Raw genomic sequence first — 113,620 nt, 5'->3', positions numbered from 1 at the left:
ACGGATCGTCGAGGGCGTACGCGGCGAGGTGACCGTCCGCAGCACGCTGCGGCTGCGGTTCGACTACGGCTCGGTCGTGCCGTGGATGCGCCGGGTGAACGGGCACCGGGTGGCCGTCGCGGGGCCGGACTCGGTGTGGCTGCGCACCGACGAGGGGGTGCGCACCTGGGGACGGGACTTCACCACGTACTCGGAGTTCACCGTCGCCGAGGGCGAGCGGGTCGCGTTCGTGCTGACCTGGCATCCCTCGCACGAGCCACACCCGCCGTTCGTCGACCCGTACGAGGCGCTGGACGCCGCCGTCTCGGACTGGAAGGACTGGTCGGCGCGCTGCACGTACGACGGGCCGCACCGGGACGCCGTCGTGCGCTCGCTGATCACCCTGAAGGCACTGACCTACGCGCCGACCGGCGGCATCGTGGCCGCCCCGACCACCTCGCTCCCCGAGGAACTGGGCGGCGTACGCAACTGGGACTACCGCTACTGCTGGCTGCGCGACTCCACGCTCACCCTGAACGCGCTGCTGTCGGCGGGCTACCACGAGGAGGCCGAGAGCTGGCGCGACTGGCTGCTGCGGGCGGTCGCGGGCGATCCGGCGGACCTCCAGATCATGTACGGGCTCGCCGGTGAGCGCCGGCTGCCCGAGTTCGAGCTGGACTGGCTGCCCGGCTTCGGCGGTTCGGCCCCGGTGCGGATCGGCAACGCGGCCGTACGGCAGCTCCAGCTCGACGTGTACGGCGAGGTGATCGACTCGCTGGCGCTGGCCCGGCGTTCGGGGCTGCCGTCCAAGCCGCACATGTGGCGGCTGCAGGTAGCGCTGATGGAGTTCCTCCGGACGGCGTGGCGGCAGCCGGACGAGGGGCTGTGGGAGGTGCGTGGGCCGCGCCGGCACTTCGTGCACTCCAAGGTGATGGCCTGGGTGGCCGCGGACCGCGCGGTGCGTCAGCTCGAACTCAACCCGAAGCTCAACGGCGGCGACCTCGAAGGCTGGCGGGCGATGCGCGACGAGGTGCACCGGGAGGTGTGCGAACGCGGCTACGACCCGGAACGGAACACGTTCACGCAGTTCTACGGCTCCCGCGAACTCGACGCCGCCGTGCTGCTCCTGCCCCGCGTCGGCTTCCTGCCCCCGGACGACCCGAGGATCGTCGGCACCATCGACGCCGTCAGGGAAGAACTCGGGAACAACGGCTTCGTACGCCGCTACAGCACGGACGGTCCCGTCGTCGACGGGCTGCCCGGTGACGAGGGCGTGTTCCTCGCCTGCTCGTTCTGGCTGGCGGACGCCCTGCACATGATCGGCCGTACGGAGGAGGCACACGCGCTCTTCGAACGCCTGGTCGGCGTCACCAACGACGTGGGGCTGCTGGCGGAGGAGTACGACCCGGTCGCCGACCGCCAGCTCGGCAACTTCCCCCAGGCGTTCAGCCACATCGGCCTCGTCAACACAGCCCTCGCCCTGTACGGCGAGGAGCGGGCAGGATAGGGACCATGGATCTTGGACTGAAGGACCGGGTGTACGTCGTCACCGGAGCCACCCGCGGACTGGGCAACGCCGCCGCGCGCGAGCTCGTCGCCGACGGCGCGAAGGTGGTCATCACGGGGCGGGACGAGAAGACGGTCGCGGAGGCCGCGGCCGAACTGGGCCCCGGGGCGGTGGGCGTGGCCGCGGACAACTCCGACCCGGAGATCGCGCAGCGGCTCGTCGCGGCGGCCCGCGAGCACTTCGGGCGCTTCAACGGCATCCTCATCAGCGTGGGCGGTCCGGCGCCCGGGTTCGTCGCCGACAACACGGACGAGCAGTGGCAGGCCGCGTTCGACTCGGTGTTCCTGGGGGCGGTACGGCTGGCCCGTACGGCGGTGGCGGAGCTGGAGGCGGGCGGGGTCGTCGGGTTCGTGCTGTCCGGCTCGGTGCACGAGCCGATTCCGGGGCTGACCATCTCCAACGGCCTGCGGCCGGGGCTCGCCGGGTTCGCCAAGTCCCTCGCGGTCGAGGTGGGGCCGCGAGGGATCCGGGTGGTGGGGTTGTTGCCCGCGCGCATCGACACGGACCGCGTGCGCGAGCTGGACGGGTTGTCCGCGGATCCGGGGGCGACACGGGTCGCCAACGAGTCGCGGATTCCGTTGCGGCGGTACGGGAAGCCGGAGGAGTTCGGGCGGACGGCGGCGTTTCTGCTGTCGCCGGCGGCGAGCTACTTGACGGGGATCATGGTGCCTGTTGACGGGGGGATGCGCCACGGGTTCTGAAGGGGCCTGTAGTGGTGTGTCCGCGGGTGCGTGGGGGCTTGTCGCGCCCACGCGGCGGAGCCGCACTCGTCACCGCCCCGCGCCCCTAAAAGCAGGTGCACCCGCCCTTGGGGTCAATTCACCCTTTCCGCGCGGTGTTTTACCGCCCTCAGGTCTACCTCCGTCGGCAGCGACTTGAGGCCCGCCGAGTCGCGGGCGTTCGTCAGGGCCTCCGTCGTGAGGCGGGTTACCGCCTCCGCCGGGGATGCATGGGGTTGCAGGAGGAGTTGGACCCGGGCCTCGGGGGCCGTGCGGCTGCCTGTCAGGGTGACGTGGGCCCGTTCCACGCCCTCCAGGCGGGTTGCCTCTCCCGCCACCGCGTTCTCCATGGCCCGGCCGCGCAGGAGGGCGCCCTCGTTGTCGCCCGTGTCGACCAGGACCTCGCCGAGGCGGCGTCGGCGGAGTACCGCGGCGAGCCACCACAGGGACAGGAGGACCACGGCGGCCAGGACGGCGAGTACCGTCGGCCACCACCAACCGGCGTCCCGGTAGTGGGTTCGTTCGGCGCTGCTCAGCAGCACGTCGTGGCGGTCGTCGTGGATCCACCACGTCGGCCATCGGCTGCCGAGGCCCATGGCCAGCACCGAGCCGCCGATGACCATCAGGACCAGGCCCACGAGGCCCAGCAGTACGCGGTTGACGATGCGCGGCATCCGTCCTCACCCTTTCCGGCCGGGGCGGGCGACATGCACCGACAGGGCCGGCGGCCGGGACAGGCCGAGGCTCCTGATTCCGTCGGCGAGCACGTCGTCCAGATCGGCCCGTACGTCGTCGAGTTCGCGGAAGTGGGAGACCGCGCGGACGTCGGCCCTGGTCCGGGTCATCCGGATCCGGACCGACTGGACGCCGGACACCTCCACGGCCCGGTCGCGCAGCACCATCGCGGCGGCGGCCCGGTGCAGGCCCGCCCGGACGTCGGCGTGGGTCCGCCGCATCGGCAGGACGCCGCGCAGGCCGGGGGTCACGGCAAGGACGAGCAGCCAGCCGCCGAGGAGCACGGCGACACCGGCTCCGACCAGGACCCAGGTGTCGTCGAGGGGACGTTCCGCGAACTGCCTGGCCAGTGATCTGCGCCAGCTCATGGCCGGGCGGTGGGCGCGTACCGCGGTGATGTCGTAGAGGAAGGCGCCCGCGCCGCAGAGGAGCAGCAGCGCGAGGACGGCCGCGGGGACCCGGCGCGCCGACCAGAAGCGGCGGCCATGGACGTCGTCCGTGTCGCCGAGGGTGGGCAGAGGGTCGTAGGCGGAGGTGGACGAGGACTGTCCCGGTCCGGTGGTGTCGGTCGCCGTGTCGTCCGTTTTCTCCAGTACTGGCAGTCGTCGGGTGTTCCCGGAGCCGTCGAAGCCCTGGGGCTCGCTCATCGCGTCCTCCCGTGTGCCTTCCCCGGTGCCGCACCGTGCGGCGGTGCCAGGTGCAGCCGCTCGATCTCCACGGCGACCTCCGGCACGTCCATTCCCGCCAGGGCGTGTACCCGCGAAGCGACCCGATCACGCACTGTCGCGCACTGGCCACCGATATCGGAGGGATACGGGAGTTCGAGGCTCACACGGACGCGGGCCCTGTCGTGGTGGACGACGACCGTGGCGTGCGGAGGTACCGCGTCCGGGGGCAGCTCGGCAAGCGCCTCGCGGGCCGCCTGCGCGGCGATCTTCGCGACGACCCGGTCGGCGATCCGGGTGGCACCGCGTTCCCCCGGTGGCACCGCCGTCGGTGCTCTGTCGGGCGTACGGGTTTCCCCGGACCGCTCCTCACCGGGCTGCTCCTCGGCCATGGGGCGTCACCGCCGTCGGTCGTCGCGGGTGCGGAAGAAGTCGCCCAGGTCCAGGTCGCCCTCCAGGAATCTGCCGACGACGAAGCCGAGGGCGCCCAGGGCTGCCACCAGCAGAAACGCGCCGAAGCCGCCGAAGTACCCGGCGAATCCCAGCGCCATTCCGGCGATCATGCCGATCACGGCGAAGCTCATGCTGCCCTGCCTTCCCGGTTTCTTTCCGGTCCCTTTCCGATGCCCCGAATCCGTCACTGCAGCCGGGGCTCGGGTTCTTCTTCCTCTTCGTCGGGCAGCTTGACGTCCGTCACCGCGATGTTGACCTCGACGACCTCCAGGCCGGTCATGCGCTCGACGGCCGCGATGACGTTCTCCCGCACGGCCCGGGCGACATCGCCGATCGAGACGCCGTACTCGACGACGATCTCCAGGTCGAGGGCGGTCTGCACCTCGCCGACCTCGGCCTTCACTCCACGGGAGACGGATTTCGAGGCGCCGCCCGGCACCCGGTCGCGGACCACGCCGAAGGTCCGGGACAGGCCGCTGCCCATGGCGTGCACACCGAGGACGTCACGGGCGGCGAGCCCGGCGATCTTCTCGACGACTCCGTCGGCGATCGTGGTGCGCCCCCGTTCGGCGGGGTCGCCGCCGCCGCGCTTGGTGACGTTCGTCTTCCGGGGCTGGGTGGCCTGTGGAGCGTCGCCCTCGTTCTCGGGCTGCTCGGGCCGGTTCCGCTGGGTCATGTCGGTCATCGCCGTACATCCCTTTCGGTCGTCGTCCACGACCCACAGTAGGCGGGGTCGGGCGGACGCGCGCCGGGGATGCGCCAGGGAGGCGACACGGGTGCGGGCCGACGGTCCGGTGTCGGGCACATCCCCCACGCAGGGGGGCCACTGTCGGCAGCGGCCCCTCGGTGCGTGGACGGATCCGGGCGGGTCAGTCGCCGACGCCCGCCAGGTCCCGCAACCGGCGCGCCTGCGCGGCACGCTCGGCGGTGCGCTGTTCGTCGTACGTCCGGCCCTGGACGCCGCGCAGCAGCGCCTTCGTCTCGACGAGGGCGTCACGGGGCGCGGCGAGCAGCGCGGCCGACAGGTCGCGTACGGCGTCGTCGAGCCGCTCGGCCGGTACGGCGATGTTGGCGAGGCCCGTGTTCACGGCCTCCTCCGCCTGGACGAAGCGGCCGGTCGCGCAGATCTCCAGCGCGCGGGCGTAGCCCACCAGGCCGACGAGCGGATGGGTGCCCGTCAGGTCGGGGACGAGGCCCAGGCTGGTCTCACGCATGGCGAACTGCACGTCGTCGGCGACGACGCGCAGGTCACAGGCGAGCGCGAGTTGGAAGCCCGCGCCGACGGCATGCCCCTGGACGGCGGCGATGGACACCAGGTCACTGCGCCGCCACCAGGTGAAGCCCTCCTGGTAACCGGCGATGGTGCCGTCCAGGGTGGCGTCGTCGCTGCGCGCGAGATCGATGAACGACGGCTCGCCGTCGAACCCCTCGGGCGTGAACGCCTGCCGGTCGAGTCCGGCGGAGAACGACTTGCCCTCGGCACGCAGCACGACGACACGCACGGTGCCCGGCAGCATCCGGCCGGCCTCGGCCAGTGCCCGCCACAGAGCGGGGCTCTGCACGTTGCGCTTGGCCGGGTTGGTCAGCGACACCGTGGCGACCGCGTCGTCGACGGTGAGCCGTACGCCGTCCTTGTCGAGTACGGAAACTTCGGGACCTTGACCAACAACGTCCTGGTCGAACGAAGCCATGGGGCGCCTCCGATGAGTGCGGTCGGATCAGGTGTCTGCCCGCTGCGGGACACACCTAAGTGACTGCACAGTAACCACCCGGCCGGTCAGCGGACCGACCGGGTGGCCACCATCGAAACCGACGAGTCGTCGGGGATCAGGCCGAAGCGGCCTTCTTGCCCCGTGTCGCCCCGCCCCGGCCACGGAGCGTGACGCCCGACTCGCTGAGCATCCGGTGTACGAAGCCATACGAGCGACCGGTTTCTTCGGCCAGCGCTCGAATGCTCGCACCGGAGTCGTACTTCTTCTTCAGGTCTGCCGCGAGCTTGTCGCGCGCGGCGCCGGTTACCCGGCTGCCCTTCTTCAGAGTCTCGGCCACCCGTGCCTCCTCGTGGGAAGTGCGCTCTGGTCCTCTCATGATCACCCCTCAAGCGCCTCATGGCCACCCATTCGGCAAGGTCTGTGAGACACGGTTTTGACGACAGGAGTGCATCCCCACAAGTGGAATCTTCAATTCCGCACAGGCGTGTCCGTGCGGCCGAACGAGTTGTTCCGCGAAGTGCCTGGTCAGGAACGCGCGACAGCCGGGCCCCTGTCGATGAAGGGCCCGGCCGTGAAATGGATGTAGGACACACCTCGGTATGAGGAGATCTCACTCAGATGATGGATCACGGATCGGCCGAATGATCCAGTGGAAGTGGATCAGCGATTCGATCAAGTGACCGTGACCACCGACAAGCGGTCAGGCGAGGGCCACCAGGTCCGCGTAGTCGGCTCCCCAGAGGTCCTCGACGCCGTCCGGCAGCAGGATGATCCGCTCCGGCTGGAGCGCGTGCACGGCGCCCTCGTCGTGGGTGACGAGGACGACGGCGCCCTTGTACGTGCGCAGCGCGCCGAGGATCTCCTCGCGGCTGGCCGGGTCGAGGTTGTTCGTCGGCTCGTCGAGAAGGAGCACGTTCGCGGAGGAGACCACGAGGGTCGCGAGAGCGAGCCGGGTCTTCTCACCTCCGGAGAGGACACCGGCGGGCTTGTCGACGTCGTCGCCGGAGAACAGGAACGAGCCGAGGGTCTTGCGGACCTCGACCAGGTCCAGGTCGGGGTTGGCGGAGCGCATGTTCTCCAGGACCGAGCGCTCGGGGTCGAGGGTCTCGTGCTCCTGCGCGTAGTAGCCGAGCTTGAGGCCGTGGCCCTCGATGACCTCTCCCGTGTCGGGCTTCTCGGCGCCGCCGAGCAGGCGCAGGAGGGTCGTCTTGCCGGCGCCGTTCAGGCCGAGGATGACAACACGGGAGCCCTTGTCGATGGCCAGGTCGACATCGGTGAAGATCTCCAGGGAGCCGTACGACTTCGACAGGCCCTCCGCCATGAGCGGGGTCTTGCCGCAGGGCGCGGGCTCCGGGAAGCGCAGCTTGGCGACCTTGTCGGAGACCCGTACCGCGTCGAGTCCGGCGAGCAGCCGGTCGGCGCGCTTGGCCATGTTCTGCGCGGCGACCGTCTTGGTGGCCTTGGCGCGCATCTTGTCGGCCTGCGCGTTCAGCGCGGCGGCCTTCTTCTCGGCGTTCTGGCGCTCGCGCTTGCGGCGCTTCTCGTCGGCCTCGCGCTGCTGCTGGTAGAGCTTCCAGCCCATGTTGTAGACGTCGATCTGAGCCCGGTTGGCGTCCAGGTAGAACACCTTGTTGACGACCGTCTCGACCAGTTCGACATCGTGGGAGATCACGATGAAGCCACCGCGGTAGCTCTTCAGGTAGTCGCGCAGCCAGACGATGGAGTCCGCGTCGAGGTGGTTGGTCGGCTCGTCGAGCAGCAGGGTGTCCGCGTCCGAGAACAGGATGCGGGCCAGCTCGATACGGCGGCGCTGACCGCCGGAGAGCGTGTGCAGGGGCTGGCCGAGCACCCGGTCGGGCAGGTTGAGCGCGGCGGCGATGGTGGCGGCCTCGGCCTCGGCGGAGTAGCCGCCCTTGGTGAGGAACTCCGTCTCCTGGCGCTCGTACTGCCGCATGGCCTTCTCACGCGTGGCGCCCGAACCGTTGGCGATGCGCTGCTCGTTCTCGCGCATCTTGCGGATCAGGGTGTCCAGGCCGCGCGCGGAGAGGATGCGGTCGCTCGCCAGCACGTCGAGGTCGCCGGTGCGGGGGTCCTGGGGGAGGTAGCCGACCTCGCCGGAGCGGGCGATCTGGCCCGCCGCGGGGATGCCCTCGCCCGCGAGGACCTTGGTGAGGGTCGTCTTGCCGGCGCCGTTGCGGCCGACCAGGCCGATGCGGTCGCCCTTGGTGATACGGAAGGTGGCGGACTCGATGAGGACACGGGCGCCGGCGCGCAGCTCGATACCGGAGGCGGAGATCACGGACAGACTCCAGGGCGGGGTTGTTGGCGGGGTGGGCGGCTGAGGACGTTCCCGCCGTCTAATGCGCGAGGAGAATGGCCATAGGACAAGTCTAACGGGGCCGTGCAAGCACTTTCCCTGCGCGCCCTCGTGCGGGACGGGTCCCCCGTTCGGCCCTCCGTCCGGCGCCGCAGCTCAGGCGGCGTATCAGGATGACGCCATGCAGTTCGACGACGACGCCGATCTCGACACCTCCGAGGTGCAGGACGTACGCGGCAGCCGGGTCCCCGGTGGCAGAGCGACCGTCGGGGGTGGCATCGGCGTCCTGCTCGCGCTGCTCCTGGGACTGTTCTTCGGGGTCGGTCCGGACCAGCTGGGCCTGTCCTCCGGCGGCGGCGGGCCCACGGCGACCGCCTCCTCCCTGGCACAGACGCAGCAGACCTGCCGGACCGGCCGGGACGCGAACACCAGGGACGACTGCCGCATCGTGGCGGTGGTCAACAGCGTCCAGGACTTCTGGGACGCGGAGTTCACCCGCGGCCGGGGCACGTACACGCGGTCGCCGACCGTGGTCTTCAGCGAGCGGGTGGACACCGCGTGCGGCACGGCGACCTCGGCGGTGGGCCCCTTCTACTGTCCCGGTGACCGCGAGGTCTATCTGGACCTGGGCTTCTTCGACGAGCTGCGGACGACCTTCGGCTCCAGTGGCGGCCCGTTCGCACAGGCGTACGTGGTGGCGCACGAGTACGGGCACCATGTCCAGGATCTCCTGGGCACCCTGGGCAGGTCCCAGGACGGCCGTACGGGCGCGAACAGCAACGCGGTACGGGTGGAGCTCCAGGCGGACTGCTATGCGGGCGTGTGGGCCCACCACGCGACCACGACGAACGACGAGTCGACGGGCCGCCCGCTGATCACCAGCCTCACGGACGCCGACATCCGGGACGGCCTGGACGCGGCGGCGGCCGTCGGCGACGACCGCATCCAGGAGCGCTTCCAGGGCCGGGTGACACCGGAGACATGGACGCACGGATCGGCGAAGCAGCGGCAGCAGTGGTTCCACGAGGGGTACCGCACCGGGGACACGGCACGCTGCGACACGTTCCGCTGAGCGGGGCGGGACGGGCGCGAGGCCGCTTGCCGGGGCGTTGTCAGTGGCCGGTGCGAGACTGGGCGCAGGCCATTCTTCCAGTTTCCGGTTACCGGTCTCCGGCTTTCCGGCAGCGGGACCCGAGGGAGTAGTGATGGGCATGGCAGCAGGCACGGGCGGCGGGCGTCCCAGTGTTTACCCGACACTGGTGTACGCAGACGCGAAAGCGGCGATCCGGCAGCTCACGGAGGCTTTCGGCTTCACCGAGGCGTCGGTGTACGAGGGGGAGAACGGCTCGGTGCTGCACGCCGAGCTGGTGCAGGGCAACGGCGCGGTGATGCTCGGCTCGAAGGGCACAGGCAGTGTCTTCGACACGGCGATGAAGGAGGCGGGCCCGTGCGGGGTGTACGTCGTCGTGGACGACGTCGACGCACACCACCAGCAGGCCGTGGAGCACGGGGCGGAGATCCTGATGCCCCCGACGGACCAGGACTACGGCTCGCGCGACTACATGGCACGCGACATCGAGGGCAACATCTGGAGCTTCGGCACGTACACGCCCGAGATACAGGCCTGACCTTCTCCGTCCGCCCCGGACGGCCGGCTTCCAGGGCCTGTCGTCAGGATCACGTCGGCTTCAGGCTGCGGTGGCGTTGCCCGCCGGTGAGCGGGGTGTGGTGCGTGCCACACCCCCGCGGCCCAGGCGTGATACAAGCGACAGGCCCTAGCTGCCCCCGGTGTGCACCTGGAAGGCGGCGCGGCGTACGGCCTTGGCGAGGGCCGGGTCGGGGTGGGCGGCGGCGAGGGCGACCAGGACCTGGACGGTGCGGGGGTGGCCGACCGCGCTCACCTCGTCGAGGAGCGCGGGGATGGTCGGCTGCACCGCGGACTCCAGATGGCGCACGAGCAGCGGCGCCTCGCCGTGGTCGGCGACGGCCGCGGCGGTGTCGACCCACATCCAGGTGGCCTCCTCGCGGGTGAGCACCTCGTGGGCGTCCTCCGGGTCGATCCCGTCGTGCTCGGCCAGCCACAGCAGGGCGTACGGCCGCAGCGGGGTCTTCTCCGCGACGGCGCGCACGTCGGGCTCGGCGGGGCCGCCGACCACGCGCAGGGCCTCGAAGGCGAGACCGCGCAGCAGGGCGTCCTCGCCGCGGGCGGCGTCGAGGAGTTCGGCGACGGCGCTGCCGACGGGACGGGCGGCGAGCCAGGCGCGGTACTCGGCGCGGGCCGCGTTGGGGCGCAGCTGGGAGCAGCCGCGCAGCATGTCCTCGGCGTTCTGCTCGATGTTGCCGGCCGGGCTCTGCGCGGCGACGCAGATCTGCTCCAGCTTGACCCACACCGCCCAGCTGCCGAGCGGGGTGAGCGTGGCGTGGCCGTCGCCGTAGGTGAGGGCGCCGACGGAGGCCAGGGCGTGCAGGGCCCAGTCGAGGAGGGGGGCGAGCGGGGTGTCGACGGCGGTGGCGTCGGGCTGCTGGGGCAGCGGCTCGGGCTGGGGACCGTAGGGGACCTCGCAGCGTTCGGTGCGCAGTTCCGTGACCCGCTGCTCCAGGAGGTCCAGGAGCTGCTCCATGGGGACGGGCCCCGCGGACAGCTGGAGGAAGGAGAGCACCTGGGGCATCGCGGAGACGACCTCGGCGACGGCGGCGGGTTCGTGGTCCGCGGCCTCCGGGTGGGCGATCGACCAGGCGTCGAAGAGGGCGACCCAGCCGCGCAGTACGGCGCTGTCGTCACGGTTCCAGGCGCGCAGACGCCAGCCGGGGCGCGCGATGTCGCCGTGCACCTCGACCAGGCCGGCGAGCCGGGCGGTGTCCCAGTCGTGGCGGACCTGATCCGGGGTCAGCCCCAGTTCGGCAGCGGCCCGTTCGGCGGTCGCGTCGGACAGGGTGCCCCTGCCGTCGGAGGTGCCGCCGTCATGGCCGGGCCGCAGGGAGGGGTCGGCCCAGCGGGCGACGCGGGCCGCGCCGGCCAGACCGGAGCGGGCCATTCGGGCCAGTTCCGCCGGGGCCGGTGTGCCCTCGGGCGGACGCGGGGCGGGGCGGCGCGAGCGCCGCTGGTTCATCGCTCGTGGGGCGGCGGCCAGGGGTCGCGGGCGGACAAGTCGAAGCCTGGAGTCGCGCGGGATACGGGACGTCACGGGTGCAGTCTTCCGGTTGACGGTCCGAAAACCCAAACGGAATGTCACGGCGGGCCACAGGGCCGGCCGAGGGAGGGGGGTCGGGTAGGGGTCCAGAGGGGTGTTCAAGCCAGTGGTCCAGGCTTAAACGGAAGCGGGTGTGCGGTGCGTCGGCACGGGGGCGGGGGGCGGCGGACCAGGCGTTTCGCGGTGCGGACGCCGGTCGGGGTCGCCGAGGGCCGGGGCGCCGGGTCGCCTACATCAGGGGGGTGAGGAAGCGGCGCAGGGCTTCCTCGTACGTCGCCGGGTCCGCGTTCCACATCGCGCCGTGCGGGGCGTCCGCGACCTGGTGCAGGGTGACCAGGTCGGGGCGACGGGCCGCGAGGCGGCGGGAGGGGCCCCAGGGGGCGATCGTGTCGGCGGGGCCGTGGAGGATCAGGGCCGGGACGGTGAGCCGGGCGGGGTCGGCGGCGGGTCCCTCGGGGCCACCGTGCAGACCGGTGCGGCCCTGGGCGGCGCGCACCGCCAGCGGGAGCAGCACGCCCGGGGTGCGACGGGCCGTGGCGAGGGCGCGCAGGGTGGTCTCCCAGCTGAGCACCGGCGAGTCCAGGACCAGCCCGGACACCCGGTCGCGCAGCGCCGAGTGGGCGGCGGCCCGCAGGGCCATGGTGGCGCCGGTGGACCAGCCGTACAGGACGACGTGCTCGGCGCCGTGGCGCAGGGCGTACCGGATCGCCGCGTCGAGGTCGCGCCACTCGGTCTCGCCCAGGTGCCCCAGGCCGTCCTGGGGCCGGGGAGCGCCCGGATCACCCCGGTAGGCGAGGTCGAGGACCGGGAAACGCCGGCGGTGGAGGAACGGCAGCACGTTCAGAGGGTGCTCGCGGGTGGCGCCGAGTCCGTGCACGGTGATCACCCAGGTGCTGCGGGCCCCGGGCACGAACCAGGCGGGCAGAGCGCCGAGTTCACCGGGGATCTCGACGTCGAGGTGGTCGAGTCCGAGAGCGGCGCCGGGGTCGCCGACGTACACGTTCGGGGTGAGCCAGACCTTGTCGCGGGGCTCCAGGGTGCCGTGGGTGACCCGTTCGAGGCGACGTACGACCGTGTCGGCGGAGTGGGTCGCGTGGTTCAGGACGGGACCGACGACGGCGTGGGCGCCGTCACGGGCGAGGCCGTAGATGCCGGGGCGCTGGGAGGCCAGGGCGCGGGTGAGCACGACCCGGCCGGCGGCGGTGGAGTGCACGGTGAGCCGGGGTTCGGTGGGCAGGGGCCTGCCAGGGGGCGCCTTGAGGGCGGCGTCGCTGGCGTAGCGGCCGGCGGCGACACTGGCGGCGCCTGCTGCCAGGGCTGCGGTGACGGCAGCGGCCGTCGCGGTGACTGGACGCACGGACCCAGTTTCCTTGCGGAGTGCTCCGACGGCCAGCGGGAGGACGAGGTGGGAGTGGGGCCCTCTCCCCCGCTAACCCCGCTGCCCGTATCCCTTGAGCCGCTCCCCCGCCTCGCTCACCTGCTGCTCCGACAGCAGCGTCGGGGCCAGTCCGGGCAGGGAGGAGGCCGTCAGCCAGACACGGCACATCCACTCCAGCTGGGCGGTGCGGTCGTACGCCTGGTCGAGGGTGGCACCGTGGGCGAGCGTGCCGTGGTTCTGGAGGAGACAGGCGGCACGGTCGGTCAGGGCCCGGAGCATGTTCTCGGCCAACTCCTGCGTGCCGTATGTCGCATACGGGGCGACTCGGACGGGGCCGCCGAGGTCGCCCGCCATGTAGTGGATCAGCGGCAGCTCTCGCACGAGCGTCGAGACGGCGGTCGCGTGGACGGCGTGGGTGTGGACGATCGCGCGGGCGTCGGTGGCGCGGTAGACGGCGAGATGCATGGGCAGTTCGCTCGTCGGGATCAGGGTGCCGAGGACCTGGCGGCCGGTCAGGTCGACGCCGACGACACCGTCGGGGGTGAGCCGGTCGTACGGAACGCCGGACGGTGTGACCAGGACGGTGTCCCCGACGCGCACGGAGACGTTGCCGGAGGTGCCGACCACCAGACCGTCGGCCACCGTGCGGCGGGCCGTCGCGACGAGCCCGGCCCAGGCACGCGCCGTCTCGTCGGACACGGCACGCCCCTCCGCCGTACCCGCTCCCTGCACGTCGTCCCCCACGTCACGTCCGTCCCACCGCTGCTCAGCCATGCCCCGATCCTGCCAGCCACGGTCCCGTACCGGCGGCGGGCGAGGGCACTGCAGGGGGGAACTGCGGCGACCGTAAGGGCGCGTATGCGTGCGCATCGGCGTGTGCGTGCGCTTTGGCCGGGGAGCGCCGGAAATCTGTCGATCTTCCAGTAGCCTCCTGGGGATTTGTCACACGCGCAGCCATTCCGGGGGACACATGGCCCGTGATCACCGACCCTTCCGCCGCCGCTCCCGTGCCCTCGCGGCCACCGCGGCGGCGATCACCATCGGAGGGACCGTCCTGACGGAGGTTCCGGTCTCGGCGGCGGGGAAGCCGAGGGGGCACGACGTCTCGTCGCACCAGAAGGACGTCGACTGGCGGTCCGCGAAGGCGAAGGGCGCCACTTTCGTCTACGTCAAGGCGACCGAGTCCCACACCTACCGCAGCCCGTACTTCAGCCGGCAGTACGACGGTTCACGCGCCGCCGGCCTGATCCGCGGCGCCTACCACTTCGCCCTGCCGGACAGGTCGTCCGGCATCACCCAGGCCCGGTACTTCGTGCGCAACGGCGGGGCCTGGCGTGCGGACGGCTGGACGCTGCCGCCCGCGCTCGACATCGAGTACAACCCGTACGGAAAGGACAAGTGCTACGGCCTCGGCAAGGCGGAGATGGCCGGCTGGATCACGGCCTTCAGCAACGAGGTCGACCGGCTCACCGACCGCCGTCCGGTCATCTACACGACCGCGCACTGGTGGAACACCTGCACGAACAGCAGCAGTGTCTTCACCTCGAAGCACGCCCTGTGGCTGGCCCGCTACGACGCGGCCGACGCGGGGGCGCTGCCGTCCGGCGGCTGGAAGCGATGGACCTTCTGGCAGTACGACAACAGCGGCTCACTGCCGGGTGACCAGAATCTCTTCAACGGGACGCCGGCCCAGCTCAGGCGGTTCGCACAAGGGGCGTGACAAGGGGGCGTCGCCCGTCCGGCATCTCCGGAGGAGCGGCGCCCCGATTCAAGTCACCCACCATCCCCCACCAGTTCACCTTCCGTTCATCCAGGTTGCCTACGGTCCACCAGGCACTGACGTTCTGAAGAAATCTGGGTAAATGGAAAGCTTCTCGCTGATCCTCGCGATCGTGGTCGTCACCGCGCTTGCGTTCGATTTCACGAACGGTTTCCACGACACCGCGAACGCGATGGCCACCACCATCTCGACCGGTGCGCTCAAGCCCAAGGTCGCGGTGGCCATGTCGGCCGTCCTCAACCTCGTGGGCGCTTTCCTTTCCGTCGAGGTCGCCAACACGATCTCCAAGGGCCTCGTCGACGAGAGCGGTATCCGTCCCGAGGTGATCTTCGCCGCACTGGTCGGCGCGATCCTCTGGAACCTGCTGACCTGGCTGGTCGGACTCCCCTCCAGCTCCTCGCACGCCCTGATGGGCGGCCTGATCGGCGCGACCATCGCCTCGGCGGGCGCGGGCGCCGTCCACGGCGACGTGCTGGTGACGAAGGTGCTGATCCCGGCGATCGCCGCCCCGCTGGTGGCGGGCATGGCGGCCATGCTGGCAACCCGGCTGTCGTACCGGCTCGGCGCCAAGCGGGCCGAGGGCAAGGCGGCGGAGAAGGGCTTCCGGGTCGGCCAGATCGCCTCCGCGGGCCTGGTGTCGCTGGCCCACGGCACGAACGACGCGCAGAAGACGATGGGCATCATCACCCTCGCCCTGGTCGCGGGCGGCGCGGTCTCCCCCGACTCCGATCCCCCGGTGTGGGTCATCCTGTCCGCGGGCCTGGCCATCGCGCTCGGCACGTACCTGGGCGGCTGGCGCATCATCCGGACGATGGGCAAGGGCCTGACCGACCTCCAGCCCCAGCAGGGCTTCGCCGCCCAGACCAGCGCGGCGACGGTCATCCTGGCCTCCTCCCACCTCGGCTTCTCCCTCTCCACCACGCACTCCGTGTCGGGCTCGGTGATGGGCGCGGGCCTCGGCCGCAAGGGCGGCGTGGTCCGCTGGTCGACGGCGACCCGGATGTTCGTGGCGTGGGGACTGACGCTGCCGGCGGCGGCACTGGTGGGTGCGATCGCGGAGTGGGTGACCGGGTTCGGGGACTGGGGCACGGCTCTGGTTGCCGTCTTCCTGGTCACTTCGAGCGCGGCGATCTGGGTCGTGTCGCGCCGCGAGGTGATCGACCACACGAACGTCAACCATGTCGAGGGCGAGACCTCCCAGAACGCGGAGCCCGCGGGCATCGTCACGACGGCCATCGCCGCTGTGACCCCGCCGCCGGTGGGCACCGTCGCCGACGACCTGACGGCGACCATCCCGTCCCCGGCCGAGGTGACGGCCAAGCCGTCGGCCACAGCCCTCTGAGTCCGACTCCCGGCCCTCGGGGCTGTCGTCAGATTCCCGCCTGCCTGGCGACGCCATGCACCCTCCCCCACTGCCTCAAGGGCGGGGGAGGTGCCCCCACTCGACGCACCGGACACGGACCACGTACAACCAGCACGAGGGCCCGCACCCGGCACGCCGAGAGCACGCATCTCCTCAGACACGAGCCGCTGCCGCGGCGGGCGCCAGGCCCGCCCTCCGGGCGGACGGCGGGAATCTGACGACAGACCCGAGCGAGAAGAAGGAAGCAACATGAAGATCGACTGGGCAGCCCTCGGCTCCGTCTTCGGCGTCAGCCTCGTCATCACCGTGGTCATGGTGGGCGTGTTCACCCTGGGCATCGTCGGGCTCTCGCGCCGCGAACGGGCGGTGGCGCAGGGGGAGTCGGCGGGGCTGGCCGTCACCGGGGCGTACGCGTGCTTCGCCGCCTGTGCGGCAGTCGTGGCGTACGGGATCTATCTGATCGTGGCCTGAGGGCCGACACGCCTCGCCCGCTCCGACCGTGGCCGCCTCGCTGGTGGTCATGGTCGGGGCGGGCTTTGTTTCGTCGCCCCGATCCGGTCGCGGTGTGGGGCTCAGCACAGTCCTCCTTTCCAGGTCAGCGGCAAGTTGACGGGTGTTCCGGGCCCGTGGTGGACTGCCGGGGCCATGTACGGCGGCAGAAGAGGAAGCCGGTGCGAATCCGGCGCGGTCCCGCCACTGTCACCGGGGTAGGTAACCCGGGAGCCAGGAACTCTTGCCGCCGGTCTCGTCGAACCAGGGCGTGGACACCCTGAGTGAGGACATATCGCCATGTTCGGCTGCCGTTCGAGGCACAGCACCAGGTCGTTGCCCGCCCCCACGGTCGGCTGAGCCGATGCGTGCCGATCGCGTCTTCGCGTACGGCGCCACCGCCGGACTCCTCGGTGATCTGATCCTGGGCGACCCTCGCCGCGGGCATCCGGTCGCCGCGTTCGGGCGGGCCGCCGGTGCCGTCGAGCGGGTGCTGTGGCGGGACCACCGGGGGTGGGGCGCGCTGCACACCGCCGTGTGTGTGGGAGGCGCCGTCTCCCTTGCCGCGGCGGCCGGTCGCGTCGTACGTCCGTCCCGTACCGCTTCCGTCGCGCTGACCGCCGCCGCGACCTGGGCCGTTGTCGGCGGTACCTCTCTCGGCCGGGAGGCGCGGGCAGTCGGGCGGTCCCTGGAGGCCGGGGACGTCGAGGGTGCGCGGGAGCGGCTGCCGCATCTGTGCGGGCGGGATCCGCAGGCCCTCGACTCCGACGGGATCGCCCGGGCCGTAGTCGAGTCCGTCGCCGAGAACACCTCCGACGCCGTGGTGGGCGCGCTCGTCTGGGGCGCAGTGGGCGGGGTGCCCGGGCTGGTCGGGTTCCGGGCCGTCAACACCCTTGACGCGATGGTCGGGCACAGGTCGGAGAGGTACCGGCGGTTCGGGTGGGCCTCCGCCCGGCTCGACGACCTCGCCGGGTGGCCGGGGGCGCGGCTGACCGCCGTACTCGCCGCCGTCGCCGGCAGTGATCCGCGCGGTGCCGTCCGGGCCTGGCGTGCCGATGCCGGACGCCATCCCAGTCCCAACGCGGGGCCCGTGGAGGCTTCGTTCGCGGGGGCGTTGGGGGTTCGGCTCGGCGGAACGCTGTCCTACGGGGGGCGGGTCGAGCACCGGCCCGTGCTCAACGGGGAGTCCGGGCGGGCTGTCGGCGTGCCCGATGTCGAGCGTGCCGTACGGCTGTCGCGGCGCGTGGCCTGGCTGGCCCTCGGTGTCAGTGTCGCCGGGCGGCTTCTCGCGAGCACGGGCGTCAACAGGCGCATGAACGCGAAGGGGTGTACCTCATGAGTGGCGGGAGACTCGGTGGTGGGCTGCTCGTCGCCGGGACCACCTCCGACGCCGGAAAGAGTGTCGTCACCGCCGGGATCTGCCGGTGGCTGGTGCGGCAGGGGGTCAAGGTCGCGCCGTTCAAGGCGCAGAACATGTCCCTCAACTCCTTCGTCACGCGTGAGGGTGCCGAGATCGGGCGGGCGCAGGCCATGCAGGCCCAGGCGTGCCGGATCGAGCCGACGGCGCTGATGAACCCCGTACTACTGAAGCCGGGGGGCGAACAGAGCAGTCAGGTCGTACTCATGGGGAAGCCCGTGGGCGAGATGAGTGCGCGCGGCTATCACGGAGGGCGGCAGCGGCAACTTCTCGGGACCGTGCTGGAGTGTCTCGCCGAACTGCGGGGCACGTATGACGCGGTGATCTGTGAGGGGGCCGGTTCTCCCGCCGAGATCAATCTCCGGCGGACCGACATCGTCAACATGGGAATCGCGCGCAACGCCCGGCTCCCGGTGCTCGTCGTCGGCGACATCGACCGTGGCGGGGTCTTCGCCTCCTTCTTCGGGACGGTCGCCCTGCTGTCTCCCGAGGACCAGGCGCTCGTCGCCGGGTTCCTCGTCAACAAGTTCCGCGGTGACGTCACCCTGCTCGAACCCGGCCTCGACATGCTGCTCGGGCTGACCGGGCGGCCGACGTACGGCGTGCTGCCCTTCCGGCACGGGCTCGGCATCGACGAGGAGGACGGGCTGCGGCCCGCTTTCAAATCAAACACAGTGCTGCGGGGGACGGTCCGGGAGTCGAACGTCGCCCCGCCCGTCGGGGAGGACGTGCTGCGGGTCGCCGTGTGCGCGGTCCCGCTGATGTCCAACTTCACCGACGTGGACGCCCTCGCCGCCGAACCGGGCGTCGTGGTGCGGTTCGTGGACCGGCCGGAGGAACTGGCCGACGCCGACCTCGTCGTCGTCCCCGGCACCCGGGGAACCGTGAAGGCGCTGGCGTGGCTGCGGGAGCGCGGGCTCGCGGACGCCATCACGCGCCGGGCGGCCGAGGGGCGGCCCGTGCTCGGCATCTGCGGTGGCTTCCAGGTTCTCGGCGAGCACATCGAGGACGACGTCGAGAGCAGGCAGGGCCATGTCGAAGGGCTCGGGGTTCTTCCCGTAAGGGTGCGGTTCGCCCGCGAGAAGACCCTCACCCGGCCCGTCGGCACCGCCCTCGGCGAACAGGTCGAGGGGTACGAGATCCATCACGGGGTCGCCGAGGTCCTGGGTGGGGAAACCTTCCTGGACGGATGCCGGGTCGGGAGCGTCTGGGGTACGCACTGGCACGGCTCGCTCGAATCCGACGGGTTCCGGCGGGCGTTCCTGCGCGAGGTGGCCGCCGCCGCGGGCCGCCGCTTCGTGCCGGCCGCCGACACCTCCTTCGCCGGGTTGCGCGAGGAACAGCTCGACCTGCTCGGCGATCTCGTCGAACAGCACGCGGACACGGACGCGCTCTGGCGGCTCATCGAGTCGGGCGCGCCGCAAGGACTGCCTTTCATTCCACCGGGAGCGCCCGCATGAGCACAGTGTTGTTGTTGTCGACCGCCGACACGGACCTGCTGGCGGCCCGGGCCGCTTCCGGTGCCTCGTACCGGATCGGTAATCCGACCCGGGTGGATGTCGCGGAGGAACTGCCCGCGCTCGTCGAGGGCGCGGACATCGCCGTCGTACGGCTCCTGGGCGGCAAGCGGGCCTGGGAGGACGGGCTCGCCTATCTCAGGACGTCCGGCGTGCCGACCGTGCTGCTCGGCGGGGAGACGGTTCCCGACGCCGAGCTGATGGCCGAGTCGTCGGTGCCCGCCGGTGTGGTCGCGGAGGCGCTGCGCTACCTCGTCGAGGGCGGGCCCGCCAACCTCGTGGAGATGGCGCGGTTCCTGTCCGACACCGTGCTGCTGACCGGCGAGGGGTTCGACGAGCCGCAGAAGATGCCCGAGTACGGGGTGCACGGCTCGTACGCGCGGGAGAGCGGCCGTCCGACCATCGGGGTGCTCTTCTACCGGGCCCACGAGCTCAGCGGCAACACCGGGTTCGTCGACACGCTGTGCGACGCGATCGAGGCGCGGGGCGCCAACGCCCTTCCCGTGTACTGCGGTTCACTGCGCGGGGCCGACGCCGGTCTGTACGAGCTGCTCGCCGGCGCCGACGCCCTGATCGCCACCGTCCTCGCCGCCGGCGGCACGCACGCCTCGGAGGCCTCGGCCGGCGGCGACGAGGAGGCCTGGGACATCGGGGCGCTCGCCGACCTCGACGTCCCTGTGCTGCAAGGACTGTGCCTGACGTCGTCGAGGGCCACCTGGGACGGGTCCGACGCGGCCCTCTCCCCCATGGACGCGGCGATGCAGGTCGCGATCCCCGAGTTCGACGGCCGGCTGATCACCGTGCCGTTCTCCTTCAAGGAGGACGGCCCCGACGGCGTGCCGGTGTACCTGGCCGACCCCGAGCGGGCCGCCCGCGTCGCCGGAATCGCCGTACGGCACGCCCGGTTGAGGCACAAGCCGAACGCCGACAAGAAGCTCGCCCTCGTCTTCACCGCCTACCCGACGAAGCACTCGCGCGTCGGCAACGCGGTGGGCCTGGACACTCCCGCGTCGGCGGTACGGGTGCTGGACGCGCTGCGCGCCGCCGGGTACTCCCTCACCGAATACCCCGACAACGGCGACGAGTTGATCCACCGGCTCATCGCGGCCGGCGGCCACGACGTGGAGTGGCTGACGGAGGATCAGCTGGCGGCGGCGCCCGCGCGGGTGCCGCTGGCCGACTATCAGGCATGGTTCGACAAGCTGGACAGCGGGTTGCGGGACGGGATGCTGGAGGCGTGGGGCGAGCCTCCGGGCAACCTGTACGTCGACGGGGACGACATCGTGCTGGCCTCCCTCCAGTTCGGAAACGTCGTCGTGATGATCCAGCCGCCGCGCGGCTTCGGCGAGAATCCGATCGCGATCTACCACGACCCGGACATGCCGCCGTCCCACCACTACATGGCGGCCTACCGCTGGCTGGAGAACAGCTTCGGCGCCGACGCGGTCGTCCACATGGGCAAGCACGGCACCATGGAATGGCTGCCCGGCAAGGGACTCGGGCTGAGCAAGGGGTGCGGGCCGGACGCCGTGCTCGGTGAACTCCCCCTCGTCTACCCCTTCATCGTCAACGACCCCGGCGAGGGCACCCAGGCCAAGCGGCGCGGGCACGCCACGGTCGTCGACCACCTCGTACCGCCGATGGCGCGCGCGGACACCTACGGCGACCTGGCGAAGCTGGAGCAGCTTCTCGACGAGTACGCGCTCGTCTCCGACCTGGATCCGACGAAGGCACCGGCGGTGCGCGCCCAGATCTGGACCCTGGTCAAGGCGGCCGAGCTGCATCACGACCTGCATGTGGACGACCAGCCGGACGACGACGCGTTCGACGAGTTCGTCATGCACATCGACGGCTATCTGTGCGAGATCAAGGACGTACAGATCCGCGACGGGCTGCACATTCTCGGCGGCGGCCCGGAGGCCGAGCCACGCGTGAACCTCGTCCTGGCGGTGCTGCGGGCCTCGCAGGTGTGGGGCGGTACGGCGAACGCGCTGCCGGGTCTGCGGGCCTGTCTCGCCGAGCACTTCGGCCTGGTCGAGAAGGAGTTGCTGGCCGAGCCGGGGGCTCCGGTGAAGCTGCCGGTCGAGCTGACGGATCTCGTCGAGGGACCGGCGCGTTCGGCCGCCGACGCGATCGATCTGCTGGAGCAGCTGTGCCGGCGGCTCGCCGAGGGCATGGAGGAGCGGGCGTGGGAGGCCACGACGGTTCCCGCTCTCGTGCGTGACGTCGTCGGTCTCGAACTTCCGGACGCCATCGCGGTGTTGGAGTTCGCCTGCAATGAGGTGGTGCCCCGGCTGGCTCGTACGACGGACGAGATCACCCACATCCTCAAGGCACTTGACGGCGGTTACGTTCCGGCGGGGCCCTCGGGTTCGCCCACGCGCGGGCTCGTGAACGTCCTGCCGACCGGCCGCAACTTCTACTCCGTCGACCCCAAGGCCATTCCGTCCAGGCTGAGTTGGGAGGTCGGACAGGCGCTCGCCGACTCGCTCGTGCAGCGGTACGTATCCGACAACGGCGAGTATCCGACCTCCGTCGGTCTGACGGTCTGGGGTACGTCGGCCATGCGGACGCAGGGCGACGACATCGCCGAGATCCTGGCGCTGCTGGGCTGCCGTCCGGTGTGGGACGACGCGTCGCGCCGGGTGACCGGGTTCGAGGTGGTGCCGGTGGCGGAGCTGGGGCGGCCCCGCATCGACGTCACGGTCCGTATCTCCGGGTTCTTCCGGGACGCGTTCCCGCATGTGGTCGGGCTGATCGACGACGCGGTGCGGGCGGTCGCGGACCTGGACGAGCCGGCCGAGTCCAACTTCGTACGGGCCCACGTGGACGCCGATACCGCCGAGCACGGCGACCGGCGGCGGGCGACGGCCCGTATCTTCGGGTCGAAGCCGGGGGCTTACGGCGCCGGACTGCTGCCGCTGATCGACGCCCGCAACTGGCGGTCGGACGCGGACCTCGCCGAGGTGTACGCGGTGTGGGGCGGTTACGCGTACGGGCGCGGGCTCGACGGGCGGGCCGCCCGGGGGGACATGGAGACGGCGTTCCGGCGGATCGCGGTGGCGGCGAAGAACGTCGACACACGGGAGCACGACCTTGTCGACGCCGACGACTACTTCCAGTACCACGGCGGCATGGTCGCCATGGTGCGGCACCTGACGGGGGCGAGTCCCGAGGCGTACGTCGGTGACTCCGCGACTCCCGACCAGGTGAAGACGCGAACGCTGGGCGAGGAGACCCACCGGGTGTTCCGGGCGCGGGTGGTCAACCCGCGCTGGATGGCGGCGATGCGGCGGCACGGGTACAAGGGCGCGTTCGAGATGGCCGCGACCGTGGACTACCTCTTCGGGTACGACGCCACGGCCGGGGTCGTGGACGACTGGATGTACGAGAAGCTCAGCGCCGAGTACGTCTTCGACCCGGAGAACCGGGACTTCATGAAGACGTCCAACCCGTGGGCGTTGCGCGGGATCACGGAACGGTTGCTGGAAGCCGCCGACCGTGGGTTGTGGGCCGAGCCGGACGCCGCCACGATCGAGCGGCTGCGCGCGACCTACCTGGAGCTCGAAGGCGATCTGGAGGGCGACGACAAGTGAGTACCCCGTTTCCGTTCACGGCCGTCGTCGGCCAGGACGATCTGCGGCTCGCGCTGCTGCTGAACGCCGTCTCGCCGACGGTGGGCGGCGTGCTCGTCCGTGGCGAGAAGGGCACTGCCAAGTCGACTGCCGTACGCGCCCTTTCGGTGCTGCTGCCCGCGGTCGATGTCGTCGCCGGGTGCCGGTTCTCGTGCGATCCCGGGGCGCCCGATCCGGCCTGTCCCGACGGGCCCCACGAGGCCGGGGCCCATGTGTCCCGGGCCGCCCGTACGGTCGAGCTGCCCGTCGGTGCGTCCGAGGACCGGCTTGTCGGGGCCCTCGACATCGAGCGGGCGCTCGCGGAGGGCGTGAAGGCGTTCGAGCCGGGCCTGTTGGCCGATGCGCATCGCGGGATTCTCTACGTCGACGAGGTCAATCTCCTTCACGACCACCTCGTCGACCTGCTGCTGGACGCCGCCGCGATGGGTGCCTCGTACGTCGAACGTGAAGGTGTCTCCGTACGGCACGCGGCGAAGTTCCTGCTCGTCGGGACCATGAATCCCGAGGAGGGTGAGCTTCGGCCGCAGCTTCTCGACCGGTTCGGGCTGACCGTCGAGGTCGCGGCCTCGCGGGAGCCCGATCAGCGGGTGGAGGTCGTGCGGCGGCGGCTGGCGTACGACGACGATCCCGCCGGGTTCGCCGCTCGGTGGGCCGACGAGGAATCCGCCGTACGGGCCCGGATCGTCGCCGCGCGGGAGCTGTTGCCGTCGGTGCGGCTGGGCGACGGGGCGTTGCGGCAGATCGCCGCCACCTGTGCCGCCTTCGAGGTGGACGGGATGCGCGCCGACATCGTGATGGCGCGGACGGCGGTCGCGCTGGCCGCCTGGGACGGGCGTACCGACGTGCTCGCCGAGGACGTACGGCAGGCCGCGTTGCTCGCTCTGCCTCATCGGCGGCGGCGGAATCCCTTTGACGCGCCCGGACTTGACGAGAACAAGCTCGACGAGACGTTGGAGGAGTTCGGCGGGCAGGGGTCGGGGGCGGACGGTGAGGACGAGGATCCTGACCCCGATCCCGGGCCGGACGGGCCCGGTGGTGGCGGTGGTCGGAGCCCCGAGTCCGACGGTCCGCAGGGGGACGACGCCGGCGCGCGGCCCGAGGCCGGGGAGAGCGGGGAGCCGCAGCCCTCGGGGGCCGGGTCCGGCGAGCAGCAGCCCGTGCGGGCCGGTGAGCCCTTTCGTACCAAGGTGCTGAGCGTTCCCGGTGTGGGTGAGGGTGCCGCCGGGCGGCGGTCGCGGGCGCGTACCGAGCGGGGGCGGACGACAGGGTCCCGACGGCCTCAAGGGGCGCTCACCAAGCTGCACCTGGCGGCCACCGTGCAGGCCGCCGCGCCGCATCAGCGGGCGCGGGGGCGGGCCGGGCGTGGGCTGGTGGTGCGGCGGGACGATCTGCGGCAGGCCACGCGGGAGGGGCGCGAGGGGAATCTCGTGCTGTTCGTCGTCGATGCCTCGGGGTCGATGGCTGCCCGGCAGCGGATGAGCGCCGTGAAGGGCGCTGTGCTGTCGCTGTTGCTCGACGCTTATCAGCGGCGGGACAAGGTGGGGCTCGTGACGTTCCGGGGGTCGGGTGCCGAGGTGGCGCTGCCGCCTACGTCCTCGGTCGACGCGGCTGCTGCTCGGCTGGAGTCGTTGCCCACCGGTGGGCGGACGCCGCTCGGGGCCGGGCTGTTGAAGGCGCACGACGTGCTGCGGGTCGAGCGGCTCCGGGATCCGGCGCAGCGGGCGCTCGTCGTGGTCGTCACGGACGGGCGGGCCACCGGGGGGCCCGAGCCGGTCGCGCTGGGGGCGCGGGCCGCTCGGTTGTTCGCGGCCGAGGGCGTCGCCTCGGTCGTCGTCGACTGTGAGTCGGGGGTCGTGCGGCTCGGGTTGGCCGCTCAGCTCGCCGGTGACCTGGGGGGTACCGCCGTGACACTGGACGAGCTGCGGGCCGATTCGATCGCCGGGCTGGTCAGGGACGTTCAGGGCAACGGGCAGGGCAACAGGAGGGCCGCGTAATGCCTCAGGGGCAGCCGAGTGTCGTGCCGGACGACGGTCTGACGACCAGGCAGCGGCGCAACCGGCCGCTTGTCGTCGTGCACACGGGGATCGGGAAGGGCAAGTCGACCGCCGCTTTCGGGCTCGCTCTGCGCGCCTGGAATCAGGGGTGGCCCATCGGAGTGTTCCAGTTCGTCAAGTCGGCGAAGTGGAAGGTGGGCGAGGAGAACGCGCTCCGGGTGCTGGGGGCCAGCGGGGAGGGCGGAACCGTCGACTGGCACAAGATGGGCGAGGGCTGGTCCTGGGTTCAGCGCGACGAGCAGCTCGACAACGAGGACAAGGCCCGGGAGGGCTGGGAGCAGGTCAAGCGGGATCTCGCCGCCGAGACGTACAAGCTGTACGTGCTGGACGAGTTCGCCTATCCCATGCACTGGGGGTGGGTCGATGTCGACGAGGTCGTCTCGGTGCTGCGGGACCGGCCGGGGACCCAGCATGTGGTGATCACCGGGCGGAACGCTCCGGAGAAGCTGGTGGAGTTCGCGGATCTGGTGACGGACATGTCCAAGGTCAAGCATCCGATGGACACCGGGCAGAAGGGGCAGCGGGGTATCGAGTGGTGATGTCCACCTCTGTGTCATCCGGGTCCGTGCCCCGGCTGGTCATTGCCGCGCCCTCCTCGGGCAGCGGCAAGACCACCGTTGCCACGGGGTTGATGGCCGCGTTCGCCGCGCGGGGGCTTGCCGTGTCTCCGCACAAGGTGGGGCCGGACTACATCGATCCCGGGTATCACGCGCTCGCCACCGGGCGGGTGGGGCGGAATCTCGACGCGTACATGTGCGGGCCCGAGTTGGTCGGGCCGTTGTTCGTGCACGGGGCGCGCGGGTGTGACATCGCCGTGGTCGAGGGCGTGATGGGGCTCTACGACGGGGCCGCGGGCGAGGGGGAGCTCGCGTCCACGGCTCAGGTGGCCACGTTGCTGCGGGCGCCGGTGGTGCTGGTGGTGGACGCTTCGTCGCAGTCCCGGTCCGTGGCGGCGCTCGTGCACGGGTTCGTGTCGTGGGATCCGGAGGTGCGGGTCGGGGGCGTGATTCTCAACAAGGTCGCGTCGGATCGGCACGAGGAGATGCTGCGGGAGGCGTTGGAGTCGGTGGGGGTGCCTGTGATGGGCGTGCTTCGGCGGGTTCCGCAGGTGGATGTGCCTTCTCGGCATCTGGGGTTGGTGCCGGTCGCCGAGCGGCGGGAGGCCGCGCTGGCGGCTGTTGCGGCCATGGCCGCGCAGGTTTCGGCAGGGTGCGATCTTGAGGCGTTGTTCGGGTTGGCGCGGGGGGCGGGGGCGTTGGCGTGTGCGGGGTGGGATGCGGGTGAGGTTCTGCCCGCGGCGGAGCCGCTGAAGGATGCAGCCTCGCCCCCGCCGCCCCTGCCCGTCCCATCCCTGGGGGCCGCGCCCCCAGACCCCCCTACGGCCCTGAACGGGCCTCGTCCTCAAGCGCCGGACGGGCTGAAGGCGCCGGCCGGCGCCTCAGAAGTGACCGTTGCTGTCGCCGGCGGAGCCGCCTTCACCTTTTCCTATGCCGAGCATGTCGAGTTGTTGCGGGCCGCCGGGGCCGAGGTCGTCGTGTTCGATCCGCTTCGGGATGAGCAACTGCCGGACGGGACACGGGGGTTGGTCATCGGGGGTGGGTTTCCCGAGGTGTTCGGCGCCGAGTTGTCCGCCAATGAGCCTCTGCGCAAGTCCGTCGCCGCTCTCGCCGGGAGTGGTGCGCCCGTTGCCGCCGAGTGTGCCGGGTTGCTGTATCTGGGCCGGGAGTTGGACGGGCTGCCCATGTGCGGGGTGCTCGATGCCACCGCCCGGATGAGTGATCGGCTCACCCTCGGTTACCGGGATGCCGTGGCCGTGAGTGACAGTTCGCTCGCGGTGGCCGGTACCCGGATGCGTGGGCACGAGTTTCATCGGACCGTCGTCGAGCCCGGGGCGGGGGCCGCTCCCGCCTGGGGAGTGCGGGGTGCGGAGCGGCGGGTCGAGGGGTTTGTACAGCGCGGTGTGCACGCGAGTTATCTGCACACGCACTGGGCGTCGGCGCCCGGTGTCGCCCGTCGGTTCGTGGAGAGGTGCCGGACGTCATGAGCAGCAGGCTGATTGGTGTGGGGGTCGGGCCCGGTGATCCCGAGCTCGTGACCGTCAAGGGTGTCAACGCGTTGCGGGCCGCCGATGTGGTCGTCGTACCCGTGATGGACACCCTTGAGCGGGGCCGGGCCGAGGCCACCGTGCTGCACTATGTGGGCGCCGAGAAGATCGTCCGGGTCGTCTTCGCGCTCAACGAGCGGTCCGACCGTGCCCGGCGCGAGGCTGCCTGGGACGCCGCCGGTGCCCGGGTCGCCGAGCTGCTCGGCGCGCACTCCGTCGTCGCCTTCGCGACCATCGGTGATCCCAACGTGTACTCGACGTTCACGTATCTCGCCCACACGGTCGGGGAGCTGTTGCCGTCCGTCGTCGTCGAGACCGTGCCCGGTATCACCGCGATGCAGGATCTGGCGGCGCGGTCGGGGGCCGTGCTCACCGAGGGGACCGAGCCGCTGACGCTGGTGCCGGTGACCGCGGGAGCCGCTGTGCTCAAGGAGGCGCTCAACGGGCCGGGCACCGTCGTGGCGTACAAGTTCGGGCGGCAGGCCCGGGAGGTCGCCGAGGCGCTCCGCGAGAGCGGGCGGATCGGCGACGCTGTGTGGGGGTCGGCTCTGGGACTGGACGACGAGTCCATCCGGCCCGCCGACGAACTCGACGGCGCGGCGCTGCCGTACCTCTCCACTCTCATCGCGCCCGCGCCACGCGACGGCGGGCGGGGCGGCAAGTTGTGAACCATCGCTCAGCCCGACAGGCCCACCACCAGCCAGATGAACGCCACGCCCGCGATCGTGCACAGCACCGTCGAGTGGGCGGGGTGTTCGTGGTGGGCCTCGGGGAGGATCTCGGCGGCGGCGAGATAGAGCAGTGCTCCGCCGAAGAGGCCGAGATAGCCGCCGAGCGCCTGTTCGGGGATGGTGAAGAAGAGGGTCGAGGCCGCGCCCACGACAGGTGCCGCCGCGTCGGCGAACAGCATGGCCAACGCCTTGCGGCGGGCGTTTCCGTACAGGCTCGTGATCGTGTACGTGTTGAAGCCGTCGGCGAAGTCGTGGGCGATCACGGCGAGCGCGACCGCGAGGCCCATGCCGCCGCCCACCTGGAAGGCGGCGCCGATCGCGACGCCGTCCATCGCGCTGTGGCCGACCATCGCCGCGGCGGCCGTCAGACCCACTTCGGGCGTCCGTCCGCCGTGCTCCCCGGTCCCCTCGGTGGCGCCGTGCGCGGCCTGTCGTACGGCGAGCAGGCGTTCCACCAGATGGGCCAGCAGAAAGCCGGTGACGAACAGGAGCAGCGCGGCCGGTACGCCGAACACCTCCTGGCCCGCCGCGTGCAGCGCCTCGGGCAGCAGGTCGAGGCCGACCACGCCCAGCATCAGGCCGCCGGCCAGGCCAAGGACGAGATGGCGGCGGTCGGTCACACGCAGTGCCGTCCAGCCGCCGGCCAGCGTCATCAGGAACGCGCCGAGCGCGACGAAGACCGCCATGTGCCCTTGCTATCCGATCAACCCGCCTTCGCGCACCTCCACACCCACCCGCACACTCACTGACGTGTTCGACATTCCGTACGAGAGGATCTCGCCCCATGGCTCCCACGGCCGACGTTTCGACTGACGCTCCCACCGGCAAGGTGACGTTCGTCGGTGCCGGCCCCGGCGCCGCCGATCTGCTGACGTTCCGCGCGGCCCGCGCCATCGCCGAGGCGGATGTCGTCATCTGGGCGGCCAGCCTCGTACAGGAGGCCGTCCTCGACCATGCGCGCGAGGGGGCGGAGATCCTCGACTCGGCGACGATGTCGCTGGAGGACGTCGTCGCCGTGTACGAGCGTGCCGTGCGCGAGGGCCTGCGCGTGGCGCGTATCCACTCCGGCGATCCCGCGCTCTGGGGCGGCACCCAGGAGCAGGTCGACCGGTGCGCCGGGCTCGGGATCGAGACCGAGATCGTGCCCGGCGTCTCCTCCTTCTCCGCGGTCGCCGCCCTCGCCCAGCGTGAGCTGACGATCCCCGAGGTCGCGCAGTCCGTGATCCTCACCCGGCTGGGCGGCGGCAAGACGCCGATGCCGCCGGGCGAGGAGGTCCGGGAGTTCGCCCGGCACGGGACCACCATGGCGATCTTCCTGTCCGCCGCCCGCAGTGGGCAGCTCGTACGGGAGCTGCTGGAGGGCGGCTATCCGACGTCCACGGCGGTCGTCGTCGCCTATCAGGCGACCTGGCCCGAGGAGCTGGTCGTGCGGTGCACGATCGGGACGCTGGAGGAGACGGTCAAGGAGCACAAGCTGTGGAAGCACACCTTGTTCCTGGTCGGCCCGGCCCTCGACGCCAGCGGCACCCGTTCGCACCTCTACCACCCCGGCCACTTCCACGGCTTCCGCAAGGCCGACCCGGAGGCCCGCCGGGCGCTGCGCGAGCGAGGGGCGAGTACGTGATCACCGTCATCGGTACCGGGACGGGGGCGGCGCTTCCGCCGGACGCCACGGCCGCCGTCGCCGGGGCCGCGCTGGTCGTGGGAGCCCGGCGGCATCTGGCGGCGGTGTCGGCGGCCGTGGCGGAGGGTGCTGAGCGGGTGGTTCTCGGGCCGCTGCCTCCGGCGCTCGACACCATCGAGGAGTACGTCGGCAAGGAGCGGCCCGTCGTCGTGCTGGCTTCCGGTGATCCGGGGTTCTTCGGGATCGTGCGGGCGCTGGCCGAGCGGTTCGGGGCCGGGCGGCTCGATGTCCGGCCGGGGGTGTCCTCCGTCGCCGCCGCCTTCGCCCGGACCGGGCTGACCTGGGACGACGCGGTGGTCGTCAGCGCGCACGGGCGTGCGCTGCGTACGGCGGTCAACGTGTGCCGGGCGCGGCCCAAGGTGGCGGTGCTGACCGGGCCGGGTGCCGGGCCCGCCGAGCTGGGCGCGGCGTTGGCGGGCGGCCCGGGGGCGCGTGTCCTGGTGGTCGCCTCGGCGCTGGGCGATCCGGAACGCGAGCGCGTCGAGCGGGTCACGCCTGCCGAGGCGGCTGTGCGGGACTGGGGCGACGCGGTGAGTGTGGTGCTGTGTCTGGACGAGGCGCGGGCACTCGCGCCGGGCCGTGTCACGGTCGCCGGGTCGGCTGTCGGGCCCGCCCGATGGGCCCTGGACGAGCAGGAGTTCGCCCATCGCGACTCGATGATCACCAAGTTCGAGGTACGGGCCCTGGCACTGGCCCGGCTCGGGCCGCGCCTCGGTGACCTGGTCTGGGACATCGGCGCGGGCTCCGGTTCCGTCGCCGTGGAGTGCGCCCGGTTCGGGGCGGCCGTGGTCGCCGTCGAGAAGACGCCGGACGGGGCGGAGCGGGTGCGGGCGAACGCCTCCGCGCACGGTGTCGACGTGCGGGTGGTGCGCGGGAGCGCACCCGCCGACCTGCCCGCGCCGTCCGAACTCGACGATCCCGACGCCGTGTTCATCGGCGGGGGCGGGCGAGAGCTGCCCGAGATCGTCACCGCGTGTGCGGGGCGGGTCCGGCGGACGGTGGTGGTCGCGATGGCAGCCCTGGACCGGGTGCCGGCCGTGCGTGCGGCGCTCATCGGCGCCGGACTCGACTGCGACGGCGTGCTGCTGCAGTCGTCCCGGCTCGCGCCGCTGCCGGGTGAGGTGACCCGCCTCGCGGCGACCAACCCCGTTTTCCTGCTGTGGGGCACGCGCCCCACAGCGGCTGCGGACAGACCCGTGGAAAGACATACCGGTAGAGAAGGAGTCGCACTGTGATCGGCCTGATTTCCGCGACGGCGGCGGGCGCGGCGGCGCGCGATCGGCTTGCCGCCGCCTGGCCCGACCGTACGCGTGTGTACGAGGGGCCGGTCGCCGACGCCGTCCGGCGCGCTTTCGGGGAGTGTTCGCAGCTCGTGTGCTTCCTGGCCACGGGGGCGGTCGTCCGGCTGGTCGCCCCGCTGCTGTCAGACAAGGCGTCCGATCCCGGTGTGGTGTGCGTCGACGAGGGCGGGCGGTTCGCCGTGTCGCTGGTCGGTGGGCACGGTGGCGGGGCCAATGAACTCGCCCGTGCCGTCGGGCGGTTGCTGGGTGCGGAGCCGGTGGTGACCACCGCGACGGACGCCGTGGGAGTGCCGGGGCTCGACACGCTCGGGCTGCCCGTGGAGGGCGATGTCGCGGGGGTCTCGCGGGCGCTGCTCGACGGTGAACCCGTCGCGCTGGAGCTGGAGTCGACCTGGCCGCTGCCCGCGCTGCCGTCCCATGTGCTGCCGTCCCGCGCCGGGAGTGCGGTGCCGGGCGACGGGCCGACGATCCGGGTGACCGACCGACTGATCGACACCGGCGGGACGGGCGAGGTCGTGTTGCGTCCCCCGTCCCTCGTCGTCGGTGTGGGCGCCTCCAAGGGGGCTCCGGTCGACGAGGTACTCGGGCTGGTCGAGGGCGCGTTGGCGGAGGCGGGCCTCTCGGTGGCCTCGGTCGCCGCGCTGGCCACCGTCGACGCGAAGGCCGACGAGCCCGGAATCGTCGGGGCCGCCGAGCGGCTCGGGGTGCCTGTGGTGACGTACTCCGCCGACGAGTTGGCCGGGGTCGAGGTGCCGAATCCCTCCGCCGCGCCGCTCGCCGCCGTCGGTACGCCGTCCGTGGCGGAGGCCGCCGCGCTGGTCGGCGGGGGTGAACTCCTCGTACCCAAGAGGAAGTCGGCGCGTGCGGACGGGGCACCGGCCATGGCGACCTGTGCCGTCGTACGGCGGCCGGGGCGTGGGCGGCTCGCGGTCGTGGGGCTGGGGCCGGGGGCACGGGATCTGCTGACGCCGCGTGCCGAGGCGGAGTTGCGGCGCGCGTCCGTGCTGGTCGGGCTCGATCAGTACGTCGACCAGATCCGTGATCTGCTGCGGCCCGGTACCCGGATCCTGGAGTCGGGGCTCGGGGCCGAGGAGGAGCGGGCGCGCACAGCGGTGGCCGAGGCCCGGAAGGGCCAGGCGGTCGCGCTGATCGGCAGCGGGGACGCGGGCGTGTACGCGATGGCGTCGCCCGCGCTGGCCGAGGCGTCCGACGACATCGACGTGGTCGGAGTGCCGGGTGTCACGGCCGCCCTCGCAGCCGGCGCGATTCTCGGGGCCCCGCTCGGCCACGACCATGTCTCCATCAGCCTCTCCGACCTGCACACGCCCTGGCACGTCATCGAGCGGCGGGTGCGGGCGGCGGCCGAGGCGGACATCGTCGTGACGTTCTACAACCCGCGCAGCCGGGGCCGTGACTGGCAGCTGCCCAAGGCGCTCGCCATCCTGGGCGCGCACCGGGAGCCGACGACTCCCGTGGGTGTCGTACGGAACGCGTCACGGCCCGACGAGTCCAGCCGCGTCACAACGCTGGCCGGCCTCGACCCGACGACGGTCGACATGATGACGGTCGTGACCGTCGGCAACACCGCGACGCGGAACATCGCGGGCCGGATGGTCACACCTCGCGGATACCGCTGGCAGGAGACGGCCCAGTGAACCTTCGTCGGGAACTTCGTCCGGCACTTTCCGGCAACCCTCTCAACATCCGTCCGTTGCACCCCACTTCACAGTCCGAGGAGACATCGTGACCACCCCGCCGCCCGCCCTGCTCATCGCCGGCCACGGCACTCGGGACGAGGCCGGGGCCGAGGCGTTCCGTGACTTCGTACGGGAGTTGGGACGCCGAAACCCCGAACTGCCCGTCGCGGGCGGCTTCATCGAGCTGTCGCCGCCACCGCTGGGCGACGCCGTCACCGAGCTGGTGGAGCGGGGGGTACGACGGTTCGCCGCCGTTCCGCTGATGCTGGTCTCCGCCGGACACGCCAAGGGGGACATCCCGGCGGCGCTGTCCCGGGAGAAGGAACGGCACCCGGGGATCTCGTACACGTACGGGCGTCCGCTGGGCCCGCACCCGGCGCTGCTGGCGGTGCTGGAGCGGCGGCTGGAGGAGGCGCTGGGCGGTGGGGCGCGGACACCCGCCGACCGGACCGACGTGACCGTGCTGCTGGTCGGGCGCGGCTCCACCGACCCGGACGCCAACGCGGAGGTGCTCAAGGCGGCGCGGCTGCTGTGGGAGGGGCGCGGGTACGCCGGTGTGGAGACGGCGTTCGTGTCGCTGGCGGCGCCGGACGTGCCGTCGGGGCTCGACCGGTGCGTGAAGCTGGGTGCGCGGCGGATCGTCGTCCTGCCCTACTTCCTGTTCACCGGGATTCTGCCGGACCGGGTGCGTCAGCAGACGGAGGGCTGGGCATCCGCGCACCCGGAGGTCGAGGTGCGGTCCGCCGACGTCATCGGTCCGGAGCCGGAGTTGCTCGATCTGGTGATGGAGCGGTACCGCGAGGCCGTGCAGGGGGACCTGCGGATGAACTGCGACTCGTGCGTGTACCGGATCGCGCTGCCCGGCTTCGAGGACAAGGTCGGAATGCCTCAGCAGCCGCACTTCCATCCGGACGACGACGGCGACCACGATGGTCACCATCATGGACACCACTCCCACGGGCACTCGCACTCCCATGCGCACTGACTCGGACACCGACGGGCATGACCTTCGGCACCACGGGGACGCCGAAGTGCGCGACGACGGCGCCAAGTTGGTCGACCTCGCGGTGAACGTCCGGGCCGGCACTCCCCCGGCCTGGCTGCGCGAGCACATCGCCGGGTCGCTCGGCGCCCTCGCCGCGTATCCCGACGGGCGGGCCGCGCGGGCGGCGGTGGCGGCCCGGCACGGGCTGCCGGTGGAACGGGTGCTGCTCACCGCCGGGGCCGCGGAGGCCTTCGTGCTGCTGGCGCGCGCCCTGAAGGTACGCCGACCGGTGGTCGTGCACCCGCAGTTCACGGAGCCGGAGGCGGCCCTGCGGGATGCCGGGCACCCTGTGGAGCGGGTGCTGCTGCGGGCGGAGGACGGGTTCCGGCTGGACCCGTCGCACGTGCCCGACGACGCCGACCTGGTGGTGGTCGGCAACCCGACGAACCCGACGTCGATCCTGCATCCGGCGGCTGTCATCGCCAGACTCTCCCGTCCTGGGCGGACGTTGGTGGTCGACGAGGCGTTCATGGACGCGGTGCCGGGTGAGCGGGAGGCGCTGGCAGGACGTACGGACGTGCCCGGCCTTGTGGTGCTGCGGAGCCTGACGAAGACGTGGGGTCTTGCGGGGCTGCGGATCGGGTACGTGCTGGCGGCGCCGGAGACGATCGTGGAGCTGGAGCGGGCGCAGCCGTTGTGGCCGGTGTCCACGCCTGCGCTGGCCGCGGCGGAGGCGTGCGTGTCCGGGCCGGCGCTGGCGGAGGCGGCGGAAGCGGCACGTCGTATCGCCGCGGACCGGGCTCATCTTGTCGCCGGGCTCGACGAGTTCGGGTCCGACGGGGTGCGGGTGGTGACGCCGGCGGAGGGGCCGTTCGTGCTGGTGCGGGTGGATCGGGCCGGGGCTGTGCGGGGGCACTTGCGGGGGTTGGGGTATGCGGTGCGGCGGGGGGACACGTTTCCCGGGCTGGGGGAGGAGTGGTTGCGGGTGGCTGTGCGGGACCGGGTGACGGTGAACGGGTTTCTGCAGGCGTTCGATCGGGCGGTGATGCTGGCGGAGCGGTGAGTTTCCTCGCCCCCGCCGCCCTTACCCGTCCCGTCCCGTCCTGTCCCCGGGGGCTGCGCCCCCAGACCCCCTTCGCGTTGAACGCGCTCGTCCTCAATCGCCGGACGGGCTGGACAGTCAGCCCCTCCGGCGATTGAGGAGCGGGGGTTCGGGGGCGGCTGGGGCGAGGAACGGCGGGTCAGTTCTTGGCGCGGCGACGGGCCAGGGCGACCGCTGCGCCGCCCGCCAGGAGGAGCACGGCCGCCCCACCCGCGAGGTACGGCGTCATCGAGCTGCCACCCGTCTCCGCGAGCCCCGCCTCGGCCGTACCCCCCTGCGGCTTCACCTCAGGTGCCGGTTCCGACGGCGGCGGCGCCTGTACCGCCGGTGCCTCACAGGTCGCCTTCGCCAGAGTCACCGTGCCCTCGACCTCCGCGACGTTGAGGTCCAACGGGTTGACGGACACGGTGAGTTCGAGCGCGGTCGCAGCCGCCGTACGGGTCGTCGTCTCCGACTGGGACAGGTCGAGGCGCACCTCACCGACGCCTGGCACCTTCACCTCGACCGGGCCGCTCGGCGTCAGCGTCACCCTCTTCCCGAGAGCCGTCACCGAACCCAGGAGGTTCGAGGAGGCGACCGGCTTCTCCCCCGCCACACAGGTCGCCCTCGACGTGACCTGCTCGACCTCGATGAGCGACAGAAGCGGGAGACCGGGCACGTGGAGCTTGGCGTGGGCGAGCCTCGTCGACGCCTCCGCCTTTCCCTCCGACACCGTCGCCTTCGCCTCCGCGACCTCCGCACCGAGCACGGTGAACGGCTTTCCGCCGTCCACGCCGTCCAACGTGGCGGTCAGCGCCGTCTGTTGGGCGCTCTGCGGCGCCCGCACCTCGTTCAGCGCCACCGCGAGCGGGACGTTCACGCTCTTGTTGAGGAGGGACACGTTCAGCCCGGTGCGCAGGACGACCGCGCTCGCGCGGCCCTGGTCCTCCGTCGCGTGGGCCAGGGCCGCGGGACCGGCGGCCACCAGGGCCGTGGCCACCGCGACGGTGGCCAGACGGCGTGCGGGCATGCGGAAGTTGGTGGCGTTCACGGTTGGGGACCCCTCGGAAGAGACACGCCTGGGACCCGGTAAGAATTACGTACAGGGGGCCAACGGTCAGCAATCTGACGGGACTTCACCCCTACGTGGGGCTTCCGCGCAGATCTTCGAATCCCACGGCACGGATGTTCACCGCATTCACCCGGGTCACCCGCGTCACGCCACGATCCGCCCGTTCAGCACCACCCGCAACGGCTTCCCCAACACCCGTACGTCCGCCCGCGGATCGCTCTCGTACACCACCAGGTCCGCCGCCGCCCCCTCCGCGAGACCGGGCCGCCCCAGCCACTCCCGTGCGCCCCACGTCGTCGCCGACAGCGCCTCGACCGCCGGGATGCCTGCCTTGGTCAGCTCGGCGACCTCCGCCGCGACCAGTCCGTGAGGCAACGTGCCCCCCGCGTCCGTGCCGACGTACACCGGAATCCCCGCGTCGTACGCGGAACGCACCGTGTCGTAGCGGCGTTCGTGCAGACCGCGCATGTGGGCGGACCAGGCCGGGAACTTGGCTTCGCCGGATGCCGCCAGGTTCGGGAACGTCGCGATGTTGACCAGGGTCGGGACGATCGCGACGCCGCGTGCCGCGAACAGGGGGATCGTGTCCTCGGTCAGACCCGTCGCGTGCTCGACACAGTCGATGCCCGCCTCGACCAGGTCCCGCAGGGAGTCCTCCGCGAAGCAGTGGGCCGTGACCCGCGCGCCCAGGCGGTGGGCCTCCGCGATCGCCGCCTCCACGGCCTCGCGCGGCCAGCAGGCGGAGAGGTCGCCGGTGCCGCGGTCCAGCCAGTCGCCCACCAGCTTGACCCAGCCGTCGCCGCGCCGGGCCTCCTGGCCGACGTACGCCACCAGGTCGTCCGGCTCGATCTCGTGCGCGAAGCCCCGGATGTAGCGGCGGGTGCGGGCGATGTGCCGGCCCGCCCTGATGATCTTCGGTAGGTCCTCGCGGGCGTCGGTCCAGCGGGTGTCCGACGGTGAACCGGCATCCCGGACGAGGAGGGTCCCGGCGTCCCGGTCCGTCAGCGCCTGCTTCTCCGCCGTGTCCTCGGGCACGGGGCCGTGCGGCCCCAGGCCCACATGGCAGTGCGCGTCGACCAGGCCGGGCAGCGCCCAGCCCTCCACGGTGCGGATGTCACGGGCGCCGGGCGGGCGGTCGTAGGTGATCCGGCCACCGACCACCCACAGCTCGTCACGGATCTCCTCCGGGCCGACCAGCACCCGCCCCTTCACCCGCAGCACCGCCTGATCGCTCATGCACGGCACCTTAGTTCGGCCGGTGCGGCTTCTCGCCCTCGCCCTCCGCCTCGTGTGCCGATTCCTCCTCCACGTCCGCCATCGCCGGGTCCAGCAGGCGGGAGAGGAAGTGGCGGGTGCGTTCATGGGCCGGGTTGGTGATCACCCGGGCCGGGGTGCCCTCCTCGACGATCACTCCGCCGTCCATGAAGACGACCCGGTCGGCGACCTCGCGGGCGAACGTCATCTCGTGCGTGACGACCATCATCGTCATGCCCTCGTTCGCCAGCCTGCGCATCACCGCCAGCACGTCCCCCACCAGCTCGGGGTCGAGTGCCGACGTCGGCTCGTCGAACAGCATGACCTCCGGGCCCATCGCCAACGCCCTTGCGATGGCGACCCGTTGCTGCTGGCCACCGGAGAGGGACGACGGGTACGCGTTCGCCTTCTCCGACAGGCCCACCCGCTCCAGGTTCTCCGCGGCCACCCGTGCGGCCTGCGCCTTGTCCCGCTTCAGCACCCGGCGTTGCGGCAGCGTCAGGTTCTCCGTCACCGTCAGATGCGGGAAGAGGTTGAACTGCTGGAAGACCATGCCGATACGGCGGCGGACCTCGTCGATGTCGACGTCCGGGTGCGTGACCTCCGTACCGCCGACGAAGACCTGGCCCTTCGTCGGCTCCTCCAGCAGGTTCACGCAGCGCAGCAGGGTCGACTTGCCGGACCCGGACGGGCCGATCACGCACACGACCTCGCCCTGCCCGATCTCCAGGTCGATGCCGCGCAGCACCTCGTTGTCGCCGAACGACTTGTACAGGTCCCGGACTTCGATCTCCGGCACCCTCATGTCCTCGGTACCGTCACTCACTCGGCCGCTCACCTCGTCGCCTCCCCCGCCTTCGTCTCAAGCCGTCGTACGACGAAGCCCAGCGGCACCGTCACCAGCAGATAGCACAGGCCCGCCACCAGGATCGGCGTGGAGTTGGCGGTCTGACTGGCCAGGTCACGGCCGTACTTGGCCAGTTCGCGTTCCTCCAGGGTGACGCCGAGGAACAGCACCAGCGAGGAGTCCTTGAACAGGAGCACCAACTCGTTGGTGAGCGGCGGGATCACGATCCGGAACGCCTGCGGGATGATGATCGAGACCATGGCCCGCGCATGCGAGAAGCCCAGTGAACGGGCCGCCTCCATCTGCCCCTTGGGCACCGCCTGGATGCCCGCGCGGATCGTCTCCGCCATGTACGCCGCCGACACCAGGCCGAGAGCCAGCGCCACCTTGCCGTACGTCCCGCCCGGGATCTCCGTGCCGGGGAAGGCGAGAGGTACCGCCACGCCGACGAAGATGAAGATCAGCAGGGCCGGCAGACCACGGAAGATCTCGATGTAGATGCCCGCGACCCAGCGGTAGGGGCCCACCGGTGACAGCCGCATCAGGGCGATCACCATCCCCAGCACCAGGCCGAAGACGAAGCCCGACAGTGTGTAGAGGACGGTGTTCTTGAGGGCCAGCGTGATGATCTCCGGGAACATCTGCTCGGCCAGGTCCGCCTGCGCGAACTGGTTCTTCAGACGGGCCCAGTCGGCCGACACCGCGAGGGCGACCACGGCCGCGACGAACAGCGCGTACTGCGCGCCCCGGGACAGCGCGCGTTTCTGCGTGCGGCTCAACCCCTGCTTACGGGGCTGCACCTGCTTCGTGGAGGCGTCGGTCATGACGCGGACGGAGCTGCCGCGGACTCGTCGTACGGGCCGATCCACTGCTCGTACAGCTTCTTGTAGGTGCCGTCGGCCTTCGCGTCGGTGATCGCCCTGTTGAGGGCGGCGAGCAGTTTGGTGTTGCCCTTCTTCACCGTGAAGCCGTACTGCTCACCGGTGTTGAGGTTGTCCACCACCTTGAAGGCGTCGGCGTTGGCCGTGTCCTTGAGCCAGCCCTGGACCACCGGGTAGTCGATGATCACGGCCTCGACCTGGCCGGTGCGCAGGCCGTTGAGGACGGCGTCGGAGGACTCGAAGGAGACCGGGTCGAGATCCTTGCCCTTGGCGTAGTCCTCGCCGGTGGTCTGCGCCTGGGCACCGACCTTCTTGCCCTGGAGACCGGCGAAGGAGGTGATGCCGCTCTTCTTGTCGACGAGGACGGCCTGCGTCGCGGCGAAGTACGGGTCGGAGAAGTCGACGTTCTTCTTGCGCTCCTCCGTGATGGTCATGCCGGCCGCGCCGAGGTCGCACTGGTCCGCGTTGAGAAAGGCACCCGTCTTGAAGTTCTCGAAGGGCGTGTCGAGGATCTCCTGCTTCACGCCGAGGTTCTTGGCGGCGAGATCGACGAGCGACACGTCGAAGCCCTGCACCTTGCCGTCGACCTCCGACTGGAAGGGCGGGTAGGGCAGGTGGGTGCAGACGGTGAGCTGGCCGCCCTTGACGAGCTCGACCCCGCCGGCGGCGGTCTTCGAGGCGCTGCCGCCGTCGTCGTCCGAGGAACAGCCGGCCACGAGCAGAAGCCCGGCCGTCGCGGTGGTGGCGGCCAGGATGCGGGACCGTCGTGCGAGGACCGTGTTCAAGGGGACCTCCTGTGGGGGGACTGTGACTTCTGATTATAAGGAGACGTTTGAGGATCTCAAACTATTCCCATGGTCATGGCGTCATGCGACCTGCGGTTTTCAGGCCGCGCGGGCCTCGGATCCCGCCGACCCGAGGGTCAGGAAGCTCTCCCGTTAGTCTCGACTCGACTTACCTACCCCGCGATGCGAAGAGAGCACCACCGTGACCACGCACCCCTTCCTTGACCTGGCGCCACTGACCGCCGCTCGCTTCGCGTCGATCGAGGACCGCGTGGCGCGGCTGCTCTCCACCGAGCAGGACGTCGTGATCATGCAGGGCGAGGCGCTGCTGCCCCTGGAGGGCGCCATCAGGGGGACCGCGGGCCCGGGCACGACCGCTCTCAACGTCATCACCGGCCCCTACGGGCAGACGTTCGGCGACTGGCTGCGGGACTGCGGCGCCACCGTCGTCGATCTCGCGGTGCCCTTCCACGCCGCGGTCACGGCCGCGCGGATCCGGGAGGCGTTCGCCGAGCATCCGGAGATCGACTTCGTCTCGCTGGTGCACGCGGAGGCGGCGACCGGCAACACCAACCCGGTGGCGGAGATCGGCGAGGCGGTACGGGAACACGGCGCCCTCTTCTCCCTCGACGCCGTCGCGTCGGTCGGCGCCGAACCGGTGCTGCCGGACGCGTGGGGTGTCGACCTGTGCGTGATCGGGGCGCAGAAGGCGATGGGCGGGCCGGCCGGGGTGTCGGCAGTGTCGGTGAGCGAGCGGGCGTGGGCGCGGATGGCGGCGAACCCGGGGGCGCCGCGACGGTCGTACCTCTCGCTGCTGGACTGGAAGGAACGGTGGATCGACGGCGGCCGACGCACCCTCCTGCACGCTCCCGCCCAGTTGGAGATGCTCGCGCTGGAGGCGTGCGTCGAGCGGATCGAGGCGGCGGGGCTGGACACGGTGATCGCCCGGCACACCGCCGCGGCGGCGGCCACCCGGGCGGGAGTGCTCGCGCTGGGCGGCGGGCTTGAGCCGTATGTGCGCGAGGCCGAGGACGCGGCGCCCGTGGCCACGACGCTGCGGGCCCCCTCCGGGGTCGTCGCGTCGGAGCTGGTGGCGAGCGCGCTGGCCGCCGATCCGGCGCTGCCGCTGGCCGCGGGCGGGGGCGCGCTGGCCAAGGAGATGATCCGGGTCAACCACTACGGGGCGGACGCGACGCGGGAGGCGGTGCTCGGGAGTCTGGTCGCGCTGGGCGCGGCGCTGGCGGACCGGGGGCGTGCCGTGGATGTCGAAGGGGCCCTGCGGCAAGCGGTGGCGAATTTCGCGTGAATGCGCGATGAAATTGGGCAGTAAGAACAAGGATAGTTTCCCGTATTCTTCTGCCCGCTTTTCATTGACCTAAACGCAAAGGTTTTGCGAACGAATCAAGTAAATTGCATGATTGTGACACACTCAACAATGCGCCCGCTTTGTCTGGTTATTCACTGGACAAAGCGGGCATTCTCATACTCACGGAATAACACATTCCACGTCCGCACGGAACCCCGATCGGCCATGCATTTTGGACTTTCTCTCGGTAAGTTCCATTTGCATGAGCGCAGCACGGAGAGACCTGCAAATAGACCGCCCGGTGATTGCCGACGGGGCGGCGCTGTGGCGGATCGCCCGGGACTCTGAGGTTCTCGATCTCAACTCGTCGTACAGCTATCTGCTGTGGTGCCGGGACTTCGCCGCCACCTCGGCCGTCGCCCGGGACTCCGACGGGAGACCGGTCGGCTTCGTCACCGGGTACGTCCGGCCGGACCGGCCGGGCACCCTGCTCGTCTGGCAGGTGGCCGTCGACGCCGACCACCAGGGGCGCGGGCTCGCCGCCGCGCTGCTCGACGGGCTGACCCGGCGGGTCGGCGCCGAGCAGGGTCTCACCACCGTCGAGACCACCATCACCCCGGGCAACACCGCCTCGGAACGGCTGTTCACCTCGTTCGCGGAGCGCCACGGCGCCACCGTCGAGCGGGAGGTGCTGTTCGACGCGGGCCTGTTCCCCGGCGCGCCGAACGGCCAACACGACCCGCACGACCCCGAGGTCCTGTACCGCATCGGCCCCCTCTCCTAGTTTTCCGAACTTTCCGGCCTCTCCCGGCTCTGCCGACTGATCTCGCCCCCACCTCAAGGAGTTCACCGACGTGACCATCACCCAGCCCGACCTGAGCGTCTTCGAGACCGTCGAGTCGGAGGTGCGCAGCTACTGCCGCAGCTGGCCCGCCGTGTTCGACCGTGCGCAGGGCAGCCGTATGTACGACGAGGACGGCCACGCCTACCTCGACTTCTTCGCGGGCGCCGGATCGCTCAACTACGGCCACAACAACCCCGTACTCAAACGGGCGTTGATCGACTATCTGGAGCGGGACGGCGTCACCCACGGGCTCGACATGTCGACCTCCGCGAAACGCGCGTTCCTGGAGTCCTTCCAGGAGTTGGTGCTGCGTCCCCGCGACCTGCCGTACAAGGTCATGTTCCCCGGCCCGACGGGCACCAACGCCGTCGAGGCGGCGCTGAAGCTGGCGCGGAAGGTGAAGGGGCGGGAGGCCATCGTGTCCTTCACCAACGCCTTCCACGGTATGTCACTCGGGTCGCTCGCCGTGACCGGCAACGCCTTCAAGCGGGCCGGCGCGGGCGTTCCGCTGGTGCACGGCACGCCGATGCCGTTCGACAACTACTTCGAGGGGACCGTCCCCGACTTCCTGTGGTTCGAGCGGCTGTTGGAGGACCAGGGCTCCGGCCTCAACAAGCCGGCCGCCGTGATCGTGGAGACCGTGCAGGGCGAGGGCGGCATCAACGTGGCGCGCCCGGAGTGGCTTCGGGCGCTGGCCGACCTGTGCGTACGCCAGGACATGTTGCTGATCGTCGACGACATCCAGATGGGCTGCGGGCGCACCGGCGCCTTCTTCTCCTTCGAGGAAGCGGGCGTCGTACCCGACATCGTCACCCTGTCGAAGTCCATCAGCGGGTACGGACTCCCCATGTCCCTCTGCCTGTTCAGGCCCGAGCTGGACATCTGGGAGCCGGGCGAGCACAACGGCACGTTCCGCGGCAACAACCCGGCGTTCGTGACGGCCGCCGCCACGCTGGAGACGTACTGGTCCGACGGCTCCGCCATGGAGAAGCAGACGCGCGCCCGTGGTGAGCAGGTCGAGGAGGCGCTGATCTCGATCACCGAGGAGAACCCGGACGACGTCAGGGAGTACCGGGGCCGGGGGCTGGTGTGGGGCATGGAGTTCCACGAGAAGGCGCGCGCGGGCCGGGTCGCGCAGCGGGCCTTCGAACTCGGGCTGCTCATCGAGACGTCCGGCCCGGAGAGCGAGGTCGTGAAGCTGCTGCCGGCGCTCACCATCACTCCCGAGGAGCTGGACGAGGGCCTGCGGATCGTCGCCCGCGCCGTGCGCGAGACCGCCGAGACCGTCTGAACAACTGTCTGAACTGCTGTCTGAACTGCTGGACTTCTGAGCTTGTGAACGTCCGCACCATCCGAGAAAGGGGTTGTTGAGCGCTGTGATCGTCCGTTCGTTCAAGGACATCGAAAACACCGACCGGCATGTGAGGGCGGCGTCCGGAACCTGGGAGAGCAAGCGCATCGTCCTCGCCAAGGAGCGGGTCGGCTTCTCGCTCCACGAGACGGTTCTGTACGCGGGCACCAAGACGTCGATGTGGTACGCGAACCATGTCGAGGCCGTCGTGTGCGTCGAGGGCGAGGCCCTGCTGACCGACGACGAGACCGGGCGGACCTACACGATCACCCCCGGCACCATGTACCTCCTCGACGGGCACGAGCGGCACACCATGCGGATCAAGGAGGACTTCCGCTGTCTGTGCGTCTTCAACCCGCCCGTGACCGGCCGCGAGGACCATGACGAGAACGGCGTCTACCCCCTGCTGACGGAACCCGACCCCGGCTTCGACCCCGAGGAGGTCTGACACCCATGTCACCCACGTCCACGCTCACCGACCTGTACCCCACCCGTGGCGCCGCCGAGGTGTCCGTCCCGCGGCAGGACCCGGTCCTCTGGGGCGCGCCGGACACGCCCGGGCCGTTCACCGCGGACGACCTCATGGCGTACGAGCGCGATGGTTTCCGGGCTCTCGACCGGCTCCTAGATGACGACGAAGTCGCGCTCTACCGGGCCGAGTTGGAGCGACTGGTCACGGATCCGTCCGTCCGTGCCGACGAACGGTCGATCATCGAGCCGAAGTCGAAGGAGATCCGGTCGGTCTTCGAGGTGCACCGGATCAGCGAGGTGTTCGGCCGGCTCGTGCGGGACGAGCGGATCGTCGGGCGGGCCCGGCAGCTCCTCGGCTCCGACGTGTACGTCCACCAGTCGCGGATCAACGTCAAGCCGGGGTTCGGGGCCGGCGGCTTCTACTGGCACTCCGACTTCGAGACCTGGCACGCGGAGGACGGCCTGCCGAACATGCGGACGGTGTCCGTCTCGATCGCGCTGACCGAGAACCTCGACACCAACGGCGGCCTCATGATCATGCCGGACTCGCACCGTACGTTCCTCGGCTGTGCGGGGGCCACTCCCGACGACAACTACAAGAAGTCGCTCCAGATGCAGGACGCGGGCACCCCGTCCGACGAGGCACTGACCTCCCTCGCCGACGAGCACGGCATCAGGTTGTTCACGGGCAGGGCGGGTTCGGCGACCTGGTTCGACTGCAACTGCATGCACGGCTCCGGGGACAACATCACGCCGTACCCGCGCAGCAACGTCTTCATCGTGTTCAACAGCGTGGAGAACCAGGCGGTGGAGCCGTTCGCGGCACCGGTACGCAGGCCGGAGTTCATCGGAGCCAGGGACTTCACACCGGTGAGGTGACTCCCGTCGGGCCCGGGTGAGGCGTCGGCGACGGCGGGCGTCCTTGCGGTGCCGGGCATCCCGGCACACCCCGTCGGCGGTCCGCCGGTGGGCGGGCATCGACGGCCAGGTGCGCGGCGAAGGCGTACGGCGCGCACCGGCCCGCCGCGTGCCGCGGTCGGCGCGGACTCGTCCCCGTGCGACCGGCCGCCGACGCGGTTCCGCGTCGGCGGCCGGTCGCACGGGTCTGACGGCCCTGTCCGGCGTCGGCTCCGCCCGGCACCATCCCCCTGGCGTCCCCGGGGATCTCGCCCCGCCGGTTCAGCCGGACAGGACGTCCAGGAGCCGGTCGACGTCCGACGTCGTGTTGTAGAGGTGGAAGGCCGCGCGCAGATTTCCGGCGCGGTCGGAGACCTCGACCCCGGCCCGGCTCAACTCGGCCTGCCGGTGCCCGAGTTGCGGGACGGAGACGATGGCCGAGCCGGGCGCGGGCACGGGCTGGTGCCCCAGTCGGTCGAGCCCGGCGCGGAACCGGTCGGCGAGGGCGAGGTCATGGGCGCGTACGGTGTCCACGCCCAACTCCTCGATCAGGGCGAGGGAGTGGCGGGCGCCGGCGTAGGAGAACAGGCTCGGGCTTTCGTCGAACCGCCGTGCGGAGTGGGCGAGTTCACGCACCGGGCCGTAACAGTTGTCCCAGGGCTCCTCCCCCGCGACCCAGCCCGCGAAGACGGGTGTCAGCCCGCCCAGGTCCTCGGGTACGACGAGGAAGGCCACGCCTCGCGGGCAGACGAGCCACTTGAAGGCGACGGAGGAGACGAAGTCGTAGGCGTCCGCGTCGATGGGCAGCCAGCCGGTGGCCTGGGAGGCGTCGATGTATGTACGGGTCCCGTGTTCGCGGGCGGCCTCGCGCAGCGCGGCCAGGTCGACGATGCGTCCGTCGGCGGACTGGGCCGCGCTGACGGCGACGAGGGCGGTGCCGGGCCGGACGGACTCGGGGATCCGCTCCAGCGGCACGGTCCGTACCTTCAGGTCCCCGCGTACGTGGAACGGGTTGAGGACGGAGGTGAAGTCGTCCTCGGCGGTGAGGACTTCGGCGCCGGCGGGCAGCGAGGCGGCGATCAGCCCGCTGTAGACGGCGACGGAGGCCCCGGCCGCGACCCTGCGGTCGGAGACCCCGACGAGCCGCGCGAAGGCGGAGCGCGAGGCCTCCACGTCGGCGAACATGTCCTGCGACTGACCGTCGGCCACGGACTGCACGGCATCGCGCATCGCGGCCACGGCGCGGGCCGGGAGGAGCCCGGTGCTCGCGGTGTTCAGGTAAGTGTTCTTCGGAGCGAACTCGGCACGAACGAGGTTCCGGAGGTTCTCGAAGGTCTCCATGGGACCACTTTGCGGCCCGAAGATTCCCTCGTCCATCGCCGAATTCTGCACGGCATCGCGAAGGACTGCTTATACGTAGGCCCTGACCTGCGAGTTTTTCTCCCAGCCGCTACTGCTGGGGTACGGCACACCCGTCGGGCCCGCAGACCTCGGCGCCCTCGCCCTCCGGCTGGACGATCTTGAGGGGGGCGGGCCGCTCGCCCCACGCCTGGGTGAGCGCCTGGGCGAAGACCTCGGCGGGCTGGGCACCGGAGACGCCGTACTTCCGGTCGAGGACGAAGAACGGCACGCCGTTCGCGCCCAGTTCGGCCGCCTCGCGCTCGTCGGCGCGCACGGCGTCGGCGTACGCGTCCGGGTCGGCGAGTACGCCCCGGACGTCGTCGGCGTCGAGGCCGGCGGCGACGGCCAGCTCCACGAGCCGCTCGTCGTCGCCGAAGACGGACCGCTCCTCGGCGAAGTTCGCCCGGTAGAAGAGCTGGATCAGCTCGTCCTGCCGCCCCTTGTCCTTCGCGAGGTGGAGCAGCCGGTGCATGTCGAAGGTGTTGCCGTGATCACGGTCCCGGGTGCGGTACGCGAGCCCCTCGGCGGCGGCCTGCGCCCCCAGGTTCTCCTCCCCGGCCTGGGCCTGCGCCTCGCTCATGCCGTACTTCTTGGTGAGCATCCTGAGGACGGGCTGGATGTCGCCCTTGGCGCGCCCCGGGTCCAGCTCGAACGACCGGTGCACCACCTCGACACCGTCCCGGTGCGGGAAGGCGTCGAGCGCCTTCTCGAAGCGGGCCTTGCCGACGTAGCACCAGGGGCAGGCGATGTCGCTCCAGATCTCGACGCGCATGTCTTCGGCTCTCCAGGTCGTACGGGTACGGGTGCGGAGACTCCCTCCGCTGGGTGAATGAACGTTCAAACAGTGCGGTTCATTCCCGGGTCCCGGGGTGCCTGCGGCGCATGTGCGGTTCCGGTGGGTCTCGTGCAGCGCCTACGGGTGGTGGGTGAGGGCGGTGCCGGGGTGGGGGGTGTCCGTCCTCGGTCCGGCGGTTCCGTCTGTTGCAAAGCCGGCCGGTGCTGGACGCCGGCCGCTGCGGGCGGACACCCCCCACCCCGTCCCCTCCCCGCCGTACGGGGCCAGCAGGCCAGTCCGGGGTTTCCTGTCCCCACCCAGGGGCGCGGGAATCCGGGGGTTCCCGTGCCCGCCCAGGGGCGCGGGGAACCGCGCGACCAGCCCCGGCGGACCCGCACCCGCCCGACAACCTGACCCCGCACCCCCGGATGGCGCCCGGCCCAAGCCCAGCGCAGCGCTCAGCTGCCGTCCCGCAGGTCCTTGGGCCACTCCGGGCGGAACTCGATGTGGTCGTACGTCACCACGCACCCCTCCCCCATCGGGGACTGGGTCATGAAGCCGACCAGGGCCGCGTCGGCCTCCTTCTCGTCGCCCAGGGTGAACAGGCGGACGAAGGTCCACCTCTCGCCGTCGCGCGAGGCGTGGAAGGCGAAGGCCCGGCCGGTGCGGCTGATCCGGAGCCAGACCGAACTGCCGTCCACGGTGAACGAGTTGGCGTCGTCGGAGTGTCCCCGGGTGACCACCGTGCAGACGGTGGGCACATCCGGGGAGTACTCCAGGCAGAGCTTGGCCCAGGCCCGCTCGCCGACATGGACGTAGAGCACCCCGGCGTCGAAGGCCGCTCCGAACCCGACGGTGACCCGGGCGATCAGCTGGAACTCCCCCTCCGGGGCGCCCAGCAGCCGTGGCGCGTCGGCGGCGGGGTCCAGCGCCTCCCCGGTGGGCGACACGAACCGATCCTGCCGGGGCCCGGCCCACCCGGTGAGCACCCCGTCCTCGAAGGACCAGTGCCCGTCGGGCCCATAGGTACGGAGGGGAAAGGGCAGCGGGGAGAGCTCCAAGTCCATTACCTGATTATCGCAGGTGCAGACGGGCCGGATTGAGGGGCGCGAGGAACTGCGCGACAAGCCACAACGGACCCGCAGCCGCGAACCCACCGCACCCCACCAGCGGTAGCGCTAGCGCTCCAGCCGGCCGTTGAAACGCCGAGGCAACCCCAGCTCGTTCTCATCCCGCAGCTCCACCGGCAGCAGCGCGGCAGGCGTGTTCTGGTAGGCCACCGGCCGCAGCCACCGCTCAACAGCCGTGCCGCCGACGGAAGTCGACGTGGACGTCGTGGCAGGGTACGGCCCCCCGTGATGCTGGGCCGCGGCCACAGCGACCCCGGTCGGCCACGCGTTGACCAGCACACGTCCGGCCAGCGGGGTCAGCTCGGCCAGGATCTCGGCCCCGCGCCCCTCCCCCGCGGCTTCCTCCGCCGAGAGGTGGACCGTCGCCGTCAGGTTGCCCGGCAGCCGCGAGAGAACGGCGTTCGCCTCGGCGTCGTCCGCGTAGCGGGCCACCACGGTGACGGGCCCGAAGCACTCCTCCAGGAGCAGGTCGTACGCCCCCTCCGCGGCCAGCTTGTCCGCCGCCACCGTGAGGAACCCCGCGCTGACCGTGTGCTCGCCGCCCGCGCCCGGCGTCACCGGGGACTCGACCTCGGGCAGCTCGGCGCGCTCGGCGACCCCGGCGACGAAGTTGTCGCGCATCCGGTGGTCCAGGAGGACACCGGACGCGGTGTCACTGACCGCGTCCGTCAGGGACTTCAGCAGACGGTCGCCCGCCGCGCCGGCCGGCGCCAGCACCAGACCGGGCTTCACACAGAACTGGCCGACGCCCATCGTCATGGAGCCCGCGAGCCCCGTACCGATCGCCTCGGCGCGCTCGTTGGCCGCCGCCTCCGTGATCACCACGGGGTTCAGGGAGCCCAGCTCGCCGTGGAACGGGATCGGGACCGGCCGGGCCGCCGCCGCGTCGAAGAGGGCACGGCCGCCTCGTACGGAACCGGTGAAACCGGCCGCGGCGACCAGGGGGTGCTTGACCAGTTCGACGCCCGCCTCGAAGCCGTGGACCAGGCCGACGACTCCCTCGGGGATGCCGTGCAGGGCAGCGGCGCGGCGCAGGACGGCCGCGACCAGCTCGGACAGGCCCGGGTGGTCCGGGTGGGCCTTGACGACCACCGGGCAGCCGGCCGCGAGCGCGCTCGCGGTGTCGCCGCCGGGGACGGAGAAGGCGAAGGGGAAGTTGGAGGCCGAGTAGACGGCCACGACACCCAGCGCGACCTTGTAGCGCCGCAGGTCCGGGATCGGCGGGGTCGCGGTGTCGTCGGGGTGGTTGATGACGACGTCGAGGTAGGCGCCCTCGTCGACGATGTCCGCGAAGGCCCGCAGCTGGTAGCAGGTGCGGGCGAGTTCACCGGTCAGCCGGACCGGGCCGAGCGCGGTCTCCGCGTCGGCGGCCTCGACGAGCTGCTCCTTGGCCGCTTCGAGCTCCTCGGCGGCGCTGCGCAGGAAGGCAGCGCGGACCGTGCGGTCCACGAGGGCCGGGCGGGCGGCGTGCGCGGCGCGGACGGTGGAGTCCACCTCCTGGGCTGTGGCCTCGACCGCAACCTGCTCCCGCTGCTTCCCGGTACGGGGGTCGACACTCCAGACTGGTGCTGCTGCCACCGGGGGTCCCTCCAGATTGTGTTGCCAGGTGTGAGGCGAATTTTCTGCGTCATCCACCAGGGGCGTTCGATATGCTGAACACCGTCTCTGATGATGAATATGCTGTTGGAGACTATTTCCCGTCGAACGAAGGGGTCAAGGGCGATGTCGGCAGCCGAGACAGGCGGCGGGGCGCAGGTCAAGTCCGCGGTACGGACCGTTGAACTGCTGGAATACTTCGCGGGACGTCCCGGCATGCACTCGCTGGCAGTGGTCCAGGAGGCCGTCGGTTACCCCAAGTCCAGTCTCTACATGCTCCTGCGCACCCTTGTCGACCTCGGCTGGGTCGAGACGGACGCCACGGGCACGCGGTACGGCATCGGCGTACGCGCCCTGCTGGTCGGCACCTCGTACATCGACGGCGACGAGGTGGTCGCGGTGGCCCGGCCGACCCTCGACCGGCTCTCCGACGACACGACGGAGACCATCCACCTGGCCCGGCTCGACGGCACGAACGTCGTCTACCTCGCCACCCGCCAGTCGCAGCACTATCTGCGCCCCTTCACCCGGGTCGGCCGCCGGCTGCCCGCCCACTCGACCTCCCTCGGCAAGGCGCTGCTGGCCACCCACACCGACGAGCAGGTCCGCAAGCTGCTCCCGGAGACGCTGCCCGCGCTGACCGAGCACACGATCACCGACCGGGAGAAGCTCATCGAGGAGTTGCGCCTGGTGCGCGAACAGGGTTTCGCGGTGGACCGCGAGGAGAACACGCTGGGGCTGCGCTGTTTCGGCGTGGCGGTCCCCTACCGCACCCCCGCGCGGGACGCGATCAGCTGCTCGGTGCCGGTCGCGCGGCTCACCCCGGCCCACGAACAGATGGTCAAGGACGCCCTGTTCGACGCGCGCGACCGACTGACACTGGCCACCAGGAGGCTCTGAATGCGGTACTCGGCTTCGACGAACGTCGTGCTGCGCGAGATCCACGACAGTGACCTGCCGGTGTTCTTCCGCCAGACGAACGACCCGGAATCGCTGTGGATGGCCGCGTTCACGGCGAAGGACCCGACCGACCGGGACGCCTTCGACGCCCACTGGGAGCGGATCCGCGCCGCGTCCAACGTGCTGCCGCGCACGATCCTCGTCGACGGTGACGTGGTGGGCAACGCGGCGGTGTACGGCGATCCGGGCGACCGCGAGGTGACGTACTGGATCGACCGCGCCTACTGGGGCCGCGGTATCGCGACGGCCGCGCTGCGCGCACTCGTCGCCGAGGAACCGGAACGACCGCTCCACGCACGTGCCGCCGCCGACAACGCGGGCTCGCTGCGGGTCCTGGAGAAGTGCGGTTTCCGCGTCTCCGGGCACGACCGGGGGTACGCGCAGGCACGCGGCACGGAGATCGACGAGGTCGTGCTGACTCTGGAGGCCTGACCGTCGTACGACGGCACATGTGCCCCTTACAGCTTCCCGCGTTTCCTGAATGTGCCATGAGAAATCCGGCGAAGGGGAACGTTCGGCTCGGCGCCGGTCGTCTTCGGACGGGATGAACAAGACGATCAGGCGCGCCTCCGTCTTCACACTGCTCCTCGTGCTCTCCCTGCTGGTCAGGGCGACATGGGTGCAGTTCTACGACGCCCAGGCGCTCGCGGACGACAGCAAGAACCGGCGGAACGCGATCGCGCTGTACGCGAACCCGCTCGGGAACATCATCGTGGCCGGTGAGTCGGTCACCGGCTCGAAGGAGACGAGCAGTGGAGATCTGAAGTACCAGCGGACATACACGGACGGGAAGCTCTACGCCGCCGTGACCGGATACAGCACGCCCTTGTTCGCGCCGACGCAGCTGGAGGGCATCTACAAGGACGTGCTCGACGGCTCGGACAGCAGACTCACGACCCTCATGGACACGGTCACCAAGGAGCACGCCGCCCCGGGGAACGTGATCACGACGATCGACCCGGACGTGCAGAAGGCGGCGTACGCGGCGCTCGGCGACAAGAAGGGCGCGGCCGTCGCCATCGACCCGAAGACCGGCAAGATCCTCGCCATGGTGTCCACTCCGTCGTACGACCCGTCGACGATCACCGGCGCGAGCGACGGCGGCACCTGGACCAGGCTCACCAAGGACCCCGACAAACCGCTGGTCAACCGGGCGATACGGCAGCCGCTGCCGCCGGGTTCGACATTCAAGCTGGTGGTCGCGGCGGCGGCCCTGGAGGACGGGCTGTACGGCTCGGTGGACGACCGTACGGCCAGCCCCGACCCGTACCCACTGCCGGGTACGACCCGTGAGCTGACGAACGAGAACCCGAACGCGCCCTGCGAGAACGCCACGATCCGGGTCGCCCTCCAGTACTCCTGCAACAACGTGTTCGGGAAGATGGCCGTCGACCTCGGGCAGGACAAGGTCAGAGCGATGGCGGAGAGGTTCGGCTTCAACGACGACGAGCAGGACGTGCCGGTACGGGCGTACCCGAGCGTGTACCCCTCGGACATGGAGAAGTCGGAGACCGCGCTGACGGGCATCGGGCAGTTCGATGTCACGGCGACGCCGTTGCAGATGGCCATGGTGTCCGCCGCGATAGCCAACGGCGGCAAGCTGGTCTCGCCGCACATGGTCTCCCAGGTCACGAACGCCGACGGGGATGTGCTGGAGGACTACGACAACGAGGCCTCGACGAAGGAGATCGTCAGCCCGGGGACGGCTGAGCAGTTGCAGTCCGCCATGCAGACGGTTGTCTCCGACGGGACGGGGACGAACGCGCGGATCGCCGGGGCGACGGTGGGTGGTAAGACGGGGACGGCTCAGCACGGTGAGAACAACAGCCAGACGCCTTATGCCTGGTTCACGTCCTATGCGAAGTCCGGCTCAAATGGGAAGGAGGTTGCCGTGACCGTGCTGGTCGAGCAGTCGGGGGCGGCTCGTTCCGAGGTGAGTGGGAATGGGCTGGCGGCGCCTGTCGCCAAGGCGATGATGCAGGCTGCGCTGGCTGGGTGAGTTCTCTGGCTGCGGCGGCGTCGTGGTTGATCGCGCGGTTCCCCGCGCCCCCGACAAGGGCGCGGGGGTACCTGTTCGGCGACTACTTCGTACCGAAGAGCTGCTGAATGGGGTCGATCGCGAAGTAGATCAGGAACAGTGCGCTCGTGCCCCACAGGAGCCAGTGGACCTCCTTGGCCTTGCCGAGGACCGTCTTGATGAGGACGTAGGCCAGGAAGCCGGCGCCGATGCCGTTGGTGATGGAGTACGTGAACGGCATCACGGCGATCGTCAGGAACGCGGGGATGGCGATCTCGTACTTGTCCCAGTCGATGTGCTTGACCTGGGTCATCATCAGGAAGCCCACCGCGACCAGGGCGGGGGCGGCGGCCTGCATCGGGACGATCGTCAGGATCGGCGTCAGGAAGAGCGCGCCGGCGAACAGGCCGCCGGTGATCAGGTTGGCGAAGCCGGTGCGCGCACCCTCGCCGACGCCCGCCGCCGACTCGATGTACGAGGTCGCCGAGGACGAGGAGCTCGCGCCGCCCGCCACCGCCGCCGCACCGTCGATGAGCAGCACACGGCCGAGGTTGGGGACCTTGCCCTCCTCGTCCAGGAGGCCGGCCTCGGCGGTGATGCCGACGACCGTGCCCATGGTGTCGAAGAAGTCCGACAGGATCAGGGTGAAGATCAGCAGGACGACGGTGATCACCGTGGTCTCGCCGAACGCGCCGAACAGGCTGAAGTCGCCGATCAGTCCGAAGTCGGGGGTCGCCGCGATCTTGTCGGGCCAGGCCGGCGTCGTCAGGCCCCAGCTCTTGATGTCGGCGACCGAGTTGATGATGAGCGCGACGAACGTCATCGTGACGATGCTGATCAGGATCGCGCCCTTCACCTTGCGCGCGATCAGCCCGATGGTCAGCAGGACGCCGAGACAGAAGACCAGGATGGGCCAGCCGCTGAGCGTGCCCGTGCCGCCGAGCTGCACGGGGACCGTGGTGCTCGCGACGTCCGGGATACGGGTGACGAAGCCTGCGTCGACGAAGCCGATGAAAGCGATGAACAGACCGATACCCACGCCGATCGCCGCCTTGAGCGGCCCCGGGATGGCATGCATGATCGCTTCTCTGAGGCCGGTCACCACAAGGACGCAGATCAGCAGGCCCTCCAGGACGACCAGGCCCATCGCGTCGTCCCAGCTCATCAGCGGGGCGATCTGGAAGGCGACCACCGCGTTGAGGCCAAGGCCCGCGGCGAGGGCGAGCGGGAGATTGCCGCCCACGCCCATGATGATCGTCATCACCGCGGCCACCAGGGCGGTGGCGGTGACGAGCTGGACGCTGTCGAGCTGGTGGCCGAACTTGTCCTTGGCGCTGCCCAGGATGATGGGATTCAGGACAAGGATGTAGGCCATCGTGAAGAACGTGGCGAAGCCACCGCGCACTTCACGGGCGAAGGTGGATCCCCGTTCGGAGATCTTGAAGAAGCCGTCGACGCTGTTCGCCGCGGGGGGCGCGGCGCCGGGTCGGTCGGCCACCTTCTGTGGTTCGGACATGGCGGTTGCTCCTCGTTGCCTGATTGATCTGTGTGCGGATGCTGGCTGGATTGTTCCTGTGTTGAACCGTTCTCAGGTTTTCTCCGTGTTACGGAATCAGGATCGACCTGCCATACGCCCCTCGAAGGGTTGTACGCACGCCTGATACTCTCTCGGCTCTCGCGCCAAACGATCACCGTCCCTTCACCGGCGCACCACAGCGGCCGTACGCACAGACGCCCGGCTTCGGTCGGCAGCCGCCGCCGACCTGGGAAAACTCAGTGAAACTAAGGGGGAGAGGTCGGCCGTGGGCACTGTCGTCGACGACGCAGCCTCCGTGGAGTTCCATGCCTTCTTCGAGCGGCACTACGCCGAACTCGCGCGCCTGGCCCACCTGCTGACGGGTGAGGCGGACGCCGCCGACGACCTCGCGGCTGATGCACTGCTCGCGCTGTGGCACCGCTGGGACCGGGTGCGGGCCGCCGATCATCCGGTGGCGTACGCGCGTGGCGTGGTCGCGAATCTGGCCAAAACCCGTATCCGCAGCGCGGTCCGGGAGCGCCGGAGGATCACCCTGTTCTGGTCGCAGCGGGAAGAGAATACGGAGAATCCCGACATACCTGGCGTCATCGATGTCCAGGAGGCCCTGCGCAGACTGCCGTTCCGCAAGCGCGCGTGTGTGGTGCTCCGGCACGCCTTCGACCTCTCGGAGAAGGACACGGCGCTCGCCCTGGGAGTTACTGTCGGTACGGTTAAGAGCCAGACGTCCAAGGGAATGGCCGAACTGCAGCGGCTCCTTGGCACCGACGAGGCCCCGCTTCGAGTGCGTACCCCTGTGCGTACCACCGGCGGAGCGGGAGGGAAGAACCGATGAGGACGCCGCACGACGAGCTGCGCGCCGGGCTGCGCGAAGCGGCCGAGACGTACGAGCCCGACCGCGCGCGCATCCTCGCGCGGGTCGAGCGCGGCATGGCCGCCGGTCCCGAGGAGAAGCGCGCCCGGCGCCGGGCGACGCGTCCGCCGCTGCTGGCCTGGGCCCGGGTCGCGGGTGCCACCGCCGCCGTCTCCGGAATCCTCGCGATGGGCGGGTACGCGCTGGCCTCCGTGGTGAAGAGCGACGAGACCCCGTCCGATCCGACCGTCTCGGTCTCGCCGCTGCCGACCCCGTCGCCCGACGCGACCAGCAGGGCACCGATTCAGCCGGCGCCGGAACCGTCGGCCGGCAACACCCAGGAGGAGAAGCCGAGTTCGACGCCGACGCCCTCCCCGACGCCGAAGGCCTCGGACACGGCGGCGCCGCCGGCCGCGAAGGGCGCCGAGGACGGGCCACTGCGATCGGACGGCTCGATCGACGCACAGAGCAACGACTTCTGGGCGCAGAGCAACGTCACCGTCAAGACGTCCGAGCAACTCACCGCGCTCACCGTCGAGTTGAAGGTCGTCGACACCGGCGGGGTCAACTCCTCGGGCGCCTGGCGGTCGGCTCCGGAGGACGACTTCGAGCTGACGGTCGCCAAGCGCGACGGCTTCCTGGTCTACACCTGGGTGCTCAAGGACGGCGTCAAGGTCTGGCCGGGCGACTGGGTCTTCGCGGGCCAGTACAACCACGCGCGCGGCGGCCGGGACGCGAAGAACGACACGTACACGGTGACGGCCGAAGCGGCGGGCGAACAACTGGCCGTGCAGGGTGACTTCGCAGGCCAGGACGGTAACGCCACGCCCGACGAGGGCGATTCGTGAAGGCGTAGCGGCGACTCGCAAGAAAAATCCGCCGACTCGGCAACCCTTTCCGCGCGGGTGGCGACCAGGAGACGCACACATCTCCTCGCCACCAGGGAACACGGTCCATGACTGAACGAGTCGAACAGCGCGTCCGCCACCGCCGCCGGGTCACCGGACGGCGGGCCGTGATCGCCGGCACCGCCGCTCTCGGACTCACCGGAGCGGCGGTCCTGACGACGACGCTGCTGTCCTCCGCCGGTGCCGCCGCCAGCTGGCCGACGGCCAAGGGCAGCAAGGCCGTCCCGTCGAAGATCACGGTGTCGGGCACGTACGACGGCAGGCTGAAGAAGTTCTTCGGCAGCGGCGCGCTCGCCAACGGCAGCCAGAAGGAGGGCCAGGACCCGATCTTCGAGCTGAAGGACGGCGCGGTCCTGAAGAACGTGATCATCGGCACCCCGGGCGCGGACGGCGTCCACTGCATCGGCTCCTGCACGCTGGAGAACGTGTGGTGGCTGGACGTCGGCGAGGACGCCGCCAGCTTCAAGGGCAAGAAGTCGACGGCCGTGTACAAGGTGATCGGCGGCGGCGCGAGGTCGGCCTCCGACAAGGTGTTCCAGTTCAACGGGGCCGGCAGGCTCAGCATCACGGGCTTCCGCGTCGAGAACTTCGGCAAGCTGGTGCGCTCCTGCGGCAACTGCAGGACGCAGTACAAACGCACGATCGTGATCAGCGACATCGACGCGACCGTGCCGGGCAAGGTGCTGGTCGGCGTGAACGCGAACTACGGCGACACGGCGACGCTGAGCAGGATCCGTATCCACGGCGACCCCAAGAAGAAGCTCAAGCCCTGCGTGCGCTTCAAGGGCAACAACATGGGCAAGGAACCGACCGAAATCGGCAGGGGTGCGGACGGAACCACATGCAAGTTCTCGCCATCTGACATCACGTACAAGTAAGTGAGCCTTCAAGCACGACGGAGTCGGCAGTCTTGAGCACGCACCGGAGAAACCTGAGTCGCCGCAGGCTGCTGGCCGCTTCCGCCGTGGGCGTGGCCGGTGCGGGCGCCGCCGCGGTGACCGGCGGCGGCCTGCTCTCATCTGCGTCAGCGGCTACTTTCGGCCACACCGACGACGGTTCGCACTTCGTGATCAACACGGGTGCCTCGCTCGTCTTCAAGGTCTCCAAGTCGACCGGCGACCTCACCTCCCTGGTCTACCGGGGCAAGGAGTACGAGGGGTACGGCGGCAGGCACTCGCACGTCGAGTCGGGGCTCGGCGCGTCCACGGTGACCGTCAGGCGGTCCGGCTCGACGATCCTGGTGAAGGTCGCGCACGGGGCGATCACCCTGTGGTACGCGGCGCGCAGCGGCCAGAACAACGTCTACCTGTGGACGAACAAGGCGGACGCGTCCTTCACGGCGACCCGCTTCCTGGTGCGCCTCAAGCCGGGGATGTTCCCGAACGAGGGGCCTGACTCCTGGATCGAGGCCTCCGACAAGATCATCGAGGCCGGCGACGTCTGGAAGCGGGCGGACGGCACCACGCACTCCAAGCACTACTCGGGCAAGCGGGTCATCGACCACGACCACATCGGCTTCACCACCGGCTCGGTCGGCCTGTGGATCGTGCGCTCCCGCCACGAGAAGGCGTCCGGCGGCCCCTTCTACCGTTCGCTGCTGCGCCACTCGAACGACAAGGGCGCGGGGCTGTACGAGATCCTGCACTACAACCAGGCCCAGACCGAGCCGGAACGTTTCGGCCTGCAGGGCCCGTACGTCCTCGCCTTCACCGACGGCGGTGCCCCCTCGCCCTCCCTCGCCGCCGCCCGCCTCGACACCTCCTGGGTTGACGGGCTCGGCATCACCGGCTGGGTGGGGGCCGCCGGGCGCGGCAAGGTGGCCGGCGTCGGCATCAAGGGCATGGACGCGAAGTACCCGTACACCGTGGGCTTCGCGAACTCCGAGGCCCAGTACTGGGCGAAGGCCGCCTCCGGTACCGGTGCCTTCTCCTGCAAGGGGATGCTGCCGGGGGCGTACACGCTGACCGTGTACAAGGGTGAGCTGGCCGTGCACACCACCTCGGTGACGGTCAAGGCGGGCGGCGCGACCGCGCTGAACAGCATCACCGTGACCGGGGACCCGTCCGCCGCCAGGACGATCTGGCGGCTCGGGGACTGGGACGGCACGCCCGGTGAGTTCAAGAACGCCGAACTGATGACGTACGCACACCCGTCGGACGCCCGCGCGGCGAGGTGGACGGGCAACGTCACCATCGGCAGCGGCCCGCAGACGGCGTCGACGGCCTTCCCCGCCTACATGTGGAGCGGCGTCAACGACGGCATCCTCGTGTACTTCAAGCTGACCGCGGCCCAGGCCGCCGCCGCGCACACCCTGCGCATCGGCGTGACGGACGCCTTCGCGGGCGGGCGCCCGCGCGTCACGGTCAACGACTGGGTGTCGGCCGTCCCCTCCGCATCCGCCCAGCCCTCGACGCGCTCGCTCACCACGGGTTCATACCGGGGGAACAACCGTACGGTCACTTTCAGCGTCCCTTCCAGTGTGTGGAAGAAGGACCCGGGACAGTACAACGTCCTGAAGATCAACATCGTCAGTGGTTCGAGCGGCACGGCGTTCCTCAGCCCGGGCACCTCGTTCGACTGCCTCGATCTGCTGGCCTGAGCCCCCCTCGGCCAGTCAGAGAGCCCCCTGCCGGTGACGACCGGCAGGGGGCTCGTTCTTCTCGCCGGGTACGTCAGTTCATGGTCGACCCGATGGCTGTCGACGTCACCGCCAGGAACGTGGTCGTCGGCAGCCCTCCGTCCGCCCGCCGGGAGGCATACGCCGTCGTCGCGTCCCTCGCCTTCAGCGCCGGTGTCGAGATGCCGCTGTCCCAGTTGTTGGCCGCCGAGACCGCGGACGGGCCCAGCTTGGACAGGGCTCCCTTGTTGCCCACCGCGAGGTTCCCGGCGAGGCGGGCCTTGCCGGTGGCGAAGGAGAAGCCGGTCCGGGCGTTGGCGTAGGCGGTGTTGCGGTTGAGCAGGATCGCGCCGGTGTTGGAGTTCTCCGTGAACCCGTGCAGATCGTTGTCCCAGGCCGCGTTGTTGGTGACGACATGCGCGACCGAGGCTCCCCCGCCGCCCAGCTTGAAGCCGTTGCCGTTGCCCTCGAACGCGGAGTCCTTCCAGCGGTTCCTGCCGTTGCCGAAGGCCCAGGTGTGCTCGATGGTGACGGGGGTGGAGAACTGCCAGAGGTCGAGCCCGTCGTCCGCGTTGTCGTAGAGGCGCGCTCCGGTGATCCTGTTGCCCGTGCCGGAGCCGAACTTGATGGCGAGGCCGTCGACGTTCCGGCCGTGGGCCGCCGGGTCGTAGTTGAGGTAACTGTCCAGGTTCTGCACGAGGTTGTGGCTGGTGCCGTCGCCGCGGAGCGTGAAGCCGGAGTCGCCGTTGCGCGCGGTGACGAGGTTCCTGAAGATCCCGCCGACGGACGAGGTGACGACGAAGCCCTGGGCCGGGGAGTTCTGGAAGGTGAGGTTCTGGACCGTCCAGTAGTCGCCATGGATCCCGGTCAGCCAGGACCCGGCGGGCAGCTTGGAACCGTCGATCCTCACCTTCTCGCCGCCGTACGCCTGGAGCGTGATCCGCGCCGAACTCGTGCCGTTCGCCGTCGACTTGAGGGTGGCCGTCGGGTAGTACGTGCCGGCGCGCACCTGGATGACGCCGCCCGCCGCCGCGTTCTTCACCGCGGATTCGAGCTCAGCGGTGCTGGAGACGGTGACCGTGGCGCCGGCAGCGCTCGCTCCGTCCGTCGAGAGACCGAGGTAGACGCCGCCCGCACCCGAGGAGAGGGCCACCGCTGCGGCGATGGAGAGGGTGCGGTTTCTGCGGTGACGGCCGGTACCGATGCGCACGGAGCGGTCCTTTCCTCGTGCTGGGACTGTGTTCGCTTCCAGAGACGAGCCGGGCTGCGGCCTCGATGAGGTGAGGCCGCAGCCCGGCTCCGCTGTCTTGTTGCCGCACGGCCGAAAAGGGTTGCCGCGTGGTCCGTGCGAGAGCGATCGAAGCTTTTCGGCCCCATCGGTCTCGTCCGCACCGATTGACGTGCTGTCCCCCTGCTGGTGAGATTCCGAGGGCGATCAACCAACAGAAACCATCAGACTCCCACAGGATGTGTCATGCGCCCCCACCTCGCCCGCACCTTCCTGCTCCCCCTCGTCCCCCTGGCGGCCCTCCTCCTCGCCCTGCTCGCCGCCCCGCCCAGCCCCGCCGCCTCTGGAGCCCCACCCGTGACCCAGCAGAAGCACGAGCAGAAGACCGAGCCCACGTCGGCCCAGAAGTACGCCGGTTACCTCTTCGCCTACTTCACCGGTGAGGGCACGGCCGACGGCGAGCAGATCCGGTACGCCCTCAGCCGTGGCAACGACCCGCTGCACTGGCGGGAGTTGAACGCGGGCAAGCCGGTCCTCACCTCCACCACCGGCGAGAAGGGCCTGCGCGACCCGTTCGTGATCCGCTCCCCAGAGGGCGACAGGTTCTACATGATCGCGACCGACCTGCGCATGTACCAGAACAGCAGCGGCAGTTGGGACGACGTCCAGCGTCACGGCAGTAAGTCGATCATGGTGTGGGAGTCGACCGACCTGGTCCACTGGACCGACCAGCGGCTGGTGAAGGTCTCCCCCGACGCGGCGGGCAACACCTGGGCGCCGGAGGCCTACTACGACAGGAAGCTCGGCTCGTACGTCGTCTTCTGGGCCTCGAAGCTGTACGCCGACGACGACCCCGGGCACTCCGGCTCGACGTACAACAAGATGCTGTACGCGACGACGGAGGACTTCCGCACCTTCAGTGAACCGAAGGTCTGGGACGACCCGGGCTACTCGGTGATCGACTCGACCGTCGTGGAGCACAAGGGGACCTACTACCGCTACACGAAGGACGAGCGGGACCCCACCTCCTCCAGCCCCTGCTCGAAGTTCATCACCGCGGAGAAGTCGACCTCGCTGACGGACACCTCGTACGACTTCGTCTCCGACTGCGTCGGCAGCGGGTCGATCGACCGGGGTGAGGGGCCGACGGTCTTCAAGTCCAACACCGAGAACAAGTGGTACCTGTTCATCGACGAGTACGGCGGTCGCGGCTACGTCCCCTTCGAGACCACCGACCTCGACTCGGGCAAGTGGACGATGTCCGCGAACTACCAGTTGCCCGCCAGCCCCCGCCACGGCACGGTGATGCCGGTGACGCGGGCGGAGTACGACCGGCTGCTGGCCGCCTACCCGGAGACCTCCACGTCCGTCGTGGACGCCACGGCCAGTGGCCAGAAGGGGTACGCCGTCGTCACCGAGGCCGCCTCCAAGGTCGTGCTGCCGATGCGGCCGGACGCCGAACCGGCCCGGCTGGCACCGACGTTGTCGGTCGGCAAGGGCGCGAAGGTGAGCCCCGCGTCCGGTACGCGGCGTGACTTCCGCAAGCCGCAGAAGTACACGGTGACGGCGGCCGACGGGACGCGCCGCACCTGGACGGTCGAGGCCGTGCCCACCCGCAGCCCGGTGCTGCCGGGGCTGTACGCCGACCCCGACGTCCAGTACCTGGACGGCCGTTACTGGATCTACCCGACCACCGACGGCTTCCAGGGCTGGAGCGGCACGCGCTTCAAGGCGTTCTCGTCGAAGGACCTGGTCCACTGGACCGACCACGGTGTGATCCTCGACCTGGGGCCGGACGTGTCCTGGGCGGACAGGAACGCCTGGGCGCCGGCGATCGCCGAGCGGAACGGCACGTACTACTTCTACTTCTGCGCCGAGCAGGCGATCGGGGTCGCGGTGGCCGACTCCCCGGCGGGTCCGTTCACGGACGCGCTCGGCAGACCCCTGGTGGCGAAAGGGCAGTTGAGCGGCCAGATGATCGACCCGGCCGTCTTCACGGACGACGACGGTCAGGCGTACCTCTACTGGGGCAACGGTCGCGGATACGTCGTACCGCTGAACGACGACATGGTGTCGTTCGACGCGGCGAAGGTACGGGACATCACCCCGGACAACTTCCGCGAGGGTTCCTTCGTGGTGAAGCGGCGGGGGACGTACTACTTCATGTGGTCCGAGGACGACACCCGCAGCGAGGACTACCACGTCGCCTACGCGACAGGGCCGTCCCCGCTCGGCCCGTGGACCAAACGGGGGACGATCCTGTCCAAGCGCCCCGAGTACGGCATCAAGGCCACCGGCCACCACTCGGTGGTGAACGCGCCCGGCACCGACGACTGGTACATGGTGTACCACCGGTTCGCCCTGAACGGCCCCGGAAAGGCGGGCGGTGACGGCATGCACCGGGAGACCACCATCGACCGGATGCGGTTCGCGGCCGACGGGACGATCCTGCCGGTCGTACCGACCCTGGAGTCGATCAGGCCGCTGAAGAAGTGAGGAACTGACGCTCAGTCCACGCAGTACATCGGGGTGGGCGGCTTGTGCGTCCTGCCGTTGGTCTGCTGCTCGCACTCGCGGGAGAGAAGCGTGTGAGAGGTGAGGGGTGCGGGGTGCGGCAGTGCCGCCGCACCCCGCACCTCGTCTCGCGACCCGTCCCGGTGGGCGGTCAGTTCATCGTCGACCCGATTGTGCTGCTGCCCGTCGTCAGGAACGTCGTCCCGGGCAACGTCCCGTCCGAGGCACGGGAGTTGTACGCGGTCGACGCGTTCGTGGACACGAACGACGGGGTCGATGTCCCCGAGTCCCAGTTGTTGCCGGACGAGATGACCGACGAGCCCTTGCTCACCGAACCGGAGCTGTTGCTGACGGCCAGGTTCCTGCCGAGCTTCGCCGCGCCGGTGGCGAAGTAGTAGCCCCACTTGGCGTTGGCGTAGGCGGTGGTGCGGTTGATGACGATGGCGCCCCTGTTGCTGTTCTCGGTGAAGCCGTTGCCCGCGTTGTCCCAGGCTGCCGAGTTGTTGATGACATGGGCCACGGTCTCGCCGTCGCCACCCAGCTTGTAGCCGTTGCCGTCGCCCGCGAACGCCGAGTCGGACCAGCGGTTCCTGCCGTTGCCCATCGCCCAGGTGTGCTCGACGGTGACCGGCGACGAGAAGGACCAGAAGTCCAGCCCGTCGTCCGAGTTGTTGTAGAGACGGGCGCCGGTGATGAGGTTGCCGGAGCCGGAGCCGAACTTCACGGCGATCCCGTCGGCGTTCTCGCCATGGTTGGCGGGGTCGTAGTGGCCGTACGAGTCGATGTTCCTGACCGTGTTGCTGGTGGTGTTGTCGCCGGTGAGCGTGAAGCCGGAGTCGCCGCCGTTGATGGTCTTGATGTTGCTCCAGACCGTGGAGGCGCAGGACTGGCAGACGACCGCGCTGTCCGGCGAGTTCTGGAACGTGATGTTGGAGACGGTCCAGTAGTCGGCGGTCAGCTTGAAGATCCAGTCGCCGTCGGGCAGGTTCGACCCGTCGATCCTGACGGTCTCCGAGCCGTACGGCTGAAGGTGGATGCGGCTGGCGGCCGTGCCGTTGGCCGTCGACTGGAGGGTGGCCGTCGGGTAGTACGTCCCGGCGCGCACCTGGATGACGGTGCCGGCGGTGGCACTGGACAGCGCGCTGCTCAGCTGGGCGGAGGTGGAGACGACCACGGTCGCGGCCTGGGCGGGGGTGGGGAGCACCGCGAGACCGACACCGGCCGTGGTGACGGCGAAAGCGGCGAGCGAGCTCCTGAGACGAGTGGCACGAGTGATATGAGCGATACGAGTGATACGACGCATGACGTGCGGGTCCTTTCGCCGTAACGGGGAGGGGAGTCGATGAAGCGGTGGGGGGCAGTTGAGCGGTGAGGGGCTGGGGAAGCGGTCGTTCCCACGACGGACGCCCGCCACCCCATCGCCGGATCACGGCCGTTCGTCAGGGCACCAGTCCCCGAGATACGTCCGCCGAGTGTGCTCGTGTGCCTCCGCCGCCGTGAGCTGCGGCCGGTTCTCCGGCACCGATGTCACCGCACCCGGACCGGAGTTGCCGTACTCGCGAAAGCGCATGGTCTGCCACGGGTAGGCGTCACGCATGTTGATGTACGGGGTCACGGCGTCGATGCCCGGGCCGAGCCAGGTGTCCCGGACGACCAACGAGGGCCAGGCGGTCGTCTCGTACGACGGTACCCAGGGCCGGGCGATCCTGTACGCGCCGTCCTCCGCACCCGAGGTGACCAGCCCGCGCACGGCCAGGAAGCCGTAGGGGTTGGCGCGGGCCGTGGCGGGCGCGAAGACCATGCCCTCGGGTTTGAAGGCGACGTCCCTGTCGAGCGTGTGGAAGTGGCACCGCTCGAAGACGGCGCGCGCCCGCCCGAAGACGAAGTCGACGTCACCCTCGATGTAGCAGTCGCGGTAGTAGTGCCGGTCGAACGCGGTCAGTGCCGTCGTGTCCGCGAACAGGGTGTCCTGGTGGGCGAGGAACCGGACCCGGGTGAACTGCGACCGGTCCCCCGTGACATACGCGGCAACGGCCTGCGTCCCCGTGATCTCGGGGTGGTCGGCGCGCAGCCAGTCGTTGGCGAGGGTCAGGTCGCGTACGGTCAGGCCGGGCGCCGCCGAGGTGAAGGTGGCGGAGCCCGCGGTGCCGTAGGTGCCCGAACCGTCGGGTTTCCGGGTGCCGTTGGCGTTGTCGTACACGATGACGGTGTCGCGCGGGTCGCGGGTGGCGCCGCGGATCGTCAACTCGGCCGCCTGGGCCGGGATGTTGACGACCTCGCGGTACGTCCCCGGATGCACGACTACCGTCCACCCGGCCCCGCCCGCCGCCACCACGGCGTCCACGGCGGCCTGGACGGAGCCACCGGGACGGACGTGCCGGACCCGGCGGGCGGCGGACGCGAACGCGGGTCCCGTGCCGGCGGCGATCAGCCCGCCGGCGAACCCGGTGAGCAGTGTGCGTCGGCGCATCTCAGCACCACCGTCCGCGCCATGGCGTCCAGTCGCCGAGGTATGCCTCGCGGGTCGCCGACTCGGCTTCGGCGGGGGTGAGTTGGGGACGGTTCTCGGGGACGACGATCCTGGCTCCCGGGCCCGTGTTCCGGTACTCGGCGAAGCGCTGGCTCTGCCACGGGTAGGTGTCCGACATGTTGGTGTAGGGCGCGACCGCGTCGATGCCGGGGCCGAGGTGGGTGTCCCGGACGGTGAGCATCGGACGGGCGGTGGTGTGGGAGCTGGGCACCCAGGGGCGGGCCAACTTGTAGGCCGCGTCCGGGGCTTCGCTGGTGACACGGCTGTCGGTCACCAGGTATCCGCGGGGGTTGGTGCCCACGGTGGAGGGCGCGAGGACGAAGCCGTAGGGAGTGCCCGCGAGGTCGGTGCGGTCGAGGGTGCGGAAGTGGCAGCGCTCGTACACGGCGGTGGCCCGGCCGAAGACGAAGTCGACGTCCCCTTCGGCGTAGCAGTGCGCGAAGTACTGCCGGGCGTACGCCTCGCGGCTCATCGAGTCGGCGTACAGGGTGTCCTGGTGGCCGAGGAACCGGCAGTGGTGGAACGCCGCTCGGTCGCCCTGCACCTTGATGGCGACGGCCTGGGTCCCGGCGATCTCCGGATGGTCGGCGCGCAGCCAGTCGTTGGCGAAGGTGATCCAGCGGGCCGTGAAGCCGGCGCCCTGCACAAGGGTGGTGGCGGAGCCGGTGGTGCCGTAGGTGCCGCCGCCGGGCTTCGGGGTGCCGGCGGCGTTGTCGTACACGATGACGACGTCGCGGGGGTTCTCGGAGGCGCCGATCAGGGTCAGTTCCGTGCGGGTGGCCGTGACGACGACGGTCTCGCGGTAGACGCCCGGTGCGACGACCAGCGTGAAGCCGCTGCCACTCACGGCCGTTACGGCGGCCTGGACGTCTGTGAAGTCGCCGGAGCCGGCCGCGTCGACGTACAGGGTCCGCTCGGTCAGGCGGCGGGTCGGGGAGCCGTAACGGCCGAAGCGGGTCCGGCCGGCCGCGTGGGCGGGGGCCGCGAGCCCCAGGGCCAGTGCGGCCCCGGTGCTCGCGACGACGAACGAGCGTCTGGTGAAGGGAAGTTGAGGACTCGCCATGATCAGCAGACCTTGCCCGCGCCCGCACCGCGGTTGACGATGTACGGCACCGCACGCGGCGGGTCGACCTTCGTGCGGAGCGTGGGCGTCCAGCCGGCCCCCGACTGGAGCGTCTCGGCGGGGATCTCCGCGTTGTGGACCGCGATCAGGTCGGTCAGGCGGCCGTTGACGTAGTTGTTCTCGGCGGTGAGCGGGGACTCCATCCACTTCTTCAGCACCTTGCCGACACTGGCGCCGGCCGGCAGCGAGATGGCGTTGTCGCTCGCGTACAGCTGCGAGGAGATGCCGATGCCGAAGATGTAGTAGTCGGACTTCTGCTCCTCGGTCACCACATAGCTGTTGTTGTAGACGTCGACCTGCCCGAAGCGCACGCGCGGAGAGCGCTGGAGGATCCCGTCGAACTTGTTGTGGTGCATGGTGACCTTGAGCTTGCCCGCGTCGGTCGAGGCGGTGCTGTCGCTGTTCCCGATCAGCATGTTCTTGTCGTGGTCCTTGAAGGAGTTCCAGGACATGGTGACGTAGTTGGCGCCGCGCACGATGTCCGTCAGCCCGTCGTGCTGCTGGAAGATCTTGCCGAAGTAGCTCGGCCGCTCGCTATCGGGGTAGCGGCCGTCGGTGAGGGTGTTGTGGTCGATCCACACGTGGTCGGTGCCGTAGACGACCACGGCGTCGTACTCGGAGTTCCAGGCCCCGGTGTTGTTGTCGTCGGTCGGGTCCCACTTCGGGAAACAGTCCAGGGGGGCCTCGATGGTGAGGTTGCGCAGGATGACGTTCGAGACGCCCTTGATCTGGAGGCTGCCGCCGAGGATGCCGGAGTTCCTGCCGACGCCGACGATGGTCGTGTTGCTGGGGACGGCGGCCTTGATGACGCCGTCCTGGTTGGCGGCGGAGGCGACCCGCGCGTCCTCCTGCGGACCGCTGGCGACCTTGTCGTTGCCCCAGACCGCCGGGTCGTAGTCCTTGAGGTACTGCTGGAGGTCGTACCCCCCGGCGACGAAGGCCTCACAGCCCTCGGACACGGCCTCGATCATGCCCTTGACCTTGATGATCTTGGGTGCGCTGCCGCCGTCCTTCAGCGCGGCCTTGAACTGCGCCCAGGTGGTGACGGTGTAGACGTGGTCGGCGTCGGCGGCCGAACCGCCGGTCGTGCCGCCCGCGTCGGACGCCCAGCCGTCACCGGCGGCGAGGGTCTGGCGGCCGAGGTCACGGGCCGGAGCGGCGGCCTGGGCGGCGGGGCCGGTGAGGGTCAGGACGAGGGCGGTGCAGCCGAGCAGGACCGCGGCCTTCATGGTGACATGATCATGACATGAGCGAACGTTCATGGTGCGGCTCTCCTTCAGGAGGAACAGGCTGGGAGGACTTGAGAGGAAGCGGTTACGCGGCGGCCGACGGCCAGGTGATCCAGGACTCCGGGATCGCGTCGTCGAGGCGGCGCACCTCCCGGCGCGCCAGCACCCGACGCCGTACCAGTCCGGCGGCGACGAGCCGGGCCACGGCGATGGCACCCGGCGGATTGAAGTGCGTGTTGTCCTGCTCGGTCGCCGTCCAGTTGAAGTACTTCTTCGACTCCTCGACCCCCGCCTCCTGCCAGAGCGCGATCGACAGGGCCTGGATGTCGAGCAGGGCCACGCCCTCCTGCTCGGCGAGCACACGCATCGCCGCCGGGTAGTCGCCGTGGGTCGGCAGCGCGTTGCCGCTCGCGTCGAACTTCCTCCGCTCGACGGAGGTGGCGAGCACCGGCCGGGCACCCCGGGCCCGCGCCCCGTCGATGTACAGCCGCAGGTGGTCCTGGTACGTCGTCCAGGGCTCGGTGTAGCGGACGGGGTCGGCGCTCTTCTCGTCGTTGTGCCCGAACTGGATGATCAGGAAGTCACCGGGGGCGATGACATCGAGGATGGCGTCCAGTCGCCCTTCGTCGAAGAAACTCTTGGAACTACGCCCGTTCACCGCGTGATTGGCGACAACCGATTCCTTCTGGAGAAAGAAGGGAAGCGCCATTCCCCACCCGGTCTCCGGTGCGGCGTCAGCGTATTTCTGGGCGGCGGTGGAATCACCGGCGATGTAGATCGTGCGAGAACGGCGCCCGGAATGCGCGGAAGCACTTTCCGAAGCAGCGGCAGCGAGAGGAACGGCGGCCAGAGCAGCCACGGTCACCTGTCTACGGCTAAGAGACACGACGTTGTGCCTTTCTCAAAGGGGGCAGGGGACCCCGCGCCCCGTTTTAGGGGCGCGGGGCTGTATCTGTTTGCGGCTCCGCCGCGGGGCGCGACCAGCCACGGCGAACCCGCGGCCGACGACGAACAAGAACGACCCCTAGCCCATCTGCTCGTTCCACTCAGCCTGCGCAGCATTGAGCTGCTCGGCCAACGTGTCCAGAAACTCCTTCGCGCTCATCTTCTTCAGCAGCACCTTCTGGAAGTTCGGCTCGTTGTCCGCCTTCGAGATCGTGTTCCAGTCGGGCAGGTAGTACGGCAGCTGGACGATCTTGATCGTGCCGCTGTTCAGCGACTCGGCCGCCAGCTTGGTCGCCTCGGCGGACTGGATCCACGCGTCCTTCGCCGCCTCCGTGTTGGACGGAATGGCACCCGCGGACTCGTTCCACTTGCTGTTGGACGCGTGCGAGACGGCGAACTCGATGAACTTCCACGAGGCCGTCTTGTTCTTGCTGGACTTGAACAGCCCCAGCCCGTCAACGGGGTTGGAGACCTGAACCCGGGTTCCGTCGTCCTGCGTCGGGTTCGGAATTCCCCGGAACTTGCCGTCCAGTGCCTTCAGGTGGTCCTGGTAGGAGCCGAGGTTGTGGCTCAGCATGCCGATGTCGCCGCTGTCCCACTGGGCGACCATCTTCTTGAAGTCGTTGTTGACGTCGGCGGACGGAGTGTTCTTCTTGAACAGCGCGGTGTACTTCTCCAGCGCCTCGACGTTCTTCGGGTCGTTGACGGTGGTCTTCGCGTCCTTCCAGAACGACGTGATGCCGGACTGCCCGTACACCGCGTCCAGAGCCTGTGCGATCGACCCCTCGCCGCCGCGAATGGTGTAGCCGAACCTGTTCTTGCCCGCGTCGGTGAGCTTGTCGGCGGCGGTGTAGAACTTCGACCAGGTCGTCGGCGGGTCCAGCTTCGCCGCCTCGAACAGGTCGGTGCGGTACCAGAGCGTGCCGTTGTTCGCGGAGGTCGGGACGGTGAACAGTTCGTCGCCGCCACCCGCGCTGCGCACACTGTCGATCATGCCCGGCGTCAGCTTGCCGTTCAGTGAGCTGCCGGCGAGCCGGTCGTCCAGCGGCTCCAGGGCGTTCTGGGCGGCGATGCCGGCCAGCATGGCCGCGCCGACCCCGCCGACGTCGGGCAGGCCGCCGCCCTGGATCGCGGTGTCGTACTTGGACTGGATACTGTCGGACGGTATCCCGACGTACTTGACCTCGATGTCGGGGTTGGCCTTCTCGAAGTCGGCGATGATCTCCTTCCAGACGTCGGTACGGACACCGCCGTTGTTGTCCCAGAAGGTGATCTGGCCCTTGCCCGAGCCCTCGTTGCCCTTGTCCCCGCCCGCGCCGCTGCCGTCGTCGCCGCAGGCGGTGGCGGTCAGGGCGAGTACGGAACCCAGGGCGACGGCGACGGCCGCGCGCCTGCTTCTGCGGATGCTGATCTTCATTGGTCGGCACTCTCTCTTCTGGATCAATCGGAACTGTGAAGTTGTGGGGGGTCAGCGGCGGGCGTACGGGGCCCAGCCATCCGTACCGTTCAGGTAGTCGGCCACGGTGTGTGTGACCGCGTCCGCCTCGGTCATCTGAGGCCGGTCGGCGGTGACTTGGGCGCCGGGCCCGTAGGTCCGGTACTCGGTGAAGCGCGCGTCCTTCCACGGGAAGCCGCTCATGTCGGTCCATGGCGAGGCCTTGATCGCGGCGGGCAACCCGGTTTCCCGGAAGAGGACTTGGGCCACGGCGTTCGGCTCGCCGCCCGGGTGCCAGGGCCGGCCGAGGTGGAAGGAGCCGGCGGGCGCGTCGCTCACGACCTCGGAGCGGGTGATCAGGAAGCCGTACGGATTGCCCGTCCAGGTCGAAGCGGCCGTGATGTAGCCGTTGTTGGTGGTGGAGCCGCGGCTCAGCGCGCGGATCACCGACCGCTCGATGACGGTGGTCGCACGCCCGTAGATGAAGTCGACGTCGCCCTCGATGTACGAGTCGCGGACATAGACGCGGCTGATCACGTCCAGCTTGGGGCTGTCGGTCATCAGGGTGTCCTGGTTGCCCAGGAAGGCGGTGTTCTCGAAGACGATCCGGTCACCGGTCGTCTTCATCGCGAGCGCCTGCTCGCCCTTCAGCTCGACCGCGGCCTCGTCGAAGTCGTTGCTGAAGGTGAGGTTGCGGGCGGTGACGTCGCTCGCGGCGATCCGGACCGTGGCGCTTCCCGTCGAACCGCCGTACTCGGCCGGTGTGTTGTGGACGATGACGGTGTCGGAGCGGTGCCGGCCGGTCCCCTGGAGCAGGATGTTCGGCTTGCCGGCCGGGATGAGGACCTTCTCTCGGTACGTTCCCGGCGCGACGGCGATGGTCACCGGACTGGCGTTCCCGGCGGGCACGGCGTCGACGGCGGCCTGGACGGTCGGGTGGTCGGCGGGAACGTGCAGCGTCACCGCGGCGCCGATCCGCTGCTGCGGCCCGGAGAAGCGCTTGACCAGCGCGGGCACGGCGACGGCCGGGTCCAGTCGATAGGCGTAGAAGTCACGCGGTTCGAAGGCGGTGCCCCATGCGTCCTGCCGCCCGCTGACGTTCCTCAGGATCGACCCGCGTTGCACCAACTCGGCGGTGGTATCGGCCTGGTAGGGGTGCTGGACGCCGTCGTAGTAACTGTTCTCGATGACCATCTTCGTCCTGCCGCGCGACCAGTTCCCGTACGTCCAGACGGGATCGCCGTCGGAGACCTGCGCCGACACGTAGTTGTTGTAGAGGTGCGCGTAGGCACAGTTGTCGGCGGACGGGTTGCGCTGCTTCGTGCCGGTGAACCAGTTGTGGTCGATGGTGATCTGGGTGAGGACGTTGGTGGTCCAGCCGATCCCGAACGCCTTGTTGTGGTGGGCGAACTGGTTGTTGGAGACGGTGATGTACTGGCTGTCCCTGCGGATGTCGAGCAGCCCGTCGCCCATGTGCGTGAAGCGGTTGTGGTCGATCCAGACGTGGTCGACCGTGTCCATCTGGATGGCGTCGAAGTCGGTCGTCTTGCCGTCCCAGTCGCCCTCGACGTACGAGTCACGGATCGTCAGATTGCGGATGATCACGTTGCTGGTACCCGGGTTGAGGTGCAGCTCGCCGTGGACGATCTCGCCGCTGTCGTCGACACCGATGATCGTCTTGTTCGAGGCGACGACGACATCCGTCCCGAAGGGTGCCACGGCGATCGAGCCCGCGACCCGGATGACGTACGGCTCCTCGGCCGCCGCGTACTTCACCAGCGAGGCCTGGTCGGTGACCGTGACGACCTTGCCGCCCGCGCCTCCGTCCGTGCCGCCGGCGAGGGAGGCGAAGCCATGGGCCTGGTCGGTCCAGCGGGGGGCCGCCGTCACCGGGCCCTTGGCCGTGGAGGCGGCGGCCGTTCCTTCACCGGCCGCTCCGAGGGCCAAGGAGGCCACCAGAGCCACCACGGTTGCCAGGGTTCTGCCGACTGGTCCACCGGCGCCCAGTAAGCGCTTGCTAGGGAAGTGCGTCATTGCGGCTCCCAACAGGCATACGAATGAGGTGAGTTACGGAGAGGTGACTCTGAACTGCGTGAACGTGGCCGCGCCGGCCTGTCCCCCGCCGACGGGCACGAGCGCGAAGAGGCCGAGCAGGGCGCCGACCCAGCGCCAGGGGGTGGCCGCGAACACCGGCCCGGACGACTCCCAGCCGTCCCCGGCACCGAGGTCGTACGCGAACCGGCAGCGCGCCCCCGCCCCGATCCCGATCCGCAGCCGGACCCGCCCTTCGGGGGCCACCCGCGGATGATCGGCGTCCCGCTCCCCCTCGGCGACGGATTCGGCGAACCGGTGGACGAGCCGAACCGTCCCGTCGTCGGCACGCTCCAGCCCGATCCAGCCGAAGGCGTCCCCCAGCACGGCGAGCCCGGCCCGGGCGCCCGGTTCCTCGCTGTCGAGCCGCAGCTCCACCTCCGCCACGCATGCGACGCCGGGCAGCCGCTGGGTGAGGACGTTCGGGAGTTTCCGCAGGTCATGGGCGTCGGCACTGCGTACGCAGCTCAGCCGTAGCCCATCGCCCGAGTGCTGGGTGGCCCAGCCGGCATGGAGGTCCCCCCGGTCGAGCGAAGCCGAGAGTGGGGGAGGGTTGGCCGTCCACTGCCACTGCCGGCCGTACCGCCCGCCGGGGAAGTCGTCGTCCGTGGCGGGTACGGCGGGTGGCTGCTCCGGCAGATCGGGCTTGCGGTGTACGGCGACAGGGGTACCGGCGTCCCCCATGACGGGCCAGCCGTCAGCGCCTTCCCCGCCCCAGCTCATCGGCTGGAGATGCACGACACGGCCGTACGGACCGCGCTGCTGGAAGTGGAGGAACCAGTCCTCGCCCACCGACGTGCGCACCCAGCCGCCCTGGTGGGGCCCGTTGACCTCGGTCTCCCCCTGCTCCAGGACGATCCGTTCCTCGTACGGCCCGAAGAAGTCACGGGAGCGGAAGGCGCCCTGCCAGCCGGTCTCCACTCCCCCGGCGGGCGCCAGGATCCAGAACCAGCCGTCGTGCTTGTAGAGCTTCGGGCCCTCAAGGGTGAACCAGCCGGGAATGCGGTCGCCGTCGACGATCACCTTGCCCTCGTCGAGAAGTCCCGTGCCCTCGGGGTGCATCCGGTGACCGGTGAGCCTGTTCTTGATGCCCGACCGGGACTTGGCCCAGGCGTGCACGAGATACGCCTCGCCGGTCTCCTCGTCCCACAGCGGGCACGCGTCGATGAGCCCCCTGCCCTCCTTGACCAGGTGCGGTTCGGTCCAAGGGCCGCGTATCGCCGGGGAGTTGACCTGGAAGATGCCGTGGTCGGGGTCGCCCCAGAAGATCCAGTACCGGTCGTCGTGATGCCGGAGCGAAGGTGCCCAGACACCGCAGTCGTGGCGGGGGACCCTGAACTCGGCTGCCGGGCGCAGGCGTTCGAGGGCATGGCCGACGAGGGTCCAGTTGACGAGGTCCCGGGAGTGCAGAAGGGGCAGGCCGGGCGCCCGGCCGAAGCTGGAGGCCGTGAGGTAGAAGTCGTCGCCGACGCGGACGACGTCCGGGTCGGACCAGTCGGCGTTCAGGACGGGGTTGCGGTAGGTCCCGTCACCGAGATCGGCACCGGTGATCACTGGCTCACCGCCTTCCGTACGAGAGCGGCGGCCTCGCCCCGGTCGAGGTGCCCGTCGGCGACGACGGTGACGATCCGGCGTACGACGGTCTCGCCGGGGCCGATCGGCAGCCGCTCGTCGAAGGCGAGCGACGAGCCGATCCCCGGGTACTCCTCGGCCCGGACGAACCACGGGTCACGGCGCGTCTGTTCGGTCGCGCCGGCGAAGACGAGCGTCCAGGTGGCGCCGGCGAGGGCGACCCAGTCGGCGCGGGTGCCGTGGACCGCCGACTCGCCCTCGGTGGCGGCCGTGAAGACGTGAGGAGTGCCGGCTTCCTTGCGCGCCCGCCAGAAGAAGCCGCCGTAGGCCGCGCCGGGGCGGCCGTTGGTGGCGGGGCTGCCGAAGGAGAGGGGTGCGGCGGTGATGTTGGTGAGGGAGAAGGTGAAGTCCAACGCCCATGCGGTGCTGGTGAGTTCGGCGGCGGAGACCGTGCGGCGCTCGCGCAGCAGCTCGCCGCCGCCGACCATCCAGCGCAGTTCCTCGACGAAGCCGTCGGGGTCGCGGAGCTGGTAGGCGGTGTGCCGCTGGGAGCCGTGGTTGTCCAGCTCGGTCGGCCCCTGGTCGCGTAGGTAGGTGCGCCCGCCCCAGAAGTTGTTCCCCTCGACGTCGGGTATGGCGACACCGACGCCGAGGTGGTGGGTGTGGTCGGCGGGGCTGAGCTCGGTGACAGCGGTGCCGGCCAGGGTGGTGACGGGGTGCAGATACGGGCGGGGCGCGTGGCGCGGCGGCAGCTCCGGCCGACCGGTGTAGCGGCCGACCGGGCGGCCCGCGACCCGCAGGACCAGCGACTCGTTGGGCATCTGGTTCATCAGGTGCTCACCTCTTTCGGGAGCGCCCAGGAGGCGCCCAGCTCGGAGTAGAGGGAGAGGGTGTCGGCGGCGGCAGAGACGAGGCCGTCAATGCCGGGTACCACCCGTCGACGGGTCTCCCCCGGCGCGAACTCCCAAGCCCGGGAAGGGAGTTCGGCCGGGTCGGGGGCCTGTCGGATCGCCTCGACGACCCGCATGAAGGCGCCCGTTTCGTCGGGCACGACCAGCAGTTCGGCGCCCTCGGTGAGGTGGTCGACGAGGTTCTCCAGCAGGTCGGTGCGGTCGTACTCGTACTCCGCCGGGCCGTGTCCGGAGCGCTGGAGGAGCACACGGTCCTGCTTGTACCAGAAGGTGATCCGGCCGCTGGTGCCGTGCACGAGGACGTACGGGTCGTCCGGGTGTTCGGCGCACAGAGTGGCGGCGACGGTGACCGGGACGCCGTTCGCGGTGCTGACGCGCACGCACGAGGTGTCGTCGGACTCGATGTCGTTGGCGCGCAGCAGCTCGGTCTCGATGCCGGTGACGTCCTCGGCGCGGGTGCTGCCGCCGAGGGCCAGTCCGGTGGCGACAGCGTGCGCGAGCGGGTTGGTGAGGGCGCCGTCGATGACGTCCACACCGTTCAGCCTGCGCTTGCCCGCCCAGGGCGCGCGCCGGTAGTACGCCTCGTCGCGCGCCCACGCGCCCGCCCCGCCGACACCGGTCACCGTGCCGATGGCGCCTTCGGAGATCAGTTCCCGGATCGCGGGCAGGGCGTGCGAGCCCAGCGACTGGAACCCGATCTGGCAGGCGACCCCGGCAGCCGCGATCCCGTCGGCCATCCGGCGGAACTCCGCGTACGACGGCGCCGGCGGCTTCTCCAGCAGCAGGTGCACGCCCTTGGCGGCGGCGATGAGCGCGAGGTCGGTGTGGGTGGGGATCGGCGTGCAGATCACGGCGATGGCGGCGCAGGTGGAGTCGAGGAGGGCGCCGAAGTCGGCGGACTGCTCGGGCGCGCCGAGACCGTCCAGCTCCTCGTCGGTCAGCGGGGTCAGCTCGCAGACGCCCGCCAGCCGTACGAGCCCCTTGTCCTGGAGCCGGCGGATGTTCGCCAGATGCCAGTGGCCGTGGCCGCGCGCTCCCGCGAGAACCACCGGAACCGGTGTGACCAGCGAGGTCACCGTCGATGCTGCCGTCGGTGTCGTGTTCATGTGAGCCTCCCTGCGCCCGCGCCGCGTGCCACCTCTCGGTCGGCCGTGTCGGCGCTGTCGATCTTTGTGTGCAGGGTAGGCGTCCAGCCGACGTCGGCCGTGAGGTCGCGCTCGCTGCCCGAGTTGTAGGCGTTGTAGATGGTCAGAAGATCGACGGGGAAGCCGTTGAAGAGGGTGCCGGTCTGGTGCAGGGCCGTGCCGTTCCAGCTCTTGACCAGGTCGGCGGCCTCGACGTGCCCGGGGGTGGTGAAGGCGTTGTTCTCGGCGTACACGGCGGACTCGGTGGAGACTCCGATGGAGTAGCGGTAGTCGTCGCCGTGGTCGACCAGGTAGCGGTTGTTGTAGAGGTGCACCTGTCCGAAGCGGACGCGCGGGGCGCGCTGGGTCACCGAGCGGAACTCGTTGTGGTGCAGGGTGACGCGGAGTTTCCCGCGGTCACCGGTGGCCGTGTCGCCGCTGCCGATGAGCATCGCCTTGTCGTGGCCGGCGAACCGGCTCCAGGAGACGGTGACCAGGTCGGAGCCGTTGGTGATGTCCAACAGGCCGTCGTGGCGCAGGTAGTTGCGGGCGAAGTAGGTGGGCTCGTCGGCGTCCGCGTGGCCCTTGTCGGAGGCGGTGACGTGGTCGACCCACACATGGGTGGCGCCGTTCAGCCAGATCGTGTCGTACGCCGTCTTCCAGTCGCCCAGGCCGCCGGAGTTGGGCTGCCAGACGGGGAAGCAGTCGTAGGCGTCGCGGAGTTCGAGGTTGCGGACGATCACGTTGTCCGCGTTTCCGACCTGGAGGCTGGCGCCCTTGAGGACGGCTCCCGAACCGAGCCCGACGATGGTCGTGTTGGACCCGACGGGCAGCACGACCCGCTCGGCCTGCCGCGCCGCGGCGACCTGCCGGGCCTCCTCCTGGACCCCGCTCGGCCTGGCGGAACCCCAGGTGCGGGGGTCGTAGGCGGCGAGGTACTTCTTCACGGTGTAGCCGGTGCCGCCCGCGTAGTCGCGGCAGCCCAAGTGACCGCCCTCGTCATCCGTGTTGACGTCGATCGTCCCCGCGACGCGGATGATCTTCGGGGTGGCGCTGCCGCCGTCGAGGGCGCTGACGAGTTCGGCGCGGCTGCGTACGGTGAACACGTGCGCGTCGTCCGCCGCCGCGCCCCCGGTGGTGCCACCCTCGGCGGCGGCCCAGCCGTCGTTCGCGGGCAGGGTGTCGCGGCTGACGTCACGGGCGTCGGCTCCGGCCGGGGTGCTCAGTACGGCACCCAACAGGCCGATGGCGGCGGATACTTGCAGAAGGCGCCTCATCCCTTCACCGCCCCCGCGCTGAAGCCGGTGATCAGCCACTTCTGGATGAAGGCGAAGACGATCACCACGGGTACGGCGGCGATGATGCCGCCCGCCGCGAGGGCGCCCAGGTCGACGCTGTCCGCGCTCATCAGGGTGTTGAGGCCGACCGGGATGGTCTGCTTGCTCTGGTCGCTGAGGAACATCAGGGCGAACAGGAAGTGGTTCCAGGAGTGCACGAAGGCGAAGGAGCCGACGGCGATCAACCCGGGCCGCAGCAAGGGCAGTACGACGATGCGGAACGCGGTTAAGCGGTTGCAGCCGTCGACCCAGGCAGCCTCCTCCAGGGAGTACGGCACGTTCCTGATGAATCCGCTGATGAGGATCATCGACAGCGGGAGCTGGAAGACCGTCTCGGCGATGATGACCGCGCCCAGCGAGTTGATCATCTGGAGCTCGGCGAAGATCTGGAACAGCGGCACCAACAGCAGGGCGCCCGGGACGAACTGGGAGCAGAGCAGGGCCAGCATGAAGGCGCGCTTGACCTTGAAGTCGAAGCGGGCGAGGGCGTATCCGCCGGCCAGGGCGACGAGTGTCGTCATCACCAGGGTGGCGAGGCCTACGAGGATGCTGTTCTCGAAGTACGTGCCGAAGCTTCGCTCGGTCCACACCTTGTCGAAGTGGTCGAAGGTCATCGGCCAGGGGACCAGGGAGGTCGAACCCGCCGGACGCAGCGCGAAGAGGAGGATCCAGTAGAAGGGGATGAGGGTGAAGACGAGGTAGATCCCGAGGGGCAGGTAGATCTGCCAGCGCGGGGCCTCGTCCCAGGCGCGTCGCTGCTTCCTGGTCGGGCGCGGCGGCTCGGGAACGTCGTCCACGGGTGTGGGCACGATCACGGTGGCTTCCTTGGTGATCACTTGTTCTCCCCTCCGAACTTGCTCAGCCGCAGGTAGACGATCGAGAAGAAGAGCAGGATCACGAACGCGACAGTGGTGAGGGCCGACGCGTAGCCGAAGTTGTGGGCGTCGACGCTGGTGTTGGCGATGTAGAGCGGGAGTGTCGTGGTCTCGCCGGCCGGTCCGCCGCCCGTGAGGGTGTAGAGGAGGTCGACGTTGTTGAACTCCCAGACCGCGCGCAGCAACGTGGACAGGACGATGGCGTCCTTGAGGTGCGGCAGCGTGATGTGCCAGAACTGCTTGAACCGGCTGGCGCCGTCGACCTCGGCGGCCTCGTACAGGTCCTTCGATACGGACTGGAGGTCGGCCAGGATGAGGATCGCGAAGAAGGGCACGCCTCGCCACAGGTCGGCGACGATCGCCGCCGGGAACACGGTGGAGGTGTCCGACAGCCAGCTCGTGCCGTACGTCCCGATGCCCATGTCGGCGAGGTAACGGGTGATGCCCGTCTGGGAGTTGTAGAGCAGCACCCAGATCGCGGAGGTGAGGACGCCCGAGACGGCCCAGGGCGAGAAGACCAGCGCGCGGCCGATCGACCGCCCCACGAAGGTCTGGTTGACGATCAGCGCGAGCGCCAGACCGAACATCAGCTGCAGGCCGACCTCGACGACGACCCACTTGCCGCTGAAGACCAGCGTGTCCCAGAACATGGGGTCATCGGTGAAGGCGTGCGTGAAGTTGTCGAAACCCGCGAAGCCGTTGCGCCACGGCTTGGTGGGGTTGAAGTGCTGCAGGCTGTAGTAGAAGACGCTGATGACCGGGTAGGCGATGAAGCCCACCATGAGCAGGGCGGCCGGTGCGATCAGCAGATAGGGGAGCCTTCGCGGCGTCGCGGAGGCACGCCGCCGCCGGGGTGGCGCGGGCGGTTTCGCCACGACTGCGGCTTGGGCCATGACTGTTCTCCGTTCTCGGTTACGTCGTGCGTGCGTCGTGCCTGCGTCGACCGGGAAGCGCTTTCTCCCTGTGCAGGGGTGTGCGCTGCCGGGCATGTGCGGTCAGCCCGCGTACGGGTCGCGCACCTTGCCCGGCCTGGCCAGGAACTCGAAGTCGCAGCCGGTGTCGGCCTGCGTGATCTGCTCGTTGTAGAGCGCGCCGTATCCGCGCTCGTACCGTTCGGCCGGCGGCGTCCACTCCGCCCGCCTGCGCGCCAACTCGTCGTCCTCCACGTTGAGTTGAAGCGACCGTCCCTCGACGTCGAGGGTGATGGAGTCCCCGGTGCGGACGAGTGCGAGCGGCCCGCCGACATGCGATTCGGGGGCCACGTGCAGCACGCACGTGCCGTAACTCGTTCCGCTCATCCGGGCGTCGGAGATCCGCACCATGTCCCGTACACCCTGCTTGAGCAGGTGGTCGGGGATGGGCAGCATCCCGTACTCGGGCATGCCCGGACCGCCCTTGGGTCCGGAGCCGCGCAGCACCAGCACGGTGTCGGCGGTGATGCCCAACTCCGGGTCGTTGATGGTGCGTTGCATGGACCTGTAGTCGTCGAACACGACCGCGCGCCCGGTGTGCCTGAGCAGGTGCGGCTCGGCGGCGATGTGCTTGATGACCGCGCCGTCCGGGCAGAGGTTGCCGCGCAGGACGGCGACCCCGCCCTCGTGCGCGACCGGCTTGTCTCGCGGGCGGATGACGTCGTCGTTGTGCACCCGCACCCCGTCCAGCTGCTCGCGCATGCTGTCGTACGACACCGTCGGCCGGTCCAGATGCAGCAGGTCCGTGATCCGGGAGAGGAAGCCGGGCAGGCCGCCGGCGAAGTGGAAGTCCTCCATGAGGTACGTCTGTCCACCGGGCCGCACGTTGGCGAGCACCGGTACGGTCCGCGCGATGCGGTCGAAGTCGTCGAGGGTGAGCCGGACGCCGGCCCGGCCCGCCATGGCGATCAGATGGATCACGGCGTTGGTGGATCCGCCGAGACCGAGGACGGTCGTGACCGCGTCGGTGAAGGCGTCGGCGGTGAGGATGTCGCTCAACTTCCGGTCCTGGTGGACCAGTTCGACGATCCTGAGGCCCGAAGCGGCGGCCATCCGGTCGTGCCCGGAGTCGACGGCGGGGATGCTGGACGCCCCGGGCACGGTCACGCCGAGCGCCTCGGCGGCGGCGGTGAGCGTGGACGCCGTACCCATGGTCATGCAGTGGCCGGGGGAACGGGCGAGCCCGCTCTCCAACTCCGTCATCTCGCAGTCGCCGATGAGCCCGGCGCGCTTGTCGTCCCAGTACTTCCACATGTCGGTGCCGGAGCCGAGGATCTCGCCTCGCCAGTGCCCGGGCAGCATGGGCCCGGCGGGCACGAAGACGGTCGGCAGGTCGACGCTGGCCGCTCCCATGAGCAGGGCGGGCGTGGACTTGTCGCAGCCGCCCATCAGGACGGCCCCGTCGACCGGGTACGAGCGCAGCAGCTCCTCCGTCTCCATGGCGAGGAGGTTGCGGTAGAGCATGGGGGTCGGCTTCTGGAAGGTCTCGCTGAGGGTGGAGACCGGGAACTCCAGGGGGAACCCGCCCGCCTGCCAGACGCCCCGCTTCACGGCCTGCGCCCGGTCACGGAGGTGCACATGACAGGGGTTGATGTCCGACCAGGTGTTGAGGATCGCGATGACGGGCTTGCCGAGGTGCTCCTCGGGGAGGTAGCCGAGCTGGCGGGTGCGGGCCCGGTGGCTGAAGGAGCGCAGCCCCTCGGTGCCGTACCACTGGTGGCTTCGGAGCTCCTCCGGCGCTTTGCGTACCTGCCCGGGCTTCATATGGACCACCCGGCGGCTATCGCGGCGACCTCGGCGCGTTCGTCCTCGGGCAGTGCGCGGCTCGGCGGGCGGACGTCGCGGCGGCACAGGCCGAGGGACGCGAGTGCCTCCTTGACGACGGTCACATTGTTCGCGGAGGCGTCTGCGGCACGCAGTTCCTCGAAGCGGCGGATCTGCTCCCAGACCTTCATGGCGCCCGGGAAGTCCCCCGATCGAAGCGCTTCGATCATGTTCAGCGAGACGGCCGGGGCGACGTTCACCAGCCCGGAGGTGAAGCCGGTGGCGCCGGCCGAGAAGTAGGAGGGCGCGTAGGGCTCGGCGAGCCCGGCCACCCACACGAAGCGTTCGAGCCCGGCGTCCCGTGCGAAGGCGGCGAAACGGGCGGCGTCCGGGACGGCGTACTTCACGCCGATGACGTTCGGGCAGGCGTCGGTGAGTTCGGCCAGGCGCAGGCCGCTCAGCGAGGCGTTGCGGATGTAGGGGACGACGCCGAGGTCGGGCACGGCCTCGGCGATGGCCCGGTGGTAGTCGACCCACCCGCCCTCCGAGACATAGGGGTGAATGGGCTGATGGACCATCACCATCGCGGCCCCGCTGTCCCGGGCGTGCCGGGCGGCGGCCACGGCGGTCGGCACGTCGTGCCCGACGCCGACGAGGATCACGGCCCGGTCGCCGACCTCGTCCACGGTCGACTCGGTGACGAGACGCCGCTCTTCGGGGGTCAGGGTGTAGAACTCGCCCGTGTTGCCGTTCGGGGTCAGGGTGGTGATGCCGCTGTCGACCAGTCGGCGAAGCAGGGCCCGGTGGGCGGGCTGATCGACCGTGCCGTCCTCGGCGAACGGGGTCACCGGGATCGCCACCACGTCGGCCAGGGCCGCCCGTTGGGCCTCGAAGGCCACGCCGCTCATCCCTGACCGTCCTCTCCCTCGACGTCGGACTCCCCCGCGGGGAAGGCCCGTTGCACGAACGACTCGATATGGGCGTGCAGGGCGCGCGCCGCGCCGTCCGAGTCCCCGGCGAGGGCGAGCCGCAGGATCTCCCGGTGCTCGTCCGCCTCCCGCTCCCAGGAGGGGTTGGCGGCCCAGGCGACGGCGGAGACCAGAGCGGCCTGGTCGCGCACCTCGTCGAGCATCCGGCCGAGCAGCGGATTGCCGCACCGGACGTAGAGGGAGCGGTGGAACTCCCGGTTGGCCAGAGAGCGTTCGGCGGTGTCGGTGGCCTCGTCGGCACGGGTGAGCGCGTCCCGGGCGGCATCGAGCGAGGCACCTCTGCGCACGGAACGCTTGAGTGCCTCCGGCTCCAGCAGCAGCCGTACGTCGTAGACCTCGCGCGCCATGTCCGCGTCCACCATGCGCACCGTGACGCCCTTGTACTGGTTCATCACGACGAGCCCGGTGCCGGCCAGCGTCTTGAGCGCCTCGCGCACCGGGGTCTTCGACACCCCGAACTGTGCGGCGAGCTCGGTCTCGACCAGGGCCTGACCCGGCGTCAGCTGCCCGGTGAGGATGCGGTGTTTGATCCCTTCCTGCACGAACTGCGTGCGGGACGGGATCGGCGTGGGCACAGAGGTCATGCGTGCCTCTCGGATCTTGACGGACCGGATCCACCGGATCAGATCTCGCGTATCGGATCTCACATATCGCGTCTCATATATGACGTACGAAGTACGACGGCTTGAAGGTAGGAGGGGCTCCGTGTTTCGTCAACGCTTCTGACAAAGGAAGTTGAGACCTCCCGCACGGGGCAGGGGTCGCCGCGCGGGTCAGATGAGCTTGGTCGTGCCCTCGTACGCGGTGTCGGTGGGCCCGCCGAAGACGGCGGCGGCACGGTCGGTGGCCGCGTCGCGAGTGAGCGTGGGCCCGACGTGGGTGACGAGCAGCGAGCGGGCCCCCTTCGCGTACGCGCCGGCGTCCTCCGGCGTCAGATGCACCTGTTCGCCATCGCCATCACCATGCCGGTCGATGTCGGCCTCGCACAGGAACAGGTCGGCGCCCTTGGCGAGTTCGGCAAGCGCGTCGCAGGGTCCGGTGTCACCGGAGTACGCGAGAGCCTTCCCCTGCGACTCGGCACGCAGCCCGTACGCCTCCATGCCGTGGGAGACCGCGCGGGTCGTGAGGCGCAGGTTCCAGTGCTGGACGATGTGGCCGTCGTACAGCGGCCTGAAGTCGAGGATTCCGCTCAGGAAGCCGAGGTTGGGCTGCCCGAAGAACCCCGCGAGCCGGCGCGCGCACTCACGCGGCGCGTAGACGGGAATCGGCGCGGGCGGGGTCAGCCCGCCGAAGGCGAACCCGTACACGGCGGCCAGCAGATCGGCGTTGTGATCGGCGTGCAGATGGGAGATCCAGATCGCGGTGAGCCGTGCGGGATCGGTGTGCCTCTGCAACTCCGCGAAGGTGCCGGGCCCGGCGTCCACCCACACCTCGGCACCGCCGCCGCGCACCAGATAGCCGGAGCAGGGGCGCCCCGGCTCCGGATGCGGGGAGGCGGTGCCGAGGACGGTGAGGCTCAGGGGCATGCGGGGAGCGTACGGGGCGGTGCGGGCAGGCGTACGGAGATTGGAAGGCCACGCAGGCAGGGGCTGTCGCCCGCTCCCGATCGCGCGGTCGTCCAGCCCGGGCCCCGCCCCCGTTCCCGGTCACACCGTCGCCCGGCCCCCGCCCGCTCCCCATCACACCGTCGCCCCGCCCGGCCCCCATCCGCTCCCGATCACGCCGGCGTCCACCCCGGATCCCGCCCGGTGAGCCCGATCACCCGGTCCAGCAGCGGCGCCTCGTCCGGCACCGGGACGACCGGGCCGAAGATTCCGTCCCCGCCGTTCTGCTCGGCAGCGGCGGCCAGGAAGCCGTACGATGCCTCCACAGCGACCGGGTCGGGCTTGTACTCCTGCCCGGTGGCGCGGGCCAGGTCCCAGCCGTGGACGACGAGTTCGTCGGCCACAACGGCTGCGGCGACCGCGCCCGGCAGGGTCACGCCACCGGCGCGGGTCTCGCCGGTCCAGGCTGCCGGGTCGCGCCAGGCGTCGGCGAGTTCGTCGAGCACCTTCGGCAGGGTCTCGCGCCAGTCGGCGGCGATGTCCGGCACAAAGGAGTCCGGGCTGGTGTCCGTCGTCACGCCGAGGTCCTTGCGCGCGGCGTCACGGAAGGCGACGGACAGCCCGGCGACATGCCCCAGCAGATTGCGCACGGCGTACGCCGGACACGGTGTCCCGGCCGCGAGCTGCTCGCCGGTCACCTGCTCCGCGAGCCGGGCCACGCTCCTTGCCTGCGGTCCGAGATCGAAGGTCGTCTGGCCGGTCATCGGCTTCTCCTCAAGGCTGGTCGGCACTGCAGGGGGTAGACCGACGCCGTACCCGAAACTCATCGCCCGCCCCTCAGCCCCACGATGACCAGGCATGACGGCTCGAACCCGGTCCGTGCCGCGCGTCCTCCGGGACCGCGACGCCGGGATCCGGGTCAGGGACCGGCGTACCCGCACCGCCGAGGGCGCCGCCTTCCTGTGCCGGCACGACCGGCTGCCGCTGTACGTTCTCCACGGCGTCGGCTCGGTCGCGGTGGGCCCGGTGCCGGGCCCGCTGCTGCGCGCCGCCTCGGGGAGCGCGGGGTCGCGGCGTACGGGATGGGCCCGGCGTGTGTCCCGCTCGGGGGTCTCATCGCCCTACAGCGGAAGCCCCGGGAAATGAAACTGCCCGGCCGTACCGCGGCGACCGCCAACTGCCTGCTGTTCGCGCCCACGGCGGTCGGTCCGGCGCCGTGGGCGCGGCGCCGGTCGAGCTCGTCGGCCACCAGGTGACTCTCGTCGGCCGTGCCCTCGCTCTGCCGCTGGCCGCCGGAGCGCTGTTTCAGCGCCGGGCCAGCGCGTCCCGTACCGCGTCGAGGTCGCCGTCCGATGCCAACCCGGCGTGATATAGCCGCAGTTCGGTGGCCCCGAGCCCGGCAGCGCGCTCCGCGTCCGCCGCGAGGGTGCCAGGCCTGCCGCCCATCCCGGAGACCACGACGAAGTTGGCGGCCAGGACACCCTTCTCCCGCTCCACCTCCGCGAACGGCGTCAGCAGGCCCGCCCCGCCCGTGCACGGCACCACCACACCGTCCGCGACGGACAGGATGTGCGCGGGGTCCACGCCCGGGTTGGCGCCGACGTGGTACCAGACGGGGTCGGCGTGCAGCAGTACCTGGAAGCCGGCCGGAGCCGCCGCCCGGACCGCCGCGACGGCCGCCTCCTGGAGCGTGCGGGCCGTTTCCTCGCGCCACGCGCGCGTGAGGGCCGCCTTCTCCTCGCCGAGGGCCTTCTCGACCCCCGCCCATCCCCCGCCGTGATCCGGCGCGCCCCGCCAGAGCGGCTCCAGCGCGGCGCGTACGGCCACCCCCAGCCGGTCGGGGTCGAGGCCCCGGGCGCCGTACCCCGCCCGGCAGGACGGGCAGAAGCACAGGGCCATCAGATACTGGCCGGTGTCGCCGAGCCCGATGGCGCCGGTCTTGTCGTGGGCGTGCAGATGGGTGAGTCCGTACCAGCCGAGGGACTCCAGTTCCGTACCTCGCGCTCCGGGCCGTACGGCGGCCTCGGCGGCGAGATCGACGAGGTACGCGCGCGTGGCGGGCTGCGCGATACAGGGCGCCCAGGGGTAGCGGTCCCCGTAGGCGTTGACCACGGAGGTGTCCGGACGGTCGGCGCCCAGGCGGGAGTTGTGGGCGAGGACCACCCAGGTGTGCACGTCGAGGCCCGCGTCGGCGAGGGCGTCGGCGGCCTCGCCGTACGCGTCCCCGGGGGCCCACGCCCCGGCGGCGTACGGGCGCAGTTCGCGGCCCGCCCAGCGCTCGTCCGTGGGGTCGGTGGGGTACAGCACGGCCGCGTGCTCGGCGGTGACGATGCGGTGGCGCGGGTGACGGGGGGTCAACGCGCGCGTGGAGTGGTACGCGGAGGCGAGGGTCACCTGTTCCACGCCGAGCGCGGCGATCCGCCGGGCGGCGTCGGGGTCGCCGTTGACGTCCCAGGGATAGACGAACGCGGACGCCTTCACACGCGCTCCTCGGGCTCGGACTCGGACTCGGAACCGGAACCGGAACCGACAACGACCGCGGTCTCGGTCTCGGCCTTGGGCACGGACACGGACTCGGCCTCCAGCAGCGCGCGACCGCGCTCGACGAGTCGCACGAGCTGCTTCACATGATCCTCGGTCGGCTCGTGCAGCGGCGGCCGGACCTCCCCGACGTCGAGCCCGGCCTGCCGCACGCCGGCCTTGACGAGCGAGACGGCGTACCCGCGCCCCTGCGCCCGCAGCTCGACGAACGGCCGGTAGAAGCCGTCCAGGAGCCGGTTCGCGGTCACGTCGTCACCGGTGCCCAGCGCCTTGTGGAAGGCGAGCGCGATCTCGGGCGCGAAGCAGAAGACGGCCGACGAGTAGAGGGTGACGCCGATGCCCCGGTAGGCCGGCCCGGTCAGTTCCGCGGTCGGCAGCCCGTTGAAGTACAGGAAGTCGACGATCTCCTCAGCGCGTACGGCGCTCACGATCCGCTGCATCAGGTCCAGGTCGCCGAGCCCGTCCTTGAGCCCGATGATCCCCTCGGTGCGCGCCAGCCCGACGACGGTCTCGGGTGTGAACACCGCGTTGTCGCGCTGGTAGACGATGACCGGCAGGGCGGTGGCCCCGGCCAGCTCCCGGTAGTGGCGCAGCAGCCCCTCCTGCCCGGCCACCACCAGATACGGCGGCATGGCGAGCAGCCCGTCGGCCCCGGCCTCCTCGGCGAGACGCGCGTAGCGCACGGCGAGCGCGGTGCCGTATCCGGTGCCCGCGACCACGGGCACCCGCCCTGCCGTCTCCTCCACCGCGGCCCGTACACAGTCCTGGAACTCCTCGGGCGTCAGCGCGTGGAACTCCCCGGTGCCGCAGCACGCGAAGACGGCAGCGGCCCCCGCCTCCACGCCCCGGCGCACATGCGCGCGGAAGACGCCGAGGTCGAGCGAGCCGTCGGGGCCGTACGCGGTGACGGGGAAGAACAGCGGACCGCTCGGGACGGTGAGCCGGGTGGCTAGGGCGGCGGCGAGGGGGGCTGGCGTCACGGGCTCTCCCTGGGCATGCATTCGTGCACGCTTCTGATTAACGTCTACATTTCTGAACACTTTCACGCTAAGGGCCCGCCGTGGGGCGGGTCAAGCCGATCGAAGGCAAGCGCAGGGCAGAATCCGCAGCTCTACGTCACACTTGACGACACCGGCCACCCCTCCCTAGCGTGTCCATGGATGTGAATGCCGTACATGCATGCGGCCTTTGCCTCAAGGAGAACCCTCCAGGAGCCCCAAGGAGACCCGAGGATGCCCGCTCCCCGCACCGTTCTGCTCACCGGCGCCGCCGGCGGACTCGGCACCCTGATGCGGGACCTTCTCCCGTCCTACGGCTACGAACTGCGTCTGTTCGACCTGCTCCCCATCGAGGGCGAACCCGACGCGATCACCGCGGACCTCACCGACCGGGCGGCGCTGCGCGAGGCCGTGCGGGGTGTCGACGCGATCATCCACCTCGCCGGGATCTCGCTGGAGTCCTCTTTCGAGAAGATCCTCAGGGCGAACATCGAGGGCACGTACAACCTGTACGAGGCGGCGCGCGAGGAGGGCGTGGGACGCGTCGTCTTCGCCTCCTCGAACCACGCGGTGGGCTTCACCCCCCGCCCCCAGGGCGCCGATCCCCTGATCCCGGTCGACACCCCGCGCCGCCCGGACACCTTCTACGGCCTCTCCAAGTCCTTCGGCGAGGACCTGGCCCAGCTCTACTGGGACAAGCACGGCCTGGAGACCGTCTCCGTCCGCATCGGCTCCTGCTTCCCGGAGCCGACCAGCGTGCGCATGCTGTCACTGTGGATGAGCCCCGCCGACGGCGCCCGCCTCCTCCACGCGGCCCTGACCGCCGAGGAGGTCGGCCACACCGTCGTCCACGGCTCCTCCGCCAACACGCGCCTGTGGTGGGACCTGGGCACCGCGCGGGCACTCGGCTACGCACCGCAGGACGACTCCGAGCCGTACGCCGAGAAACTGATCGCCGAGCAGGGCGACCTCCAGCCCGGCAACGAGGCACACGCCTACCTCGGCGGCGCTTTCGTGACCGACCCGCCGATCTGGCCGTACTGACAGCCGCGCGAAGGCTCCGGAACGGCGGGCGGGCACCGAACGGGCCCGCCCGCCATGATATTCGGGCAGGAACGGCCGCCTCTGATGGTGCCGCGACAGCGCACCATCAGGGGCGCGGGGAACCGCGCGACCAGCCACAACGAACCGGCAGCCGCGACCCGACCGCACCGACCGAGCCAGTGGGCCCACCCCGCCCGAACGGGCAGACGCGGTCACTATCACCCCCTCAACAGACCTCGTCATCGCACCCCACCCGCTGTACAACTTCCCCCGAGGGCCCGAACGGGCAGACGGCGCAGGAAAGCGGGGAACCTCATGGCCGGAACCGCGGAGGACCGCCAGCGGCACATCGTGCGCGCCGCCCGTGCCACCGGCTCGGTCGACGTGACCACGCTCGCCGCCGATCTGGGCGTGGCCAAGGAGACCGTACGGCGCGATCTGCGCGCCCTGGAGGACCACGGCCTGGTCCGCCGCACCCATGGCGGCGCCTACCCCGTGGAGAGCGCCGGTTTCGAGACGACGCTCGCCTTCCGCGCCACCAGTCACGTGCCCGAGAAGCGCCGGATCGCCGCCGCCGCGGCCGAACTGCTCGGGGACGCCGAAACGGTCTTCGTCGACGAGGGGTTCACCCCGCAGCTCATCGCCGAAGCACTGCCCGGGGACCGGCCGCTGACCGTGGTCACCGCGTCCCTGCCCGTCGCGGGCGCGCTCGCGGAGGCCGAGAACACCTCGGTCCTGCTGCTCGGCGGCCGGGTCCGCCCCGGCACCCTCGCGACGGTCGACCACTGGACGACGAAGATGCTGGCCGGCTTCGTCCTGGACCTGGCCTACATCGGCGCCAACGGCATCTCCCGCGAACACGGCCTGACCACGCCCGACCCCGCCGTCAGCGAGGTCAAGGCACAGGCGATCCGGGCCTCGCGGCGCACGGTGTTCGCGGGCGTGCACACCAAGTTCGGGGCGGTCAGCTTCTGCCGGTTCGCCGAGATCGGCGACCTGGACGCGATCGTCACGAGCACTCTGCTGCCCACGGCGGAAGCACACCGCTATTCCCTGCGCGGCCCGCAGGTCATCCGAGTCTGAGCCCCCAACTCACCCCACTCACCATCCCCTGACCTCTTTCCCCCTCACTCCCCTCACCGGCACCCCCACGCCCACAAGCGCCCGTTATGCCCCCATACCTCCAGGAGCGATCCATGCGAACCCCGAGCCGACGGAGGCCGCGAGCCACACTCGCCCTGGCCGCCGCAGGGACGCTGCTCACCCCGCTGCTCTCCGGCTGCTGGGCCGGAGCGGGCGGGTCCGGTTCCGGCGGCGACGCCGTCAACGTCCTGATGGTGAACAACCCGCAGATGGTCGAGTTGCAGAAGCTCACCGCGGCCCACTTCACCAAGGAGACCGGCATCAAGGTCAACTTCACCGTCCTGCCCGAGAACGACGTCCGCGACAAGATCAGCCAGGACTTCGCCAACCAGGCGGGCCAGTACGACGTGGCGACCCTCTCCAACTACGAGATACCGATCTACGCCCGCAACGGCTGGCTGCACGAGATGAACACGTACGTCGCGAAGGACGGCGCGTACGACGAACAGGACATCCTCACGCCGATGCGCCAGTCCCTCACCGGCGACGACGGGAAGCTGTACGGCCAGCCCTTCTACGGCGAGTCGTCCTTCCTGATGTACCGCAAGGACGTGTTCGAGGCGAAGGGCCTCACCATGCCCCCGCACCCCACCTGGACCCAGGTCGCCGACCTGGCGGCCAGGGCCGACGGCGCCGAGCCTGGCATGAAGGGCATCTGCCTGCGGGGACTGCCGGGTTGGGGCGAGGTCATGGCACCCCTCACCACGATCGTGAACACCTTCGGCGGCACCTGGTTCGACAGGAACTGGAAGGCGAGGCTCGACTCCCCCGAGTGGCAGCGGGCGGTGAACTTCTACGTCGACCTGGTCCGTGACCACGGCGAGTCCGGCGCCCCCCAGGCCGGCTTCGCCGAGTGCCTCAACAACATGACCCAGGGCAAGGTCGCCATGTGGTACGACGCCACGTCCGCGGCCGGCTCCCTGGAGTCGGCGAACTCCCCGGTCAAGGGCAGGATCGGCTACGTACCGGCCCCCGTCGAGAAGACGGAGTCCTCCGGCTGGCTCTACACCTGGGCCTGGGGCATCCAGCAGGCCTCCCGCAACCCCGACGACGCCTGGAAGTTCGTGTCCTGGGCGTCCGGCAAGGAGTACGAGCAGCTGGTCGGCGACGAGATCGGCTGGTCCAACGTCCCGGCGGGCAAGCGCGCGTCGACGTACGAGAACCCCGCCTACCGCCGAGAGGCCGCCGCCTTCCAGGAGACGACGAAGGAGGCCATCGAGGGCGCCCGCCCCGACGACCCCGGAGTCCAGCCGCGCCCCGCACCCGGCATCCAGTTCGTCGGCATTCCCGAGTTCACCGATCTCGGCACCAGGGTCTCGCAGGAGATCAGCGCGGCCATCGCCGGACGCCAGTCCGTCGAGTCGGCCCTGAAGAAGTCCCAGAAGCTGGCAGAGGAGATCTCCGAGGAGTACGAGGGACGATGACCGCGACCACGACAGCCCCGACAGCCGCCGCACCATCCGTACGCGCCGTGAAGCGCCCCTCGAACCGCATGCGCGCCTGGGCCACCCGGGCCCCGCTGCTCCCCGCCCTGATCTTCATGATCGCCGTGACCCAACTCCCGTTCGTGGCCACGCTGGTGATCTCGTTCTTCGACTGGAACGCGCTCTACCCGAACGCCCGCCGCTTCACGGGTTTCGCCAACTACACGGAGGTCCTGACCGACGCGGACCTGCGCCAGTCGGTGTGGACGACGATCCTGCTCACCGCGGCGGTGGTCCTGGCCAGCCTGGTCCTCGGCCTGGCCCTGGCGCTCCTCCTGGACCGCAGGTTCCGTGGCAGGGGCATCGTCCGCACCCTCCTCATCGCCCCCTTCCTGGTGGTCCCGGTGGCGGCGGCCCTCCTCTGGAAGCACGTGCTCTACAACCCCGAATACGGCCTGCTGAACGGCCTGTTGCACTACGTGGGAGGCCCGCAGCCGGACTGGATCTCCAACACCCCGCTGCTCGCGGTGGAGGCATCACTGGTCTGGCAGTGGACGCCGTTCATGATGCTGATCCTGCTGGCCGGACTGCAGAGCCGCGACCAGCAGCAGATCGAGGCGGCGAAGGTGGACGGCGCGAACGACTGGCAGGTCTTCCGCCACCTGACCCTCCCCCACCTGCGCCGCTACCTCGAACTCGGCGCCCTGCTGGGCTCGATCTACATCGTCCAGAACTTCGACGCGGTCTTCACGATCACCTCGGGCGGCCTGGGCACGGCGAACCTCCCCTACACCGTCTACCAGAGCTTCTACCAGGCCCACGAGAACGGCCTGGCCTCAGCGGCCGGCGTCCTGGTGGTCATCGGTTCGATCATCATCGCGACCTTCGCCCTGCGCGTGGTCTCGTCCCTGTTCCGCGAGGAGGCGTCCCGAGCATGAGCGCCACGGCAGCAGTACGTGAACGTCCCCGCCGCACCCGAGGAGCGGGCCTGGGGCTGCTGGCCTGGCTGGCGGGCATCCTCTTCTTCCTCCCGATCGCGTGGATGGCCCTGACGTCCTTCCACTCGGAGGAGGACGCGGCGACCAACCCCCCGTCCTTCGGCGCCGCACTGACCCTCGACGGCTACCGCGAGTTCTTCGGCACCGGAGGCGGCGCGAGCCCCTGGCCGTCCCTGATCAACTCGACGGTGGCATCGCTGGTGTCGACCCTGTGCGTCCTGCTGCTGGCGCTCCCGGCGGCATACGCCCTCTCCATCCGCCCGGTGAAGAAGTGGACGGACGTCCTGTTCTTCTTCCTGTCGACGAAGATGCTGCCGGTGGTGGCGGGCCTGCTCCCGATCTACCTCTTCGCCAAGAACACCGACATGCTGGACAACATCTGGCTGCTGGTCATCCTCTACACGTCCATGAACCTGCCGATCGCGGTGTGGATGATGCAGTCCTTCCTCTCCGAGGTCCCGGTGGCGATCATCGAGGCGGCAAGGGTGGACGGGGCGAGGCTGCCCACGGTCCTCACCCGGGTGGTCGCCCCGATAGCCCTCCCGGGCATCGCCGCGACGGCCCTGATCTGCTTCATCTTCAGCTGGAACGAACTGCTGTTCGCACGCGTGCTGACGGGTGTGGTCGCCGAGACGGCCCCCGTCTTCCTGACCGGCTTCATCACCAGCCAGGGCCTGTTCCTGGCGAAGGTGTGCGCCGCGTCGCTCGTCATCTCCCTGCCGGTGCTCGCCGCGGGGTTCGCGGCCCAGGACAAACTGGTCCAGGGCCTGTCACTGGGAGCCGTGAAGTGAAGGCAGCCGTCATCGAGTCCGTGGGCAAGGCCGTCGTCCTGGAGGTCCCGGACCCGTCACCCGGCCCCCGCGAGGTCGTCGTCGAGGTCGCGGCCTGCGGCCTGTGCGGCACCGACCTGCACATCCTCCAGGGCGAGTTCGCCCCCACGTTGCCGATCGTGCCGGGGCACGAGTTCGCGGGCGAGGTGGTCGGCGTGGGTACGGCGGTCACGGAACTGACGGTGGGCGACCGCGTGGCCGTGGACCCCTCCCTCTACTGCCACGAGTGCCGCTACTGCCGCACCGGCCACAACAACCTCTGCGAACGCTGGGCCGCGATCGGCGTCACGACGGCAGGCGGCGCGGCGCAGTACGCGGTGGCCCCGGTCGCGAACTGCGTACGGCTGCCGGAGCACATCCGCACCCAGGACGCGGCGCTGGTGGAGCCACTGTCGTGCGCGGTACGGGGCTACGACGTACTCCGGACCCGTCTGGGCGCCCACGTACTGATCTACGGCTCGGGAACGATGGGCCTGATGATGCTGGAGCTGGCCAAGCGGACGGGCGCGGCGCGTGTCGACGTGGTGGACATCAACGCCCAGCGCCTGTCGACGGCCCAGCTGCTGGGCGTGTCAGGTTCGGCGACGAACGCGGACGAGCTGGAACGTCCGCAGGGCTGGGACGTGGTGGTGGACGCGACGGGCAACGCGGCGGCGATCCAGGACGGCCTGGACCGGGTCGCGAAGGCGGGCACGTTCCTCCAGTTCGGCGTCGCGGACTACGCGACCCGGGTCACGATCGACCCGTACCGCGTCTACAACCAGGAGATCACCATCACAGGGTCGATGGCGGTGCTGCACAGCTTCGAACGGGCGGCGGAGCTGTTCGCGGCAGGTGTCCTGGACCCGGAGGTCCTCATCAGCGACCGCCTGCCGCTGGACCAGTACCCCCAGGCCCTGGACCAGTTCGCCTCGGGCGTGGGCCGAAAGATCGTGGTGGTGCCGTAGGTCGACTTCTCGGTGCCGGTCGGCGTTTTCAGCCCGTCTGGGGTCCCCCCTCCAGGGGAGGGATGGGACGGGTAGGGGCGGCGGGGGCGAAAACCCTAGGGCAGGGCCCGCCCCACCCGCCTACCATCCCCCCATGCCCCGCCCCAACGGCTTCGCCTACACCCACCACCCCGACGGCACAGTCAAGATCACCCACGGCGCCCACCCCGCCACCACCCTCCGTGGCCCGAGGGCCACCGAGTTCCTGGCGGAAGTGGAATCCGGCGACCCCCAGCTGGTCATGGCCCGCTGGACCGGAAACTACAAGCGTGGCAACGAGCGAACGGCCCGCAACCACCCCCGCAACCGGCACTGAACCAATTGACCGCAAGGTAAGGGAACGGCAAAGCGGGTCCGCTCGTTCACCGGTCATGACAGCTATGACCCCCGGCTCGAACATCCCTCTCCCCGTCGCCCGAGTGACGGTGGACGTCGCTGCCCCGGTGCGGCTCGACGTATCGAGCCTGCTGCTCACCGCCGACGGCAAGGTGCGCTCCGACGACGACTTCATCTTCTACAACCAGCCGACCGGCCCCGGCGTGACGTACCGCTCGGGCGGTGGCACCACCCCCGACTCCATCACGGTCGACACCGCCGCCGTCCCCCCGGGCATCGAGAAGATCGTGGTCACGGCGAGCCCGGACGCCGCGGGCCAGAGCTTCCAGGGCATCGAACCGACGGCAACGATCCGCAACGCGGACGACAACTCCGTACTGGCCACGTTCACGCCCCCGCAGCTCGGCTCGGAAACGGCCCTGGTGATCGTCGAGGTCTACCTCCGCAACGGCGCCTGGAAGGCCCGCGCCGTGGGCCAGGGTTACGCGAACGGCCTGTCCGGCATCGCCACGGACTTCGGCGTGAGCGTGGAGGAACCGGCACCCGCCCCGGCGGCACAGCAGGCCACGGTCCAGCCCCCCGCGCCCCCGACGGCGCCGCCCGCCCCCGTCGCCTCGGTCTCCTCTCCGCCCGCGCCCGCCGCACCGCCGGCTCCGCCCGCCCAGGCCCCCGGCACCGGGAAGATCAACCTCGACAAGGGCCGCGTAAGCCTCCAGAAGAACCAGACCGTCTCCCTGGTCAAGGGCGGCCGGCCGCTCCTCTCCCAGGTCAAGATGGGCCTCGGCTGGGAGCCCGCGTACCGGGGCAAGGACATCGACCTGGACGCGTCGGTCATCGCGTACGGCCCGCAGCGCAACCACATCGACAGCTGCTACTTCGGCAAGCTCTCCATCGTGAACGGCGCGATCAAACACTCCGGCGACAATCTCACGGGCGAGGGCGGGGGTGACGACGAGGTCATCGTGGTCGACCTGGGCCGTCTCCCCCAGGAGGTCACCGGTCTGGTCTTCACGGTCAACTCCTTCACCGGCCAGAAGTTCACCGAGGTGGCCAAGGCGTACTGCCGTCTCCTGGACGCGGCGACGGGCGAGGAACTGGTCCGCTTCGACCTGACCAGCGCCGAACCGCAGACGGGCGTGCTGATGGCGAAGATGATCAAGCAGTTCTCGGGCGAGTGGGAGATGACGGCGATCGGCGACTTCGTCAAGTCCCGCACGGTCAGGGGCATGGTGAAACCGGCCGCCCAGGCGCTGTAACCACGCGCGGCCGACCAGTCGTCGTCCTCACGCACAACCAACACACACCAACACACATCGACGCACCGAAGCGGACCGTGGAGTGAAACCGCCACCCCGTCGCACCGTCAAGCCGTCACCTTGGCGATGAACGCGGCGACGTTCCCCACGGTCCGCCGGATCTTCTCCTCCAGAGTGATCGTCTCGTGGAGCCGCGCCCCGGCGCCCGCGTCCTTCCTGCCCCGCACATACAGCGAGCAGCAGAGGTCGCCGCATATGTACGCACCCACCGAGTTGCCCTGCTTCCCGGCCTTCCCCGCCTTCGGCGCGACCATCAGGCACACGCCTCCGGTGTGCGAGGTCAGGCACATCGAGCACATACTGCGCCGCGTCTGCCCGAAGGCGGGCGTGGAAGCGCGCAGGGCGAGGCCAGTCGCCCTGCCGTCCAGCCGGGTGACGAGATAGGCGCGGTCAGGGGCCTGGGGGTCCCGCCAGCCGAGGTAGTCCAGGTCCTCCCAGGGCCGGTCGGCCAGGTCGCGCGGCACGGACAGGCGCCGCGTCTCGCCCTTGGTGCAGTTCACGAACGCGGCGCGGATCTCTTGCTCAGTCAGCGACTCCATAGTGGCAGGCTAATTTGCCTAAACTCTTTAGGGAAACCTATATTCGCCTTAGCCAAACAGGAGGATGGTCATGGCACGCGTAGGACTGACCGCGGAACGCCTGACCAGAGCCGGAGCGGAACTGGCCGACGAGGTCGGCTTCGACCAGGTGACGGCCTCGGAGCTCGCCCGGCGGTTCGACGTCAAGGTCGCGAGTCTGTACTCCCACGTCAAGAACACCCATGACCTCAGGACCAGGATCGCCCTGCTGGCCCTGGAGGAACTCGCCGACCTGGCCGCCGACGCCGTGGCCGGACGGGCCGGCAAGGACGCCCTGACCGCCTTCGCGAGCGTCTACCGCGACTACGGCCGGGCACACCCCGGCCGCGCCGCCGCCACCCGGATGAGGCTCGACCCCGAGACCGCCGCCGCCGGCGCGGGCGTCCGGCACGCCCGGATGACGCGGGCCATCCTGCGGGGCTACGAGCTGACGGAGCCCGACCAGACCCACGCGGTCCGCCTGCTGGGCAGCGTCTTCCACGGTTTCACCAGCCTGGAAACGGCGGGCGGCTTCAGTCACAGCACCCCCGACTCGGAGGAGAGCTGGACCCGGATCCTGGACGCCCTCGACGCCCTGCTGCGCAACTGGCCGTCCCCTCCCACCCGTTGACCGACAGGCCGAGGACAGAATGCACACCGAGCCGGGGCACACCACCCCACACGTCAATACACACATCACCGCGGACCTGATACACGGCGCCCTCGACCTGGAGCACACCCCCCACGGCCTACTCCCCCACCGGCTGCCCGCCCGGGCCCGCGCCCAGTGCGCGGACCCCCAGCTCGCCGCGGCGGAGTCCCAGCCCTCCGGCGTACGGCTGGTCCTCCGCACCCGGGCGACCTCCGTCGAACTGGACGCGCTGCCGACCAAGCGGGTCTACGTGGGCGCCCCACCCCGCCCCGACGGCGTGTACGACCTGCTGGTCGACGGCCGGCTGACCGCCCGGTCCACGGTGACCGGCGTCGGCAACACCCTGACCATCGACATGACCGCCGGCACCGCGACGCACGAACCCGGCCCGCCCGGCACCCTCCGCTTCACCGGCCTGCCGGACCGCATGAAGACCATCGAGATCTGGCTGCCCCACAACGAGACCACCGAGCTCGTCGCCCTGCGCACCGACGCACCCGTGGAACCCGTGACCGCACGCGACCTGGGCCGCAAGGTCTGGCTGCACCACGGCAGTTCGATCAGCCACGGCTCCGACGCCGCGAGCCCCACCACCACCTGGCCCGCGCTCGCCGCGTCCCTCGGCGACGTGGAGCTGATCAACCTGGGCCTGGCCGGCGGCGCCCTGCTCGACCCGTTCACCGCCCGCGCGATGCGCGACACCCCCGCCGACCTGATCAGCGTCAAGATCGGCATCAACCTGGTCAACACCGATCTGATGCGCCTGCGTGCCTTCGGCCCCGCGGTCCACGGCTTCCTCGACACCATCCGCGAGGGCCACCCGGCCGCACCGCTCCTGCTCGTCTCACCCCTCTACTGCCCCATGCACGAGGACACCCCGGGCCCCACCGCCCTGGACCTCTCCCCGATCGGCGCCGGCGAACCGCGCTTCCAGCCCATGGGCGACCCCGCCGAGCGAGCCACCGGCAAACTGACCCTCAACGTCATCCGGGAGGAGCTGTCCCGCATCGTGAAGCAGCGGTCGGCGGACGACCCGAACCTCCACCACCTCGACGGCCGCGCCCTGTACGGCGAGTCCGACTTCGCCGAACTCCCCCTGCCCGACCAGCTCCACCCGGACGCGGCCACCCACCGTCGCATAGGTGAACGCTTCGCCGAACTCGCCTTCACCGCCCCAGAACCGCTCTTCCCGAACCGGGAGCCGGACTCCAGAAGGACGGGCGAGGACTAGAGAGGACAACCAGCGAGGACTAGAACAGCGCGCTGTACGCGTTCAGCGCCGGCTGCCCGCCCAGGTGCGCGTACAGCACGGTGGAATCCCGTCCGATCTCTCCCCGCGCCACCAGATCGACCATCCCGGCCATCGACTTCCCCTCGTACACGGGATCGGTGACCATCCCCTCCGTACGGGCGGCGAGCCGCATCGCGTCCAGGGTGGTGTCGTCGGGGATCCCGTACGTACCCGCGTGGTAACGCTCGTCCAGCTCGACGTCCGCCTGAGTCAACTCCCGCTTGACGCCGATGAGTTGGCCGGTGTTGTGGGCGATCCGCGCGATCTGTTCCCTGGTCCGGGCGGGCGCCGCCGACGCGTCGACGCCGAGCACGCGCCGCGTACGGCCGCCCGCCTCCTCCAGGGCCGCGAACCCGGCGACCATGCCCGCCTGGGTCGACCCGGTCACCGAGCACACCACCACGGTGTCGAAGAAGACCCCCAACTCCCTTTCCTGTTCGGCTACTTCGTAGGCCCAACCGGCGAACCCGAGGCCGCCGAGCGGGTGGTCGGAGGCGCCCGCCGGAATCGCGTAAGGCTTGCCGCCCCCTTCCTCCACCTCCCGCAGCGCCAGTTCCCAGCTCTCCTTGAAGCCGATCCCGAACCCGGCGCGCACCAGCCGCACATCGGCCCCGGCGAGCCGGCTGATCAGGATGTTGCCGACCTTGTCGTAGACGGAGTCGGGCCACTCCACCCAACTCTCCTGCACGAGGACGCACTTGAGCCCGGCGCGGGCCGCGCAGGCGGCGACCTGACGGGTGTGGTTGGACTGCACACCGCCGATCGAGACAAGCGTGTCGCAGCCCTGGGCGAGGGCGTCGGCGACGAGGTACTCCAGCTTGCGGGTCTTGTTCCCTCCGTACGCGACGCCGGAGTTGCAGTCCTCCCGCTTGGCCCAGAGCGAGGCACCGCCGAGATGTGCGGTGAGCCGCTCCAGGGGGTGCACGGGCGAGGGGCCGAAGAGGAGGGGGTAACGCTCGTACGAGGCAAGGGACATGGGTCCTCCGAGGATCGTTGTCAGTCGCTGTCGGCGAGCTCGGCCAGCCCGCGCCAGATCTCCGCGGTGACACGGACCGCTTCGTCGACGTCTCCCGCCGCGCAGGCATCGAGGAGCCGGTCGTGCAGGCCGGCCGAACGACAGTTGCCGCCCTCGCTGAAGCGTCGTCGCTCCAAACGGCGGATGAGTGGTGTGTAGCGGGCGGCGGTTGCGGCTGCGGCACGATTGCCGCTGACTCGGACGAGGACGTCGTGCAGTTGGTCGTCGGCACGCAGAGCGGACTCCACGTCACCGGCACGGACGGCCGCCGCGAACCGCTCGTTGGCCGTGCGCATCGCCTCGACGTCCGCGGCGAACAACCGGGGCACGGCGACCCGGGTGACCAGCTCGTGCATGGCCCCGACCACGGCCGCCGCGTCCCGCACATCGGCGGCCACGACCGGCGTCACCTTCGTGTAGCTCTGCGGCTTGCTCTCCAGCAGCCCCTCGTCGACCAGCCGCGCGAACGCCTCACGCACCGGCGCCCGGGACAGCCCGAGCCGCTCGGCGAGCTCGGCGTCACGCACCACGGCACCGGGTTCGATCTCCCCAGTGACGATGGCGTTCCGGATCGCTTCGTACGCGCGATCCCTGAGCAGGGTCCGGGGGACGGGCCGTATCGCTTCCACAACTGAAATGTTAGATGTCAGAAACGTGTCCGCACAAGGGTGTGGCCCGCACCGAAGTACGGGCCACACCCCACGCGACTCAGCTCAGGCGCGACTCAGCCGACCCACGGCCAGTCCGCGTCGTGCGCACCCTCCAGCAGCGGAACCGTCCGGAAGGCCGCGTCCGAGAGCCCCCCGAACGTGTGCCGGTTCCCCGTCCCCGACGGGCCGTGGCCCGCCCGGTACCCGGCGAGGTTCCAGGTGTACACCGGCACGTCGGCCGGTATCTGCTCGGTCGGGTCGCCGTGCACGCTGTACGTGTACTGCTCGTCCGTGACGATCAGTACCCGGTCGTGCTTCCTGTAGTGGCGCCGGACCGCCTCGGTGGTGTCGGTGCCGCCCAGGTCTCCGAAGCGGTCCAGGATCTTCAGCACCGACTCGCCCTTGCGGAAGGGCACCCGGTTGCTCGACGTACCGAACTCGACAAGATCCGCATCCGCCGCCCGCAGCGCGAGCGCCGAGCCGAAGATCGCCGCCGCGTCGGCCCGGGTGAGTTCCGAGCGCTCGGACAGCCGGGAGTAGAACATCGAGCCCGAGCGGTCGACGAGGACGAGCGTCCGCCCGCCCAGGGCCGGCACATTGGCCAGCGAGTGCCCGAGCGCCTGCTCCAGCGGGTACGCCCAGCGCAGCGAGGGCGCGTGCCGGTACGCGGCGAGGTACCGGAAGGGGAACTGCCGCGAGCGCGCGACCTCGGCCGGGTCACTGATCTTCGCGGCGACCCGCGCCGCGACCTCGTCACTCACCCCCGCCTCGTCGAAGTTGCGCAGGTTGCGCAGCAGTGCCATCGCGCCCATGGACGGAATCACCGCCTCCCAGGCCGCCTTGTCCATCGGCCCCTGCAGCCAGCCCGCGAGCGCCTCCCAGGTGATCCCCGCGTCCGCGAGCCGCTCGGCGCCGCGTGCTCCGGTCACGACCTTGCGCCGCTTGGCGGGCCGCAGCGCCATCAGGTCACGGTGTGCGGTGAGCACGGGCAGCGACTTGGGGACGACGGCCGTGTCCGGGTTGTGGCGCCGATCCAGCGCGTACTGGAACAGCTCGCCCTGCCACGGCTTGTCCGGGTCCGGCGCCGCGTGCACGAGGTTGAGGATGTCGCCGAAGCGGTAGCCCTTGGACGCCGTGTCGTACTTCAGCAGCGACTTGGCGCTGTAGAGCCGTCGTACGGCGTCGGCGACGCCCCGCTTCACCGGCTTGGGGATGTTCCTGCCGTACCGGGAGGTCCAGTAGGCGAGCAGTTCGCCGGGCTCGTCGGGGCGGCGCAGGACGGAGTCGATGACCTGACGGTTGGTGGGGCCGTCGGTGGCGTTCGCGTCGAGGCGGGCCTTCACGTACTCGGCGGCGCCCACGATGGCGGCCGTACGGAGGTTGCCCTCGCCGCGCAGCCAGCCGAGGAGGCCCGCCGTCCACGCCGGGTCGGTGACGGCGAGCCGGCGTACGAGCGCGGCGAACCGGTCGTCCCGGTCCTCGCCGCTCTCGTAGAAGGTCTTCTGCGCGACGAAGTTGGCCAGCGACAGCAGGAACAGCTCCGAGCGCTCGTCCCGCTCACGGCCACGGCCGCCCTCGTACGTACGGAGCACACGCCCCGTCGAGGTGACCCGCGAGGCGGACTGCGCCTTGGCGGCCTTGGTGTTGAATCGCGCCATGATGAATTCCCCCCCATTCGCCAGCACTTCGTGCGTGGACGGTTTTTCCTGGAGGAAGGCGCAGCAAAAGGAGAGTGCCCGAGGTCGAAATCGGCGACGGTTGCTCATAAACTGGCGCGTCTTCCGTTCCGCCACACCGACCCGAGGTCGATGACGGGATTCGAACCCGCATGAGGATTTCTCCCCACCAGTTCCCGAAGTATCCGCTGCCTGCGCACCGGGCACCCACCATCTGCTGCGCCTCCCGAGATCGAATCGCGCACCGGGAGGTGCATGAAGTTCTGGGTGTCCAGAGATCGAAGCCGGCGGAACCGACGTAGGTGCTCTAACCCCTGAGCTACACCGGCGCGTTGTACCGGTGACGGGACTCGAACCCGCGGCCGCCCCATTATCAGTGGAAGTAGGTCCTGCCTTCGCACCTGGACGTTCATCACTCTAGGAGGCGTACCGCGGGCCGAGCGACCCAATTAACTAGCCGCGCTTCTGCCGCTTCCACGGCCCCGTGATCGCCAGCATGATCCCCGGTGACTGGATGCTGGCGTACAGCGTCTTCCCGTCGGGTGAGAAGGTCACGCCGGCGAACTCGCTGTACTCGGGCTCCTCTTCGGTGCCGGCGTTGAGTTCGTTGCGGGCGATCGGGTACGTGCGCCCGCTGTCCGTCGCGCCGAACAGGTGCTGGATACCTTCGCCGTCCTCGGCGAGGATCAGGCCGCCGTAGGGGGAGACGGTGATGTTGTCGGGGCCGTCGAAAGCGCCGTCGGCCGACGGGTCGGGGTTCACGCCCAGCAGGACCTTCAGGGTGAGGGTGCGGCGCTTGGGGTCGTAGAACCAGACCTGGCCGTCGTGCTGGACGGGGCTCTCGGCGCGGGCGTACGAGGAGACGATGTAGGTGCCGCCGTCACCCCACCACATGCCTTCGAGCTTGCGGGCCCGGGTGATCTCCCCGGCACCGAACTGCTTGCGCACGTCGACGGTCTTCGCGTCGCGGTCGGGTACGTCGACCCAGTCGACGCCGTACACCGTGCCGATCTTCGTGGCGCGGGAGAGGTCGTCGACGAACCGGCCCGCGGAGTCGAAGCACTTGGGTGCCTGGAGGGTGCCGGCGGTGTCGGAGAGGGTGCGGAACGTGCCGTGGCCGTAGCCGAAGTGCCGCGGCGGGGTCCAGCGGTAGAGGAGGCCGTTGGGGGTCGCGGCGTCCTCGGTGAGGTAGGCGTGGCCGCGCTTGGGGTCGATGACGACGGCCTCGTGGTCGTAACGCCCGAAGAACTTCAGGGGCTTGGGGTTCCGGTTGGCGCGCCTGTCGCAGGGGTCGACCTCGAAGACGTACCCGTGATCCTTGGTCATGCCGTTGACGCCCGCGCGGTCGGAGTTCTCCTCGCAGGTGAGCCACGTACCCCAAGGGGTGCTGCCGCCCGCGCAGTTGGTGGAGGTACCGGCGATGCCCACCCACTCGGCGACCTGGCCCCCGGGACGCACCTCGACGACCGTGCAGCCGCCGGACGCCGCGGGGTCGTAGACGAGGCCCTCGGTGAGCGGCACCGGGTACTTCCAGTTGGCGCGCGGGCCCTTCAGCTCGTGGTTGTTGACGAGGAGGGTGGTGCCGCGCGGGCCTGCGAAGGCGGCGGTGCCGTCATGGTTGGACGGGGTGATCTCGCCGGAGTCCAGCTTGGTCTTCCCACTGTGGGTGATCACGCGGTACGAGAATCCGGCGGGGAGCGCCAGCAGTCCCTTGGGGTCGGGCAGGAGCGGGCCGTAGCCGACTCCGTGGTGCCCGTGCCGGTCCGCCGGTTCCCCGGCCGCGCTCTCCGTGGACGCGAGGGCGTTGGGGGCGGTGGCGAGGGCTCCGACACTTCCGGCCAGTGCGACTCCGGCCGAGGTGATCGCGGACTGTCTGGCGAAGTCCCTGCGGGTGAGCGACATGGTGTCTCCTGTGACGGCGGGGGGCGGCGCACTCGGTTCGGCGCCACGCTCCCGCCCACACCTGAACGCGGGTTGAACGGCGCCCGACTTCCGCCGAGTCAACCTTTCAGCCCGCCCGGACACCCTTCCAGCGCCGGCCGGCACCTTCAGCCCGTCCGGCGTTTGAGGACGAGCGCGTTCAGCGCGATAGGGGGGTCCGGGGGCACAGCCCCCAGGAACGGCATGGGACGGGTAGGGGCGGCGGGGGCGAAACCCTGCCACGCGCACCCCCACTCATTTTCGGCTCAACCCCCTTGCTGCGACCGCGCCTTGAACGCGGCCTTCCGCGCCTCCTTGGCCACCCGCTTGTCCGGATGCAACCTCCCCATGGCCTCCAGCACGTCCGGCGTAGCCGGATGTTCCACACGCCAGGCGGCCTCGAAGAAGCCGCCGTGCTGCTGCGCCAGCCCCTCCACCAGTCCGATCAGCTCAGCCGAGTTGCCCTCGGCCGCAAGTTGGGCGGCCACCGTGTCGATGGTCAGCCAGAACACCATCGCCTCGGACGGTGGCGGCACGTCCTGCGCGCCGTACTCGCTGAGCCAGACACGGGCGAGGCCACCCAGTTCGGCGTCGTCGAGGACCTCGCGCAGCGCGGGCTCGGCCTCGCCGCCGACGAGGGACAGGGCCTGCTGGCAGTGCAACCGCCGCAGCGGCGCTCCGGCGTCGCCGCCCCGGGCCGCCGCGAGCAACTCCCTTGCCGCGGCGAGGGGTTCGCGGCGCGTCAGCCACTGTTCGGTCTCGGCCCGCGCCGCCGTCGCGGGGAAGGCCGCCGTGCCGTCGAGCAGCGCGTCCGCTCCCTTGTCGGCGAGATCCCCGACGGCGGGCGCCTCGAAGCCGGCCTCCAGCAGCCGCGCCCGAACGCCGTACAGGCCGAGCGGGGTCAGCCGCACCATGCCGTACCGGGAGACGTCGGTCTCGTCGCCCGCCGCCCCGTCCTCGGCGGGATCGTCGGCCTCCGCCATGAGCGCCTCGTCGACGGGCCGGTAGGCGACGAGCCCGACGGGTTCGAGCAGTCTGAACTGGTCGTCGAGGCGCATCATCATGTCCGAGACCTGCTCCAGGACGTCGTTGGTGGGCTCGCCCATGTCGCTCGGTACGACCATGGACGCGGCCAGCGCCGGCAGCGGTACCGGGATGTCGGCGGGGCCGCCCTCGCTGACGCTCAGCAGGTACAGGTTGGCGAGCACACCGTCGAGGAAGTCGGCCTCCGCGTCGGGGTCCCAGTCCAGCTGGGAGAAGTCGACCTCGGTGCCCTCGCCCATGGCGTCGACGAGATCGTCGAGGTCGGGCACGCTCGCGTCGGCGAGGACGGTCTCCAGCGCCCCGAGCCACACCGCCAGCACCTCGTGCGGCGACCCGGAGGTGAGCAGCGCCAGGTCCTCGCCCACCGTGACGGTGCCCTTCTCCTCGTCGACGACCTCGACGAGCCCGGTGTCCACGGCGACCCGCCAGGCCTCACCGGCGTGGGCGAGCGCGTCCTCGACACTCGTCCCAGCCGCGCCCTCGGCGCCGATCAGCCCCAACTCCTGAGCCGCCGCCGGGAGTTGCTCCTCGACGAGTACGCCGCCGGTCTCGACCCGGGTGTCCGGCCCCGCCCAGCGGGCGAGGCGGGCGGCGCGGGAGACCAGCGGAGCGGCGAGCGCGTCCCGCGCCAGTTCCGCTTCGGAGTGCAGTCGCACCGGCGGCAGGGGGGAGCTGTCTGACATCGGCTGTTTCTCCTCAGGCGCCCGAAAGGCCGTACGGCGGCACCCGGTAAGCGCCCGGGGTCCGACGACGGGGTCTGACGACCGTACGACGTTGCGTTGAAGGCCGTACGGCTCAACCGCTCAGCCTAGACGGATTTGGCACCATGCCGCCCGGTTCATGTACCTGCCAGAGCTCGTACATGGCTGAAACCTTGACAAGTGGCCTGACCAGGCAGGAGATTGACGCGCGTAGAAGTGGAGGGGGTGCCGAATCACCGCACCCCCTTGCCTTCCACCGTGCCCCATCATGTTCACTGTTCCCCCCCAAGCCGGGCGTTCATTGCCGATCGCCTGGTGCCGAACCTTCGGCGCGGAGCCTTCCGTACCGAGTGTTCACCGGATGTCTACGCGCGTCGCCAGCCGCCCAGCAGGTCGCGTTCCCCCCACTGCACCACCCTTGTCACTTTCGTCCCGGCACCCACGTTTGTCCCCGGAGGGATCCCGTTGCCGAGCAAGTCTTCCGCGCGTCTTGCCGCGCTCACTGTCGCCGCTGTCTGTTCCACGGTCGCCACCATGGTCGTGGTCCCGTCGGCCGCACACGCCGACACCGTGCACATTCATGACATCCAGGGCACCACGCGCCTGTCCCCGCTCGCCGGCCAGAAGGTCACGGACGTGGCGGGAATCGTCACCGGCGTCCGTACCTACGGTTCGTCGCGCGGTTTCTGGATCCAGGACACGGCCCCGGACGCCGACCGGGCCACCAGCGAGGGCGTCTTCGTCTTCACCAGCTCCAAGCCGACCGTCGCGGTCGGCGACTCGGTCACCGTCACCGGCACGGTCTCGGAGTTCGTGCCCGGCGGCGCCTCGTCCGGCAACCAGGCGGTGACGGAGATCGTCAAGCCGACGGTCACCGTCATCTCCAGCGGCAACGCGGTCCCGGCCCCGGTCGTCGTCGACGCCCGGTCCGTACCAGCTGCCTACACCCCGGCCGGCGACGCCGCCGCGAGCGGCTCGGTGAACGCGCTGACGCTGCGGCCCAAGAAGTACGCCCTGGACTACTACGAGTCCCTTGAGGGCATGAACGTCCAGGTCAAGAACGCCCGTGTGGTCACCGCCACCGACCCGTACACCGAGCTGTGGGTCACGGTGAAGCCGGACGAGAACGACAACCGGCGTGGCGGCACGGTGTACGGCGCGTACACCTCGCAGAACACGGGCCGGCTCCAGATCCAGTCCCTGGGCGCGGTCGCCGACTTCCCGACCGCGAACGTCGGCGACAGTCTCAAGGGCGCCACCACCGGCCCGCTGGACTACAACCAGTTCGGTGGCTACACGCTCGTCGCCAACGAGATCGGCACCCTGAAGCAGGGCGGCCTCAAGCGCGAGACGACCCGCAAGCAGTCGCGCGGCGAGCTGGCGGTGGCGACGTACAACGTCGAGAACCTCGACCCGTCCGACGCCACGTTCGAGGAGCACGCCGCCGCGATCGTGAACAACCTGCAGTCGCCCGACATCCTGTCCCTGGAGGAGATCCAGGACAACAACGGCGCGACGAAGGACGGTACGGTCGCCGCCGACCAGACGGTCAGGAAGCTGATCGACGCGATCGTGGCGGCGGGCGGCCCGGCGTACGACTGGCGCTCCATCGACCCGGTCGACCTCGCGGACGGCGGCGAGCCCGGCGGCAACATCCGTCAGGTGTTCCTCTTCAACCCGGCGCGGGTCTCCTTCACCGACCGGCCGGGCGGCGACGCCACGACGGCCACCGGTGTCACCAAGGACCACGGCAAGGCCGCCCTGACGGTCTCCCCGGGCCGAATAGACCCGGCGAACGCGGCCTGGACGAACAGCCGCAAGCCGCTCGCGGGCGAGTTCGCCTTCCGCGGCAAGACCGTCATCCTGATCGCCAACCACTTCTCCTCGAAGGGCGGCGACCAGGGTCTGCACTCGCAGTTCCAGCCGCCGGCGCGCAGCTCGGAGACCCAGCGTCACCTCCAGGCGACCGCGGTGAACTCGTTCGTCAAGGACATCCTGAAGGTCCAGAAGAACGCGGACGTGATCACGCTCGGCGACATCAACGACTTCGAGTTCTCCGACACCACCAAGCTGCTGGAGGACGACGGCGCGCTGTGGTCGGCGATCAAGTCGCTGCCGAAGAGCGAGCGTTACACCTACGACTACCAGGGCAACAGCCAGGTCCTGGACCAGATCCTGGTCAGCCCGTCGATCAGCCGGGGCTGCGACTTCGACTACGACTCCGTGCACATCAACGCGGAGTTCAACGACCAGATCAGCGACCACGACCCGCAGGTGCTGCGGTTCAAGCCGTAACCAGCAGTCGCAAGCAGTAGCCGTAACCAGCAGTCGTCACCAGTAGTCGCACGGCCGCTCAGGACTGGCTGAACACGCCGTTCAGCCAGTCCTGCCAGGCGGCCTCGCACTCCTTGATGTCGGCACCCGGCGTGAAGTCGTGCAGGGAGATGCCCACCGGGTAGCCCCAGTGGTTCCGCCCGAAGAAGCGGGTGAGGCCCCGGTCCGTGCGCAGCCCGATGAAGTACGGGTTACGGAAGTCGACGACGGCCTCGAACTCGTCGGGCCCGCGGACCGTCACCCGCGCACCGACGGCCATGTCCTCCCCGACCCCGAGCGCCCGCCCGACGACGGCGAGGGCGTCGGCCGCCTTGGACGCCTCGGGCCCGTCGAAGGTGGCGAACGCGGCCGGCCTGGGCGCGAAGTGCGTCAGATACTCCCGCAGGGTGTGCAGATAGAAGTCGGTGTGCCGGGCGGCGCCGTCGTACTGGTTGTCCCAGTCGTCGACGAAGATGCCGCTGTGCACGTAACGCACCCAGGCCCGGCGGCCCTCGTCGCGCGGTTCGACCGTGTAGTCGAGCTGGTTGAGTGTCTGCTCGGAGATGCCCTCGACGTCCTCGACACGGTTGGTGTAGCGGTGCGGCGGATCCCAGGCGATGACCTTGGACCCGAAGGGCCCCTTGCCGCCGACCCGTGGCTCCGGCGGCTCCATCGGCCACAGATACCCTCCGGTCCCGGTGGTGACCGCCTCCCACACCTCCTCCGGACTGGCGTCGACCTCGAACTCGCGCGCGATCTCGAATCCCCTGGAAACTTCCTTGGACATGGCGCTCACTCCTGATTTTCCGCGGTACGTGTGATGTCAGTGGTGCCGGTGGTGTCTGCGGCGCCTGTCGTGCCGGAAATCGCCTCGCCGGTCCGGGGCTTGACCGTCGGGTGCACGGCCACCACGATTCGGTGATCGCGCCCTCCTTCGGCACCGGGCGAGTCGTACTTGCGCACCAACGCGCCGACGCCCGCCGTCAACTCCTCGATGAACGCGGCCCGGTCGCCGGCGGAGGCGAACCGCACCTCGCCGTCGAGCGCGTAGGTGGCGAGCCGCTGACGGGCCCGCGCGGCGCCGGTGATCAGCGAGCCCACGTCCCGCACCAGCCGCGCCCCGACCGCCAGCAGCCAGCGCGCGGAGAGCTGGTCGCGGAAACGGTCGGGATCGGGCTGTACGGCGGCCAGGGCGAGCGGCGAGATGACGTACGACGCGGCGGTCGCCCGCATCAGCCGCTCGGTGACATTGCCCTTGCGGCGCTCCCCGGCCAGCTCGACCAGGCCGTGCCGCTCCAGCGCCTTGAGGTGGTAGTTCACCTTCTGCCGGGGCAGTCCGACCTTGCCGGCCAGCATGGCGGCCGACGCGGGTCCGGCGGCCAGCTCGGCGAGCAGCCGGCCCCTTATGGGGTCCAGCGAAACGGCGGCTGCCGCCGGGTCCTCGATCACGGTGACGTCCAGCATGGCTCCACACTCCCACCGACAACTTTTTTTGTCCAGGGGAGAAAAGTCTTCGGTTGATCCGGAGCGAGATCAGCTCATTCGGGAACGAGCCCGAGGACGTACGAGTACCGACTGCCGGTGATCGACTTCACCTCGGGATACGTCCGCACGCGCTCCCACTGCGCGCCGACCGCCTCGGCACCCTCCCCCGGGTCGGCGATGGCCCCCTCATAGGACTCCGGGCTCTCCCACTCGGCGTAGTTCAGGACGTGGGTGCCGTCCTGGCTCAGATGGAAGTGGGCCGAGATGAGCCCGCGGTCGCTCTCCAGCGGCTCGGCGAGGGCCCCGAGCACCAGGTCGACCCACTCGCGCCGCCGCTCCGCGGCTCCCTCCTCGAAGTCGATCCGGACGGTCACGACGAGCCCGGGAACGCGCGCGTCCCCGGCGGCCCATTCCTGGCTGCGGTACCGCCGGTACCGGTCGAGGGCGACCCGCTCGATCCCGGGTACGGCGGTGTCGATCTCGTCGACGCGCGCCTGCCGCCGCGTCTTGAGGAAGGCCTCGTAATCCTGCTCACGGGCCCACTGGGAGTGATGGAGCAGAGTGGTCCCGTCATGACCGGCGTAGACGAAGTAGCCGAGCCCTCCGCCCGCCGGCCAGGCCTGGCGCTCCCAGGTCGCGGCGATGGCGTCGACCGTCTCCCGCTGCCGTTCGGGGGTACCGACCCGCCAGGTACTGAAGAAGGGCGCTCCGACGTCCGGGCGAGTGAGGTCGGGGTAGGCGTCGGTACGACGGGTCATGGCAGCCTCCGTTGATCGGCATCGATGGTACGCCGACCAGCCTCCGACCTCGACCATGGTTGAGGTCAAGCTCGGCTGGAGACCAACTCCCCTACCCCTTGAGCCCGTTGCCCGGCCCCCGCTCGTCCAGTCGCGCCAGCTGACCCTGGAACCAGTCGAGCCGAGCCTGCAACAGGGCGGCCTCGGCGACGAGTTCGGGCACCCCCAGTCCTCCGACCCCGCCCGGGAGACCACCGACCGGAGCCGCCGCGCCGCTCCCCGCCACGACCCGCAGCCCGTCCCCGCCCAGCCGCGCGAACCCCGCGAGCGACACGGACGTACGCCCTCGTACGCAGCCCGCGCACGCGGCGGCCAGGCCGCGCCATCCGGGCCTTCCCCAGCCGGCGTCGGCGAGCACGGCGGCGACCGCACCGCAGGCACAGGGCCCGACGGTCGCGACGCGCACCCGCTGACGGGCGTAGCGGAAGCCGAGTTCGAAGCGGATGTAGGCGCCGAGGACGGTGACGTCGAGCAGGACGGCCGCCCGGTGCTCGGCGGTGCACAGCAGCCCCTCGGCCGTCGCCCGGTCGTGCACGCAGTGGAAGCCGCAGTCGCAGCGGCGGTGCGGCGCACGGTGCCGCAGGCCGTAGACACAGGACGCGTCGGCGAGAACCCCGTACGGCAGCGCGCCGCCCAGCGACACCCCGGTGAACCCGGCCCGGGTGCCGTCCTGGGACAGCACCGGGTGGGCGATCTTGTATCCGGTCGGCGGCTCCGCCGGACGTTCCTCGGGGAGCCGCAGCCTCATCGGGCGACCGGAGCCTCTTCGGCGGACGTCTCCAACTCATGCACCTCTTCGGGGAGTTGGAGTTCATCCGCAGGGACAGGTACCTGTTCCTCCGCGACACCGGTGGTGAGTGCCTTGCCGAGCCTCATGACGCCTCCCATGACCTGCTGTTCGGTGACCGTCCCTGCCATGGTGGCCCATGGAGCCCCGAGTTGGCACCAGTGCCTCCCAATTCCCGGCTTTCCAACGCCGAAGCATTGCTTATGGATACCGGGTAAGAGAATTAAGTGGAGCTTCACCAACTCCTTGCCGAGACTGCTCGCATGACAACACCACCCGCGGCGCCCTCCACCCCCTTCGGCCGCGCCCTGTGCGCGATGGTCACCCCCTTCACCGCCGAGGGCGCCCTGGACCTCGACGGCGCCCAGCTCCTCGCCGACCGGCTGGTTGCCGGGGGCTGCGACGGCCTCGTCCTCTCCGGGACGACGGGCGAGTCCCCGACCACGACGGACACGGAGAAGTCGGCGCTGGTACGGGCGGTGCGGGAGGCGGTCGGTGCGGGAGGCGGTCGGTGCGCGGGCGTCGATCGTGACGGGCATCGGCACCTCGGACACCTCGCACTCCGTCGAACTGGCACGGGCGGCCGAAAAGGCGGGCGCTGACGCCCTGTTGGCGGTCGCCCCCTACTACAGCCGCCCACCGCAGGACGCGATCGAGGCCCACTTCCGCGAGCTGGCGGACGCCTCCGCCCTGCCCCTCGCCCTGTACGACATCCCGGGCCGCACCGGCGTCCGCATCGAGCCGGAGACAATGATCCGCCTCGCCGACCACCCGAGGATCGTCGCCGTGAAGGACTGTGCGTACGACCTGATGGGCACGCAGAAGGTACTGGCCCGGACCGACCTTGCGTTCTACACGGGCTGCGACGAATACGTGCTGGCGCTGTACGCGCTCGGCGGCGCCGGATACATCAGCACCGTGGCCAATGTGATCCCACGTCACTTCCGTTCCGTCATCGACGCGTTCGACGCGGGCGGGACCACCGAGGCCGCCCGCCTCCAGCAACGGACGCTTCCGCTCACCGAGTTGATGATGGCCTCCGGCTTGCCGGGCGCGGTCACGGCCAAGGCCCTGCTGGGCGGACTGGGCCTGCCCTCGGGCCCGGTGCGGGCACCGCTGCGCTCGGCCGACCGGGAGGCAACGCAGCAACTGCTGTCAGCTTACGAGGAGTTGACCGCGTAGCCACCCACCAGAGCCGGCGACCGGAGAAAGGCCGGGATCCGCACCGTCGCCCGGCGCGCGACACGGATCCCGACCCTCCCCGCACCACAAGCCAACTCAACTCACGTCAGCTCACTCCCAGCGATGCCCGTCACCGAACAGCAGGAAGTGCTCCAGCACGTCCTCCATCGGGTCGTCGACCTGGCCGATGTTGACCAGGCCGACCCGGGGACCGTTGTGCGAGCCGGTGTTGGTCTCGTCCGCGTACGCGCTCCCCGCGGGAACCCCGCAGACCACGGCTGCGGTGACCGCCCCCGTCAGCCAACGCGCCACGACCCTCGACCGCTCGTTCGTCATCGCTCCACCCCTCGTCCGCACTTCTACTGCCGCTCCGGCATCTGATCGGACCCTGTGTCCACCCGTTCATCTGCCTGAAGCCCGACGAGGTCACGCGGAGTAACCCGTACGTGATCTTGGGCGTCGCCGTTCGTACCCGTACGGGTATACGGCGGAGTACGTCAGTTGTGGCTGTGCAGGACCTCGTTCAGGCCGCCCCAGACCGCGTTGTTCGGGCGGGCCTCGACCCTGCCCGTGACGGAGTTGCGGCGGAAGAGGATGTTGGAGGCGCCGGAGAGTTCGCGGGCCTTGACGATCTGTCCGTCGGGCATGGTGACGAGGGTGCCGGCGGTGACGTACAGCCCGGCCTCGACCACGCACTCGTCGCCGAGGGCGATCCCGACGCCGGCCTCGGCGCCGACCAGGCAGCGCTCGCCGATGGTGATACGGACCTGGCCGCCACCGGACAGCGTGCCCATCGTCGAGGCACCGCCACCGATGTCGGACCCGTCGCCGACGACGACGCCGGCGGAGATACGGCCCTCGACCATCGACGTACCGAGCGTGCCCGCGTTGAAGTTGACGAAGCCCTCGTGCATGACGGTCGTGCCCTCGGCGAGGTGCGCGCCGAGGCGCACCCGGTCGGCGTCGGCGATGCGGACGCCCTTGGGGGCCACGTAGTCGGTCATACGGGGGAACTTGTCGATGGACGTGACCTGGAGGTGCAGACCCTCGGCGCGGGCGTTGAGGCGCACCGTCTCGACGTCGTCCACGGCGACCGGGCCGAGCGAGGTCCAGGCGACGTTGGCGAGGTGGGCGAACATCCCGTCCAGGGACTGCCCGTGGGGCCGCACGAGCCGGTGCGAGAGCAGGTGGAGGCGGAGGTAGACGTCGTGCGCGTCGAGCGGCTTGTCGTCCAGGGAGGCGATGACCGTACGGACCGCGACCACCTCGACACCCCGGCGCGCGTCCGGCCCGACCGCCTTCGCCGCACCCTCACCGAGCGCCTCGACGGCCCGCTCGACGGAGAGCCGCTCGGTACCGGCGGGGCCGGGCTCGGCGGACAGTTCGGGGGCGGGGAACCAGGTGTCGAGAACGGTGCCGTCAGCGGCGACGGTGGCAAGCCCGGCGGCAACGGCGCCGGTGGTGCGGGAAGCAGTCGTGTCGGTCATGGACAAAACCTAACGCGAGCGAGCCCGCCCGGGCGAACCGCTACGGACCGGATCTCAAGGACCGGTCACAGGGCTGACCCGAGTCCGAGGACAAGGCAGCACCCCTCAGCGCCTGCCCGCATTTCCAGCCCGTCCGGCGATTGACGACAAGGCCCGTTCAGGGCCGGTGAGGGGTCTGGGGGCGCAGCCCCCAGGAACGGGATGGGACGGGTAGGGGCGGCGGGGGCGAGGAAACTCCCCCTCACCCCCGCAGCACCCGCCCGAACACCTCCCGAGCGAACCCCTCGTCATAAGCACCGCCGGTGAGCAGCACCTGCAGACACATCCCGTCCATCACCGCCACCAACGCCCGAGCCGTCACCGCGTCCGTCCGCGCACCCAACAACTCCGCAACCCCCTCCGCCCACTCAGCGGCAACGGGTCGCAACGCCGGCCGCCGGAGCGCCGCCAGATACAACTCGCACTCCAGCTCGACCCCCGCCCGATCCCCCGATAGCCACTCCCCCAGCAACCCGGCAAGCTCCCCCGCCAGATCGGCCCGGTCGTCCCGCAACCCACCCCGCGCGGCCACCACCTTCGCGAACCCCTCGTTCGCCTGCCGCAGCGCGGCGACGAGAAGCTCGTCCAGGGTGCTGAAGTGATACGTCGTAGACCCCAGCGGCACATCCGCCTCCGCGGCCACCGACCGATGACTCAGCCCCGCGATCCCCTTCTCCCCCACCACCCGGATCGCCGCGTCGATGATCCGCTGGCGCCGCTCGGGGTCGTACCGCCGCACCATCAGTGCGCACCGCCCATGTTGAGCACGACGACCCCGCCGATGATGAGCGCGATTCCCGCGACCTTGGTCACATTCATGCCCTCCCCGAGGAACACCGCCCCGATCGTCGCGACGGCAGCCGTGCCGATCCCCGACCAGATCGCGTACGCCGTACCGACGGACACCGTCTTCAGTGTCTGCGCGAGCAGGACGAACGCGACGGCATACCCCAGACCGGTCAGCACGGAGGGCCACAGCCTGCTGAAACCGTCGCTGTACTTCATGGCGGTCGTGGCGCCCACCTCAGCGGCGATGGCTCCGACCAGCAACAGATATCCCATGTGTACGAGTGTACGCATGAATGTGTACGACCGTACACAGCACCTGCCCAAATCCACCCGCACTCCGCACCACGCCACCAACTCCCCCACCCCCCGGTCTCATTGAGGAAACAACCCTTCTCACGGCCCTGGACGTCACCTAGCCTCGCGTCCATTACTGTTTCAACCACTCGTTCACACGTTCGCCACAGGCGACGCCGGAGGAACAGCGCATGACACAAGAAAAGCCCCGGCCCACCCCGAATCAACCGTGGGAGAACGGCTGGGCCCCGGACACCTCACGTGTGCCCGGGACGCGGCGGCTCTGGATGGCGGGCACTCTCGCCCTGTCGGTCGTTGCCGCCTGTGTGACCGCGATCATCGTCACCGACCGGCAGACCGAGGACCCGGTGCCCGTGGCGAAGGCACCCGCGCCGTCGCCCGGTTCGACGTACCCCGGTCTCCTCACCTTCGCCTCCCCGACGGCGTCCGGAACCGTGCCCCCGGACGGAAAGAGCGGCCTGTCGTCGGCGCAGCCGACCACATCGGCCGACACGCCCCCCGTCCCCGCCCCGGACGTCAAGGGCTCCGCCTCCGCTCCCGCCTCGGCGGCCCCCGGGAAGCCCGCCGCCTCCCCGTCCCCGAGCAAGTCCTCGGCCGCTCCCCCGAAGCCGGACCGCTCCCTCCTGAGGTCCGTCGAGTCGACCAACTACGCCGGCCGCTACTGGCACGTGTCAGACGGCACGGTGAGGCTCGATCCGGTCCAGGGCTCGGAATCCCGTGAGGACAGCACTTTCAGTGTCGTCAAGGGGCTGTCCAACAGTTCCTGCTACTCGTTCAAGACGCACGACAACAAGTACCTGCGCCACCGCAACTTCGTCCTGCGCGCCGACCGCAACGACGGCTCCTCGCTGTTCAAGCAGGACGCCACCTTCTGCGGCGGGTACTCGGGGTACACGGGCGCGGCGGTGCTCCAGTCGGTGAACTACCCCAACCACGCACTGCGCCACAAGAACTTCCAGCTGCGCCTGGACCCGTACGGCTACAACACGACCAACCGGGAGGACTTCTCCTTCCGCGTGGTGGCCCCGCTGGCCTGAGACGCACACGGAAGCGGGGGCACCCTGGTCGG

At 70.4% G+C, this 113,620-nt stretch carries 103 protein-coding genes, 1 pseudogene and 1 riboswitch (1 of these 105 cut by a window edge); of the genes and pseudogenes, 46 read left to right on the top strand and 58 right to left on the bottom strand.

Features of this window, described 5'->3' with window-relative positions; all coding sequences use genetic code 11:
• Together IEY89_RS26880 and IEY89_RS26875 are read left to right on the top strand one after the other, a co-directional pair.
• A protein-coding gene (locus tag IEY89_RS26880; protein WP_189150078.1) for a glycoside hydrolase family 15 protein crosses the window boundary here: on the top strand, positions 1–1,486 show its 3' portion. Its footprint begins 332 nt before the window's first position; only the last 1,486 of its 1,818 coding nucleotides appear in the window; the start codon falls outside the window, past its left edge; its stop codon occupies positions 1,484–1,486.
• Between the two features lie 5 nt (positions 1,487–1,491).
• Positions 1,492–2,247 (top strand): SDR family oxidoreductase, encoded by a 756-nt coding sequence (locus IEY89_RS26875; RefSeq protein ID WP_189150077.1) that lies wholly within the window; start codon positions 1,492–1,494, stop codon positions 2,245–2,247.
• Positions 2,248–2,360: 113 nt separating this feature from the next.
• On the opposite strand, the gene amaP is transcribed toward IEY89_RS26875, so the two are convergent.
• From amaP to IEY89_RS26835, 8 genes are all read right to left on the bottom strand, one after another.
• Positions 2,361–2,939: an alkaline shock response membrane anchor protein AmaP gene (gene amaP, locus IEY89_RS26870; protein ID WP_189150076.1), complete on the bottom strand. Its 579-nt coding sequence runs from the start codon at positions 2,937–2,939 to the stop codon at positions 2,361–2,363.
• Positions 2,940–2,945: 6 nt separating this feature from the next.
• Positions 2,946–3,647 carry a DUF6286 domain-containing protein gene (locus tag IEY89_RS26865; RefSeq protein ID WP_189150075.1) on the bottom strand — a complete coding sequence of 234 codons (702 nt, stop codon included), beginning with the start codon at positions 3,645–3,647 and terminating at the stop codon, positions 2,946–2,948.
• A complete protein-coding gene (locus IEY89_RS26860; protein ID WP_189150074.1) occupies positions 3,644–4,057 on the bottom strand; it encodes an Asp23/Gls24 family envelope stress response protein in 414 nt (137 codons plus the stop codon). The genes IEY89_RS26865 and IEY89_RS26860 overlap by 4 nt, the downstream gene beginning before the upstream one ends.
• Positions 4,058–4,063: 6 nt before the next feature.
• On the bottom strand, positions 4,064–4,249 hold the full coding sequence (locus tag IEY89_RS26855) for a hypothetical protein (RefSeq protein ID WP_189150073.1): 186 nt from the start codon (positions 4,247–4,249) through the stop codon (positions 4,064–4,066).
• Positions 4,250–4,302: 53 nt separating this feature from the next.
• Positions 4,303–4,803 carry an Asp23/Gls24 family envelope stress response protein gene (locus tag IEY89_RS26850; protein ID WP_189150072.1) on the bottom strand — a complete coding sequence of 167 codons (501 nt, stop codon included), beginning with the start codon at positions 4,801–4,803 and terminating at the stop codon, positions 4,303–4,305.
• Positions 4,804–4,987: 184 nt separating this feature from the next.
• On the bottom strand, positions 4,988–5,809 hold the full coding sequence (locus IEY89_RS26845) for an enoyl-CoA hydratase/isomerase family protein (protein ID WP_189150071.1): 822 nt from the start codon (positions 5,807–5,809) through the stop codon (positions 4,988–4,990).
• Positions 5,810–5,945: 136 nt separating this feature from the next.
• The gene (locus tag IEY89_RS26840) at positions 5,946–6,167 is read right to left on the bottom strand and encodes a helix-turn-helix domain-containing protein (protein WP_006123601.1); all 222 of its coding nucleotides are present in this window, start codon (positions 6,165–6,167) and stop codon (positions 5,946–5,948) included.
• Positions 6,168–6,530: 363 nt separating this feature from the next.
• Positions 6,531–8,129 (bottom strand): ABC-F family ATP-binding cassette domain-containing protein, encoded by a 1,599-nt coding sequence (locus IEY89_RS26835; protein ID WP_189150070.1) that lies wholly within the window; start codon positions 8,127–8,129, stop codon positions 6,531–6,533.
• Positions 8,130–8,328: 199 nt separating this feature from the next.
• Here IEY89_RS26835 and ypfJ point away from each other — a divergent pair, with 199 nt between their 5' ends.
• Together ypfJ and IEY89_RS26825 are read left to right on the top strand one after the other, a co-directional pair.
• Positions 8,329–9,219, top strand: coding sequence for a KPN_02809 family neutral zinc metallopeptidase (gene ypfJ, locus IEY89_RS26830; RefSeq protein WP_189150069.1), 891 nt, complete (start codon positions 8,329–8,331; stop codon positions 9,217–9,219).
• Positions 9,220–9,358: 139 nt separating this feature from the next.
• Positions 9,359–9,775, top strand: a complete 417-nt coding sequence (locus IEY89_RS26825) for a VOC family protein (protein ID WP_373287297.1) — start codon at positions 9,359–9,361, stop codon at positions 9,773–9,775.
• A gap of 147 nt (positions 9,776–9,922) precedes the next feature.
• On the opposite strand, the gene IEY89_RS26820 is transcribed toward IEY89_RS26825, so the two are convergent.
• The 3 genes from IEY89_RS26820 to IEY89_RS26810 all read right to left on the bottom strand — a co-directional run bounded on the left by IEY89_RS26820 (position 9,923) and on the right by IEY89_RS26810 (position 13,490).
• Complete coding sequence (locus IEY89_RS26820) at positions 9,923–11,332, bottom strand: hypothetical protein (RefSeq protein WP_189150067.1); 1,410 nt, start codon at positions 11,330–11,332, stop codon at positions 9,923–9,925.
• Between the two features lie 235 nt (positions 11,333–11,567).
• Entirely contained in the window at positions 11,568–12,695 is a 1,128-nt protein-coding gene (locus IEY89_RS26815) for an alpha/beta hydrolase family protein (protein ID WP_189150066.1), read from the bottom strand.
• A 72-nt stretch (positions 12,696–12,767) separates the two neighbouring features.
• Complete coding sequence (locus IEY89_RS26810) at positions 12,768–13,490, bottom strand: class II aldolase/adducin family protein (protein ID WP_189150065.1); 723 nt, start codon at positions 13,488–13,490, stop codon at positions 12,768–12,770.
• A 196-nt stretch (positions 13,491–13,686) separates the two neighbouring features.
• Here IEY89_RS26810 and IEY89_RS26805 point away from each other — a divergent pair, with 196 nt between their 5' ends.
• The 10 genes from IEY89_RS26805 (at position 13,687) to cobI (ending at position 27,743) form a co-directional block, all read left to right on the top strand.
• The gene (locus IEY89_RS26805) at positions 13,687–14,436 is read left to right on the top strand and encodes a lysozyme (protein ID WP_189150064.1); all 750 of its coding nucleotides are present in this window, start codon (positions 13,687–13,689) and stop codon (positions 14,434–14,436) included.
• A gap of 142 nt (positions 14,437–14,578) precedes the next feature.
• Positions 14,579–15,838, top strand: a complete 1,260-nt coding sequence (locus IEY89_RS26800; protein ID WP_189150063.1) for an inorganic phosphate transporter — start codon at positions 14,579–14,581, stop codon at positions 15,836–15,838.
• A 270-nt stretch (positions 15,839–16,108) separates the two neighbouring features.
• A complete protein-coding gene (locus tag IEY89_RS26795) occupies positions 16,109–16,330 on the top strand; it encodes a hypothetical protein (RefSeq protein WP_189150062.1) in 222 nt (73 codons plus the stop codon).
• A 139-nt stretch (positions 16,331–16,469) separates the two neighbouring features.
• A riboswitch (cobalamin riboswitch) is annotated at positions 16,470–16,614 on the top strand.
• A 98-nt stretch (positions 16,615–16,712) separates the two neighbouring features.
• Positions 16,713–17,687, top strand: coding sequence for a cobalamin biosynthesis protein (locus IEY89_RS26790; protein ID WP_189150061.1), 975 nt, complete (start codon positions 16,713–16,715; stop codon positions 17,685–17,687).
• Positions 17,684–19,225: a cobyric acid synthase gene (locus IEY89_RS26785; protein WP_189150060.1), complete on the top strand. Its 1,542-nt coding sequence runs from the start codon at positions 17,684–17,686 to the stop codon at positions 19,223–19,225. Before IEY89_RS26790 ends, IEY89_RS26785 begins: the two co-directional genes overlap by 4 nt.
• Positions 19,222–22,878, top strand: a complete 3,657-nt coding sequence (cobN, locus tag IEY89_RS26780) for a cobaltochelatase subunit CobN (protein WP_189150059.1) — start codon at positions 19,222–19,224, stop codon at positions 22,876–22,878. Before IEY89_RS26785 ends, cobN begins: the two co-directional genes overlap by 4 nt.
• On the top strand, positions 22,875–24,911 hold the full coding sequence (locus tag IEY89_RS26775) for a putative cobaltochelatase (RefSeq protein WP_189150058.1): 2,037 nt from the start codon (positions 22,875–22,877) through the stop codon (positions 24,909–24,911). Before cobN ends, IEY89_RS26775 begins: the two co-directional genes overlap by 4 nt.
• A complete protein-coding gene (cobO, locus tag IEY89_RS26770; RefSeq protein ID WP_189150057.1) occupies positions 24,911–25,510 on the top strand; it encodes a cob(I)yrinic acid a,c-diamide adenosyltransferase in 600 nt (199 codons plus the stop codon). Before IEY89_RS26775 ends, cobO begins: the two co-directional genes overlap by 1 nt.
• Positions 25,510–27,015, top strand: coding sequence for a cobyrinic acid a,c-diamide synthase CobB (locus IEY89_RS26765; protein WP_189150056.1), 1,506 nt, complete (start codon positions 25,510–25,512; stop codon positions 27,013–27,015). The genes cobO and IEY89_RS26765 overlap by 1 nt, the downstream gene beginning before the upstream one ends.
• Positions 27,012–27,743 carry a precorrin-2 C(20)-methyltransferase gene (gene cobI, locus IEY89_RS26760; RefSeq protein ID WP_189150055.1) on the top strand — a complete coding sequence of 244 codons (732 nt, stop codon included), beginning with the start codon at positions 27,012–27,014 and terminating at the stop codon, positions 27,741–27,743. The genes IEY89_RS26765 and cobI overlap by 4 nt, the downstream gene beginning before the upstream one ends.
• Positions 27,744–27,751: 8 nt before the next feature.
• Here the strand turns inward: cobI and IEY89_RS26755 are convergent, their stop codons facing one another.
• Positions 27,752–28,492 (bottom strand): ZIP family metal transporter, encoded by a 741-nt coding sequence (locus IEY89_RS26755; protein WP_189150054.1) that lies wholly within the window; start codon positions 28,490–28,492, stop codon positions 27,752–27,754.
• 98 nt (positions 28,493–28,590) lie between these two features.
• On the opposite strand from IEY89_RS26755, the gene cobM reads away from it, so the two are divergent.
• From cobM to cobC, 5 genes are all read left to right on the top strand, one after another.
• Complete coding sequence (gene cobM / locus IEY89_RS26750; RefSeq protein ID WP_189150053.1) at positions 28,591–29,430, top strand: precorrin-4 C(11)-methyltransferase; 840 nt, start codon at positions 28,591–28,593, stop codon at positions 29,428–29,430.
• Positions 29,427–30,725, top strand: a complete 1,299-nt coding sequence (gene cbiE, locus IEY89_RS26745; protein ID WP_189150052.1) for a precorrin-6y C5,15-methyltransferase (decarboxylating) subunit CbiE — start codon at positions 29,427–29,429, stop codon at positions 30,723–30,725. The genes cobM and cbiE overlap by 4 nt, the downstream gene beginning before the upstream one ends.
• Complete coding sequence (gene cobJ / locus IEY89_RS26740; protein ID WP_189150051.1) at positions 30,722–32,446, top strand: precorrin-3B C(17)-methyltransferase; 1,725 nt, start codon at positions 30,722–30,724, stop codon at positions 32,444–32,446. Before cbiE ends, cobJ begins: the two co-directional genes overlap by 4 nt.
• Positions 32,447–32,534: 88 nt before the next feature.
• The gene (locus IEY89_RS26735; protein WP_189150050.1) at positions 32,535–33,473 is read left to right on the top strand and encodes a sirohydrochlorin chelatase; all 939 of its coding nucleotides are present in this window, start codon (positions 32,535–32,537) and stop codon (positions 33,471–33,473) included.
• Entirely contained in the window at positions 33,463–34,536 is a 1,074-nt protein-coding gene (gene cobC / locus IEY89_RS26730) for an Rv2231c family histidinol phosphate aminotransferase CobC (protein WP_189150049.1), read from the top strand. Before IEY89_RS26735 ends, cobC begins: the two co-directional genes overlap by 11 nt.
• Positions 34,537–34,714: 178 nt before the next feature.
• Here cobC and IEY89_RS26725 read toward each other — a convergent pair whose 3' ends face one another.
• The 5 genes from IEY89_RS26725 to IEY89_RS26705 all read right to left on the bottom strand — a co-directional run bounded on the left by IEY89_RS26725 (position 34,715) and on the right by IEY89_RS26705 (position 39,393).
• Entirely contained in the window at positions 34,715–35,605 is an 891-nt protein-coding gene (locus tag IEY89_RS26725; protein ID WP_189150048.1) for an SCO1860 family LAETG-anchored protein, read from the bottom strand.
• A gap of 165 nt (positions 35,606–35,770) precedes the next feature.
• Positions 35,771–36,862 (bottom strand): amidohydrolase family protein, encoded by a 1,092-nt coding sequence (locus IEY89_RS26720; protein ID WP_189150047.1) that lies wholly within the window; start codon positions 36,860–36,862, stop codon positions 35,771–35,773.
• A 10-nt stretch (positions 36,863–36,872) separates the two neighbouring features.
• Positions 36,873–37,685 carry an amino acid ABC transporter ATP-binding protein gene (locus IEY89_RS26715; RefSeq protein ID WP_189150119.1) on the bottom strand — a complete coding sequence of 271 codons (813 nt, stop codon included), beginning with the start codon at positions 37,683–37,685 and terminating at the stop codon, positions 36,873–36,875.
• Positions 37,686–37,714: 29 nt separating this feature from the next.
• A complete protein-coding gene (locus IEY89_RS26710) occupies positions 37,715–38,551 on the bottom strand; it encodes an amino acid ABC transporter permease (protein WP_189150046.1) in 837 nt (278 codons plus the stop codon).
• Positions 38,548–39,393, bottom strand: coding sequence for a transporter substrate-binding domain-containing protein (locus tag IEY89_RS26705; RefSeq protein WP_189150045.1), 846 nt, complete (start codon positions 39,391–39,393; stop codon positions 38,548–38,550). The genes IEY89_RS26710 and IEY89_RS26705 overlap by 4 nt, the downstream gene beginning before the upstream one ends.
• A gap of 202 nt (positions 39,394–39,595) precedes the next feature.
• Here IEY89_RS26705 and IEY89_RS26700 point away from each other — a divergent pair, with 202 nt between their 5' ends.
• From IEY89_RS26700 to thpD, 5 genes are all read left to right on the top strand, one after another.
• Complete coding sequence (locus IEY89_RS26700) at positions 39,596–40,699, top strand: pyridoxal-phosphate-dependent aminotransferase family protein (RefSeq protein ID WP_189150044.1); 1,104 nt, start codon at positions 39,596–39,598, stop codon at positions 40,697–40,699.
• A 262-nt stretch (positions 40,700–40,961) separates the two neighbouring features.
• Positions 40,962–41,483 carry a diaminobutyrate acetyltransferase gene (gene ectA, locus IEY89_RS26695; protein ID WP_189150043.1) on the top strand — a complete coding sequence of 174 codons (522 nt, stop codon included), beginning with the start codon at positions 40,962–40,964 and terminating at the stop codon, positions 41,481–41,483.
• A gap of 70 nt (positions 41,484–41,553) precedes the next feature.
• On the top strand, positions 41,554–42,834 hold the full coding sequence (gene ectB, locus IEY89_RS26690; protein WP_189150042.1) for a diaminobutyrate--2-oxoglutarate transaminase: 1,281 nt from the start codon (positions 41,554–41,556) through the stop codon (positions 42,832–42,834).
• A gap of 85 nt (positions 42,835–42,919) precedes the next feature.
• Positions 42,920–43,342: an ectoine synthase gene (locus tag IEY89_RS26685; RefSeq protein ID WP_189150118.1), complete on the top strand. Its 423-nt coding sequence runs from the start codon at positions 42,920–42,922 to the stop codon at positions 43,340–43,342.
• Positions 43,343–43,347: 5 nt separating this feature from the next.
• On the top strand, positions 43,348–44,244 hold the full coding sequence (gene thpD / locus IEY89_RS26680; protein ID WP_189150041.1) for an ectoine hydroxylase: 897 nt from the start codon (positions 43,348–43,350) through the stop codon (positions 44,242–44,244).
• Positions 44,245–44,544: 300 nt separating this feature from the next.
• Here the strand turns inward: thpD and IEY89_RS26675 are convergent, their stop codons facing one another.
• From IEY89_RS26675 to IEY89_RS26660, 4 genes are all read right to left on the bottom strand, one after another.
• Positions 44,545–45,603 carry an aminotransferase class V-fold PLP-dependent enzyme gene (locus IEY89_RS26675; RefSeq protein WP_229695432.1) on the bottom strand — a complete coding sequence of 353 codons (1,059 nt, stop codon included), beginning with the start codon at positions 45,601–45,603 and terminating at the stop codon, positions 44,545–44,547.
• A 109-nt stretch (positions 45,604–45,712) separates the two neighbouring features.
• Complete coding sequence (locus IEY89_RS26670; RefSeq protein ID WP_189150039.1) at positions 45,713–46,435, bottom strand: DsbA family oxidoreductase; 723 nt, start codon at positions 46,433–46,435, stop codon at positions 45,713–45,715.
• A gap of 461 nt (positions 46,436–46,896) precedes the next feature.
• Entirely contained in the window at positions 46,897–47,505 is a 609-nt protein-coding gene (locus IEY89_RS26665; RefSeq protein ID WP_189150038.1) for a DUF1349 domain-containing protein, read from the bottom strand.
• A 111-nt stretch (positions 47,506–47,616) separates the two neighbouring features.
• Positions 47,617–49,146 (bottom strand): aldehyde dehydrogenase (NADP(+)), encoded by a 1,530-nt coding sequence (locus IEY89_RS26660; protein WP_189150037.1) that lies wholly within the window; start codon positions 49,144–49,146, stop codon positions 47,617–47,619.
• A gap of 144 nt (positions 49,147–49,290) precedes the next feature.
• Between IEY89_RS26660 and IEY89_RS26655 the strand changes: the two genes are divergently transcribed.
• The 3 genes from IEY89_RS26655 to IEY89_RS26645 all read left to right on the top strand — a co-directional run bounded on the left by IEY89_RS26655 (position 49,291) and on the right by IEY89_RS26645 (position 52,123).
• Positions 49,291–50,064 (top strand): IclR family transcriptional regulator, encoded by a 774-nt coding sequence (locus IEY89_RS26655; protein ID WP_164316303.1) that lies wholly within the window; start codon positions 49,291–49,293, stop codon positions 50,062–50,064.
• Complete coding sequence (locus tag IEY89_RS26650; protein WP_189150036.1) at positions 50,065–50,556, top strand: GNAT family N-acetyltransferase; 492 nt, start codon at positions 50,065–50,067, stop codon at positions 50,554–50,556.
• Between the two features lie 112 nt (positions 50,557–50,668).
• Positions 50,669–52,123: a peptidoglycan D,D-transpeptidase FtsI family protein gene (locus IEY89_RS26645; protein ID WP_189150035.1), complete on the top strand. Its 1,455-nt coding sequence runs from the start codon at positions 50,669–50,671 to the stop codon at positions 52,121–52,123.
• A gap of 82 nt (positions 52,124–52,205) precedes the next feature.
• Here the strand turns inward: IEY89_RS26645 and IEY89_RS26640 are convergent, their stop codons facing one another.
• Complete coding sequence (locus IEY89_RS26640; protein WP_189150034.1) at positions 52,206–53,657, bottom strand: NCS2 family permease; 1,452 nt, start codon at positions 53,655–53,657, stop codon at positions 52,206–52,208.
• 286 nt (positions 53,658–53,943) lie between these two features.
• Here IEY89_RS26640 and IEY89_RS26635 point away from each other — a divergent pair, with 286 nt between their 5' ends.
• The 4 genes from IEY89_RS26635 to IEY89_RS26620 all read left to right on the top strand — a co-directional run bounded on the left by IEY89_RS26635 (position 53,944) and on the right by IEY89_RS26620 (position 58,035).
• Positions 53,944–54,510: a SigE family RNA polymerase sigma factor gene (locus IEY89_RS26635; RefSeq protein WP_189150033.1), complete on the top strand. Its 567-nt coding sequence runs from the start codon at positions 53,944–53,946 to the stop codon at positions 54,508–54,510.
• Positions 54,507–55,376, top strand: a complete 870-nt coding sequence (locus IEY89_RS26630) for a hypothetical protein (RefSeq protein WP_189150032.1) — start codon at positions 54,507–54,509, stop codon at positions 55,374–55,376. The genes IEY89_RS26635 and IEY89_RS26630 overlap by 4 nt, the downstream gene beginning before the upstream one ends.
• Before the next feature lie 107 nt (positions 55,377–55,483).
• Positions 55,484–56,314, top strand: a complete 831-nt coding sequence (locus tag IEY89_RS26625; RefSeq protein ID WP_189150031.1) for a pectate lyase — start codon at positions 55,484–55,486, stop codon at positions 56,312–56,314.
• A 32-nt stretch (positions 56,315–56,346) separates the two neighbouring features.
• The gene (locus tag IEY89_RS26620) at positions 56,347–58,035 is read left to right on the top strand and encodes a rhamnogalacturonan lyase B N-terminal domain-containing protein (protein ID WP_189150030.1); all 1,689 of its coding nucleotides are present in this window, start codon (positions 56,347–56,349) and stop codon (positions 58,033–58,035) included.
• A 73-nt stretch (positions 58,036–58,108) separates the two neighbouring features.
• Here IEY89_RS26620 and IEY89_RS26615 read toward each other — a convergent pair whose 3' ends face one another.
• On the bottom strand, positions 58,109–59,263 hold the full coding sequence (locus IEY89_RS26615; protein WP_189150029.1) for a right-handed parallel beta-helix repeat-containing protein: 1,155 nt from the start codon (positions 59,261–59,263) through the stop codon (positions 58,109–58,111).
• Between the two features lie 264 nt (positions 59,264–59,527).
• Here IEY89_RS26615 and IEY89_RS26610 point away from each other — a divergent pair, with 264 nt between their 5' ends.
• A complete protein-coding gene (locus IEY89_RS26610) occupies positions 59,528–61,777 on the top strand; it encodes a glycoside hydrolase family 43 protein (RefSeq protein WP_189150028.1) in 2,250 nt (749 codons plus the stop codon).
• A gap of 169 nt (positions 61,778–61,946) precedes the next feature.
• Here the strand turns inward: IEY89_RS26610 and IEY89_RS26605 are convergent, their stop codons facing one another.
• From IEY89_RS26605 to IEY89_RS26520, 18 genes are all read right to left on the bottom strand, one after another.
• Positions 61,947–63,098: a right-handed parallel beta-helix repeat-containing protein gene (locus IEY89_RS26605; RefSeq protein ID WP_229695431.1), complete on the bottom strand. Its 1,152-nt coding sequence runs from the start codon at positions 63,096–63,098 to the stop codon at positions 61,947–61,949.
• 123 nt (positions 63,099–63,221) lie between these two features.
• Positions 63,222–64,265 (bottom strand): pectinesterase family protein, encoded by a 1,044-nt coding sequence (locus tag IEY89_RS26600; protein ID WP_189150027.1) that lies wholly within the window; start codon positions 64,263–64,265, stop codon positions 63,222–63,224.
• A gap of 1 nt (position 64,266) precedes the next feature.
• Positions 64,267–65,388: a pectinesterase family protein gene (locus tag IEY89_RS26595; RefSeq protein WP_189150026.1), complete on the bottom strand. Its 1,122-nt coding sequence runs from the start codon at positions 65,386–65,388 to the stop codon at positions 64,267–64,269.
• A 2-nt stretch (positions 65,389–65,390) separates the two neighbouring features.
• Positions 65,391–66,710 carry a pectate lyase family protein gene (locus IEY89_RS26590; protein WP_189150025.1) on the bottom strand — a complete coding sequence of 440 codons (1,320 nt, stop codon included), beginning with the start codon at positions 66,708–66,710 and terminating at the stop codon, positions 65,391–65,393.
• Positions 66,711–66,762: 52 nt separating this feature from the next.
• The gene (locus tag IEY89_RS26585; protein ID WP_189150024.1) at positions 66,763–67,563 is read right to left on the bottom strand and encodes a rhamnogalacturonan acetylesterase; all 801 of its coding nucleotides are present in this window, start codon (positions 67,561–67,563) and stop codon (positions 66,763–66,765) included.
• Positions 67,564–67,701: 138 nt separating this feature from the next.
• Positions 67,702–69,039: an ABC transporter substrate-binding protein gene (locus tag IEY89_RS26580; protein ID WP_189150023.1), complete on the bottom strand. Its 1,338-nt coding sequence runs from the start codon at positions 69,037–69,039 to the stop codon at positions 67,702–67,704.
• Positions 69,040–69,090: 51 nt separating this feature from the next.
• Entirely contained in the window at positions 69,091–71,091 is a 2,001-nt protein-coding gene (locus IEY89_RS26575) for a pectinesterase family protein (RefSeq protein WP_189150022.1), read from the bottom strand.
• A gap of 33 nt (positions 71,092–71,124) precedes the next feature.
• Positions 71,125–72,702 (bottom strand): glycoside hydrolase family 43 protein, encoded by a 1,578-nt coding sequence (locus IEY89_RS26570; RefSeq protein WP_189150021.1) that lies wholly within the window; start codon positions 72,700–72,702, stop codon positions 71,125–71,127.
• Positions 72,699–73,550 carry a DUF6807 domain-containing protein gene (locus tag IEY89_RS26565; protein WP_189150020.1) on the bottom strand — a complete coding sequence of 284 codons (852 nt, stop codon included), beginning with the start codon at positions 73,548–73,550 and terminating at the stop codon, positions 72,699–72,701. The genes IEY89_RS26570 and IEY89_RS26565 overlap by 4 nt, the downstream gene beginning before the upstream one ends.
• Positions 73,550–74,737, bottom strand: coding sequence for a Gfo/Idh/MocA family protein (locus IEY89_RS26560; RefSeq protein ID WP_189150019.1), 1,188 nt, complete (start codon positions 74,735–74,737; stop codon positions 73,550–73,552). The genes IEY89_RS26565 and IEY89_RS26560 overlap by 1 nt, the downstream gene beginning before the upstream one ends.
• On the bottom strand, positions 74,734–76,032 hold the full coding sequence (locus IEY89_RS26555) for a pectate lyase family protein (RefSeq protein WP_189150018.1): 1,299 nt from the start codon (positions 76,030–76,032) through the stop codon (positions 74,734–74,736). The genes IEY89_RS26560 and IEY89_RS26555 overlap by 4 nt, the downstream gene beginning before the upstream one ends.
• Positions 76,029–76,928 (bottom strand): carbohydrate ABC transporter permease, encoded by a 900-nt coding sequence (locus tag IEY89_RS26550; protein ID WP_189150017.1) that lies wholly within the window; start codon positions 76,926–76,928, stop codon positions 76,029–76,031. Before IEY89_RS26550 ends, IEY89_RS26555 begins: the two co-directional genes overlap by 4 nt.
• Positions 76,925–77,860 carry a carbohydrate ABC transporter permease gene (locus tag IEY89_RS26545; protein WP_189150016.1) on the bottom strand — a complete coding sequence of 312 codons (936 nt, stop codon included), beginning with the start codon at positions 77,858–77,860 and terminating at the stop codon, positions 76,925–76,927. Before IEY89_RS26545 ends, IEY89_RS26550 begins: the two co-directional genes overlap by 4 nt.
• A gap of 102 nt (positions 77,861–77,962) precedes the next feature.
• Positions 77,963–79,702, bottom strand: coding sequence for an L-arabinonate dehydratase (araD, locus tag IEY89_RS26540; protein ID WP_189150015.1), 1,740 nt, complete (start codon positions 79,700–79,702; stop codon positions 77,963–77,965).
• Positions 79,699–80,610, bottom strand: coding sequence for a dihydrodipicolinate synthase family protein (locus tag IEY89_RS26535; RefSeq protein ID WP_189150014.1), 912 nt, complete (start codon positions 80,608–80,610; stop codon positions 79,699–79,701). The genes araD and IEY89_RS26535 overlap by 4 nt, the downstream gene beginning before the upstream one ends.
• Positions 80,607–81,275 carry a GntR family transcriptional regulator gene (locus IEY89_RS26530; protein WP_189150013.1) on the bottom strand — a complete coding sequence of 223 codons (669 nt, stop codon included), beginning with the start codon at positions 81,273–81,275 and terminating at the stop codon, positions 80,607–80,609. The genes IEY89_RS26535 and IEY89_RS26530 overlap by 4 nt, the downstream gene beginning before the upstream one ends.
• 189 nt (positions 81,276–81,464) lie before the next feature.
• On the bottom strand, positions 81,465–82,217 hold the full coding sequence (locus IEY89_RS26525; protein WP_189150012.1) for an MBL fold metallo-hydrolase: 753 nt from the start codon (positions 82,215–82,217) through the stop codon (positions 81,465–81,467).
• 191 nt (positions 82,218–82,408) lie between these two features.
• Entirely contained in the window at positions 82,409–82,999 is a 591-nt protein-coding gene (locus IEY89_RS26520; protein ID WP_189150011.1) for a TIGR03086 family metal-binding protein, read from the bottom strand.
• A gap of 94 nt (positions 83,000–83,093) precedes the next feature.
• On the opposite strand from IEY89_RS26520, the gene IEY89_RS26515 reads away from it, so the two are divergent.
• Positions 83,094–83,381, top strand: coding sequence for a hypothetical protein (locus IEY89_RS26515; RefSeq protein ID WP_189150010.1), 288 nt, complete (start codon positions 83,094–83,096; stop codon positions 83,379–83,381).
• A 159-nt stretch (positions 83,382–83,540) separates the two neighbouring features.
• On the opposite strand, the gene IEY89_RS26510 is transcribed toward IEY89_RS26515, so the two are convergent.
• Both IEY89_RS26510 and IEY89_RS26505 read right to left on the bottom strand, forming a co-directional pair.
• A complete protein-coding gene (locus tag IEY89_RS26510; protein WP_189150009.1) occupies positions 83,541–84,716 on the bottom strand; it encodes a hypothetical protein in 1,176 nt (391 codons plus the stop codon).
• Positions 84,713–85,756, bottom strand: a complete 1,044-nt coding sequence (locus tag IEY89_RS26505; RefSeq protein ID WP_229695430.1) for a 5-dehydro-4-deoxyglucarate dehydratase — start codon at positions 85,754–85,756, stop codon at positions 84,713–84,715. Before IEY89_RS26505 ends, IEY89_RS26510 begins: the two co-directional genes overlap by 4 nt.
• Positions 85,757–86,008: 252 nt before the next feature.
• Between IEY89_RS26505 and IEY89_RS26500 the strand changes: the two genes are divergently transcribed.
• The 8 genes from IEY89_RS26500 to IEY89_RS26465 all read left to right on the top strand — a co-directional run bounded on the left by IEY89_RS26500 (position 86,009) and on the right by IEY89_RS26465 (position 93,791).
• Complete coding sequence (locus IEY89_RS26500; protein ID WP_189150008.1) at positions 86,009–86,818, top strand: NAD-dependent epimerase/dehydratase family protein; 810 nt, start codon at positions 86,009–86,011, stop codon at positions 86,816–86,818.
• Positions 86,819–87,133: 315 nt separating this feature from the next.
• Positions 87,134–87,901 carry a DeoR/GlpR family DNA-binding transcription regulator gene (locus IEY89_RS26495; RefSeq protein ID WP_189150007.1) on the top strand — a complete coding sequence of 256 codons (768 nt, stop codon included), beginning with the start codon at positions 87,134–87,136 and terminating at the stop codon, positions 87,899–87,901.
• A 113-nt stretch (positions 87,902–88,014) separates the two neighbouring features.
• A complete protein-coding gene (locus IEY89_RS26490; RefSeq protein ID WP_189150006.1) occupies positions 88,015–89,385 on the top strand; it encodes an ABC transporter substrate-binding protein in 1,371 nt (456 codons plus the stop codon).
• Positions 89,382–90,323, top strand: coding sequence for a carbohydrate ABC transporter permease (locus IEY89_RS26485; RefSeq protein WP_189150005.1), 942 nt, complete (start codon positions 89,382–89,384; stop codon positions 90,321–90,323). The genes IEY89_RS26490 and IEY89_RS26485 overlap by 4 nt, the downstream gene beginning before the upstream one ends.
• A complete protein-coding gene (locus IEY89_RS26480; protein WP_189150004.1) occupies positions 90,320–91,174 on the top strand; it encodes a carbohydrate ABC transporter permease in 855 nt (284 codons plus the stop codon). The genes IEY89_RS26485 and IEY89_RS26480 overlap by 4 nt, the downstream gene beginning before the upstream one ends.
• Positions 91,171–92,160, top strand: coding sequence for a zinc-dependent alcohol dehydrogenase family protein (locus IEY89_RS26475; RefSeq protein WP_189150003.1), 990 nt, complete (start codon positions 91,171–91,173; stop codon positions 92,158–92,160). The genes IEY89_RS26480 and IEY89_RS26475 overlap by 4 nt, the downstream gene beginning before the upstream one ends.
• 133 nt (positions 92,161–92,293) lie before the next feature.
• Positions 92,294–92,515 (top strand): hypothetical protein, encoded by a 222-nt coding sequence (locus tag IEY89_RS26470; protein WP_164316274.1) that lies wholly within the window; start codon positions 92,294–92,296, stop codon positions 92,513–92,515.
• Positions 92,516–92,579: 64 nt separating this feature from the next.
• On the top strand, positions 92,580–93,791 hold the full coding sequence (locus IEY89_RS26465) for a TerD family protein (protein ID WP_189150116.1): 1,212 nt from the start codon (positions 92,580–92,582) through the stop codon (positions 93,789–93,791).
• Positions 93,792–93,898: 107 nt separating this feature from the next.
• Here the strand turns inward: IEY89_RS26465 and IEY89_RS26460 are convergent, their stop codons facing one another.
• Positions 93,899–94,390: an FBP domain-containing protein gene (locus IEY89_RS26460; protein WP_189150002.1), complete on the bottom strand. Its 492-nt coding sequence runs from the start codon at positions 94,388–94,390 to the stop codon at positions 93,899–93,901.
• A gap of 70 nt (positions 94,391–94,460) precedes the next feature.
• On the opposite strand from IEY89_RS26460, the gene IEY89_RS26455 reads away from it, so the two are divergent.
• Together IEY89_RS26455 and IEY89_RS26450 are read left to right on the top strand one after the other, a co-directional pair.
• Complete coding sequence (locus IEY89_RS26455; RefSeq protein ID WP_189150001.1) at positions 94,461–95,039, top strand: TetR/AcrR family transcriptional regulator; 579 nt, start codon at positions 94,461–94,463, stop codon at positions 95,037–95,039.
• Between the two features lie 19 nt (positions 95,040–95,058).
• Positions 95,059–96,291, top strand: a complete 1,233-nt coding sequence (locus IEY89_RS26450; protein WP_189150000.1) for an SGNH/GDSL hydrolase family protein — start codon at positions 95,059–95,061, stop codon at positions 96,289–96,291.
• Positions 96,292–96,310: 19 nt separating this feature from the next.
• On the opposite strand, the gene IEY89_RS26445 is transcribed toward IEY89_RS26450, so the two are convergent.
• The 5 genes from IEY89_RS26445 to IEY89_RS26425 form a co-directional block, all read right to left on the bottom strand.
• Positions 96,311–97,327, bottom strand: a complete 1,017-nt coding sequence (locus tag IEY89_RS26445; protein ID WP_189149999.1) for a 1-aminocyclopropane-1-carboxylate deaminase — start codon at positions 97,325–97,327, stop codon at positions 96,311–96,313.
• A 20-nt stretch (positions 97,328–97,347) separates the two neighbouring features.
• Complete coding sequence (locus IEY89_RS26440) at positions 97,348–97,995, bottom strand: GntR family transcriptional regulator (protein ID WP_189149998.1); 648 nt, start codon at positions 97,993–97,995, stop codon at positions 97,348–97,350.
• Between the two features lie 95 nt (positions 97,996–98,090).
• Positions 98,091–99,674: a TROVE domain-containing protein gene (locus IEY89_RS26435; RefSeq protein ID WP_189149997.1), complete on the bottom strand. Its 1,584-nt coding sequence runs from the start codon at positions 99,672–99,674 to the stop codon at positions 98,091–98,093.
• A gap of 471 nt (positions 99,675–100,145) precedes the next feature.
• Positions 100,146–101,594 carry an alkaline phosphatase PhoX gene (locus IEY89_RS26430; protein ID WP_189149996.1) on the bottom strand — a complete coding sequence of 483 codons (1,449 nt, stop codon included), beginning with the start codon at positions 101,592–101,594 and terminating at the stop codon, positions 100,146–100,148.
• Positions 101,595–101,878: 284 nt separating this feature from the next.
• Positions 101,879–103,339 (bottom strand): hypothetical protein, encoded by a 1,461-nt coding sequence (locus IEY89_RS26425; RefSeq protein WP_189149995.1) that lies wholly within the window; start codon positions 103,337–103,339, stop codon positions 101,879–101,881.
• Positions 103,340–103,822: 483 nt separating this feature from the next.
• Here IEY89_RS26425 and IEY89_RS26420 point away from each other — a divergent pair, with 483 nt between their 5' ends.
• Positions 103,823–105,652 (top strand): DUF8508 domain-containing protein, encoded by a 1,830-nt coding sequence (locus IEY89_RS26420; RefSeq protein WP_189149994.1) that lies wholly within the window; start codon positions 103,823–103,825, stop codon positions 105,650–105,652.
• A gap of 58 nt (positions 105,653–105,710) precedes the next feature.
• Here IEY89_RS26420 and IEY89_RS26415 read toward each other — a convergent pair whose 3' ends face one another.
• The 5 genes from IEY89_RS26415 to IEY89_RS26395 all read right to left on the bottom strand — a co-directional run bounded on the left by IEY89_RS26415 (position 105,711) and on the right by IEY89_RS26395 (position 108,870).
• Positions 105,711–106,457, bottom strand: a complete 747-nt coding sequence (locus IEY89_RS26415; protein ID WP_189149993.1) for an SRPBCC family protein — start codon at positions 106,455–106,457, stop codon at positions 105,711–105,713.
• A gap of 5 nt (positions 106,458–106,462) precedes the next feature.
• Positions 106,463–107,134, bottom strand: coding sequence for an ArsR/SmtB family transcription factor (locus IEY89_RS26410; protein WP_189149992.1), 672 nt, complete (start codon positions 107,132–107,134; stop codon positions 106,463–106,465).
• A gap of 74 nt (positions 107,135–107,208) precedes the next feature.
• Positions 107,209–107,913 carry an antibiotic biosynthesis monooxygenase gene (locus IEY89_RS26405; RefSeq protein WP_189149991.1) on the bottom strand — a complete coding sequence of 235 codons (705 nt, stop codon included), beginning with the start codon at positions 107,911–107,913 and terminating at the stop codon, positions 107,209–107,211.
• Positions 107,914–108,004: 91 nt separating this feature from the next.
• Positions 108,005–108,700: a hypothetical protein gene (locus tag IEY89_RS26400; protein WP_189149990.1), complete on the bottom strand. Its 696-nt coding sequence runs from the start codon at positions 108,698–108,700 to the stop codon at positions 108,005–108,007.
• Positions 108,697–108,870 carry a hypothetical protein gene (locus IEY89_RS26395; RefSeq protein WP_189150122.1) on the bottom strand — a complete coding sequence of 58 codons (174 nt, stop codon included), beginning with the start codon at positions 108,868–108,870 and terminating at the stop codon, positions 108,697–108,699. Before IEY89_RS26395 ends, IEY89_RS26400 begins: the two co-directional genes overlap by 4 nt.
• Before the next feature lie 132 nt (positions 108,871–109,002).
• On the opposite strand from IEY89_RS26395, the pseudogene dapA reads away from it, so the two are divergent.
• A pseudogene (gene dapA, locus IEY89_RS26390) lies at positions 109,003–109,921 on the top strand (4-hydroxy-tetrahydrodipicolinate synthase).
• A 111-nt stretch (positions 109,922–110,032) separates the two neighbouring features.
• Here the strand turns inward: dapA and IEY89_RS26385 are convergent.
• The 4 genes from IEY89_RS26385 to IEY89_RS26370 form a co-directional block, all read right to left on the bottom strand.
• Positions 110,033–110,257, bottom strand: coding sequence for a hypothetical protein (locus tag IEY89_RS26385; protein WP_189149989.1), 225 nt, complete (start codon positions 110,255–110,257; stop codon positions 110,033–110,035).
• Between the two features lie 161 nt (positions 110,258–110,418).
• Complete coding sequence (gene dapD, locus IEY89_RS26380) at positions 110,419–111,408, bottom strand: 2,3,4,5-tetrahydropyridine-2,6-dicarboxylate N-succinyltransferase (protein ID WP_189149988.1); 990 nt, start codon at positions 111,406–111,408, stop codon at positions 110,419–110,421.
• 241 nt (positions 111,409–111,649) lie between these two features.
• A complete protein-coding gene (locus tag IEY89_RS26375; RefSeq protein ID WP_189149987.1) occupies positions 111,650–112,189 on the bottom strand; it encodes a TetR/AcrR family transcriptional regulator in 540 nt (179 codons plus the stop codon).
• Positions 112,189–112,527, bottom strand: coding sequence for a DMT family transporter (locus IEY89_RS26370; protein WP_189149986.1), 339 nt, complete (start codon positions 112,525–112,527; stop codon positions 112,189–112,191). The genes IEY89_RS26375 and IEY89_RS26370 overlap by 1 nt, the downstream gene beginning before the upstream one ends.
• Before the next feature lie 194 nt (positions 112,528–112,721).
• Between IEY89_RS26370 and IEY89_RS26365 the strand changes: the two genes are divergently transcribed.
• The gene (locus IEY89_RS26365) at positions 112,722–113,588 is read left to right on the top strand and encodes an AbfB domain-containing protein (RefSeq protein WP_189149985.1); all 867 of its coding nucleotides are present in this window, start codon (positions 112,722–112,724) and stop codon (positions 113,586–113,588) included.
• Positions 113,589–113,620: the final 32 nt, after the last annotated feature.

The sequence above is a fragment of the Streptomyces lacrimifluminis genome (assembly GCF_014646095.1).
Taxonomy (GTDB): domain Bacteria; phylum Actinomycetota; class Actinomycetes; order Streptomycetales; family Streptomycetaceae; genus Streptomyces; species Streptomyces lacrimifluminis.
The sequence above is the reverse complement of the archived record's forward strand: the minus strand, read 5'-3'. Positions and strand labels throughout refer to the sequence as shown.

Bases quoted from the DNA above. Each gene is read 5' to 3' on its own strand.
- IEY89_RS26875 (WP_189150077.1), top strand. From the start codon at position 1,492: ATGGATCTTGGACTGAAGGACCGGGTGTACGTCGTCACCGGAGCCACC.
- amaP (WP_189150076.1), bottom strand. From the start codon at position 2,939: ATGCCGCGCATCGTCAACCGCGTACTGCTGGGCCTCGTGGGCCTGGTC.
- IEY89_RS26865 (WP_189150075.1), bottom strand. From the start codon at position 3,647: ATGAGCGAGCCCCAGGGCTTCGACGGCTCCGGGAACACCCGACGACTG.
- IEY89_RS26860 (WP_189150074.1), bottom strand. From the start codon at position 4,057: ATGGCCGAGGAGCAGCCCGGTGAGGAGCGGTCCGGGGAAACCCGTACG.
- IEY89_RS26855 (WP_189150073.1), bottom strand. From the start codon at position 4,249: ATGAGCTTCGCCGTGATCGGCATGATCGCCGGAATGGCGCTGGGATTC.
- IEY89_RS26850 (WP_189150072.1), bottom strand. From the start codon at position 4,803: ATGACCGACATGACCCAGCGGAACCGGCCCGAGCAGCCCGAGAACGAG.
- IEY89_RS26845 (WP_189150071.1), bottom strand. From the start codon at position 5,809: ATGGCTTCGTTCGACCAGGACGTTGTTGGTCAAGGTCCCGAAGTTTCC.
- ypfJ (WP_189150069.1), top strand. From the start codon at position 8,329: ATGCAGTTCGACGACGACGCCGATCTCGACACCTCCGAGGTGCAGGAC.
- IEY89_RS26825 (WP_373287297.1), top strand. From the start codon at position 9,359: ATGGCAGCAGGCACGGGCGGCGGGCGTCCCAGTGTTTACCCGACACTG.
- IEY89_RS26810 (WP_189150065.1), bottom strand. From the start codon at position 13,490: ATGGCTGAGCAGCGGTGGGACGGACGTGACGTGGGGGACGACGTGCAG.
- IEY89_RS26805 (WP_189150064.1), top strand. From the start codon at position 13,687: ATGGCCCGTGATCACCGACCCTTCCGCCGCCGCTCCCGTGCCCTCGCG.
- IEY89_RS26800 (WP_189150063.1), top strand. From the start codon at position 14,579: ATGGAAAGCTTCTCGCTGATCCTCGCGATCGTGGTCGTCACCGCGCTT.
- IEY89_RS26795 (WP_189150062.1), top strand. From the start codon at position 16,109: ATGAAGATCGACTGGGCAGCCCTCGGCTCCGTCTTCGGCGTCAGCCTC.
- IEY89_RS26790 (WP_189150061.1), top strand. From the start codon at position 16,713: ATGCGTGCCGATCGCGTCTTCGCGTACGGCGCCACCGCCGGACTCCTC.
- IEY89_RS26785 (WP_189150060.1), top strand. From the start codon at position 17,684: ATGAGTGGCGGGAGACTCGGTGGTGGGCTGCTCGTCGCCGGGACCACC.
- cobN (WP_189150059.1), top strand. From the start codon at position 19,222: ATGAGCACAGTGTTGTTGTTGTCGACCGCCGACACGGACCTGCTGGCG.
- cobO (WP_189150057.1), top strand. From the start codon at position 24,911: ATGCCTCAGGGGCAGCCGAGTGTCGTGCCGGACGACGGTCTGACGACC.
- IEY89_RS26765 (WP_189150056.1), top strand. From the start codon at position 25,510: ATGTCCACCTCTGTGTCATCCGGGTCCGTGCCCCGGCTGGTCATTGCC.
- cobI (WP_189150055.1), top strand. From the start codon at position 27,012: ATGAGCAGCAGGCTGATTGGTGTGGGGGTCGGGCCCGGTGATCCCGAG.
- IEY89_RS26755 (WP_189150054.1), bottom strand. From the start codon at position 28,492: ATGGCGGTCTTCGTCGCGCTCGGCGCGTTCCTGATGACGCTGGCCGGC.
- cobM (WP_189150053.1), top strand. From the start codon at position 28,591: ATGGCTCCCACGGCCGACGTTTCGACTGACGCTCCCACCGGCAAGGTG.
- cobC (WP_189150049.1), top strand. From the start codon at position 33,463: ATGCGCACTGACTCGGACACCGACGGGCATGACCTTCGGCACCACGGG.
- IEY89_RS26720 (WP_189150047.1), bottom strand. From the start codon at position 36,862: ATGAGCGATCAGGCGGTGCTGCGGGTGAAGGGGCGGGTGCTGGTCGGC.
- IEY89_RS26715 (WP_189150119.1), bottom strand. From the start codon at position 37,685: ATGAGGGTGCCGGAGATCGAAGTCCGGGACCTGTACAAGTCGTTCGGC.
- IEY89_RS26710 (WP_189150046.1), bottom strand. From the start codon at position 38,551: ATGACCGACGCCTCCACGAAGCAGGTGCAGCCCCGTAAGCAGGGGTTG.
- ectA (WP_189150043.1), top strand. From the start codon at position 40,962: ATGAGCGCAGCACGGAGAGACCTGCAAATAGACCGCCCGGTGATTGCC.
- thpD (WP_189150041.1), top strand. From the start codon at position 43,348: ATGTCACCCACGTCCACGCTCACCGACCTGTACCCCACCCGTGGCGCC.
- IEY89_RS26675 (WP_229695432.1), bottom strand. From the start codon at position 45,603: ATGGAGACCTTCGAGAACCTCCGGAACCTCGTTCGTGCCGAGTTCGCT.
- IEY89_RS26670 (WP_189150039.1), bottom strand. From the start codon at position 46,435: ATGCGCGTCGAGATCTGGAGCGACATCGCCTGCCCCTGGTGCTACGTC.
- IEY89_RS26665 (WP_189150038.1), bottom strand. From the start codon at position 47,505: ATGGACTTGGAGCTCTCCCCGCTGCCCTTTCCCCTCCGTACCTATGGG.
- IEY89_RS26655 (WP_164316303.1), top strand. From the start codon at position 49,291: ATGTCGGCAGCCGAGACAGGCGGCGGGGCGCAGGTCAAGTCCGCGGTA.
- IEY89_RS26650 (WP_189150036.1), top strand. From the start codon at position 50,065: ATGCGGTACTCGGCTTCGACGAACGTCGTGCTGCGCGAGATCCACGAC.
- IEY89_RS26645 (WP_189150035.1), top strand. From the start codon at position 50,669: ATGAACAAGACGATCAGGCGCGCCTCCGTCTTCACACTGCTCCTCGTG.
- IEY89_RS26640 (WP_189150034.1), bottom strand. From the start codon at position 53,657: ATGTCCGAACCACAGAAGGTGGCCGACCGACCCGGCGCCGCGCCCCCC.
- IEY89_RS26630 (WP_189150032.1), top strand. From the start codon at position 54,507: ATGAGGACGCCGCACGACGAGCTGCGCGCCGGGCTGCGCGAAGCGGCC.
- IEY89_RS26625 (WP_189150031.1), top strand. From the start codon at position 55,484: ATGACTGAACGAGTCGAACAGCGCGTCCGCCACCGCCGCCGGGTCACC.
- IEY89_RS26610 (WP_189150028.1), top strand. From the start codon at position 59,528: ATGCGCCCCCACCTCGCCCGCACCTTCCTGCTCCCCCTCGTCCCCCTG.
- IEY89_RS26605 (WP_229695431.1), bottom strand. From the start codon at position 63,098: ATGCGTCGTATCACTCGTATCGCTCATATCACTCGTGCCACTCGTCTC.
- IEY89_RS26600 (WP_189150027.1), bottom strand. From the start codon at position 64,265: ATGCGCCGACGCACACTGCTCACCGGGTTCGCCGGCGGGCTGATCGCC.
- IEY89_RS26595 (WP_189150026.1), bottom strand. From the start codon at position 65,388: ATGGCGAGTCCTCAACTTCCCTTCACCAGACGCTCGTTCGTCGTCGCG.
- IEY89_RS26590 (WP_189150025.1), bottom strand. From the start codon at position 66,710: ATGAACGTTCGCTCATGTCATGATCATGTCACCATGAAGGCCGCGGTC.
- IEY89_RS26580 (WP_189150023.1), bottom strand. From the start codon at position 69,039: ATGAAGATCAGCATCCGCAGAAGCAGGCGCGCGGCCGTCGCCGTCGCC.
- IEY89_RS26575 (WP_189150022.1), bottom strand. From the start codon at position 71,091: ATGACGCACTTCCCTAGCAAGCGCTTACTGGGCGCCGGTGGACCAGTC.
- IEY89_RS26565 (WP_189150020.1), bottom strand. From the start codon at position 73,550: ATGAACCAGATGCCCAACGAGTCGCTGGTCCTGCGGGTCGCGGGCCGC.
- IEY89_RS26560 (WP_189150019.1), bottom strand. From the start codon at position 74,737: ATGAACACGACACCGACGGCAGCATCGACGGTGACCTCGCTGGTCACA.
- IEY89_RS26555 (WP_189150018.1), bottom strand. From the start codon at position 76,032: ATGAGGCGCCTTCTGCAAGTATCCGCCGCCATCGGCCTGTTGGGTGCC.
- IEY89_RS26545 (WP_189150016.1), bottom strand. From the start codon at position 77,860: ATGGCCCAAGCCGCAGTCGTGGCGAAACCGCCCGCGCCACCCCGGCGG.
- araD (WP_189150015.1), bottom strand. From the start codon at position 79,702: ATGAAGCCCGGGCAGGTACGCAAAGCGCCGGAGGAGCTCCGAAGCCAC.
- IEY89_RS26535 (WP_189150014.1), bottom strand. From the start codon at position 80,610: ATGAGCGGCGTGGCCTTCGAGGCCCAACGGGCGGCCCTGGCCGACGTG.
- IEY89_RS26530 (WP_189150013.1), bottom strand. From the start codon at position 81,275: ATGACCTCTGTGCCCACGCCGATCCCGTCCCGCACGCAGTTCGTGCAG.
- IEY89_RS26525 (WP_189150012.1), bottom strand. From the start codon at position 82,217: ATGCCCCTGAGCCTCACCGTCCTCGGCACCGCCTCCCCGCATCCGGAG.
- IEY89_RS26520 (WP_189150011.1), bottom strand. From the start codon at position 82,999: ATGACCGGCCAGACGACCTTCGATCTCGGACCGCAGGCAAGGAGCGTG.
- IEY89_RS26515 (WP_189150010.1), top strand. From the start codon at position 83,094: ATGACGGCTCGAACCCGGTCCGTGCCGCGCGTCCTCCGGGACCGCGAC.
- IEY89_RS26500 (WP_189150008.1), top strand. From the start codon at position 86,009: ATGCCCGCTCCCCGCACCGTTCTGCTCACCGGCGCCGCCGGCGGACTC.
- IEY89_RS26495 (WP_189150007.1), top strand. From the start codon at position 87,134: ATGGCCGGAACCGCGGAGGACCGCCAGCGGCACATCGTGCGCGCCGCC.
- IEY89_RS26490 (WP_189150006.1), top strand. From the start codon at position 88,015: ATGCGAACCCCGAGCCGACGGAGGCCGCGAGCCACACTCGCCCTGGCC.
- IEY89_RS26485 (WP_189150005.1), top strand. From the start codon at position 89,382: ATGACCGCGACCACGACAGCCCCGACAGCCGCCGCACCATCCGTACGC.
- IEY89_RS26480 (WP_189150004.1), top strand. From the start codon at position 90,320: ATGAGCGCCACGGCAGCAGTACGTGAACGTCCCCGCCGCACCCGAGGA.
- IEY89_RS26470 (WP_164316274.1), top strand. From the start codon at position 92,294: ATGCCCCGCCCCAACGGCTTCGCCTACACCCACCACCCCGACGGCACA.
- IEY89_RS26465 (WP_189150116.1), top strand. From the start codon at position 92,580: ATGACCCCCGGCTCGAACATCCCTCTCCCCGTCGCCCGAGTGACGGTG.
- IEY89_RS26460 (WP_189150002.1), bottom strand. From the start codon at position 94,390: ATGGAGTCGCTGACTGAGCAAGAGATCCGCGCCGCGTTCGTGAACTGC.
- IEY89_RS26455 (WP_189150001.1), top strand. From the start codon at position 94,461: ATGGCACGCGTAGGACTGACCGCGGAACGCCTGACCAGAGCCGGAGCG.
- IEY89_RS26450 (WP_189150000.1), top strand. From the start codon at position 95,059: ATGCACACCGAGCCGGGGCACACCACCCCACACGTCAATACACACATC.
- IEY89_RS26445 (WP_189149999.1), bottom strand. From the start codon at position 97,327: ATGTCCCTTGCCTCGTACGAGCGTTACCCCCTCCTCTTCGGCCCCTCG.
- IEY89_RS26435 (WP_189149997.1), bottom strand. From the start codon at position 99,674: ATGGCGCGATTCAACACCAAGGCCGCCAAGGCGCAGTCCGCCTCGCGG.
- IEY89_RS26430 (WP_189149996.1), bottom strand. From the start codon at position 101,594: ATGTCGCTCACCCGCAGGGACTTCGCCAGACAGTCCGCGATCACCTCG.
- IEY89_RS26425 (WP_189149995.1), bottom strand. From the start codon at position 103,339: ATGTCAGACAGCTCCCCCCTGCCGCCGGTGCGACTGCACTCCGAAGCG.
- IEY89_RS26415 (WP_189149993.1), bottom strand. From the start codon at position 106,457: ATGTCCAAGGAAGTTTCCAGGGGATTCGAGATCGCGCGCGAGTTCGAG.
- IEY89_RS26410 (WP_189149992.1), bottom strand. From the start codon at position 107,134: ATGCTGGACGTCACCGTGATCGAGGACCCGGCGGCAGCCGCCGTTTCG.
- IEY89_RS26405 (WP_189149991.1), bottom strand. From the start codon at position 107,913: ATGACCCGTCGTACCGACGCCTACCCCGACCTCACTCGCCCGGACGTC.
- IEY89_RS26400 (WP_189149990.1), bottom strand. From the start codon at position 108,700: ATGAGGCTGCGGCTCCCCGAGGAACGTCCGGCGGAGCCGCCGACCGGA.
- IEY89_RS26395 (WP_189150122.1), bottom strand. From the start codon at position 108,870: ATGGCAGGGACGGTCACCGAACAGCAGGTCATGGGAGGCGTCATGAGG.
- IEY89_RS26385 (WP_189149989.1), bottom strand. From the start codon at position 110,257: ATGACGAACGAGCGGTCGAGGGTCGTGGCGCGTTGGCTGACGGGGGCG.
- dapD (WP_189149988.1), bottom strand. From the start codon at position 111,408: ATGACCGACACGACTGCTTCCCGCACCACCGGCGCCGTTGCCGCCGGG.
- IEY89_RS26375 (WP_189149987.1), bottom strand. From the start codon at position 112,189: ATGGTGCGGCGGTACGACCCCGAGCGGCGCCAGCGGATCATCGACGCG.
- IEY89_RS26370 (WP_189149986.1), bottom strand. From the start codon at position 112,527: ATGCGTACACTCGTACACATGGGATATCTGTTGCTGGTCGGAGCCATC.
- IEY89_RS26365 (WP_189149985.1), top strand. From the start codon at position 112,722: ATGACACAAGAAAAGCCCCGGCCCACCCCGAATCAACCGTGGGAGAAC.